The sequence below is a fragment of the Mesorhizobium sp. M0983 genome, assembly GCF_040318975.1.
Classification (GTDB): Bacteria; Pseudomonadota; Alphaproteobacteria; order Rhizobiales; family Rhizobiaceae; genus Mesorhizobium.
Genome location: NZ_JAMYNH010000009.1, coordinates 57,672 through 165,701, shown reverse-complemented (window position 1 = coordinate 165,701; position 108,030 = coordinate 57,672). Strand labels below are relative to the sequence as shown.

General features: G+C 62.7%; 126 protein-coding genes and 3 pseudogenes (2 of these 129 running past the window's edge). 59 read left to right on the top strand and 70 right to left on the bottom strand.

All coding sequences use genetic code 11. The features are described 5' to 3' along the window. Together NKH71_RS18565 and NKH71_RS18560 are read left to right on the top strand one after the other, a co-directional pair. Window positions 1–448: the end of an NAD(P)/FAD-dependent oxidoreductase gene (locus NKH71_RS18565; protein WP_352895246.1), read on the top strand. 845 nt of this gene lie to the left of the window's left edge; 448 of the gene's 1,293 nt are visible here — the last part of the coding sequence; its start codon lies off the left edge, out of view; it ends in the stop codon at window positions 446–448. Between the two features lie 76 nt (window positions 449–524). After that, a complete protein-coding gene (locus NKH71_RS18560; protein ID WP_023716676.1) occupies window positions 525–671 on the top strand; it encodes a hypothetical protein in 147 nt (48 codons plus the stop codon). A gap of 58 nt (window positions 672–729) precedes the next feature. Here the strand turns inward: NKH71_RS18560 and NKH71_RS18555 are convergent, their stop codons facing one another. The 6 genes and pseudogenes from NKH71_RS18555 to NKH71_RS18530 form a co-directional block, all read right to left on the bottom strand. Further along, window positions 730–1,566 (bottom strand): GNAT family N-acetyltransferase, encoded by an 837-nt coding sequence (locus NKH71_RS18555; RefSeq protein WP_352895245.1) that lies wholly within the window; start codon window positions 1,564–1,566, stop codon window positions 730–732. Window positions 1,567–1,571: 5 nt separating this feature from the next. Beyond that, a pseudogene (locus tag NKH71_RS18550) lies at window positions 1,572–2,310 on the bottom strand (aspartate/glutamate racemase family protein). 2 nt (window positions 2,311–2,312) lie between these two features. Beyond that, the gene (locus NKH71_RS18545) at window positions 2,313–3,131 is read right to left on the bottom strand and encodes an ABC transporter permease (protein WP_352638976.1); all 819 of its coding nucleotides are present in this window, start codon (window positions 3,129–3,131) and stop codon (window positions 2,313–2,315) included. Between the two features lie 4 nt (window positions 3,132–3,135). After that, entirely contained in the window at window positions 3,136–4,047 is a 912-nt protein-coding gene (locus NKH71_RS18540) for an ABC transporter permease (RefSeq protein ID WP_352895244.1), read from the bottom strand. Between the two features lie 197 nt (window positions 4,048–4,244). Then, a complete protein-coding gene (locus NKH71_RS18535) occupies window positions 4,245–5,534 on the bottom strand; it encodes an ABC transporter substrate-binding protein (protein ID WP_352895243.1) in 1,290 nt (429 codons plus the stop codon). A 36-nt stretch (window positions 5,535–5,570) separates the two neighbouring features. Continuing rightward, the gene (locus NKH71_RS18530) at window positions 5,571–6,659 is read right to left on the bottom strand and encodes an ABC transporter ATP-binding protein (protein WP_352895242.1); all 1,089 of its coding nucleotides are present in this window, start codon (window positions 6,657–6,659) and stop codon (window positions 5,571–5,573) included. 258 nt (window positions 6,660–6,917) lie between these two features. Here NKH71_RS18530 and NKH71_RS18525 point away from each other — a divergent pair, with 258 nt between their 5' ends. Next, window positions 6,918–7,631, top strand: coding sequence for a GntR family transcriptional regulator (locus tag NKH71_RS18525; RefSeq protein ID WP_352895241.1), 714 nt, complete (start codon window positions 6,918–6,920; stop codon window positions 7,629–7,631). 7 nt (window positions 7,632–7,638) lie between these two features. Here the strand turns inward: NKH71_RS18525 and NKH71_RS18520 are convergent, their stop codons facing one another. Further along, window positions 7,639–8,736 (bottom strand): lactonase family protein, encoded by a 1,098-nt coding sequence (locus tag NKH71_RS18520; protein ID WP_352895240.1) that lies wholly within the window; start codon window positions 8,734–8,736, stop codon window positions 7,639–7,641. Between the two features lie 189 nt (window positions 8,737–8,925). Between NKH71_RS18520 and NKH71_RS18515 the strand changes: the two genes are divergently transcribed. From NKH71_RS18515 to NKH71_RS18505, 3 genes are read left to right on the top strand one after another with little or no spacing between them, the layout of a single operon-like run. Continuing rightward, window positions 8,926–9,477 (top strand): MaoC family dehydratase, encoded by a 552-nt coding sequence (locus NKH71_RS18515; RefSeq protein WP_352895239.1) that lies wholly within the window; start codon window positions 8,926–8,928, stop codon window positions 9,475–9,477. A gap of 3 nt (window positions 9,478–9,480) precedes the next feature. Further along, the gene (locus tag NKH71_RS18510; protein ID WP_352493936.1) at window positions 9,481–10,641 is read left to right on the top strand and encodes a CaiB/BaiF CoA transferase family protein; all 1,161 of its coding nucleotides are present in this window, start codon (window positions 9,481–9,483) and stop codon (window positions 10,639–10,641) included. A gap of 20 nt (window positions 10,642–10,661) precedes the next feature. Further along, window positions 10,662–11,804, top strand: a complete 1,143-nt coding sequence (locus NKH71_RS18505; RefSeq protein WP_352895269.1) for an extracellular solute-binding protein — start codon at window positions 10,662–10,664, stop codon at window positions 11,802–11,804. Window positions 11,805–12,023: 219 nt separating this feature from the next. On the opposite strand, the gene NKH71_RS18500 is transcribed toward NKH71_RS18505, so the two are convergent. Both NKH71_RS18500 and NKH71_RS18495 read right to left on the bottom strand, forming a co-directional pair. Next, entirely contained in the window at window positions 12,024–12,860 is an 837-nt protein-coding gene (locus NKH71_RS18500) for an amidohydrolase family protein (protein WP_352895238.1), read from the bottom strand. 67 nt (window positions 12,861–12,927) lie between these two features. Then, on the bottom strand, window positions 12,928–13,716 hold the full coding sequence (locus NKH71_RS18495; RefSeq protein ID WP_352502210.1) for an IclR family transcriptional regulator: 789 nt from the start codon (window positions 13,714–13,716) through the stop codon (window positions 12,928–12,930). Window positions 13,717–13,874: 158 nt separating this feature from the next. Between NKH71_RS18495 and NKH71_RS18490 the strand changes: the two genes are divergently transcribed. The 8 genes from NKH71_RS18490 to NKH71_RS18455 all read left to right on the top strand — a co-directional run bounded on the left by NKH71_RS18490 (window position 13,875) and on the right by NKH71_RS18455 (window position 21,207). Beyond that, entirely contained in the window at window positions 13,875–15,194 is a 1,320-nt protein-coding gene (locus NKH71_RS18490; RefSeq protein ID WP_352715849.1) for a type 2 periplasmic-binding domain-containing protein, read from the top strand. A 142-nt stretch (window positions 15,195–15,336) separates the two neighbouring features. Next, window positions 15,337–16,233: a carbohydrate ABC transporter permease gene (locus NKH71_RS18485; protein ID WP_352715852.1), complete on the top strand. Its 897-nt coding sequence runs from the start codon at window positions 15,337–15,339 to the stop codon at window positions 16,231–16,233. Between the two features lie 2 nt (window positions 16,234–16,235). Further along, window positions 16,236–17,102, top strand: coding sequence for a carbohydrate ABC transporter permease (locus tag NKH71_RS18480; protein WP_352895237.1), 867 nt, complete (start codon window positions 16,236–16,238; stop codon window positions 17,100–17,102). A 1-nt stretch (window position 17,103) separates the two neighbouring features. Next, a complete protein-coding gene (locus NKH71_RS18475) occupies window positions 17,104–18,201 on the top strand; it encodes an ABC transporter ATP-binding protein (RefSeq protein ID WP_023716655.1) in 1,098 nt (365 codons plus the stop codon). A gap of 4 nt (window positions 18,202–18,205) precedes the next feature. After that, entirely contained in the window at window positions 18,206–19,318 is a 1,113-nt protein-coding gene (locus tag NKH71_RS18470) for a mandelate racemase/muconate lactonizing enzyme family protein (RefSeq protein WP_352814462.1), read from the top strand. A gap of 9 nt (window positions 19,319–19,327) precedes the next feature. Further along, on the top strand, window positions 19,328–19,657 hold the full coding sequence (locus NKH71_RS18465) for an L-rhamnose mutarotase (RefSeq protein ID WP_352590351.1): 330 nt from the start codon (window positions 19,328–19,330) through the stop codon (window positions 19,655–19,657). After that, the gene (locus NKH71_RS18460) at window positions 19,650–20,726 is read left to right on the top strand and encodes a Gfo/Idh/MocA family protein (RefSeq protein WP_352590354.1); all 1,077 of its coding nucleotides are present in this window, start codon (window positions 19,650–19,652) and stop codon (window positions 20,724–20,726) included. The genes NKH71_RS18465 and NKH71_RS18460 overlap by 8 nt, the downstream gene beginning before the upstream one ends. Window position 20,727: 1 nt before the next feature. Next, complete coding sequence (locus tag NKH71_RS18455) at window positions 20,728–21,207, top strand: MaoC/PaaZ C-terminal domain-containing protein (protein ID WP_352590357.1); 480 nt, start codon at window positions 20,728–20,730, stop codon at window positions 21,205–21,207. Between the two features lie 238 nt (window positions 21,208–21,445). Here the strand turns inward: NKH71_RS18455 and NKH71_RS18450 are convergent, their stop codons facing one another. From NKH71_RS18450 to NKH71_RS18410, 9 genes are all read right to left on the bottom strand, one after another. Further along, entirely contained in the window at window positions 21,446–22,402 is a 957-nt protein-coding gene (locus tag NKH71_RS18450) for a C-terminal binding protein (protein WP_352547444.1), read from the bottom strand. A 12-nt stretch (window positions 22,403–22,414) separates the two neighbouring features. Then, on the bottom strand, window positions 22,415–23,173 hold the full coding sequence (locus NKH71_RS18445; RefSeq protein WP_352895236.1) for an HpcH/HpaI aldolase family protein: 759 nt from the start codon (window positions 23,171–23,173) through the stop codon (window positions 22,415–22,417). A 43-nt stretch (window positions 23,174–23,216) separates the two neighbouring features. Beyond that, the gene (locus tag NKH71_RS18440) at window positions 23,217–23,930 is read right to left on the bottom strand and encodes a hypothetical protein (RefSeq protein WP_352895235.1); all 714 of its coding nucleotides are present in this window, start codon (window positions 23,928–23,930) and stop codon (window positions 23,217–23,219) included. Window positions 23,931–23,956: 26 nt separating this feature from the next. Continuing rightward, complete coding sequence (locus NKH71_RS18435) at window positions 23,957–25,267, bottom strand: TRAP transporter large permease (protein ID WP_352482787.1); 1,311 nt, start codon at window positions 25,265–25,267, stop codon at window positions 23,957–23,959. Between the two features lie 3 nt (window positions 25,268–25,270). Beyond that, window positions 25,271–25,651, bottom strand: coding sequence for a TRAP transporter small permease (locus NKH71_RS18430; RefSeq protein WP_352895234.1), 381 nt, complete (start codon window positions 25,649–25,651; stop codon window positions 25,271–25,273). A gap of 209 nt (window positions 25,652–25,860) precedes the next feature. Then, the gene (gene dctP, locus NKH71_RS18425; protein ID WP_352895233.1) at window positions 25,861–26,838 is read right to left on the bottom strand and encodes a TRAP transporter substrate-binding protein DctP; all 978 of its coding nucleotides are present in this window, start codon (window positions 26,836–26,838) and stop codon (window positions 25,861–25,863) included. A 91-nt stretch (window positions 26,839–26,929) separates the two neighbouring features. Further along, window positions 26,930–27,475 (bottom strand): flavin reductase family protein, encoded by a 546-nt coding sequence (locus tag NKH71_RS18420; protein ID WP_352482790.1) that lies wholly within the window; start codon window positions 27,473–27,475, stop codon window positions 26,930–26,932. Further along, entirely contained in the window at window positions 27,475–28,569 is a 1,095-nt protein-coding gene (locus tag NKH71_RS18415; RefSeq protein ID WP_352895268.1) for an LLM class flavin-dependent oxidoreductase, read from the bottom strand. Before NKH71_RS18415 ends, NKH71_RS18420 begins: the two co-directional genes overlap by 1 nt. Further along, window positions 28,569–29,285 (bottom strand): GntR family transcriptional regulator, encoded by a 717-nt coding sequence (locus NKH71_RS18410; RefSeq protein WP_352895232.1) that lies wholly within the window; start codon window positions 29,283–29,285, stop codon window positions 28,569–28,571. Before NKH71_RS18410 ends, NKH71_RS18415 begins: the two co-directional genes overlap by 1 nt. Before the next feature lie 327 nt (window positions 29,286–29,612). Here NKH71_RS18410 and NKH71_RS18405 point away from each other — a divergent pair, with 327 nt between their 5' ends. Beyond that, window positions 29,613–29,999, top strand: a complete 387-nt coding sequence (locus NKH71_RS18405) for a hypothetical protein (RefSeq protein ID WP_352895231.1) — start codon at window positions 29,613–29,615, stop codon at window positions 29,997–29,999. Between the two features lie 43 nt (window positions 30,000–30,042). On the opposite strand, the pseudogene NKH71_RS18400 reads toward NKH71_RS18405, so the two are convergent. From NKH71_RS18400 to NKH71_RS18380, 5 genes and pseudogenes are all read right to left on the bottom strand, one after another. After that, window positions 30,043–30,260: pseudogene (locus tag NKH71_RS18400) on the bottom strand (hypothetical protein). Window positions 30,261–30,263: 3 nt separating this feature from the next. Continuing rightward, on the bottom strand, window positions 30,264–30,443 hold the full coding sequence (locus NKH71_RS18395) for a hypothetical protein (protein ID WP_031193315.1): 180 nt from the start codon (window positions 30,441–30,443) through the stop codon (window positions 30,264–30,266). A 138-nt stretch (window positions 30,444–30,581) separates the two neighbouring features. After that, window positions 30,582–30,740 carry a hypothetical protein gene (locus tag NKH71_RS18390; protein WP_023716639.1) on the bottom strand — a complete coding sequence of 53 codons (159 nt, stop codon included), beginning with the start codon at window positions 30,738–30,740 and terminating at the stop codon, window positions 30,582–30,584. Window positions 30,741–30,888: 148 nt separating this feature from the next. Further along, window positions 30,889–31,326 carry a GFA family protein gene (locus NKH71_RS18385; protein ID WP_023716638.1) on the bottom strand — a complete coding sequence of 146 codons (438 nt, stop codon included), beginning with the start codon at window positions 31,324–31,326 and terminating at the stop codon, window positions 30,889–30,891. A gap of 27 nt (window positions 31,327–31,353) precedes the next feature. Beyond that, a complete protein-coding gene (locus NKH71_RS18380) occupies window positions 31,354–31,572 on the bottom strand; it encodes a hypothetical protein (RefSeq protein ID WP_352895230.1) in 219 nt (72 codons plus the stop codon). 132 nt (window positions 31,573–31,704) lie between these two features. Between NKH71_RS18380 and NKH71_RS18375 the strand changes: the two genes are divergently transcribed. Continuing rightward, complete coding sequence (locus NKH71_RS18375) at window positions 31,705–34,005, top strand: FdhF/YdeP family oxidoreductase (RefSeq protein ID WP_352895229.1); 2,301 nt, start codon at window positions 31,705–31,707, stop codon at window positions 34,003–34,005. Between the two features lie 60 nt (window positions 34,006–34,065). Here the strand turns inward: NKH71_RS18375 and NKH71_RS18370 are convergent, their stop codons facing one another. Together NKH71_RS18370 and NKH71_RS18365 are read right to left on the bottom strand one after the other, a co-directional pair. Continuing rightward, a complete protein-coding gene (locus NKH71_RS18370) occupies window positions 34,066–34,425 on the bottom strand; it encodes a response regulator (protein ID WP_352493917.1) in 360 nt (119 codons plus the stop codon). Then, the gene (locus NKH71_RS18365) at window positions 34,422–37,526 is read right to left on the bottom strand and encodes a CheR family methyltransferase (protein ID WP_352895228.1); all 3,105 of its coding nucleotides are present in this window, start codon (window positions 37,524–37,526) and stop codon (window positions 34,422–34,424) included. The genes NKH71_RS18370 and NKH71_RS18365 overlap by 4 nt, the downstream gene beginning before the upstream one ends. A 148-nt stretch (window positions 37,527–37,674) precedes the next feature. Between NKH71_RS18365 and NKH71_RS18360 the strand changes: the two genes are divergently transcribed. After that, window positions 37,675–37,872, top strand: coding sequence for a hypothetical protein (locus NKH71_RS18360; RefSeq protein ID WP_352493915.1), 198 nt, complete (start codon window positions 37,675–37,677; stop codon window positions 37,870–37,872). Between the two features lies 1 nt (window position 37,873). Further along, on the top strand, window positions 37,874–38,470 hold the full coding sequence (locus NKH71_RS18355; protein WP_352493914.1) for a response regulator: 597 nt from the start codon (window positions 37,874–37,876) through the stop codon (window positions 38,468–38,470). A gap of 29 nt (window positions 38,471–38,499) precedes the next feature. On the opposite strand, the gene NKH71_RS18350 is transcribed toward NKH71_RS18355, so the two are convergent. Next, window positions 38,500–38,772, bottom strand: coding sequence for a hypothetical protein (locus NKH71_RS18350; protein WP_023716631.1), 273 nt, complete (start codon window positions 38,770–38,772; stop codon window positions 38,500–38,502). A 238-nt stretch (window positions 38,773–39,010) separates the two neighbouring features. Here NKH71_RS18350 and NKH71_RS18345 point away from each other — a divergent pair, with 238 nt between their 5' ends. The 8 genes from NKH71_RS18345 to NKH71_RS18310 are packed head-to-tail and all read left to right on the top strand — an operon-like array spanning window position 39,011 to window position 47,967. Beyond that, the gene (locus NKH71_RS18345) at window positions 39,011–40,117 is read left to right on the top strand and encodes an NAD-dependent epimerase/dehydratase family protein (RefSeq protein WP_352493913.1); all 1,107 of its coding nucleotides are present in this window, start codon (window positions 39,011–39,013) and stop codon (window positions 40,115–40,117) included. Next, window positions 40,114–41,193 carry an NAD-dependent epimerase/dehydratase family protein gene (locus NKH71_RS18340; RefSeq protein ID WP_352482802.1) on the top strand — a complete coding sequence of 360 codons (1,080 nt, stop codon included), beginning with the start codon at window positions 40,114–40,116 and terminating at the stop codon, window positions 41,191–41,193. Before NKH71_RS18345 ends, NKH71_RS18340 begins: the two co-directional genes overlap by 4 nt. After that, a complete protein-coding gene (locus NKH71_RS18335) occupies window positions 41,190–42,482 on the top strand; it encodes a TIGR04295 family B12-binding domain-containing radical SAM protein (protein ID WP_352482803.1) in 1,293 nt (430 codons plus the stop codon). The genes NKH71_RS18340 and NKH71_RS18335 overlap by 4 nt, the downstream gene beginning before the upstream one ends. Further along, entirely contained in the window at window positions 42,467–43,567 is a 1,101-nt protein-coding gene (locus NKH71_RS18330; RefSeq protein ID WP_352482804.1) for a glycosyltransferase family 4 protein, read from the top strand. Before NKH71_RS18335 ends, NKH71_RS18330 begins: the two co-directional genes overlap by 16 nt. 2 nt (window positions 43,568–43,569) lie before the next feature. After that, window positions 43,570–44,700 carry a CgeB family protein gene (locus tag NKH71_RS18325; protein ID WP_352482805.1) on the top strand — a complete coding sequence of 377 codons (1,131 nt, stop codon included), beginning with the start codon at window positions 43,570–43,572 and terminating at the stop codon, window positions 44,698–44,700. Continuing rightward, a complete protein-coding gene (locus tag NKH71_RS18320; protein WP_352547429.1) occupies window positions 44,697–45,791 on the top strand; it encodes a CgeB family protein in 1,095 nt (364 codons plus the stop codon). Before NKH71_RS18325 ends, NKH71_RS18320 begins: the two co-directional genes overlap by 4 nt. Beyond that, window positions 45,788–46,897 carry a CgeB family protein gene (locus NKH71_RS18315; RefSeq protein WP_352547428.1) on the top strand — a complete coding sequence of 370 codons (1,110 nt, stop codon included), beginning with the start codon at window positions 45,788–45,790 and terminating at the stop codon, window positions 46,895–46,897. The genes NKH71_RS18320 and NKH71_RS18315 overlap by 4 nt, the downstream gene beginning before the upstream one ends. Window positions 46,898–46,920: 23 nt before the next feature. After that, the gene (locus tag NKH71_RS18310; protein ID WP_352547427.1) at window positions 46,921–47,967 is read left to right on the top strand and encodes a UDP-glucuronic acid decarboxylase family protein; all 1,047 of its coding nucleotides are present in this window, start codon (window positions 46,921–46,923) and stop codon (window positions 47,965–47,967) included. Between the two features lie 251 nt (window positions 47,968–48,218). On the opposite strand, the gene NKH71_RS18305 is transcribed toward NKH71_RS18310, so the two are convergent. After that, entirely contained in the window at window positions 48,219–49,964 is a 1,746-nt protein-coding gene (locus NKH71_RS18305) for a hypothetical protein (protein ID WP_352895227.1), read from the bottom strand. Between the two features lie 246 nt (window positions 49,965–50,210). Here NKH71_RS18305 and NKH71_RS18300 point away from each other — a divergent pair, with 246 nt between their 5' ends. The 10 genes and pseudogenes from NKH71_RS18300 (at window position 50,211) to NKH71_RS18255 (ending at window position 58,798) form a co-directional block, all read left to right on the top strand. Beyond that, window positions 50,211–51,314: an inositol-3-phosphate synthase gene (locus NKH71_RS18300; RefSeq protein WP_352482811.1), complete on the top strand. Its 1,104-nt coding sequence runs from the start codon at window positions 50,211–50,213 to the stop codon at window positions 51,312–51,314. Continuing rightward, the gene (locus NKH71_RS18295; protein WP_352895226.1) at window positions 51,311–51,907 is read left to right on the top strand and encodes a histidine phosphatase family protein; all 597 of its coding nucleotides are present in this window, start codon (window positions 51,311–51,313) and stop codon (window positions 51,905–51,907) included. Before NKH71_RS18300 ends, NKH71_RS18295 begins: the two co-directional genes overlap by 4 nt. A gap of 14 nt (window positions 51,908–51,921) precedes the next feature. Then, entirely contained in the window at window positions 51,922–53,025 is a 1,104-nt protein-coding gene (locus NKH71_RS18290; protein ID WP_352895225.1) for a CgeB family protein, read from the top strand. Beyond that, the gene (locus NKH71_RS18285; RefSeq protein ID WP_023716618.1) at window positions 53,025–53,825 is read left to right on the top strand and encodes a nucleotidyltransferase family protein; all 801 of its coding nucleotides are present in this window, start codon (window positions 53,025–53,027) and stop codon (window positions 53,823–53,825) included. Before NKH71_RS18290 ends, NKH71_RS18285 begins: the two co-directional genes overlap by 1 nt. Window positions 53,826–53,827: 2 nt before the next feature. After that, window positions 53,828–54,589, top strand: a complete 762-nt coding sequence (locus NKH71_RS18280) for a TIGR04290 family methyltransferase (RefSeq protein WP_023716617.1) — start codon at window positions 53,828–53,830, stop codon at window positions 54,587–54,589. Beyond that, window positions 54,582–55,514, top strand: a complete 933-nt coding sequence (locus tag NKH71_RS18275) for a glycoside hydrolase 5 family protein (RefSeq protein WP_023716616.1) — start codon at window positions 54,582–54,584, stop codon at window positions 55,512–55,514. Before NKH71_RS18280 ends, NKH71_RS18275 begins: the two co-directional genes overlap by 8 nt. Before the next feature lie 20 nt (window positions 55,515–55,534). Beyond that, window positions 55,535–56,599, top strand: coding sequence for a glycosyltransferase family 4 protein (locus NKH71_RS18270; RefSeq protein ID WP_352895224.1), 1,065 nt, complete (start codon window positions 55,535–55,537; stop codon window positions 56,597–56,599). 7 nt (window positions 56,600–56,606) lie between these two features. Beyond that, the gene (locus tag NKH71_RS18265) at window positions 56,607–57,596 is read left to right on the top strand and encodes a GNAT family N-acetyltransferase (RefSeq protein WP_352789716.1); all 990 of its coding nucleotides are present in this window, start codon (window positions 56,607–56,609) and stop codon (window positions 57,594–57,596) included. After that, window positions 57,593–58,360: pseudogene (locus NKH71_RS18260) on the top strand (class I SAM-dependent methyltransferase); the annotation flags it as partial. The gene NKH71_RS18265 and the pseudogene NKH71_RS18260, both read left to right, overlap by 4 nt. Window positions 58,361–58,579: 219 nt before the next feature. After that, a complete protein-coding gene (locus NKH71_RS18255; protein ID WP_352590497.1) occupies window positions 58,580–58,798 on the top strand; it encodes a hypothetical protein in 219 nt (72 codons plus the stop codon). A 367-nt stretch (window positions 58,799–59,165) separates the two neighbouring features. Here NKH71_RS18255 and NKH71_RS18250 read toward each other — a convergent pair whose 3' ends face one another. Then, window positions 59,166–59,750, bottom strand: a complete 585-nt coding sequence (locus NKH71_RS18250; RefSeq protein WP_352895267.1) for a sigma-70 family RNA polymerase sigma factor — start codon at window positions 59,748–59,750, stop codon at window positions 59,166–59,168. Window positions 59,751–60,040: 290 nt separating this feature from the next. Here NKH71_RS18250 and NKH71_RS18245 point away from each other — a divergent pair, with 290 nt between their 5' ends. The 3 genes from NKH71_RS18245 to NKH71_RS18235 all read left to right on the top strand — a co-directional run bounded on the left by NKH71_RS18245 (window position 60,041) and on the right by NKH71_RS18235 (window position 61,035). Next, window positions 60,041–60,244: a hypothetical protein gene (locus tag NKH71_RS18245; RefSeq protein WP_023676144.1), complete on the top strand. Its 204-nt coding sequence runs from the start codon at window positions 60,041–60,043 to the stop codon at window positions 60,242–60,244. A 127-nt stretch (window positions 60,245–60,371) separates the two neighbouring features. Beyond that, entirely contained in the window at window positions 60,372–60,665 is a 294-nt protein-coding gene (locus tag NKH71_RS18240; protein ID WP_352493907.1) for a DUF982 domain-containing protein, read from the top strand. 70 nt (window positions 60,666–60,735) lie between these two features. Continuing rightward, a complete protein-coding gene (locus NKH71_RS18235) occupies window positions 60,736–61,035 on the top strand; it encodes a DUF982 domain-containing protein (protein ID WP_352482820.1) in 300 nt (99 codons plus the stop codon). A 29-nt stretch (window positions 61,036–61,064) separates the two neighbouring features. Here NKH71_RS18235 and NKH71_RS18230 read toward each other — a convergent pair whose 3' ends face one another. The 4 genes from NKH71_RS18230 to NKH71_RS18215 form a co-directional block, all read right to left on the bottom strand. Beyond that, window positions 61,065–61,412, bottom strand: a complete 348-nt coding sequence (locus tag NKH71_RS18230) for a hypothetical protein (protein ID WP_352547419.1) — start codon at window positions 61,410–61,412, stop codon at window positions 61,065–61,067. 235 nt (window positions 61,413–61,647) lie between these two features. Continuing rightward, window positions 61,648–62,238, bottom strand: coding sequence for a LysE family translocator (locus NKH71_RS18225; RefSeq protein WP_352895266.1), 591 nt, complete (start codon window positions 62,236–62,238; stop codon window positions 61,648–61,650). A gap of 49 nt (window positions 62,239–62,287) precedes the next feature. Further along, entirely contained in the window at window positions 62,288–62,473 is a 186-nt protein-coding gene (locus NKH71_RS18220) for a hypothetical protein (protein WP_352482822.1), read from the bottom strand. 84 nt (window positions 62,474–62,557) lie between these two features. Continuing rightward, complete coding sequence (locus tag NKH71_RS18215; RefSeq protein ID WP_502895875.1) at window positions 62,558–63,388, bottom strand: SIR2 family NAD-dependent protein deacylase; 831 nt, start codon at window positions 63,386–63,388, stop codon at window positions 62,558–62,560. Window positions 63,389–63,711: 323 nt separating this feature from the next. Here NKH71_RS18215 and NKH71_RS18210 point away from each other — a divergent pair, with 323 nt between their 5' ends. The 10 genes from NKH71_RS18210 (at window position 63,712) to NKH71_RS18165 (ending at window position 72,822) form a co-directional block, all read left to right on the top strand. Next, window positions 63,712–64,377: a heme-binding protein gene (locus NKH71_RS18210; RefSeq protein ID WP_502900392.1), complete on the top strand. Its 666-nt coding sequence runs from the start codon at window positions 63,712–63,714 to the stop codon at window positions 64,375–64,377. Window positions 64,378–64,439: 62 nt separating this feature from the next. Beyond that, window positions 64,440–66,242 carry a methanol/ethanol family PQQ-dependent dehydrogenase gene (locus tag NKH71_RS18205; protein WP_280940404.1) on the top strand — a complete coding sequence of 601 codons (1,803 nt, stop codon included), beginning with the start codon at window positions 64,440–64,442 and terminating at the stop codon, window positions 66,240–66,242. Then, window positions 66,223–67,092 carry a substrate-binding domain-containing protein gene (locus tag NKH71_RS18200; protein ID WP_352482827.1) on the top strand — a complete coding sequence of 290 codons (870 nt, stop codon included), beginning with the start codon at window positions 66,223–66,225 and terminating at the stop codon, window positions 67,090–67,092. The genes NKH71_RS18205 and NKH71_RS18200 overlap by 20 nt, the downstream gene beginning before the upstream one ends. Continuing rightward, the gene (locus NKH71_RS18195; RefSeq protein WP_352638931.1) at window positions 67,089–67,622 is read left to right on the top strand and encodes a c-type cytochrome; all 534 of its coding nucleotides are present in this window, start codon (window positions 67,089–67,091) and stop codon (window positions 67,620–67,622) included. The genes NKH71_RS18200 and NKH71_RS18195 overlap by 4 nt, the downstream gene beginning before the upstream one ends. Window positions 67,623–67,660: 38 nt before the next feature. After that, a complete protein-coding gene (gene coxB / locus NKH71_RS18190; protein ID WP_352482828.1) occupies window positions 67,661–68,635 on the top strand; it encodes a cytochrome c oxidase subunit II in 975 nt (324 codons plus the stop codon). Next, window positions 68,632–70,608, top strand: coding sequence for a cytochrome c oxidase subunit I (ctaD, locus tag NKH71_RS18185; RefSeq protein WP_352482829.1), 1,977 nt, complete (start codon window positions 68,632–68,634; stop codon window positions 70,606–70,608). Before coxB ends, ctaD begins: the two co-directional genes overlap by 4 nt. After that, on the top strand, window positions 70,605–71,210 hold the full coding sequence (locus NKH71_RS18180) for a cytochrome c oxidase subunit 3 (RefSeq protein WP_352482830.1): 606 nt from the start codon (window positions 70,605–70,607) through the stop codon (window positions 71,208–71,210). The genes ctaD and NKH71_RS18180 overlap by 4 nt, the downstream gene beginning before the upstream one ends. A 1-nt stretch (window position 71,211) precedes the next feature. After that, entirely contained in the window at window positions 71,212–71,553 is a 342-nt protein-coding gene (locus tag NKH71_RS18175; protein WP_023716597.1) for a hypothetical protein, read from the top strand. Beyond that, on the top strand, window positions 71,550–72,428 hold the full coding sequence (locus NKH71_RS18170) for a cytochrome c oxidase assembly protein (protein WP_352482832.1): 879 nt from the start codon (window positions 71,550–71,552) through the stop codon (window positions 72,426–72,428). The genes NKH71_RS18175 and NKH71_RS18170 overlap by 4 nt, the downstream gene beginning before the upstream one ends. After that, window positions 72,409–72,822 (top strand): c-type cytochrome, encoded by a 414-nt coding sequence (locus NKH71_RS18165; protein ID WP_023716595.1) that lies wholly within the window; start codon window positions 72,409–72,411, stop codon window positions 72,820–72,822. Before NKH71_RS18170 ends, NKH71_RS18165 begins: the two co-directional genes overlap by 20 nt. Before the next feature lie 3 nt (window positions 72,823–72,825). On the opposite strand, the gene NKH71_RS18160 is transcribed toward NKH71_RS18165, so the two are convergent. From NKH71_RS18160 to NKH71_RS18120, 9 genes are all read right to left on the bottom strand, one after another. Then, window positions 72,826–73,629 (bottom strand): lanthanide ABC transporter permease protein PedC, encoded by an 804-nt coding sequence (locus tag NKH71_RS18160; protein ID WP_023716594.1) that lies wholly within the window; start codon window positions 73,627–73,629, stop codon window positions 72,826–72,828. Continuing rightward, on the bottom strand, window positions 73,626–74,351 hold the full coding sequence (locus tag NKH71_RS18155; RefSeq protein WP_023716593.1) for a lanthanide ABC transporter ATP-binding protein PedB/LutE: 726 nt from the start codon (window positions 74,349–74,351) through the stop codon (window positions 73,626–73,628). The genes NKH71_RS18160 and NKH71_RS18155 overlap by 4 nt, the downstream gene beginning before the upstream one ends. Further along, window positions 74,348–75,316 (bottom strand): PQQ-dependent catabolism-associated beta-propeller protein, encoded by a 969-nt coding sequence (locus NKH71_RS18150; protein WP_023716592.1) that lies wholly within the window; start codon window positions 75,314–75,316, stop codon window positions 74,348–74,350. The genes NKH71_RS18155 and NKH71_RS18150 overlap by 4 nt, the downstream gene beginning before the upstream one ends. Beyond that, the gene (locus NKH71_RS18145) at window positions 75,304–76,482 is read right to left on the bottom strand and encodes a lanthanide ABC transporter ABC transporter substrate-binding protein PedA1 (protein ID WP_352895222.1); all 1,179 of its coding nucleotides are present in this window, start codon (window positions 76,480–76,482) and stop codon (window positions 75,304–75,306) included. The genes NKH71_RS18150 and NKH71_RS18145 overlap by 13 nt, the downstream gene beginning before the upstream one ends. A 192-nt stretch (window positions 76,483–76,674) precedes the next feature. Further along, window positions 76,675–77,820, bottom strand: a complete 1,146-nt coding sequence (gene pqqE, locus NKH71_RS18140) for a pyrroloquinoline quinone biosynthesis protein PqqE (protein WP_502900391.1) — start codon at window positions 77,818–77,820, stop codon at window positions 76,675–76,677. After that, window positions 77,790–78,086 carry a pyrroloquinoline quinone biosynthesis peptide chaperone PqqD gene (gene pqqD / locus NKH71_RS18135; protein WP_023716589.1) on the bottom strand — a complete coding sequence of 99 codons (297 nt, stop codon included), beginning with the start codon at window positions 78,084–78,086 and terminating at the stop codon, window positions 77,790–77,792. The genes pqqE and pqqD overlap by 31 nt, the downstream gene beginning before the upstream one ends. Continuing rightward, entirely contained in the window at window positions 78,083–78,823 is a 741-nt protein-coding gene (pqqC, locus tag NKH71_RS18130) for a pyrroloquinoline-quinone synthase PqqC (protein ID WP_352493902.1), read from the bottom strand. The genes pqqD and pqqC overlap by 4 nt, the downstream gene beginning before the upstream one ends. A 14-nt stretch (window positions 78,824–78,837) precedes the next feature. Further along, complete coding sequence (gene pqqB / locus NKH71_RS18125; RefSeq protein ID WP_352482839.1) at window positions 78,838–79,770, bottom strand: pyrroloquinoline quinone biosynthesis protein PqqB; 933 nt, start codon at window positions 79,768–79,770, stop codon at window positions 78,838–78,840. Between the two features lie 87 nt (window positions 79,771–79,857). After that, window positions 79,858–79,956 (bottom strand): pyrroloquinoline quinone precursor peptide PqqA, encoded by a 99-nt coding sequence (locus tag NKH71_RS18120; RefSeq protein WP_352482840.1) that lies wholly within the window; start codon window positions 79,954–79,956, stop codon window positions 79,858–79,860. Between the two features lie 452 nt (window positions 79,957–80,408). Between NKH71_RS18120 and NKH71_RS18115 the strand changes: the two genes are divergently transcribed. From NKH71_RS18115 to NKH71_RS18105, 3 genes are all read left to right on the top strand, one after another. Further along, the gene (locus tag NKH71_RS18115) at window positions 80,409–81,494 is read left to right on the top strand and encodes a M20/M25/M40 family metallo-hydrolase (RefSeq protein ID WP_352482841.1); all 1,086 of its coding nucleotides are present in this window, start codon (window positions 80,409–80,411) and stop codon (window positions 81,492–81,494) included. Window positions 81,495–81,660: 166 nt separating this feature from the next. Next, the gene (locus NKH71_RS18110; RefSeq protein ID WP_352482842.1) at window positions 81,661–81,936 is read left to right on the top strand and encodes a hypothetical protein; all 276 of its coding nucleotides are present in this window, start codon (window positions 81,661–81,663) and stop codon (window positions 81,934–81,936) included. Between the two features lie 81 nt (window positions 81,937–82,017). Continuing rightward, window positions 82,018–82,539, top strand: a complete 522-nt coding sequence (locus NKH71_RS18105; RefSeq protein WP_352482843.1) for a ferritin-like domain-containing protein — start codon at window positions 82,018–82,020, stop codon at window positions 82,537–82,539. A gap of 314 nt (window positions 82,540–82,853) precedes the next feature. On the opposite strand, the gene NKH71_RS18100 is transcribed toward NKH71_RS18105, so the two are convergent. The 9 genes from NKH71_RS18100 to NKH71_RS18060 form a co-directional block, all read right to left on the bottom strand. Further along, the gene (locus tag NKH71_RS18100; protein ID WP_352493901.1) at window positions 82,854–83,768 is read right to left on the bottom strand and encodes a hypothetical protein; all 915 of its coding nucleotides are present in this window, start codon (window positions 83,766–83,768) and stop codon (window positions 82,854–82,856) included. Next, window positions 83,765–84,160 (bottom strand): phage holin family protein, encoded by a 396-nt coding sequence (locus NKH71_RS18095; RefSeq protein ID WP_352493900.1) that lies wholly within the window; start codon window positions 84,158–84,160, stop codon window positions 83,765–83,767. The genes NKH71_RS18100 and NKH71_RS18095 overlap by 4 nt, the downstream gene beginning before the upstream one ends. Beyond that, window positions 84,157–84,885 carry a hypothetical protein gene (locus NKH71_RS18090; protein WP_245278485.1) on the bottom strand — a complete coding sequence of 243 codons (729 nt, stop codon included), beginning with the start codon at window positions 84,883–84,885 and terminating at the stop codon, window positions 84,157–84,159. The genes NKH71_RS18095 and NKH71_RS18090 overlap by 4 nt, the downstream gene beginning before the upstream one ends. A 270-nt stretch (window positions 84,886–85,155) precedes the next feature. Then, window positions 85,156–85,629, bottom strand: a complete 474-nt coding sequence (locus NKH71_RS18085; protein ID WP_352895221.1) for a DUF2269 family protein — start codon at window positions 85,627–85,629, stop codon at window positions 85,156–85,158. After that, window positions 85,629–86,927: an SDR family oxidoreductase gene (locus NKH71_RS18080; protein ID WP_352493898.1), complete on the bottom strand. Its 1,299-nt coding sequence runs from the start codon at window positions 86,925–86,927 to the stop codon at window positions 85,629–85,631. The genes NKH71_RS18085 and NKH71_RS18080 overlap by 1 nt, the downstream gene beginning before the upstream one ends. A 24-nt stretch (window positions 86,928–86,951) precedes the next feature. Then, complete coding sequence (locus tag NKH71_RS18075; protein WP_352493897.1) at window positions 86,952–87,290, bottom strand: hypothetical protein; 339 nt, start codon at window positions 87,288–87,290, stop codon at window positions 86,952–86,954. Continuing rightward, the gene (locus NKH71_RS18070) at window positions 87,290–87,652 is read right to left on the bottom strand and encodes a hypothetical protein (protein ID WP_352493896.1); all 363 of its coding nucleotides are present in this window, start codon (window positions 87,650–87,652) and stop codon (window positions 87,290–87,292) included. Before NKH71_RS18070 ends, NKH71_RS18075 begins: the two co-directional genes overlap by 1 nt. Then, window positions 87,652–88,872, bottom strand: coding sequence for an NRAMP family divalent metal transporter (locus tag NKH71_RS18065; RefSeq protein ID WP_352493895.1), 1,221 nt, complete (start codon window positions 88,870–88,872; stop codon window positions 87,652–87,654). The genes NKH71_RS18070 and NKH71_RS18065 overlap by 1 nt, the downstream gene beginning before the upstream one ends. Next, the gene (locus NKH71_RS18060; RefSeq protein WP_245278505.1) at window positions 88,869–89,258 is read right to left on the bottom strand and encodes a hypothetical protein; all 390 of its coding nucleotides are present in this window, start codon (window positions 89,256–89,258) and stop codon (window positions 88,869–88,871) included. Before NKH71_RS18060 ends, NKH71_RS18065 begins: the two co-directional genes overlap by 4 nt. Before the next feature lie 227 nt (window positions 89,259–89,485). On the opposite strand from NKH71_RS18060, the gene NKH71_RS18055 reads away from it, so the two are divergent. Together NKH71_RS18055 and NKH71_RS18050 are read left to right on the top strand one after the other, a co-directional pair. After that, on the top strand, window positions 89,486–89,698 hold the full coding sequence (locus NKH71_RS18055; protein ID WP_352493894.1) for a DUF2934 domain-containing protein: 213 nt from the start codon (window positions 89,486–89,488) through the stop codon (window positions 89,696–89,698). 6 nt (window positions 89,699–89,704) lie between these two features. Then, window positions 89,705–89,833, top strand: a complete 129-nt coding sequence (locus tag NKH71_RS18050; protein ID WP_280940403.1) for a hypothetical protein — start codon at window positions 89,705–89,707, stop codon at window positions 89,831–89,833. A 182-nt stretch (window positions 89,834–90,015) separates the two neighbouring features. On the opposite strand, the gene NKH71_RS18045 is transcribed toward NKH71_RS18050, so the two are convergent. The 6 genes from NKH71_RS18045 to NKH71_RS18020 all read right to left on the bottom strand — a co-directional run bounded on the left by NKH71_RS18045 (window position 90,016) and on the right by NKH71_RS18020 (window position 95,765). Then, window positions 90,016–90,777: a GntR family transcriptional regulator gene (locus tag NKH71_RS18045; RefSeq protein WP_352493893.1), complete on the bottom strand. Its 762-nt coding sequence runs from the start codon at window positions 90,775–90,777 to the stop codon at window positions 90,016–90,018. A 70-nt stretch (window positions 90,778–90,847) separates the two neighbouring features. After that, a complete protein-coding gene (locus NKH71_RS18040; protein WP_352493892.1) occupies window positions 90,848–91,630 on the bottom strand; it encodes an SDR family NAD(P)-dependent oxidoreductase in 783 nt (260 codons plus the stop codon). A gap of 98 nt (window positions 91,631–91,728) precedes the next feature. After that, a complete protein-coding gene (locus tag NKH71_RS18035) occupies window positions 91,729–92,643 on the bottom strand; it encodes a PfkB family carbohydrate kinase (RefSeq protein WP_352590424.1) in 915 nt (304 codons plus the stop codon). Beyond that, window positions 92,640–93,839, bottom strand: coding sequence for a mannonate dehydratase (gene uxuA / locus NKH71_RS18030; RefSeq protein WP_352816956.1), 1,200 nt, complete (start codon window positions 93,837–93,839; stop codon window positions 92,640–92,642). Before uxuA ends, NKH71_RS18035 begins: the two co-directional genes overlap by 4 nt. 157 nt (window positions 93,840–93,996) lie before the next feature. Next, on the bottom strand, window positions 93,997–94,656 hold the full coding sequence (locus NKH71_RS18025) for a ThuA domain-containing protein (protein WP_352816952.1): 660 nt from the start codon (window positions 94,654–94,656) through the stop codon (window positions 93,997–93,999). An 11-nt stretch (window positions 94,657–94,667) separates the two neighbouring features. Further along, window positions 94,668–95,765: a Gfo/Idh/MocA family protein gene (locus tag NKH71_RS18020; protein ID WP_352792012.1), complete on the bottom strand. Its 1,098-nt coding sequence runs from the start codon at window positions 95,763–95,765 to the stop codon at window positions 94,668–94,670. 265 nt (window positions 95,766–96,030) lie between these two features. On the opposite strand from NKH71_RS18020, the gene NKH71_RS18015 reads away from it, so the two are divergent. After that, window positions 96,031–96,939: a dihydrodipicolinate synthase family protein gene (locus NKH71_RS18015; protein ID WP_352590435.1), complete on the top strand. Its 909-nt coding sequence runs from the start codon at window positions 96,031–96,033 to the stop codon at window positions 96,937–96,939. Here NKH71_RS18015 and NKH71_RS18010 read toward each other — a convergent pair whose 3' ends face one another. The 6 genes from NKH71_RS18010 to NKH71_RS17985 form a co-directional block, all read right to left on the bottom strand. Then, complete coding sequence (locus tag NKH71_RS18010) at window positions 96,940–97,341, bottom strand: DUF1801 domain-containing protein (protein WP_352482862.1); 402 nt, start codon at window positions 97,339–97,341, stop codon at window positions 96,940–96,942. 89 nt (window positions 97,342–97,430) lie between these two features. Continuing rightward, window positions 97,431–97,901 carry a DUF1801 domain-containing protein gene (locus NKH71_RS18005; protein ID WP_023716564.1) on the bottom strand — a complete coding sequence of 157 codons (471 nt, stop codon included), beginning with the start codon at window positions 97,899–97,901 and terminating at the stop codon, window positions 97,431–97,433. Between the two features lie 4 nt (window positions 97,902–97,905). After that, window positions 97,906–98,136 carry a hypothetical protein gene (locus NKH71_RS18000; protein ID WP_023716563.1) on the bottom strand — a complete coding sequence of 77 codons (231 nt, stop codon included), beginning with the start codon at window positions 98,134–98,136 and terminating at the stop codon, window positions 97,906–97,908. An 86-nt stretch (window positions 98,137–98,222) separates the two neighbouring features. Beyond that, entirely contained in the window at window positions 98,223–98,615 is a 393-nt protein-coding gene (locus tag NKH71_RS17995; RefSeq protein WP_352482865.1) for a VOC family protein, read from the bottom strand. A 74-nt stretch (window positions 98,616–98,689) separates the two neighbouring features. Beyond that, window positions 98,690–99,100 (bottom strand): SRPBCC family protein, encoded by a 411-nt coding sequence (locus NKH71_RS17990; protein WP_352590440.1) that lies wholly within the window; start codon window positions 99,098–99,100, stop codon window positions 98,690–98,692. Further along, the gene (locus tag NKH71_RS17985) at window positions 99,097–99,420 is read right to left on the bottom strand and encodes an ArsR/SmtB family transcription factor (protein ID WP_023716560.1); all 324 of its coding nucleotides are present in this window, start codon (window positions 99,418–99,420) and stop codon (window positions 99,097–99,099) included. Before NKH71_RS17985 ends, NKH71_RS17990 begins: the two co-directional genes overlap by 4 nt. Window positions 99,421–99,619: 199 nt before the next feature. Here NKH71_RS17985 and NKH71_RS17980 point away from each other — a divergent pair, with 199 nt between their 5' ends. From NKH71_RS17980 to NKH71_RS17965, 4 genes are all read left to right on the top strand, one after another. Continuing rightward, the gene (locus tag NKH71_RS17980) at window positions 99,620–99,862 is read left to right on the top strand and encodes a type II toxin-antitoxin system Phd/YefM family antitoxin (RefSeq protein WP_352493885.1); all 243 of its coding nucleotides are present in this window, start codon (window positions 99,620–99,622) and stop codon (window positions 99,860–99,862) included. After that, the gene (locus tag NKH71_RS17975; protein ID WP_352482869.1) at window positions 99,862–100,287 is read left to right on the top strand and encodes a type II toxin-antitoxin system VapC family toxin; all 426 of its coding nucleotides are present in this window, start codon (window positions 99,862–99,864) and stop codon (window positions 100,285–100,287) included. The genes NKH71_RS17980 and NKH71_RS17975 overlap by 1 nt, the downstream gene beginning before the upstream one ends. Window positions 100,288–100,387: 100 nt before the next feature. After that, complete coding sequence (locus tag NKH71_RS17970) at window positions 100,388–100,618, top strand: AbrB/MazE/SpoVT family DNA-binding domain-containing protein (RefSeq protein ID WP_023716557.1); 231 nt, start codon at window positions 100,388–100,390, stop codon at window positions 100,616–100,618. Next, window positions 100,608–101,015 carry a PIN domain-containing protein gene (locus NKH71_RS17965; protein WP_352482870.1) on the top strand — a complete coding sequence of 136 codons (408 nt, stop codon included), beginning with the start codon at window positions 100,608–100,610 and terminating at the stop codon, window positions 101,013–101,015. The genes NKH71_RS17970 and NKH71_RS17965 overlap by 11 nt, the downstream gene beginning before the upstream one ends. A gap of 104 nt (window positions 101,016–101,119) precedes the next feature. On the opposite strand, the gene NKH71_RS17960 is transcribed toward NKH71_RS17965, so the two are convergent. The 8 genes from NKH71_RS17960 to hisD all read right to left on the bottom strand — a co-directional run. Continuing rightward, a complete protein-coding gene (locus NKH71_RS17960) occupies window positions 101,120–102,337 on the bottom strand; it encodes an RNA polymerase sigma factor (protein WP_352895220.1) in 1,218 nt (405 codons plus the stop codon). A gap of 118 nt (window positions 102,338–102,455) precedes the next feature. Further along, window positions 102,456–102,824, bottom strand: coding sequence for a YciI family protein (locus tag NKH71_RS17955; protein WP_352482873.1), 369 nt, complete (start codon window positions 102,822–102,824; stop codon window positions 102,456–102,458). Between the two features lie 399 nt (window positions 102,825–103,223). Further along, a complete protein-coding gene (locus tag NKH71_RS17950) occupies window positions 103,224–104,006 on the bottom strand; it encodes an ABC transporter ATP-binding protein (protein ID WP_352482875.1) in 783 nt (260 codons plus the stop codon). A gap of 10 nt (window positions 104,007–104,016) precedes the next feature. Further along, on the bottom strand, window positions 104,017–104,814 hold the full coding sequence (locus NKH71_RS17945) for an ABC transporter permease (RefSeq protein ID WP_245278504.1): 798 nt from the start codon (window positions 104,812–104,814) through the stop codon (window positions 104,017–104,019). 97 nt (window positions 104,815–104,911) lie between these two features. Then, on the bottom strand, window positions 104,912–105,913 hold the full coding sequence (locus NKH71_RS17940; protein WP_352547393.1) for an ABC transporter substrate-binding protein: 1,002 nt from the start codon (window positions 105,911–105,913) through the stop codon (window positions 104,912–104,914). Between the two features lie 215 nt (window positions 105,914–106,128). Beyond that, window positions 106,129–106,860, bottom strand: a complete 732-nt coding sequence (gene hutC, locus NKH71_RS17935; RefSeq protein WP_352547392.1) for a histidine utilization transcriptional repressor HutC — start codon at window positions 106,858–106,860, stop codon at window positions 106,129–106,131. Between the two features lie 31 nt (window positions 106,861–106,891). Beyond that, entirely contained in the window at window positions 106,892–107,914 is a 1,023-nt protein-coding gene (locus NKH71_RS17930; protein WP_352895219.1) for a zinc-dependent alcohol dehydrogenase, read from the bottom strand. Window positions 107,915–107,929: 15 nt separating this feature from the next. Beyond that, on the bottom strand, window positions 107,930–108,030 hold the final stretch of the coding sequence (gene hisD / locus NKH71_RS17925) for a histidinol dehydrogenase (protein WP_352482878.1). It continues 1,222 nt past the right edge of the window; the window shows 101 of its 1,323 coding nt (coding positions 1,223–1,323); its start codon lies off the right edge, out of view; it ends in the stop codon at window positions 107,930–107,932.

Here is a 108,030-nt window from a genome sequence, read left to right as displayed (position 1 = left end):
CGTCGGCGACACCAGGCGCAATCTTTTCACCTTCCGCTTCGATGGCGAAAACAGGCTGATAACCGGCGGCATGCATGTTTTTGGCCCCGGTGCCGACACTCGGGTGCCGCAGGCAATCTGGCGGCGGCTGGCGAAGCAGCTCGATCTCCCGGAGATCCCGCCGCTTGAATACAGCTGGTCGGGGATGGCTGCGGTCGAGCCCGACTTCCTGCCGCACCTCGTCGATCTCGGCCCCGGCCTGGTTGCGGGCTTTGCCTGCAATGGGCGCGGCATCGCCATGACGACTGCCATGGGCGAGGTGCTTGCCGACTGGGCTGATGGAACAAAGCCTCAGGATTTGCCGCTGCCGTTTGCGCCGCCGTCGCCGATCCCGTTCCATAGCCTGGTGCGGCATGCACCAAACATGGTGCTCCCCTGGAGCATGCTGCGCGACCGGCTGGATGGCTGATCGACGTGCGTCTCCGGCCGCCGTCCTGATACCCGAACTGCTAGACTCGCCCACATCATGTTGTTAACGACAGCGGATGAAGCAGAACTATCTTTATCTCATCATCGGCGCTTTGGTCGTCGCCGTCATTGCCTTGGGCATTTACGTTTATCGCGAGGAGACTAAGCCGAAAGGCGTGGAACTTCGTATCGACGATTCCGGCATTTCGGTTCAGGAAAAATAGACCAGGTATTCGTGTTGCCCGACTTTGCGCGCTAGACTAGAAGTCGGCTTGCACCGCCTCAACCAAGCTCCAACGTCGTTATCGCAAAAACTCCGGACTGCATGAGCTGCGGCGCCCTTCCCTTGTACATCCGAGCCGTTTCGAAGCCCGGTTGAAGGCCGGTGGACGTCAGCCGGGCCGCAAATCGCCCGCTGGTTTCGGGAACGTCGAGATGGACGTTTCCGGGACCGGACATGTGCGCGAGCGCGGCGAAGAGATGGCCTGCCGCGTCCAGGCTGTCGGCAAAGAGCGGGCCGATCTTGCAGCCGTCCCGGCATTGGCGCGCGACGCAGTATCCCGCAATGGCGCCGTCCTTGACGATCGCAAGCGCCATATGTGGCGGGCGCAGCCAGTGTTCCAGGAAAGCTTGCCTCGGGCCAGGAAAGAAGCGGCGGTCATAGTCCAGTATGTCCGGCACGAGTTCCGGCCGTATGGCGCGAATGTCGCCGCCGGCGGCTGCTGGGACATTCGGTGGCCCCAAGAACCGTATCGTCCGGTAGGCCGGTGCAAAACCCATGCTGCGGTAGTTGGCCTGCTGTTCGACAACGCCGTCGAGGCCGATCGTGCGGTTGCCGAGCCGCGCCATGCCGGCATCCCAGACTGCCTTGCCGTGGCCTTGGCCACGCTTGTCCGGGCGACAGATGTAGAGGCCGATGAAGCCGAAATCCTCGCCATAGGCAACGGCCGAAATGCCGGCAGCCATCTCGCCATCGACAAAGGCGCCGATGAAGCCCTGCGGGTCGGCTGCCTGGAACAGCGCTGCGTCGCCGAGGCCGGGATTCCAGCCTTCCGCCGCCGCCCAATCGACAAGGGTTTGCACTTCTTCAAGTGCGAGCGTTCGGATGGTTCGGGGCATTGCGATCACTCGGCGGCATCAGGCGCGAAGGACTTCAACGCACCATGATAGGGCTTTGCCAGAGGGCTTGCATAGGCGCCGCGCTTGGATGTCGTCAGGCCAAGCGCGATCAATGCCTCGGCCTGCTTGACCGCAGCGCCGACGCCGTCGATGACTGGAAGCCCGAATTCCCGCTGCAGCGCGGCCGCCAGATCGGCCATGCCGGCACAGCCGAGCACGATGGCCTCGGCGCGATCCTCGTCAATAGCGCGCGCAATCTCGTTGCGCAGCTTCAGGAGCGCGTCGGACGCCGGATCTTCGAGGGCAAGAACCGGGATGTCGGCAGCACGCACGCGCGCGCCCCGCCATGCCGTAGCGCTGCACCAACCCTTCGACCGGCACGCGCGAGCGTCCGGTCGTGGTGACAACGGTAAAGCGCTGGGCGATGAACGAGGCCGTGCTGAGCGATGCCTCGCAGATGCCGATGACCGGAATATTGGCCATGGCGCGCGCGGCATCGAGGCCGGTATCGTCGAAACAGGCGATGATCGCGGCTTGCGCGCCCGAGCGTTCGCCGGCGGCGATCTCGACCAGCAGGCCGGGCACGGCAAGTGCTTCATCGTAATAGCCTTCGATCGATACAGGTCCCATCGACGAGGTGACGGCAACGATCGTGGTCGTTGCGCCGGCGACCGATCGCGCGGCGGCCGCGATGGTCTCGGTCATGCTGGCGGTGGTGTTTGGATTGACGACGAGGATCTTCACTGTCAGGCACGCTCGCGGCGGCGGCCGACATAGACGATCGCGCCGAGCGTCAGCAGGATCACCAGGAAGGAAAACACGGTTGTCACTGTGCCCAGCGCATAGAGCACCGGCGTCGTCACATTCGTCGTCATGCCGTAGATTTCGAGCGGCAGCGTGTTGAAGGTTCCCGAGGTCATCAGCGTGCGGGCGAACTCGTCATACGACAGAGTGAAGCCGAACAGGCCGACACCGATCAGGCTGGGAGCGATCATCGGCAGCACGACATGGGCGAAGGTCTGCCACGACGACGCTCCCAAGTCGCGCGCGGCCTCTTCATAGGCCGGCGAGAACCGGTTGAAGACGGCAAACATGATCAGCACGCCGAAAGGCAAGGTCCAGGTCAGATGGGCGCCGAAAGCAGAGGTGTACCAAGCGGGGCGGAAGCCGATCTGCTGAAAGACGACGCCGATGCCAAGGCTGATAATGATCGACGGCACGACGAGGCTGGCGACGGCCAGATAGAACAAGGCAGTTGCGCCGCGAAATTTCTGCCGGAAGGCAAGGCCGGCAAGCAGCGACACGACAACAGTCATCACCATCACCATCAGGCCAAGGACGAGCGAGCGTTTGAAACTGCCGCCGAAATCGCCGACTGCCTGGCGCTCGAACAGATTGGCGAACCAGTGCAGCGAAACGCCGTTCAACGGAAATGTCAGGCCGCCATTCTCGCCCTGGAAGGACAGTATCAGGATCGCCGAAAGCGGGCCGTAGAGGAACAGCACGAAAACCGCGAAGAAGGCCGCCAGCACATAGAATTCGAAGCTGCGCTTGTCGTGGCTCATCGCCTCACAGCTCCTTGCGAATGTCGACGATGCGCAGGATGCCCGCGACCATCAGAAGCACCAGCACCAGCAGCACGACTGCGTTGGCGGCGGCTGCCGGATATTGCAGCAGCGACATCTGGTTCTTCATCATCAACGCGACGGAAGCGCTCTGCCCGCCGGACATCACCTGCACCGTCGAAAAGTCGGCCATCACCAGCGTCACGAGGAAGATGGTGCCGATCGCCATGCCGGGCTTGGCAAGCGGGATGACGACGTTCCACAGGATCTGCCAGCCGGAAGCGCCGGCGTCGCGCGCGGCCTCGATCAGCGACTTGTCGATGCGCATCAGCGTGTTGAAGATCGGCGTCACCATGAACAGCGTGTAGAGATGCACCATGGCCAGCACGACGGCGAATTCGGAATAGAGCAGCCATTCGATCGGCTTCGGGATCAGCCCCATCTGCACCAGCGTCGAGTTGACCAGGCCATTGCGGCCAAGCACTGGAATCCACGAGATCATGCGGATGATGTTGGAGGTCAGGAACGGCACGGTGCAGACGAGGAACAGCACCATCTGCATGGCCGTGGTCCGGATATGGAAGGCGAGGAAATAGGCAACCCAGAAACCGATGAACAGCGTCAGCGCCCAGACGATGGCGGCGTATTTCAGCGTGTTCAGATAGGTTTTCCAGGTGACCCAGGAGCCGAGCGTGTCGGCGTAGTTGGTGGTCAGGAAATCCGGATACATCGCCGCGAAATCGTAGCCCCAGAATGAGACCACGGCGATCATCAGGATCGGCAGCAGGAGGAACGCACCGAGGATCAGCGCCAGCGGTGCCGCCTGGAGATAGGGTGCGACGCCGGCAAAGGAGCACCTAGGTCTGGCCGGCTTCGCAGACGTAACGTGCGTGGATTGTTCGAGCGCTACTGCCATCTATCTCTCGGTCCAAGTCGGCGATGCGACTGAGGGGTGTTCCCTTCTCCCCGTGTGGGAGAAGGTGGCCGAGCGAAGCTCGGTCGGATGAGGGGTGTTCCAGCTTGGCACCAACAGTGCTCCGTCCAGCACCCCTCAACCGTCTTGGCGCTGCGCGCCAATCCACCTTCTCCCACAAGGGGAGAAGGCAGAGGGCATCAAGCGGCGATGAACTCATTCCAGCGCTTTACCATATAGCGGTCCTCGTCCATGACCGAGTTCCAGCAGGCGACCTTGCCCATGCGCTCTTCGAACGAGCCGCCGTCACGCACGGCGCCTGCCTTTTCCATGACCTTGCCGTCCGGCGACAGGATTTCGCCCTTTGCCGGCTTGCCTTCGATCCAGTAGCCCCATTCGTCCTCGGACATGAACTTCTTGGCCGACACCATGTTGGCCGAGTAGTAGCCCTGGCGATTGAGGTAGCCGCCCACCCAGCCGGACGTGTACCAGTTGATGTATTCATAGGCGGCATCGAGTTCGGCGCCGGAGAGATGGGCTGCCAGGCCAAGCCCGCCACCCCAGGACCGGTAGCCTTCCTTGAGCGGCTGGAACCGGCACGCGATGCCCTTGGAGCGGACCGCGGCCACCGCCGGCGACCACATTGACTGGATTACCACTTCGCCTGAAGCCATCAGGTTGACGCTTTCGTCGAAGGACTTCCAGAAGGCACGGAACTGGCCGTCCTGCTTGGCCTTGATGAGGAAATCGATCGTCTTGTCGATCTCCTCCTTGGTCATGTTGCCCTTGTCGGCATATTTGATGTTGCCAGTGGCTTCCATGATCATCGCCGCATCCATGATGCCGATCGACGGGATGTTGAGGATGGCTGTCTTGCCCTTGAAGGCCGGATCCATGATGTCGGCCCAGGTGGTGATGTCACGGCCGACGAGGTCGGGGCGGATGCCGAGCGTATCGGCATTGTAGATCGTCGGCACCATGGTGAACCAATTGGTCGGCGCCTTGGCGAAAACCTTGCTGTCCTGCGCCTCGACGTAACCGACCGTGTGCGGCGCGGTGCCCTGGGCGATGACGCTGTCCGGCGTCAGCTTGCCGGTTTTGAACAGCGGCACGAGCTCGTCGTAGTATTTCAGCTTGCTGACATCCATCGGCTGCAGGACGCCTGTCGGGAACACCTTCTTGCAGATCCAGTATTCGATGTCGGCGATATCGTAGCTGTCGGGCTGCGTTACCGCGCGCTGGGCGGCGGCATCGGAATCGGTTGCCGTCATCTCCAGCGTGATGCCGAGGTCCGCCTTGCACTTGTCGGCGATGGCATTGAGGTTGGACACGCCGGTGCCGAACTGGCGCAGCGTGATGTTCGATTGCGCCCAGATGGTCGGAAAGCCTGATATGGCGCCGGAACCGGCGGCAAAACCGACGGCGGCGGCACCTGTCTTGAGCAGCGAACGGCGCGATATTCCTGTCTTCTTGTCGGTGGTGTTGGTCATGCTCAGTTCCCCTGTTTTGGTTGGTTATGCTGGGTTTCAGGAATCGAGACGGCCAAGGACGATCGCATCCTCGGCGTCCCAGGCGATCGGCACCGCGCCGCCGACGGCAACCGGTTTGGCGAAGAAGCTGGTGTCGTTGACGATCACCGTGAAATCCTCGATGCCGGCGCCGTTGACCGAGAGTTTCACGGTCGAACCGCGGTATTCGACATTTGCGATGATGCCGGTGAACCCGAGCCCTGCGGCCGGCGGGTCGCCGATCCGCACATGGTCGGTGCGAATGGCGATATCGATCGGCTGGCCGATCTCCCTGCCCTGCCCGCTGGCGGCGAGCGTGACACCGCCGGGCACATCGAAAACAACCATGCCGTCACGACTACCGGTGACGCGGCCGGAGATGACATTGTGGTCGCCCATGAAACGAGCGACGAAGGCCGTGGCCGGCCGCTCGAACACCGTGCGAGGGTGCGCCGCCTGCTCGATACGGCCGTCGTTCATGACCACGATCAGGTCGGCCAGCGCCATCGCCTCTTCCTGGCTGTGGGTGACGTGGACGAACGTGATGCCGAGCGACGTCTGCAGCTTCTTCAGTTCGGCCCGCATGCGGATCTTCAGGAACGGATCGAGCGCCGAAAGCGGTTCGTCGAGCAACAGCGCCTCGGGATCGGTGATCAGTGCGCGCGCAAGAGCAACGCGCTGCTGCTGGCCGCCCGAAAGCTGCGCCGGACGGCGGCTGGCATATGCCTCCATCTGCATCAGCTTCAGCATGTCGAGTGCCTTGGCGCGGCGCTCCTCCTTGCCGACGCCTTTCATCTTCAGGCTGAACGCGACATTGTCGATCAGGTCGAGATGCGGAAACAGCGCGTAGGATTGGAACATCATGGCAGTGCCGCGCCTGGCCGGCGGCAGGTCGGTGACCACTGTGTTGCCGAGCCGCACATCGCCGCTCGATATGCTCTCGTGCCCGGCGATCATGCGCAGCGTCGAAGTCTTGCCACAGCCGGACGGACCGAGCAGGCAGCAATAGGTTCCCGCAGGGATTTTCAGGCTGATGCCTTCGACGGCAGTCGTCGCGCCATAGACTTTCGAAACGGACACAATGTCGATTTCGGCGGCTTTGGACATCCAGCTTCCCCTTTGGTCGGATTAGCCAAAGCATCATGCGTGCCAGTTGCGCGCCGCCGCACCAACCGACTAAATCCTCGAAGAAATCAGGGCTGCATCGACATGGCTGCCGATATGGCATCCTTGTGCAATGCACATATTATAGGCGATTGCCGCCGATCCTCGCAAAAATCGCATGCAATCTTTTTCATCCCTGTATTCACTTTGTCTCTCGTCCAAGCGATGCGATTCAGGGTAGAAGTACGCAGGATCACCGCCATGAACATTGCCGACCAGACTTTCCCTGCTATCGAGGCCGCCAACGAGGATCGCGCGCAGGCGATCCGCGATCAGTTGCGCGACGCGATCGTCGATCGCCGGCTGGCGCCCGGAACCAAGCTTTCCGAAGGCGAAGTCGGCACGCTGTTCGATGTCAGCCGCACCGTGGCGCGCGCCGCACTGCAGATGCTCTCCTTCGAGGGATTGGTGCGCACCGAGCGCAATCGCGGCGCCTTCGTCGCCAATCCGCCGCCGGAGGAAGCGCGGCAGGTCTTTGCTTCGCGCCGGCTGATCGAACCCGGCATCGCGATTGCCGCCGCCGGGCGGATGACGCCGGCGCATGTCGCCGCGTTCAAAGCCCAGCTCGACGAAGAAGGCCGTTTCATCGCCGAACGCGGACCGAACGCAAGGCGATCGGAGATCAAGGCGTCGGGAGATTTTCACCTGCTTCTGGCTTTGGTCGCGGGAAACGTCATCCTGCAGCGCTTCATGGAGGAATTGGTCGCTCGTTCATCTCTGGTGATCGCGCTCTATGGCCGCTCGGGTATCTCGAGCTGCGGCCACAACGAACACACGCAGATCCTCGAGGCGCTGGAAAATGGCAATGCCGAACGCGCCAGCGCGCTGATGCTGCACCACATCGACCATATCGAGGCCGACCTCGATCTGCGCGTCAGGAGCGGCCCGGCACTCAGGCAGGCGCTCGAGTTCTGAGATCACGTCAACGCACGATCCTCACGCACATCGGCGTGCCAATGCCGATGGATCGGCCGGTGTCGGTCAGCCGGCCGGTTGCGGCATCACGGGCGAAAATCGAGATGCGGTCGGCATTCTGGTTGGCCGAGAACAGATGGCCGCCCGAGGGCGTCAGTGCCAGATTGCGCGGCGTGGCGCCGCCGCAAGGCGTATAGTCGACAAGGGCAAGCCTGCCGGTTTGCTGGTCGATCGAAAACACCACGATGCTGTCATGGCCGCGGTTGGAGCCGTAGAGGAAGCGGCCGTCGGGCGAGATCTGGATATCGGCGCAGTGATTGCCGTCGCGTGCCTCGGGCGGCACGGCCGGCTTGCTGTCGACCACTGTAAGCTCGCCTGATGCTTCGTCCAGCGCCAGCGAGACGACCGTCGAATCCAGTTCGTTCATGACGAACACGAAGCGGCCGCCGGGATGCAGCGCGAGATGGCGCGGACCTGCGCCCGGCGCAAGCGCCGACTCGGCCAGTTTGGTCAGGCTGCAGTCTGAGCCGATGCGGTAGGACACCAGCCGGTCGATGCCGAGGTCGGCGACGATCGCAACACCGCCGGCAACCGTCTCGGTTACGCTATGGGCATGCGGCCGCTCCTGGCGTGCGAGGTCTGGTCCGGTCCCGCTATGGGCGACGCTCGACAATGGCGCGGTCAGGCCGCCATCGTCGCGCAGTCCGAAGACCACGACCGAGCGATCGGGGCCACCCTCGCCCATGCCGTAGTTGGCGACCAATAGCTTCGTCCGGTCGCGCGTGATGGTGTTGTGCGCCGTTATGCTGCCCAGCGTCGGCTGCTTATTGATGTAGGACAGCGTGGCGGCCTGCCTGTCGAAACGGTAGGCCGAGACCACGCCTTCGCGCCAGGTGAACACTTCGGAATTGGCGTAGATGTAGGAGCCATCCGGCGTCACCGACAGGAAGGTCGGATTGTCGATGCCTCCCGTCTCGGCCAGTTTCTTCGTCTCCAGCGTCCCCTCGTCGAAACTATAGACGCCCAGCCCGACACCGCGCGCGCCCTGAAAATATGGGGCGTCGCGGTTGAGGCTGCCGACGAAAACCAGACAGGCATTCTGCATCATTTCCTCCTGTTCCGCCGGCGTTGGCCGCCGCGGATCGCAGCAAAATTTCGCCGAGACTCGCTTGCAACACAACCCCATATGTGAAAATACTATTCACAAAAGAAGATTGACGGGAGGATCGATCATGCATTTCGCTGGTCTGCGGCGCGCCCTGATGGACGATTCCCGCTGCCCGGGGAAGTCGTCATGAGCGGCTTCGCGCCAACCGTTGGCGTGGCATCGACACACCCCGCCAACATGCCGAGGGAACACGCCGACCTTCCCGTCTGGAACGCGGAGAACTGGTTCTACGAAGACTGGCCGGTCGGCCAGAAGATCCGTTCGCTGCGCCGGACCATTGCCGAGGGCGACAGCCATCTCTTCAACACGCTGGTGCTCGACATCCATCCATACGTGCAGGACCAGATGTTCGCCGAAACGGAAGGCATCTTCGGCAAGCGGCTGGTCGCCGGCGCTTTCGTGTTCTCGGCCGGGCTCGGGCTCGTCGCCACCAATTGCATCAACGCCTTTTCGTATGGCTACGACAAATTGCGCTTCATCAAGCCGGTGTTCATCGGCGACACGATTTATTCGATCCGCTCCAACCTCGACAAGAAGCCGAAATACAAGGAAATGGGGCTGATCCGCGCCAGCTATGAAGTCTTCAAGGGCGAAGGCGAACTCGTGCTTTATTGCGAGCACCTGCAGACGGTGAAGTACCGCAATCCGGCCGACTTCGCCGGCAAGACGGAGAAATAGGCAATGGCTGCCATTGCCGAACTGCCGCTGATCGGGCTCATCGTCGTCGATATGAGCCAGTTCCTGTCCGGGCCTTACTGCTCGCTCAGACTGCTCGACCTCGGCGCCCGCGTCATCAAGATAGAACGGCCGGATGGCGGCGACCTGTCGCGCCGGCTTTATCTCAGCGACACCGAGATCGGCGGCGATTCCACAATTTTCCACGCGATCAACCGCGCTAAGGAAAGCCTTGCCATCGACCTGAAGGACGAGGCCGATCTTGCGGCGCTGCGCGGCCTGCTGGCCAAGGCCGACGTGCTGATCCAGAATTTCAGGCCCGGCGTCATCGAACGCCTGGGCTTCGATTACGAGGCGGTGCGCAAGATCAATCCGCGCCTGGTCTATGCCTCGATCAGCGGCTATGGCGAGGAAGGCCCGTGGGTCAAGCGGCCCGGGCAGGATCTGCTGGCGCAGGCCCGCTCCGGCGTGATGTGGCTGAACGGCGACGAGGACCAAGGGCCGGTGCCCTTCGGCCTGGCGATCGCCGACATGCTGGCGGGTTCCGCCGCCGCGCAAGGCATCCTCGCCGCACTGGTGCGGCGCGGCGTGACCGGCAAGGGCAGCCATGTCGAGACCAGCCTGCTCGAAGCGCTGGTCGACTTCCAGTTCGAGGTGCTGACGACGCATCTCAATGACGGGCGCCGGCTGCCGCGGCGGTCGAGCTTCCGCAGCGCGCACGCCTATCTCTCGGCGCCCTACGGCGTCTATCCGGCCAAGGACGGCTATCTGGCGATCGCCATGACGCCGATCTCGAAACTCGCCGATCTCCTCGGGCTCGAGGAGCTTGCGCCCTATCGCGACCAGCCGTCGACCTGGTTCACCGCCCGCGACGAGATCAAGGCGATCATCGCGCAAAAGATCGCGACGAAAACGGTCGATGAGTGGCTTACGATCCTCGAGCCCGCCGATATCTGGTGCGCCAAGGTTTTGACCTGGCCGGAGATGATGGCCAGCGAAGGCTTCCAAGTTCTCGACATGCTGCAGACGGTGACGCGCGAGGATGACGTTTCGATCCTCACCACGCGCTCGCCGCTCAGGGTCGACGGCATCCGCGCCAAGGTCGAGCGGGCCGCGCCACGCATCGGCGAGCACAGCGCAAAAATCCGCGAGGAGTTCGGGCTGTGAGCGACGTGACGCTCAAAGGCATGACCTGGAGCCATCCGCGCGGCTATGATCCGATGGTCGCCTGTTCGGCGCTGTGGACGGAACGCACCGGCGTCGCCATCGAATGGGACAAGCGCTCGCTGCAGGATTTCGAATCCTTCCCGGTCGAGGAATTGGCCCGTGCCTATGATCTGATCGTCATCGACCATCCGCATGTCGGCCAGATCACCGCCGAGAATTGTTTGACGCCGCTCGATGCGGCCGGCCGGGACGCCGAACGTGCAGCACTTGCGACGGGCAGCGTCGGCCGGTCCTATCCGAGCTACAACTGGCAAGGCAGGCAGTGGGCGTTTCCGATCGACGCGGCCAGCCAGGTGGAGGCCTGGCGGCCGGACATGCTTTCGGCTGCACCGGCGAACTGGGCCGATGCGCTCGATCTGGCCCGGCAAGGCCACGTGCTGTTGCCGCTCAGGCCGCCGCATGCGCTGATGGTGTTCTACACGCTTGCCGGCAATCTCGGCCGGCCCGCCGGCGAAGGCCCCGGCGACCATGTGGATCCGGCAACGGGCAAGCAGGTTTTCGAGATGATGCGCGAGATCGCGGCCCTCGTCGATCCGGCATGCCTTGGCATGGATCCGATCGCGGTTCTGGAGCAAATGGCCGGATCGGGATCACGGATCGCCTGTGCACCGCTGATCTATGGCTATGTCTCCTATGCCATCGCCGGGTTTCGACCCAACCGCCTGGCTTTCGCGGATATCCCGGCCGCGGGCAATGCCGGCCCCAAAGGCTCGGCGCTCGGCGGGACCGGCATTGCGGTGTCAGCTTTTTCGAAGGCCAGGCAGGCGGCCATCGACTTCGCCTACTGGATCGCCAGCGGTGACGTGCAGCGCGGCCCTTACGCCTCGGCCGGCGGCCAGCCCGGCCATGCGGCAGCCTGGGAGGATGTCGCCGTCAACGCTGCCACCGGCAATTTCTACAAGGACACCCGAGCCACGCTCGAAGGTGCCTGGGTCAGGCCGCGGCACGACGGCTACATGTCCTTCCAGCAGGCGGCGTCAGATCGCATCAATCTCGGCCTGAGCGAAAGGCACAATGCCGCTCGCGTCGTTGCCGATCTCAATCGCCTGTTTCGGGAAAGCCTTTCGACGCAGGTGTCCGGCGTTGCCGGCGGAGGAGCCTGAAAACAACCGAACGGAGGAGAACATGAACAGCCTGATCCGCGGCCTTATGGCCGCAACCGCACTTGCATCGGTCACGACCATAGCCTGCGCACAGGACGTGTCCTGATCGGCCTCGGCTTCCGGCCCTCGACCGTGCAGGCGGCACTTGGCCTGGTCATCGTGCTCCTGGTTTCGCTCTACGGCCGCGAGCGGCACGTGTCGGCGACGATCTGAAGCTGCTTACAAACTCCACAGCCGCTTGGCGTTGCCGGAGAGCAGCTTTTGCCGTTCATCGATGCTGGTGCCGGCAAGCAGCGCGTGCGTTGCCGCAATCCAGGTCGCAAGCCCGCCGCCAAGCGTGCAGACCGGCCAGTCGCTGCCCCAGACGACGCGTTCCCAGCCGAAGCATGCGATGGTGTGCTCGACATAGGAACGCAGCGTATCGACCGTCCAGGATCCGGCATCCGCATAGGCGACCACACCGGAAATTTTGCCGACGACGTTCGGGCGCCGCGCGATCTCCGCCATGTGCTCGCGCCAGGGGTGCTCGGCACCGCCCTTGATGTCGGGCACGCCGCAATGGTCGAGCACGAACTGCACATCCGGCGCGAGATCGGCGAGTGCGATCGCCTTGGGGATCTGGTGCGGCAGAACGACCAGGTCGAAGGTCAGGCCGGTGCCGGCTAGCCGCTTGATGTTTTCGCGGAACAGCGCGCCTTCCGACAGTTCATCCGGCACGACGTGCAGCACGCGGCGAAAGCCTTTGACGAAAGGATCTGCGCGCTGCGTTTCCAGATAAGCGGCAAAGCCGGGCTCTTCCGGACGGCAGGAGGCAATCGCTCCCCTCAACAAACTGCCCTTTTGCTGCGAGAGCGCTTTGACATGGCCGGTTTCGGCCTCGATGTCGGCTGGATCGACATCGACTTCCATGTGCAGCGCCGCCCCGATGCCGGCGCGACGGGCCTGGACTGCATATTCGTCGTAGGGGAAATCGCGGTTGAGCGCCGGCACGCCGGCCAGCCATGGATAGCGCAGGGCGGACTGGTCGATCAGGTGCAGATGGGTGTCGAAGATCATGGCGGCGCGCTCCTCCTTGGCGACTTCGAGATCATCTCACGGAGAAATTCTTCATTCAAATAAGAATTCATCGCGATTGCTTGACAGTCGATCCCGCCAGTTGCGACAGCTTTTCGGTCGCTGCCAGCAGCAGCTCTATCGTCCTGGTGATGTCGGGCGCCTTGGGTGCGTTGACCAGGGTTATGTAGGGGATCGACAGTGCGGCGATTGCCTTGCCGTCCGAGCCGAGAACGGGTGTCGACAGGTTGAACACGCCGGCCGTCTGCATCGACGCCATCATCTCGTAGCCGCGTTCCCGGATCTGATCGAGGCGAGCGAAAAACTCTGGCGATTGCGGTGGCTTGTCGGTGCTGCGCAGATGTTCGGAAATCATCATCTGCCGCTCTTCCGGCGGGCGGAACGCCAGCAGCACATGGCCGGACCCGGTGTCGAACAGGCTGATATGCGAGCCGACGCGGATGGAGATGCCCCAGTAATCCGGCGCTTCCTGCTGGGCAATGACCACGGCGGAGCCGCGATCGAAGACGACGAGCTGGTTTGCCTGCTGTGTGGTTTCGGCCAGTTCGCGCATCAGCGGCGTCGCATAGGAAACCAGCCGGCGCACCGGCGCGTGCAGCTGCGCCAGGCCAAACAGCTTGAGCGTCAGCGAATAACGGTCGCCATCCGGCCGCGTGACGTAGCCGCGACGCACCAGCCGATCCAGCATGCGGTAGAACTCATTCGGGCTGCGGTCGAGTTTCTTGGCGATTTCCGCCTGCGTCAGGCCGCCGTCGACGCCGGCCAGCAGCTCGAGGATGTCGAGCCCCTTGTCCAGCGCCGGGGCTCGATACCGGTCGTCTTCCTCGTCCTCTGCCATTGCGCCTCTCCAGTGAATTTCACTTTTCATATACGCAACAGCCTTGCTTCCGAAAGAACTTTCGGCTTGACGATCCTATAAATGTTTTGTTTGGATATGAATGAAGCTGCCGATCGACCTCGCTACGCGATCGATGCAGGCTCTTTGGGAGGATACCAATGACGAAACTGTTTTGCGGCCTGTCGGCCGGCGTAACGCTACTCGCGTTTGGTGCTAGTGCTGCCCTTGCTGCCGAACTGCCCGGCAAATTCGACGGCGTCACCATCGACGCCAAGCTGATCGGCGGCCAGCAATATGAAGGGCTCTACGCGCGGATCGGCGAATGGGAAAAACTGACCGGCGCCAAGGTCAACGTGATCTCGAAGAAGAACCACTTCGAGCTCGACAAGGAGATCAAGTCGGACATCGCCTCCGGCAGCATCAACTGGTGCGTCGGCTCGAACCACTCGTCCTTCGCGCCGCAATATCCTGATATCTACACCGACCTGAACAAGCTGCTGCCGAAGGAGGAGATCGACGCCTTCGTGCCGTCGACGATCAAGGCCTCGACGCTCGACGGCAAGCTGGTAATGCTGCCGCGCGCGCAGTTCGATGTCTCGGCGCTCTATTACCAGAAGAGCCTCTATCAGGATGAAGCCAAGAAGGCCGCCTACAAGGCCAAGTACGGCAAGGAACTGACACCGCCCGACACCTGGGACGAGGTCGCCCAGCAGGCGGAATTCTTCGCCAGCCCGCCCGATTTCTATGGCACCCAGTTCGCCGGCAAGGAAGAGGCGATCAACGGCCGTTTTTACGAGATGCTCATCGCCGACGGCGGCGAGTACCTCGACAAGGACGGCAGGCCCGCTTTCAACTCGGAGGCCGGCGTGCACGCGCTCGACTGGTTCGTCAATCTCTACAAGGCCAAGGCGGTGCCGGCCGGCACCACCAACTATCTGTGGGACGATCTCGGCCAGGGTTTTGCCTCGGGCACGGTCGCCATCAACCTCGATTGGCCTGGCTGGGCAGGCTTCTTCAACGATCCGAAGTCGTCGAAGGTCGCCGGCAATGTCGGCGTGAAGGTGGCGCCGAAGGGATCGGCCGGCATTCGCACCGGCTGGTCGGGGCACCACGGGTTTTCGGTCACCGAAAACTGCGCCAGCAAGGAAGCGGCCGCTTCGCTGGTCTGGTTCCTGACCAATGAGGACAGCCAGAAGCTCGAGGCGGCAAGCGGACCTCTGCCGACCCGCACGGCGGTGTGGGACTGGGACATCCAGCAGGCGGCAAACGATCCTTACAAGAAGGAAGTGCTGGCGGCTTTCCAGGAAGAGGCAAAGCACGCTTTCGCCGTGCCGCAGACACCTGAATGGATCGAAATCTCCAACGCCGTCTATCCCGAATTGCAGGCCGCCATCCTTGGCGACAAGACCTCCAAGCAGGCGCTGGACGACGCTGCCGCCAAGGCCACCCAGATCCTCGAGGACGCCGGCAAGCTTTGACCATTCTCCCAAGGGGGCGCCGCGCTCATTGAAGAGCGGCGCCCCCGAACTTTTTTCGAACCATGCGCAACCCGCTTTGTCTTGATCCCAGCTCGCCGATGGCGGGCTTCGGTGTCCGGGCACCAACCAGAACCGGATCGCCATGAAAGGCTGGAGACCCTCGCCACCATTGCTGCTCCTGCTGCCGGCGGTGATCGTGCTGGCGGCCGTGGTGGTGGTGCCGTTGCTGCTGTCGCTCTACTCCAGCTTCACGCCGTTCCGGCTGACCAGGCCTGAGACGTTCTGGGTCTTCATCGGCGCCCGCAACTACGTCACCATCCTGACCAGCCGCGATTTCTGGATCGCCTTTGCCCGTACTGTGGTGCTGCTGACGGTGGCGCTCAACCTGGAAATGCTGATCGGTCTCGGGCTGGCCCTGCTGGTGGAAAAAGCCTCGCGCGGCCAGCGGGTCCTGCGCACCATCATGATGTTTCCGATGATGTTTTCGCCGATCCTCGTCGGCTTCCAGTTCAAATTCATGTTCAACGACAATATCGGCCTGGTGAACAACGCCCTGCAGGCGCTCGGCCTGACCGATCGCGCCATCCCGTGGCTGATCGACGGCAATCTCGCCTTCATCGCCATCCTGACCGCCGAGATCTGGTCGTCGACTTCGGTGTTCGCGATCCTCATCCTAGCCGGGCTGCTGGCGATGCCGCGCGAACCGGTCGAGGCGGCCCGCGTCGACGGCTGCACGCCATGGCAGACATTCCGCTATGTCACCTGGCCGTTCATCATGCCGTTTGCCTTCATCGCCATGACCATCCGCTCGCTCGACGTCGCGCGCGCCTACGACATCGTCAAGATCATGACCGACGGCGGCCCTGCCGGCCGCACCGAGCTGGTCTGGACGCTGGTCGCCCGCACCGCCTATGGCGATGCCAAAATGGGCATGGCCAATGCCATGGCCTATTTCTCGATCCTGCTGTCGATCCTGTTCACCGTCTATTTCTACCGCAAGCTCGCCGCGGCGCGCACGCAGATCGCGGCGGAGTGGTGAGGATGGACCAGAACAGCCTGCATCGCGCCGGCAACAAAGCGCTTCGGATCGTCCATGGCATCGGGCTGTTCCTGGCCATGCTGGTCATCTGCCTGCCCGGCATCTGGATCGTGCTGTCGTCGCTGCGGCCGACTGTCGAGATCATGGCCAAGCCGCCGGTGTGGATTCCGCAGCAACTCTCGCTCGATGCCTACGTCGCCATGTTCAGCGGCGTCGGCAAGGGCGGCATTCCGGTGTTCGACTATTTCCGCAATTCGCTGATCATCTCGGTGACCTCGACGCTGATCGCCATCGCCATCGGCATGGCGGGCGGCTATGCCTTTGCGCGCTATCGCTTCCAAGCCAAGTCGGCGATGTTTCTCGGCCTGATGCTGACGCGCACGGTGCCCGGCATCGCACTGTCCCTGCCGCTGTTCTTCGTCTTTGCGCGGCTCGGCATCATCGACACGCATTTCGGGCTGATCCTGGTCTATGTCGCGCTCAATGTGCCCTTCACCATCTGGCTGATCGACGGCTTTTTCCGCCAGGTACCGAAAGACCTTGCCGAGGCGGCGCAGATCGACGGCTGCACGCGCTGGCAGGCCTTCTGGCAGGTCGAGTTTCCGCTCGCCGGGCCCGGCATCGCCTCGGCCGGAATCTTTGCCTTCCTCACCTCGTGGAACGAGTTCGCGCTGGCCTCGCAGCTGACACGCTCGATTAACTCCAAGACCCTGCCGGTTGGCCTGCTCGACTATACGGCCGAATTCACCATCGACTGGCGCGGCATGTGCGCGCTCGCCGTGGTCATGGTCATACCGGCGCTCACGCTTACCTTCATCGTCCAGAAACACCTCGTCGGCGGCCTCACTTCCGGCGCGGTGAAAGGCTGACATGGCAACCGTATCGCTCAAGAATCTCACCAAAAGCTACGGCCCGGTGGCGGTGGTGCACGGCATCGATCTCGAGGTCGCCGACCGCGAGTTCATCGCGCTGGTCGGGCCGTCCGGTTGCGGCAAGTCGACAACCCTGCGCATGATCGCCGGCCTCGAGGCGATCAGCGACGGCGTCATCGAGATCGGCGGCCGCATGGTCAACGACCTGCCGCCGCGCTCGCGCAACATCTCGATGGTGTTCCAGTCCTACGCGCTCTATCCGCATATGACGGTGCGCGAAAACCTCGGCTTCTCGCTCAAGATCGCGGGCGCCGCGAAAGAAGAAATGGACCGTCGCGTCGCCGAAGCGTCCGGCATTCTCGGCCTCGACCAATTGCTCGACCGCCGGCCGTCGCAGCTGTCCGGCGGACAGCGCCAGCGCGTGGCCATGGGCCGCGCCATCGTGCGCGATCCCGATGTCTTCCTGTTCGACGAGCCACTTTCCAATCTCGACGCCAAGCTTCGGACGCAGATGCGCACCGAGATCAAGAAGCTGCACGCCAAGGTCAAGTCGACGGTGATCTACGTCACCCATGACCAGGTCGAAGCGATGACATTGGCGGACCGCATCGTCATCATGCGTGACGGTTTTATCGAGCAGGTCGGCACACCCGACGAGGTGTTCCGCCGGCCGCAGACACGCTTCGTCGCGGGCTTCATCGGCTCGCCACCGATGAACCTGCATGAGGCGGTTGTCGACGACGGACAGCTGCTGTTCGCCAGCGGCGAGAAGCTGCCTCTGCCCAGCCAGTTCAAAGCCAATGTCGAAACCGGCGACAAGGTCGTGTTCGGCCTCAGGCCCGACGACATCTATCCGACCGGACACGGCATCAGCTCCGGCGAAGATGTCGACGTCCACCAGGTCGAGTTGCCGGTGACCGTCACCGAGCCGCTCGGCAATGAGACGCTGGTGTTCGCCGAATTCAACGGCAGCGACTGGGTATCACGGATGCTCAATCCAAAGCCGCTCAAAGCCGGCGACCGGGTCAAGATGAGCCTGGACCTGTCGCAGGCCCATCTGTTTTCTGCTGAAACGGGCAAGACATTGCGAGGTTAAAATCATGGCAAAGATCGAGAAAGTCGAACTGCGCATGGTCGACTTGGTGCCTAAGGTCAAGCGCACCGATGCCATCCAGAGTTTTGTCAGCCAGGAAACACCGATCGTCACCATCACCGATGCCGACGGCGCGGTCGGCTCCGGCTACAGCTACACGATCGGCACCGGCGGCTCGTCGGTGATGCGACTGCTGGCCGACCACCTTGCGCCGCGGCTGATCGGCCGCGACGCCGACATGATCGAGGCGGTCTGGCGCGAGTTGGAGTTCGCCACCCATGCCACGACGATCGGCGCGATCACGGCAATCGCGCTGGCGGCCATCGACACTGCTCTTTGGGACCTGCGGGCGAAGAAACAGAGACTGCCGCTGTGGAAGCTGGCCGGCGGCGCCAAGGACCGCTGCCCGCTCTACACGACCGAAGGCGGCTGGCTGCATATCGAAACCGAGGCGCTGGTCGAGGATGCGCTGGCCGCCAAGGCCAAGGGTTTTCGCGGCTCGAAGGTCAAGATCGGCAAGCCGCACGGTTCCGAGGATCTTACTCGGCTGACGGCGGTGCGCCGGGCGGTTGGAGACTCCTACGAGATCATGACCGACTGCAACCAGGGCTTTTCGGTCGACGAGGCAATCCGCCGGGCCGAACGCTTTCGCGACCTCGACCTCGCCTGGATCGAGGAACCGCTGCCGGCCGACGACATTGACGGCCATGTGCGGCTGTCGAGTGCGACGTCGACGCCGATCGCGGTCGGCGAGTCGCTCTATTCGATCCGGCATTTCCGCGAATATATGCAGAAGGGCGCGTGTTCGATCGTGCAGGTCGATGTCGGCCGCATCGGCGGCATTACGCCGTGGCTGAAGGTGGCGCACGCGGCCGAGGCGTTCGACATCCCCGTCTGCCCGCATTTCCTGATGGAACTGCATGTCAGCCTGACATGCGCCGTTCAGAACGGCAGATATGTCGAGTATATTCCCCAGCTCGACGAGCTGACCGGCAAGAAAATGCGTATCGAGGACGGGCACGCATTGGCGCCGGACGAGCCCGGCATCGGCATCGACTGGGACTGGGATGCGATCAAGGCGAAGAGCATCGCGGAATTCACCACGACGATAGTGAAATAGGAGGCGGACATGCAGCGAATGGGAATGGTGCTCGGCCTCAAGCCGGAGAAAGTCGCCGAGTATGTGCGGCTTCACGCCGCCGTCTGGCCGGACGTCCTCAAGATGATTTCCGCCTGCAACATCAAGAATTATTCGATTTATCTGAGGGAGCCGGAGCACCTTTTGTTCAGCACCTTCGAGTACCACGGCACCGATTTCGCCTCCGACATGGCCAAGATGGCGGCCGATCCCACGACGCAGGAATGGTGGGCGCTGTGCATGCCATGCCAGGAGCCGCTGCCGACCAGCAAGGAGGGCGAGTGGTGGGCGTCGATGGACGAAGTCTTCCATTATGACTGATGACATCTTCGATCCTGCCTCGCTTTCCCAGGCCTGGGCACAGCCGTCAAAGCCCAGGCCGATCGTGATTTTCGGCGCCGGCTCGATCGTCGGCGATGCGCATTTCCCGGCCTACGGGAAAGCCGGTTTCCCGGTTGCCGGGCTTTTCGACCCCGACCTGGCCAAGGCCGAAAAACTGGCGCAGAAATGGGGCGTCACCGCTTACCGGTCGGTCGAGGAAGCTGCTGCGATCAAGGACGCCGTCTTCGACCTGGCGACACCGCCGGCCTATCATGCCGGCGTGCTCAGGGCGCTGCCCGATGGTGCGGTGGCACTGATCCAGAAGCCGATGGGCAGCAATCTCAGCGAGGCGACCGAGATCCTCGAAATCTGCCGCTCCAAAGACCTCCAAGCGGCGGTGAACTTCCAGCTGCGCTTCGCGCCGATGATGCTGGCGCTCAGGGATGCGATCGCCAAGGGCTGGCTGGGCGAAGTGGTCGATTTCGACGCATGGCTGGCGCTGGCGACACCCTGGCAGCTCTGGGAATTCCTGTTGCAGGCGCCGCGCGTCGAGATCGCCATGCATTCGATCCATTATCTCGACCTGATCCGGCAATTGCTCGGCGACCCCAAGGGGGTTCACGCCAAGACGCTCGGCCACCCCGGCCACAAGGTCGCGCAAACGCGCACCAGCGCGATCCTCGACTATGGCGACACCGTGCGCTGTGCACTGTCGATCAACCACGATCACAAATTCGGTCGAAAACACCAGGCCTGCGAATTCCGCATCTGCGGCACCGAAGGCGCCGCCTACCTCAAACTGGGCGTCAACCTCGACTATCCGCGCGGCGAGCCGGACATCCTCGAAATCTACCCCAAGGGCGGCACGGACTGGATTGCGGTTCCACTCGTCGGCGCATGGTTTCCGGACGCCTTTGCCGGCCGCATGGCCAATGTCCAGCGCTACGCATCTGGCGAGGACGCCGAGCTTGTCAGTTCCGTCGAGGACGGCTGGAACACCATGGCGCTGGTCGAAGCCGCCTACCAATCGAGCGCGGCGCCGGCAACACCGATAGCGGCGAGGCCCTGACATGGAGCAGACTGTCTATTTCGAGGACTACCAGATCGGCTCGTCGCGCATGACCAGCGGGCGCACCATCACCGAGACCGACTTCGTCGTCCATGCCGGCCATACCGGCGATTTCTTTCCCCACCACATGGACGCCGAGTTCATGAAGACGACGCCGTTCGGCCAGCGCATCGCCCACGGCACGCTGGTCTTTTCGGTCGGCGTCGGGCTGACGGCGAGCGTCGTCAACCCGGTCGCCTTCTCCTATGGCTACGACAGGCTGCGCTTCATCAAGCCGGTGTTCATCGGCGATACGATCAGGACCCGCACCACCATCTCGGCCAAGGAAGACGACCCGAAGCGACCCGATTCAGGCCGGGTCGTCGAGCGCTGCGAGGTGATCAACCAGCATGGCAACGTGGTGCTGGTCGCCGACCACATCTACATCGTCGAGCGTCGCGACAAGCCGAGCAGGGCGTCGACGGACGGCCCCGAAACCTGAAACAAAAAAACCGCCTTGCGGCGGGTCCTCAGTGCGAATCAGCACCATACGTAAATTAGTAGCATAGCTGCCGGCACAAAGCAAGAACAAAATGTGGCGCTGTCGGCAAAAAATGCGAATTCACTTCACCCGTTCCCGTCTTTATCCGCTTGCCGAGGTCGCGCTCAAGGCTGCCTGCCCCGGAACGTTAAGGTGGAACTGTCGGCAGGCAGCGGATGATGCCGACATCGGGAATTGGTCACACCCGGTTGACCGGATATACCGCCTTGCCGCCGCGCAGGACCGCTGCGACATCGGCAAACACCTTGTTGCGAACCTCCGCGTAAGACTGCGTCGAGTAGTGCGCCGCGTGTGGACTGACCAGGACGGTGTCCAGCGCCAGCAGCGGATTGTCGGGCGAAGGCGGCTCCTGCTCGAACGTGTCGATGCCGGCGCCCGCCAGATGGCGACGCCGGATCAGATCCGCCAACGCGACCTCGTCGACGAGGCCGCCGCGGGACACGTTGATGAATATCGCTCCTTCCTTCATCCGCGACAGGGCATCCGCCGACATGATGTTTCTGGTCTCCGGTGTCGCTGGAACGTGCAGCGAGACGATGTCGGCCCGGGCCAGCAGCTCGTCGAAGCCGACCGGTTCGGCACCGCCGGCCGTGATGCGCTCTGCCGGCATATGCGGGTCGTAGGCGATGATATGATAGCCGAAGACCCGCGCCCGCTCGGCAGTCAGGCGCCCGATCTGGCCGAAGCCGATCAGCCCGAGAATCTGCCTGTCCGGCCGCGTGATGCCGGCACCGTCGGTCATCGCCGCCCAGCGGCCGGCGCGCACCGCGCTGTCGAACTGCTTCAGCCTGCGCGCCAAGGCCAGGATCAGGGCCATGGCGTGGGTGCTGACTTCCACCAGATTGGCGTCCGGCACGTAGGTTACCTGAACACCGGCACGGCTAGCGGCCTCGACGTCGATCGAGTCGAGCCCTACGCCGAACCGCCCGATGACCTTGAGGTTCTTCAGTTCCGCCAAAACGCGAGCCGTGATCGGCTCCCGCAATACCATCAATGCGTCGGCGTCGCGGCAGTGTTCGATCAGGGCATCTTCTGTGAGCAGCGTCTTTTCGACAAACTCGGCGCTCAAGCCGTCGAGGTAGCGCAGCTGCTCCTCCTCGACTGACAGCACACCGTCGGTCTTGATGATCTTCATGGCAAACTCTTGCTATGAGGCGCTGCGCGCCGAGGCGACGCCGGCGGCAAGGCCGGCGCCGAGAAACATCGTGTCGCTGGCCAGCATGTAGAAGCTGATGCCGTGCCGCGACCATTTGCCGACATCATCCGCCGAAGGGCGAAAGATGCCGACGGCCTTGCCGGCCGCGCGCGCTACGGCCGCAATCCTGGTAATCGCGGCATTGAGCTTGTCCTGGCCGGCCGGCCCCATGGCGTCGATCGAGACCGACAGGTCGCCGGGGCCAATGAAGACCACGTCGACGCCGTCGACCTGGACGATGTCGTCGATGTTGGCGAGGCCCTCGGCCGTCTCGACCTGGATGGCGACCGTCAGGACCTCGTTGGCCGATTTGAGGTAGTCCGGAATCCTGTAGCCATAACCGGCGGCGCGGCCTGGACCGACACCACGTGCGCCGACCGGCGGGTAACGGCAGGCCATGACCACCATGCGGGCTTGCTCGGCCGTCGAGACGCGGGGTACCAGGACGCCCGACGCGCCGGCGTCGAGCGCGGCCGCCATCCATTCCGGCGTGTGGCCGGGAACGCGCACCATCGCGGGAACCTTGTGGGCATCGGCGGCGCGAACCAGATCCTCGAGCCGTTCGCGGCCGATCTGCGAATGCTCCCAGTCGATGCACAGGAAATCGACCCCGCTGGCGGCCGCCACTTCGACCGCCACCGGGTGCGGGATGGCGCAGAAGGTGCCGATGAGGCGATCGAGAGAGACACATTTCTTGCGAAAGTCGTACATGAAATCTCCAGAGATTTTTCGGCGTCGGCAAAACCTGTTTGCGCTATGTGGCCCGCGGCAAAGGATGCACGGCTTCCGTCGACATCGGGAAATGCCGGCTGCCGCCTGAAAACGGCGGGAAAGTCTTGTAGTCGGCGCGCATCTCCAGCCGCGCCGGCGATTGCAGCGCGTGCGTCAATGCCGCGGGACTGTCGAACATGACCCGGTTGCGCTGCATATGGTCGATGCGCGGCCAGGGCAGCGAGCCGCACCAATCCAGTCGCGACAGAACCTCGATGTGGCGAATGCCGCGAAAGCCGCGCATCAATTGCGGATGATGCGTCACATAGTGGTAGAGCCAGACATTCATGTCCTCGGCCGGCCCGGGATAGTGGACAAGATAGCTGCAGGGGAGCCCCGACGTCTTGACGCCAGCGTCGTCGACGGGAAACGGACGCACGCACATAGCCTGTTGCGTCGGCCTCGAACCAGCGACGCTCGACAGCATACGCGGTGCTGCAAGCGCCTGCAGATGGCCGGACGGCGCCAGCGCCGCCTCCATGTCCGCCAATTCGTCGAAATAAAGCTGGAAGCCAAAGACCGGCGGTGGGCCATCGTTGTTGAACATGTCCGTCGCCACTTCGGGCAGATAGATGTTTGCAAGCGCAAGGCCCGGCGTCGATGCAATCACCCGCCGCACGGCATCAACGTCTTCACCGGCGATGGCCAAATTTGCCTCGCGGTCATCATGGAAGAAAGCAAGATAGGCAAAGCGCATTTGGACACCTGCTGGATCGAGTTCGACTAGATCAAATTCGGAAGAAAGAGAGCGATCTGCGGAAAGAGGACAATCAGCAGGATCAGCAAAAGCGTCAGCGCGATGTAGGGTGCCGCTGACATGGCAACCGTCTTGAGCGATGTGCCTTTCGGCGCAACACCGATCATGATGAACAGCAGCAGACCAAACGGCGGCGTGGTGAAGCCGACCTCGTAGGCGAGCAGCAGGATCAGCCCGAACCATACCGGCTCGTAGCCGAATTGGTGGGCGATCGGCAGGAAGATCGGCAGCGTGATCAGCATCATCGAGACCTGATCCATGAACATGCCGAGCAGCAGGATGACGAGCACCATCATGAGCAGCATGGGATACGGTCCAAGATCATAGCCGACGATGAACTGGATAAAGCCGTTGGAGGCGCCGGAGAAGGCGAATATCTGCGAAAACGTCGTCGAAGCCGAGATGATCAGGAAGGTCATGCCGGTGACCTTCATCGCATCGTCCAGCGACTTCCAGACAACCGACCAGCTGAACCGCCGGTAGACAAACAACAAGGCGAACACGGCGGCACAGCCGAGCCCCGCCGATTCCGTCGGCGTCGCTATTCCAAGGATGATCGTGCCAACCACCATGAACACGATGACGCTCATCGGAATGATGTTGACGGCAACTGCCCTCACCTTCTCGGCCGCAGGAACGGCGGGCACCGGATAGTGCGGAGCGGCGTCCGGATCGATCTTCGTCTGTGCGAAGATCAGCGCCGCGTACATGACAACGAGGAGCAGCCCGGGCAAAGCCCCCGCTATGAGCAGCGCGCCTACGTCGATCTGGGCCAGCGAGCCGAGCAAGACGGCCAGCGAGGATGGCGGGATGATGACGGCAAGGCTTCCGGCGCCAAGCACCGGGCCGTAGGCCATATGCGGCTTGTAGCCCCGCTTCAGCATCTCCGGCACCATCAGCGAACCCATCATGCCGGTATTGGCGAGGCTCGAGCCCGACAGCGCGGAAAAGATGGTGCCGGCGGCGAGAACGACATAAGCGAGGCGTCCGCGCAGATTGCCGATGCACAGGTCGAGCGCGTAGATGACCTTCTCGCCGAGGCCGGAGCGGAAGAACAGGCTGCCCATGACAAGAAACATCGGCAGCGGAGCGAGCGCATAGGTCGAGACGGCGTCGGAGAAGTTGGCGACCATCTGCGTCACGCCGATCGAACCGCCGAAGAACAGGTACAGCCCGATCACATTGGTGACGAAGAAAGCGAAGGCGACCGGCAGCCCAAGCCCCATCAACACGAGGATGGTGCCAACAAGCACGGCGAATGGAAACAGCCAGGCCACCGGTCAGAGCCCTTCCATTTCCAGCGGATCGAGCGTGTACAGCGTGTCACGGCCGAGGAGATATCTGAGCCATTCCAGCGCAGAGAGGTAGAAGGCGAGCATGATGGGCAGAAAGACCAGCCATTTCGGCATGTCGAAACTGCGCGTTTCATATTCGCCGCCCGCCACGGCGCTTGTCAGGGAAAACAAGGCGACGCTGCCAAGGTAGAGGCTGACGCCGATGCAGGCGAGATAGACCAGTTTTTCAAGCACCGCCCGAGCCCGCATCGGCAGCGCCTTGCGCAGGAACTCGACGAAGACATGGCCCTTGCTGTGGACCAGCCAGGGCATCGGCAGGAAAGCCGCGTAAAGCAGGCCGTATTCCGTCGCCGACTGCCCAGGCAAGCGGCCTCAGGCCCAGATTGCGGACGCATACATCAGCAACCACCGCGACGATGATGAGGCCAAGCACCACTTTTGCCGTCGCCGCCAACGCAAGGCTCAGCTTCGCAATCGCTGCAAACAATCTGTCCATGTCCGACGACCCTCATGTCCACCGTTGCCCCGCTTTTGCCCAGCTTTGATGGAGGGCTTACAAGGCAGCCTCCGCTCGGCTACTGGAAGAATTTCTTCAACTGATCGATGTTGGTGGGATCGCGTTTGGCCATTCTCGCCCAGCTCGCCTGCGTGGCAGCCGCCAGGAATTTGTCGCGGCCGGCACCGGTCAAGCTGATCACCTTCTGCCCGCCGTCGATCATCGCCTGTGCCTGCTTTTCCGACTCGGCAAGATTGGCGTCATAGCTCGCGCGCTCGTATTCGACGGCCGTGTCGGCAAGCAGCTTCTGCGCCTCGGGCGACAGCGTGTCCCATTTGGCCTTGTTGATCGAGATCAGCACGTCGGTTTTGAAGAATTGCGGGTCGACACGGTATTTGGTGAACTTGTCCCAGCCGAACGACGCATAGCCAAACACGGTATAGGCGTTGGCATTGACGACGCCGCGCTCGAGCGAGGTGTAGACGTCCCCTGGCGCTTGCACGATCACCGTTGCGCCCAGGGATTCAAGGAAATCGCGATAGAGCGGCGACGAGCGGATCTTCAGGCTGCTCCAGTCGATGCTGCCTTCGCTGTTGAGCTTGGGTTCGTCGATGGTGAAGACGTTGAAGCCCGAGCCCGCGTCGACATGCGCCAGCAGATGGGCATTGGCCTTCTTCTCGAAAATTCCGCTGATGAAGTCCCAGCCGCCATTCTCGCGAACCTCCCACGGCGTCTTTGTCGATGCGGAGAACACCTCGCCTTCGGGCACGAGCTCGAGGAACTGCCCTGCCGGCGTGTCGATCACGTCGATCAGGCCGCTCCTGAGCGCCCCGCCCTGCTGGATCGGCGGAATGACCTCCGGCCCGCCACGCACGTTGATCTGGACCACGCCCTTGCCCTTTTCGTTCACCTTCTGAACGAACTTCAGGAAGCTCTGGGCGTAGCCGTTCTGCGTCGGCGTAAAATGCACCGCGTTGAGGACGACCTCGTCGGCCGTGGCGATACCCGCCACACCCGACATGAGTGCAGCCAGAACAAGGGATTTCCAAATGCGCATTGCCGTACTCCCTTTGATAGTTCGCCCATGATCCGGCCCATGATCGGGCCGATCTGAAATTGCAATCGCTGCGCCGCCACGCGAACGGCGGTTAACTGGAATCATCTCCTACTGTCAGGAACCGTCCATGCGCGTAGAAGACCGGCGATCGGTGAGCGCGATCCAGCGCGACGCCTGAGACGACGCCGATGACGATTATGTGCGACGCCCGCACGATGGTTTCGGCCACCCGGCATTCGAACATTGCCCGCGCGCCGACAAGCAAGGGCGCGCCGGTTTCGCCACGCACCCATGATCCGGACGAGAACCGCGCGGCGCCCTTGGCTTTGGTCAAGCCGCCAAAGGCACGCACAACGTTCTCCTGGTCGCCGGCGGGAAGATTGACCGAAAAAGGCAAACCTTCGCGAATGGCCGAGGCAAAGGTGCTACCGCGGTTGACGCAGGCCAGCAGCGACGGCGGCTCGGCACTGAACGAGCAGAGTGCCGTAGCCGTGATGCCGCAAAAACCGATCTCGTCATGTTCCGAGGCGAGGATGGCGACCGAGCCCGCCACGGCCCGCATCGCCTGCTTGAATGCGCGCGGATTAACGGCGTCGTGCCCATCCACCCACGGCGTCGGAATGGCGGCCGCCGGCATCAATTTACTCGAAGCCCGGCCTGGCGCATCAGCGGCAGCACGCGGTCGCAGAAGAAGGGCAGTTCGTAGGTGTAGTTGACGAATGTGAGGGCGGCGCCGGAATAACCCTGGTCCATGATCGCGGTGAGGTCGTCGACGATCTTTTCCGGCGTGCCGATGAGCGGGAAGGTTCCGGCACCGCCGGCAAACCTTTGCCGATATTCGGTGAAGGCCTTCGCATCGTGCGAGTTCGCGAATTCCTTCTTCTTGCGCATATGCTCGTCGACGGCACCCTCGTCCGCGCATTCCAGCGCGTAGTGCCGGTAATAATCCTCGGCTTCCTGCTGGGTTTCCCGGCAGACGACGTGACAAACCGTATAGACGCCGACTTCGCGTCCGACTTCGGCAGCTCGGTTGGTGATGTCGACCACATGCGCACGGCCGTCGGCGATTTCGGAAAAAGTCGAAAACAGATAGTCGCAGTGGCGCGCCGCATAGTTGCGCCCCGGCGCGCCGAAGGCGGCGTTCATGGTCACCGGTCGCGGCGCCTGCAGGCTTGGCGGGCGGCTGACGACCCCCTTCAGATCGTAGAACTCGCCGCTGAAGTCGAACGGCTCCCTCGATTGATAGGCACGCACGATGATGTTGATCCATTCCTCGGCCTGATCGTAGGTCCGCTCGCCGACCGTCTGCCCGAACATGGCTAACTCGTCCGGGTTCCAGCCGCACACAATGTTCAAGCCGGCACGCCCGTTGGAGATGTGGTCGACCGTCGCCAGCGCTTTTGCAGCCTGCAGCGGATGAACAAGCGGCACATGCACCGTCATGAACAGGCCGATGTTTTCGGTGGCGACAGCAAGACCCGCCGCCCAGGTGAAAGTCTCGAACGACCATTCCCGCACATGCGTCAAACCGCCGAATCCGCGCCAGCGGGCGATCGGCAGCAGAAACTCGAGGCCGGCGCGATCGGCGATGCAGGCGGAATTGAGGTTGTCTTCCCAGCGGGCACGCCAGCGCTCGGGGACGGTGGTCATTGCCAGGCCGCCATCGGCGTTCATGGAAAAGACGCCGAGCTTGAACCTGTTCGGCCCTTTCAGCGGGTGCTGTTTCCTGATCATGATTTCCCCCGCCGTGACATGCTCTTGCCCTCGCCGTCGGAGTTTTGAAACGGTGGGCTCAGCTTCATGAAACGCTCCTCGGCGTTCTGAATGAAGTGGGTCATGCGGTCGTAAGCGGCGACGGCGTCGCGCTTGACGAATGCCTCGTAGATGGCGCGCATGCCGGCCACGATAACGGCCTGCGTCGGCTGGTGCGACAGCGTCCTTAAACGGACGACGAGTACATGGTCGGCGAAGCGGGCAATCGTTTGTGAAAGACGCTCGTTCGCGACCGCGCCAAGCCAACAATTCCTGAATGCCGAATTGGCCTGGAAAAAGCGGTCGGCATCGCCATCTGCGGCCGCAGCCTCTGCCTCCCGGAGCGCGGCTGCCAGGGTCTTGAGGCCAGCGGCGTCAAGTGTCCGTGCGGCGTGCGCGGCGGCCCGCGGCTCGAGCAACCGGCGGACCTCGAAGATGTCGGCGACATCCGTTGCGGTAAGCGTGGGCAGCGTGAAGCCGCGTGTGGTGCCGACGAGATAGCCCTCATGCACCAACTGCATCAAGGCGTCGCGGACAGGCATTCTGGAAATGCCGAGCCGGGCGGCAATATCGACATCCACCAGCTTCTGGCCAGGCGCCAATTCGCCATGCTGTATCGTCAGCCGGACTTGTTGATAGACCTGGGCACGCAGATTGCCATCGCCAACCCGTTTGAGCTCTATCGTTTCCGTCATCTACGCCTTCCCATGCGAAGATTTCGTATATCGTTTGAGGCTGTGATCTCGCAGTCGTGCCGTTGAAATGCAGCCATGTGTCGGCAGAAATCGACCTGCCAGCCCTGTTCCCGGCTCAAGTGGAGCACAGGCTGGATCACCTGGCAAGATATTTCAAGTCTATAATGTATACTGTTTGAGCTCGCTGTCCGGAGGGCAGAGGATCGCGCCGTCTGTGCTGCCGCGCCGCGCGACGGCGGGGACAGCTAACGATCCGCGCGGTTCGGTAAAAAACGTACAGACGTTTTTCCGTGACACATCGAAGTTGGCGGATTTAACTAAAATTACTTGCGATCTGCGCGCGCCGGCACGCCCACCCCCGATCCCCTCGCCGGTGCGCATCACTGGATCGCCCGCCGTATCGAAAGGTGCGGCGGGCTTTTCGTTTCGTTTGGCGGGGAGGCGCTTATGCGAGACTTGCCCAGGAATATCGACGCCGACGTCGTGATCGAAATCAGCAAGTTGCTCGACGACCGGGCGAAGTCCGTGCCGGTGCCGGTGCACAAGCTGGCGGCGATGATCCGGCTGGGCGTCGAAACCCTTCTGACCGATCACTCCATCGAGGAGCTGATCGTGGAAATGGCCGCGACGCGGGGGCTTCCGATGCTGTTCGATTTGCCGGTGGTCAATGTCGACAACGTCGTGCCGATTGCCTTGGCGCGCCGTCCCCGCTGACATTTCGCTCGAGCCCCATCGGTAGTCGCGTCGCCGCCCGACTTCACTTGTCCTGATGCGCCGGCCGAGTGTCGCCTTTCTTTTCGGGGTCATGGGTATGGTGGCTGTCGCGTTCGCCGCCGCCGCCGGAGACCTTGCTGTGGCTGCGCAGGTCTGAATCGGCCGGCGGCTTTTCGACGCTCAGCGGCTTCTTGGCGTTTTCGTGCGCGGCGCCGGGACCCCCTGGCGGATGCTGGCAGGAGTTTTCTTCGACGTGGACATGACCTAGCGATCCTGGACGTTGCCTTGATGGGTGGTGTTGACCTTCGTATTGCCTTGCTGACCCTGTTTGTCGGGATCGGGGACGGTGGATTGCGGTGCCTGGTCGGCTGCTACCGATTTTTTGTCACCGGCGCCCTTTGGGCTCAGATTCTTCGGCGGCACAGGGGGAGGTTTTGTGCTCATGGCGTTTCTCCTTCCGCCACCCAAACAAGCGGCTCGGGAGAAAGGTTCCCGAGGGTCCGATACGAACGGTGATTGCCGCAACGAGCCGGGTCCACAGGCCGTGGCTTGGGGCCGGCGGCAGGTCCGCACAATCCAGGATTATTTCTTGATGATGTTTCCGTTGTTCAGATCGAAGGCCTGGGCACCGAACGCCTGCCTGAAGAAATCCTCCTGCAGATCTCCCCATTCGCCGAGATAGGCGCCGCAATTGCTGCAATAGATCGGCGTCGAATCCTTCGGATTGTCGGGAATCTCCATCAGGATCGTCCCGCACGCCTTGCAATCGAGCTTGTCATCCAAACGGCGGCCCATTGGCACATGATCGCGCGTTTTCAGCCGCGCGCCAATTGTCGTTTTCGTACGAAGCCAGACTGGCACGTTTTCCAACCAGCGAGGGGATCGAAACCTAGCGTTCCGCCGGATTTCCGAAGACCGGATCTCGCCGCCTCGAATACGTCCCCACCCGCGGCAGCTCGTCTGGAAAGTCGACCCAGGGCAACCTCATGTCCCAGTATGCGTGGGCCTGTGGCGGAAACCGTTCGGGGTGATCGAGAAAGCCGATCGCCAGATAGAGTTCGTCAGGCAGGCCCTGGTCGACATAGCCGATCGATGTTCCGCAATCCGCGCAGAAGGACCGGAGCACGCCGGGGGTTTTCGAAAAGGTCTTCGGTGCGCCGGTGAGCAAGGTGAATTCAGAGGGCCGATAGCCGACCCACACCGTTAGCGGGCTTCCTATCGCCTTGCGACAGTCGTCATCGTGATCGGAGCAAACCCAGAACGGCTCGCCGCGCATTTGCGCCGTTATGGCGCCGCAAAAACAGGAACCCGTTTCAGTTCGTGGCATTGGCTAACTTCATGGCTGGACTCGCCTTCACTGCTGGCCTGGCATTTCGGTATTTTCCTTCGGGTTCTTCTTGATGCCGGCGGCAGGCGAGGTCTCGGCCGGAGCATTGCCGCCCTGGTTCTGTTCAGCGGCTCTTTTGAGCGGCGAGGTTTGCCAGCCCATATCGCCGTACAAAAAGCCTATGAGAAAGCCGACGATGATGATGGCCGAAATCACCATCGCAATTAACGCGTTGCGTCGCTCCATTTCGCACGGCTCCTTTCTTCGAGCCGAACAAACCATGGCGGAAATGGTTCCGGTGGCACGGCGCGGAGCCGGCCGGAACATTCAGCCCCATGGCGGGTTCGTATGAGTGCTCTTCTACAGAGAGTGGCTCGCATGAGACCCGCCGTAACCGATCGCATCGAAACCAAGAAATACGACCACCCGACAGGCGGCTGGGGATCGCTCAAATCCCTGGTCCGCAAGGCGCGAGGCGAAGGCCTGCTGTTGTCCGGGATATGGAGCACGCTGCTCAAGCAGAACAAGGCCGACGGCTATATGTGCGTGTCTTGCTCATGGGCAAAGCCAGCCCAGCCGAGGCCTTTCGAATTCTGTGAAAACGGCGCCAAGGCGACGATGTGGGACCAGACCAAGCTGCGCTGCGAACCCGCTTTCTTCGCCGAGCATTCGGTGGCGGAATTGCTCGATTGGCCGGACCACGATCTGGAGAAACAGGGCAGGCTTACGGAGCCCATGCGCTACAATGCCGCCGTCGACCGTTACGAACCGGTTTCCTGGGACGATGCATTCCGCGACATAGCTGCCGAATTGCGACGGCTCGATCCCAAATCGGTGGTATTTTACACGTCCGGCCGCGCCTCGCTCGAGGCCTCGTTCATGTATCAGCTTTTTGCGCGGATCTACGGGTCTTCGAACCTGCCCGATTCTTCCAACATGTGTCATGAATCGACCTCGGTCGGCTTGCCGGAATCGATCGGTTCGCCGGTCGGGACCGTGCAGCTCGAAGACTTTGCGAAATGCGACATGATGCTCTTCTTCGGGCACAATACCGGGGTGACGGCGCCGCGCCTGTTGCATCCGCTGCAAGAGGCACGTCAACGCAACGTGCCCGTCTTCACTTTCAATCCTTTGCCCGAGCGGGGACTGAAGCGCTTCAAGAATCCGCAAAACCCCATCGACATGCTGTCGCCCGGACCGGGCACCAAAATGTCCAGCGACTTCTTCCAGGTCCGTTCGGGCGGCGACATCGCCGCGATAACGGGCATCGCCAAAGCGTTGCTGGCGCTCGACGATGCCGCCCGCGAAAGCGGCAGGACGCGTGCCCTCGATACGGCTTTCATCGCCGAGCACACGCATGGCTTCGCCGAGTTCGAAGCCTTCCTGCGCAACACCCAGTGGAGCGATATCGTCGCACGATCGGGCATTGCGCAGGCCGATCTGGAGCATGTCGCCGAGGTCTACAGCCATGCCAACGCGGTGATCGGCAATTACGGCATGGGCCTGACCCAGCATCGGCACGGCACCGAGAACGTCCAGATGCTGTGCAACCTTTTGATGATGCGCGGCAATATCGGAAAACCCGGCGCCGGTATTTCGCCGCTGCGCGGCCATTCCAATGTCCAGGGACAGCGCACCGTCGGCATATCGGAAAAACCCGAGCTCGTCCCGCTCGACAAGTTCGCCGAATTCTACGCCTTTGAACCGCCGCGTGAGAAAGGTCTCGATACGGTCGAGACCTGCGAGGGCGTCATCGACGGATCGGTCAAGGGCTTCGTCGGGCTCGGCGGCAATTTCGTGCGGGCCGTGCCGGAAACCGGCCTGGTCGAGAAAGCCTGGCGTGGGCTCGACCTGCATGTCGAGATCGCGACCAAGCTCAACCGCAGCCATCTGATCGCCGGCCGGACAACCTATCTGCTGCCTTGCCTGTCACGGCTGGAAAGAGATCATCAGGCGAGCGGCGACCAAAGGGTGTCGATAGAGGATTCCACCGCCTGTATCCACGGCTCGTTCGGGTCGCGACCTCCGGCTTCGCCGCATCTGCTTTCAGAGCCCAGGATCGTCGCCGAACTTGCCAAGGCGACGGTGCCGGGCAGGAGTTCGATCCCATGGGATGAGTGGGTTGGCGACTATTCCCGCGTCCGCGACGAGATCGAGCGCTGCTACCCCCAGCATTTCCGCGACTTCAACAAGCGCTTCCTGACGCCCGGCGGCTTCCATCGCGACATCAAGGCGAGCAAGCGGGTGTGGGAGACGCCGAACAAGAAGGCCAATTTCAAGCTGCCAACTGGCCTTGAAACCGATCCTGACATCGATGTCGTCGGCCGCGATGTGCTGACACTGATCACGGTCCGCTCCAACGATCAGTTCAACACGACCGTCTACGGCTACAACGACCGGCTGCGCGGCATCAGCGGCACACGCATGGTGCTGTTGATGAACGAGAAGGATATCCAGCGCCTCGGCTTGAGCGCGGGACAGGAGGTCGATCTCGAAGCCAATGCGCAGGATGGCGTGGAGCGCCGCGTGCGCGGGCTGCGCATCACGCCTTTCTCAGTGCCGGAGGGAAATTGCGCCGGTTATTATCCCGAGCTCAACCCGCTGATTCCTCTCTGGCACAGAGCCGAGAAGGCTCATGTCCCGGCCGCCAAATCGGTACCGGTGCGGATTGTTGCCTAGGCGTTCGTTGTTCGCGGCAGGCACGCACTATGCGGATGTGGCTTGGTTCAAATCATGACCTCAGCCGGCTCGCGCGAGTTCATCCACGGCATTCAGGATCGCACTCTGGCTCGCCGGCTTCTGCACGATCCTGCAAGCGCGGAACCCGGCCGGAATCTCGCGTTCGCCATACCCGGAGAGGAAAGCGAACGGCACGCCTCGCCCCCGCAATGCCTCCGCGACCGGATAACTGGTTTCATCGTTCAACTGGATATCCAATAGCGCCGCGTCGATCCCGCCTTCGCCAACGAGCCGGAGGGCCGCCGTCACCGACGAAACCGGCCCAACCACCTGATGGCCGGCCTTGCGCAGGTAAGCCGCCGCGTCGTCGGCGATCAGCCATTCATCCTCGACGATCAGCACACGCACCTTTCCGGTCACGACGAGCCCTCGCGGGTCAGAGGGAATGCAATTTCCACCTCCAAACCATTTGAGCGGAAACTTGTTTCAACTTTTCCGCCCAGCCTGTAACCGATTTCTCCACGCAGAAGGGTAAGGCCGAAGCCGCTGTCGGTTGGCTCCTTGATGCGGGGGCCGCCCTTCTCGCGCCAGACGAGCTTGAAGGTGCCATCCGCCACCGACCATTTGACAACTATCCGCCCGGCAGGTTTCGACAGTGCGCCATATTTGGCGGCATTCGTCGCCAGCTCATGAATTGCCATGCCGAAGGAGAGCCCTTGCACAGGCTTGAGGCTTACCCGCTTGCCATCGAGCTCGAACCGTTCGGCCCCAAAGGGATCGAGTTCATGGCGCAGCAGTTCCTCGACGGAGGCTTCCGTCCAGCTTTCTCGCGAGAGCAGACTGTAGGCTCGTGACATCGCCTGCAGCCGGCCGATCAAGGCTTCGGCGAACTCGTCTTTCGAGGCCGAGTTTTCACGCGTCCGGTTGGTGATGCTGGCGACGACCGCCAGCATGTTCTTGACACGATGGTTCAGCTCCGAGATGAGCACCTGCTGACGCTCTTCAGCCTGCGCCAGCGTCGTCACGTCGATCAGGGTCACGACCACGCCCTGGATGCTGCCGCCTTTGTCCCGGTAAGGGTTGATGCGAACCAAGTAGAACCGGCCCTTGTCGTCGCGCGCAAGGTGATGGTTCAGGGTCTCTCCCGTCTCGAACACCGCCTGGATGTGCCGCTTCAACTCGGGGTAGTCGAGCTGGCTCGAAAGATCGGTCAGCGGTCGGCCGACATCGGACGGACGCAAGTTGAAGAACGACGACGCGGCGGGAGTGAAGGTCCGCACCACAAGATTGCGGTCGAGGAAGATGGTGGCGATTTCCGTGCTTTCGAACAGGCTTCTGAGATCGCTGTTGGCGCGGTCGAGTTCCTCTATCTTGCCAGTCAGCTCTGCGTTGATGGTGTTGAGCTCTTCGTTGAGCGACTGCATCTCCTCCTTCGAGGCCTCAAGCTCCTCATTGGTCGACTGCGCCTCTTCATTGACGGAGACGAGTTCCTCGTTCGAAGACTTTACTTCCTCCAGCGCGGTCTCGTATTCCTCGATGGTCGACTGCAGCCGCTCGCGCGTGTCGCGCAACTCCCGTTCGAGATCGGTCGTATCTTCGGCGCCGCGGCTTTCGCGTGCCGGATCGGAGCGGATCTGGGCCTGTCCCACCGGATTGAACAGGACGAGGTAGAGGGGCTCGCCATTGCCGCGTTCCGTGTACGGCTCGACCATCAGTGTAATGAACTGAAGCTGTCCGTCGTCTTCTTCGACCGCTATGTTCTCCCGAACGACCGTGCGGCGCGTCGTGGCTGCCTCCCGCAACGCGGCGCGCAGCTCAAGTCTCAGCCCGCGGCGGGCCAGTGTCAGCAACTGCCGGCTCGGGGCGCCTTGCGGTGCTTCCAGATATTTGCCCGTCCTCGCCGAATAGTAGACGATGTCGCCATCGCCATTGACCAGAACGTGAGGCGGGGCGAACCGCTCCAGCACCTGAGCCTCGATCGCCTGGCGTAGTGAATGGCTGGCGGCATCCTTCGTCGAGCCGCCGCGTCCGACCGGAAGGGCACCCGTGGGGCCATTGCCGATCAGAACCAGCGGCCGCGGCGTGGAATGTTCCCGCGCCTGGAAAATCCGATGCTTCTTGTCGACCGTGGCAAAAAGGTCGCCGTGCTGACCGACGCTTTCCGAGGTGCCGAGGAACAGATAGCCGCCCGGCCTCAGCGCGTAATGGAAGATTGGAATCACCCGGTTCTGGATCTGCGGGCCGAAATAGATCAGCAGATTGCGGCAGGAAATCATATCCATGCGCGAGAAGGGAGGATCGCGGATAATGCTGTGCGGCGAAAAGATGCACAGTTCGCGCACCTCGTTGCCAAGCACGTAGCTCGCGCCGTCGCTGTTGAAAAAGCGTTGCCTACGTTGTGGCGAAAGCCCGTGCAGCAGCGCTTCGGGATAACGCGCCGCACGCGCCACCGCGAGCGCCGGCTCGTCGATGTCGGTCGCGAATATCTGGACGCGCGGCGGCGCGGAAAGCTTCTCCATACGTTCGCGCATCAGCATGCCGATCGAGAACACTTCCTCGCCGGTGGCGCAGCCGGGTACCCAGACACGCACCGCATCGGAGGCGTTCTTGCCTTCGAAAATCTGCGGTAGGATCTTGTCCTCCAGCAATTTGAACGCTTCGGCGTCGCGGAAAAAGCTGGTGACGTTGATGAGCAGGTCGCGAAACAGCTTCGCCACCTCGTCGGGATCCCTCTTCAGCCGTTCTATGTAGGTGGTGATCGACTGCAGCTGCGTGATCTGCATGCGCCGCTTTACGCGACGCAGGAACGTCTTGGTCTTGTAGCCGGAAAAGTCGTGACCGGAATGGCTGCGCAAAATGGCGTAGATTTCATCGCGGGCCCGATCCATCCCGGCCTTGTGTTCGTCGTCCGCCTCGGTCAGTCCGTGCAGCACATCGAAGCCGCGGGCAAACGCCTGAAGCTTTGCACCGATCTGCTCGGCGGGCGCCGCTATGTCGATCAGGCCGCTCGAAATCGCGCTCTGCGGCATGTCCGGATTGCGTGGGGCGGAACCGTTGGACGCCTGGGCAATGGTCAGCCCGCCATGCTCCTTGATTGCCCTGGCGCCGAGCGTGCCGTCCGAATCACCACCCGACAAGATAATGCCGACGGCATACTCGCCCTGGTCCTCGGCCAATGCGCTGAAGAAGATGTCGATCGGCTTGCGCTCGCGGTTGAGCGTGTTCGGCCTGCGCAGCGAAAGCGCGCCCTTGCGGATGGTGAGGACGACGTTTTGCGGCATCACATAGACCTGGTCGGGTTGGACCGCTGCGCCCTCCTCGGCCACGACGACCGGCATTTCGGTATAACGTCGGATGACCTCGTGCAGCAGGCTTTCCCGCTCCGGGCTGAGATGGGTGACGACGACGAACGCCATGCCGGTGCCGCCGGTCAGTCCTTTGAACAGGCCCTCCATCGCGGGAATGCCGCCGGCCGATGCGCCGACACCGACAATGGGAAATCTTCCATTCTGGGATGCCACGCCACGCCCCTGACAACCGCCGCGAACACAAAGCCGCCAAATCGGGCCTTAGACTAAGACCGCGCCGAGCCTCCGGCCAGCGAATAGTCTACCAACGGAACAAAGCACCGTCGGTGGGCATTAACATTTGACTTTGGAGGCGGTTCCAATGGCAAAACGACCACCTGAAATAAAGCCGGCCAAGCGCATCCTGTTGCCCTCGCCGGACCTGACCAAGTTCCCGGTGTCTGAGAACATTCCGCCTCGCCTGCTCGCGCTCGCGGAACGGTTGCAAGAGGTTCTGGCCCGTCACTTTGAACAAGTCTGCGCCGACAGCCGTAAAACCCGCAGGAAGAAGGATCAATGAGGTGCGCGACCTGCAAGGCTTGCATATCCTGATCGTCGAGGACGAATGGATGCTGGCGGGCGATCTTGCACGTTATTTCAGCAAGATGGGCGCCGTCGTACTTGGCCCCGTGGCGACGGTCGAACAGGCGTCGAAACACACGGAGGAGGCGGAAGCTGCGATCCTGGACGTCAATCTCAACGGAAGACGGGTATTCCCGATAGCGGACGAACTGATGCGCCGTGGCGTGCCGTTCGTGTTTTTCAGCGGCGATGAAGACATCGTTATTCCTGAGCGCCTTCGATATGCCAGCAGTCTCAGAAAGTCCTCGGACGGCCAGGCTGTTTTCGACGCTCTTTTTCCGGCCGAGACGTCGGCATCGAAAGGAGGCCGAGCGTCCGAGCCCTCAGACGACGTATTTTCGCTTCTGCCTAAGCTCCGGCTCGCGGCACGTCTGCTGCTGGGAGACATGGATGCTTCCGACCGGCTGGTCGAGCGAACGCTCGAGCAGGCCATCGGCGAAATCGACAACAGACGATCTGGTTCCTCGACAGAGGATTGGCTCAACGGCATCATGCGAAACATCGTCAAGGCACGTGGAGCAAACCTGCTGCACTAACCACGGCCGCCGCCGGCAACTAGACGATGTTAGCTTTTCCGGCTGCGCTCGACGAATTTGTTGAAGCGGCTGGTCTTTCCGCCGCTGGTCTCATCCTGGTAGAGGAAGGCCAGTTCGTTCTCATCGAAGATCCTGAAGAACTCGTCCCATTCAACGGGCTCAAACGTCTCTTCAGGCTCGCCGAAGTCGATGCGCAATATGCCGCCCTCGCCCTTGGTGCGCACCACCGCCGGCCGCCCGTCGCGGTCCTCGGCCCAGCGGCGGATTTCGTCGTGATCGGTGGTCGTCTTCGATTCAGACATCGCAATCTCCCTTCGATTCCACCGCGAGATCCCCCGCGTTGCACAACCAGAAGATGCATCGCTGCCCGGCATGTGCGCGCGGTTGGTCGAACATGGCTCCTAACACCAAGCAGCCTTCGATGTTCCCACGCCTGGTTGAAACCTACCCCGGCGAGCCTCCTGAACTTTGTTGAAGCAAGGGAACAAACCTTTCGCCCGGAAGTTTGGGGCGGCAAAGCCATTCGTATGAGGAGCTGTCGTGAAACGTATACTGGTCACGGGAGGCTGCGGTTTCATCGGCCGCCACGTCGCCCAGGAACTCGTTGAACATGGCTATGGGGTTTCAATTCTCGATGCGCTGCTGGATCAGGTGCATGGCGGCGAGGCAATCAGCCTGCCGCCAGGTGCCAAGCTGATCAAAGGCGACGTTCGCGATCGCGACGCCATCGCCGAAGCCGTCGAAGATGTCGACTCGATCATTCACCTGGCGGCTGAAGTGGGCGTCGGCCAGTCCATGTACGAGATCGCCCGTTATGTCGGCGCCAACGACCTCGGCACTGCCACGTTGCTGGAGGCGCTGATCAAACGCCCGATCGAACGGATCGTCGTTGCGTCATCGATGAGTGTCTATGGCGAGGGTCTCTATGCCACGCCGGACGGCCGGCGCATCGACAATGCAAAACGGCAGCCGGACGACATCCGCAGCGGCCAATGGAATCCCCTGTCGCCGGAAGGTGAAGTCCTGTCGCCGTTGCCCACCGACGAGCAAAAACCGGTCGACCTCGCCTCGATCTACGCGCTGACAAAATATGCCCAGGAACGTGCCGTGCTGATCTTCGGCGAAGCCTATGGCGTCGACGCGGTGGCGCTGCGCCTGTTCAATGTCTTCGGCGCAGGACAAGCGCTCTCGAACCCATATACCGGCGTGTTGGCGAACTTCGCCTCCCGCATCGCCAATGGCCAGCGGCCGCTGATTTTCGAAGACGGCGAACAGCAGCGCGATTTCGTTCATGTACGCGATATTGCCCTCGCCTTCCGGCTGGCGCTGGAACAGCCCAAGGCGTGCGGCCACGTCATCAACATCGGCAGCGGGCGCGCCTACGCGGTCAGCGAGGTCGCCCGGCTGCTTGCCGAGGCGATGGGCGTGCCCGGCCGCCAGCCGGAAATCCTCGGCAAGGCACGCTCCGGTGATATCCGCAACTGCTTTGCCGATATCTCGAAGGCGCGCGAACTGCTCGGCTTCCAGCCGCAGTACCGGCTGGAGCATTCGCTCGGCGATTTCGTCGCATGGGTGCGTAACACGGTCGCCATCGATCGCAGCGCCGAGATGAAGCGGGAACTCGAAGTGCGAGGGCTGGTGTCATGAGACCGGATTCACGCAATTTTCGCGAAGCGCCCATCGCCATTATCGGCGGCAGCGGCTTTATCGGCTCGAACCTCGCCGACAGCCTGTTGTCGGACGGCGAGCCGGTGCTGGTCATCGACAATCTGAGCCGTCCCGGCGTCGAGCAGAACCTCGAATGGCTGACGCAAAAGCACGGCAACCGCCTCGCCGTCGAAATCGCCGATATCCGTGACGCAAAGGCGCTCACGCCGCTGGTCGCAGGTTCGAAGGCAGTTTTCCACCTTGCCGCGCAGACCGCCGTCACCACGAGCCTGGTTCGGCCGGACGAGGATTTCGACATCAACCTGCGCGGCACGTTCAACGTCCTGGAAGCCGCTCGCTGCAGCGGCAAGCGCATCCCCGTCGTTTTCGCCAGCACCAACAAGGTCTATGGCCGCCTCGCCGACCTCGCCATGCGCGAAGAGGACGGCAACTACGCGCCTTGCGATGCGGGCATCCGTGTGCACGGCGTCGACGAGACGCGCGGCCTCGATTTCTGCACGCCCTATGGCTGCTCCAAGGGCGCGGCGGACCAGTATGTCCTCGACTACGCCAAGTCATACGATCTGCCGACCGCGGTGCTGCGCATGAGCTGCATTTATGGACCGCGCCAATTCGGGACGGAGGATCAGGGCTGGGTCGCCCATTTCCTGCTTAGCGCGTTCTCCGACCGGCCGATCACCATCTATGGCGATGGCAAGCAGGTGCGCGACATCCTGCATGTTGCCGACGCGGTCGCGGCTTATCGCGCTGTGCTGGACCGGATCGAGGCGGTCAAGGGCCAGGCATTCAATCTCGGCGGCGGACCGGAAAACGCTGTCAGCCTGCGCATGCTGCTGAAGGAGATCCGCGACATAACGAAACGGGACGTTCCGATTCGTTATGACCGCGAACGCACCGGTGACCAACCGTTCTTCGTCGCCGACACGCGCGCGATCGAGGCGGCGCTGGGGTGGAAAGCGCATGTCTCGTGGCAAAACGGCATCCGCGACCTCGCCGACTGGCTGCAGCGTCATCGCCTCGACCCGCATCCCGAACCGGCGAGGTACGTGGCATGAAGGTCGCCCTGGTCAATCCGTCCTGGACCTACCAGGACAGCATCTATTTCGGCTGCCGCCAGCCGCATCTGCCGCTCGAACTCGGCTATTCGAAAGCGCTGCTCGAAGCTGCCGGCCACGAGGTGCTGATGCTGGACGGGCAGATCCAGAAGCTCGACAACGCCGCGCTCGCCGATCGCGCCGCCGCATTCGAGCCTGACATAACCGTCGTCAGCACCGCGCCGACCTACCTGTTCTGGCGCTGCGCACCGCCCGAGTTGCGCGTGCCGGCCGATTTCCTCAATCATCTTGCCGGGCGCGGCGGTCGCACCGTCGCCGTCGGGCCGCATGGCTCGGCGACGCCGACGCCGACTTTGCGCAAGCTTGGCGTCAACATTGTCGTGCGCGGCGAATGCGAGGAAGTGGTCGCGGAACTTGCCCGGCGCGACGACTGGACCGCGGTGCCGTCCACCGCCCATTTCGAGGATGGAGAACTGGTCTCGAACGGCGGCGTGCATGCGAGCTCGTTCATCGATCACCCGCCGCTCGAATGGCCATCGGACTGGATTGCCGCGCATTCGCACCACCATCACCGCTTCGACGACAACCAGGTCGGTTTTGGCGCGGAGGTCGAGGCGTCGCGCGGCTGCCCGTATAATTGCAGTTTCTGCGCCAAGATCGATTTCCGCGATGCCTATCGCCGCCGGAACCACGAAGCAGTGATCGCCGAGATCGACCGGCTGATCGCACAGGGTGTCGGCTACATCTACTTCATCGACGAGATCTTCCTGCCGCAAAAGGCATTGCTGGAGGCGCTGGTCGATCGCGATGTGAAGTTCGGCGTGCAGACCCGTATCGACCTCTGGAAGCCGGAATTGCTGAAGCTGCTCGGTGCCGCCGGCTGCGTCTCGATCGAGGCGGGCCTCGAAAGCCTGACTGTGGAAGGCCGCGCCATGCTGGCAAAACGCTGCCGGCTGGGCACCGAGGAGCTGGCCGCGCTGCTGGTCGACGCAAGGCGCCACGTGCCGTTCGTGCAGGCCAATCTGATCGGCGTGGTCGAGGACGATCCCGCGCTCGTCGATTATTGGCGAAAGCACCTGATCGACAACGGCGTTTGGGCCAACGAACCGGTGCCGCTCTATCCTTATCCGAGTTCGCCGAGCTACCGCGAACTTTGGGGCGAGCCCGACGACCTCGCCTGGGAGCGCGCGCATGAACATTACCTCGCATCCTTCCGAACGTTCAGCGACATCCAGGAGAAGCGGCCGCGTCCGCTGGCCGAATTGGAGGCCACATGTTGCGGACACTGAGCCCGCCGCGTCGCATACTGATGACCGTCGATGCCGTCGGTGGCGTCTGGCGCTATACGCTCGATCTGGCCGGGCAACTGGTCGCCGGCGGCGACAGCGTCGTGCTTGCCGGGCTTGGTCCGGAACCGTCCAGGCAGCAGGCCGAGGAGGCCCAGTCTTTCGCGGCGCTGACATGGCTCAACACGCCGCCGGACTGGATGACCCGCAGCGAGCACGTTCTCGACACATTGCAGCAGGAGCTGCGCCCACTCATACGTGACTACGCTGTCGACGTCGTCCATCTCAATGCGCCGACGCAGGCGGCGGCGCTCGACGTGCCCTGCCCCATCGTTGCGGTATCGCATTCCTGCGTCGTGACATGGTTCCACGCCGTCAAGGGACAGGCGGCGGACGGCGAGTGGGCCTGGCAAAAGGACCGTAACCGGCGCGGTTTCGACAAAGCAGGCATGGTCGTTGCACCGAGCCGCAGCCATGCCGACATGCTCGAAACCTGCTACGGGCCGATCGCGCGGCTGAGCGTCGTCGGCAACGGCGCACGGCCGGGCGCGAAGGGCGAAAGGCGGGAATCGGTGGTTTTCGCCGCCGCGCGCTGGTGGGATGAAGGAAAGAACGCGGCGGTGCTTGACCAGGCCGCCTCCCTAACGCAATGGCCGGTCTTCGTCGCCGGTTCGCTGCAAGGGCCGGACGGCCAGCATGTTGGCTTCAGCCACGCCGTTCCCGTCGGGCCGGTACCACACGAGGAAGTGCGCTCGCTGATGGCGCGGGCCGGCATTTTCGTATCGCCGTCGCTCTACGAACCGTTCGGCCTGGCCACGCTGGAAGCCGCAATGTCGGCGACGCCTTTGGTGCTTGCCGATATCTCGACCTACCGCGAATTGTGGGACGGGGCGGCCATGTTCTACGACGCGCGCGATCCGGGCGATCTCGCCAGATGCATCAATGGTCTTTGCAGCGACACGCAGCGCCGGCGAGAACTCGGTGAGGCAGCCGCCCGCCGAAGCCGCAGATTTTCATTGGCAAGACAGGCGACCGCCATGCGCGGCGTCTACGACAAGGCGGCCCTGGCCACCATGGCGGATAGTTGATTATGCGGTTTTTATTCTACACCCATTCGATCGTTTCCGACTGGAACCACGGCAACGCACATTTCCTGCGCGGCATCATGCGCGAGCTGGTCGCGCGTGGGCACCAGGCGATTGCGCTGGAGCCCGCCGACGGCTGGAGCCGGTCGAACCTGCTGGCCGAGAAAGGGTCCTTCGCGATCGAGCGATTCCGGAAAGATTTTCCGGAGTTGATGACGGTCACCTATGACGCCGCCTTCGACCACGAAGCCTGGATCTCCGATGCCGATGTGGTGATCGTGCACGAGTGGACCGCGCCGGACCTTGTCGCGCGGCTGGGCAGGGCGAAAGCAATTGGCGGCCGTTTCACGCTGCTGTTTCACGACACGCACCATCGCGCCATCTCGGCCACGCAAGCGATTTCCGCCTTGCAGCTTGAACATTACGATGGCGTGCTCGCCTTCGGCGAAGCGCTGCGGGAAAGCTATCTTCGCGCCGGATGGGGCAAGCGGGTCTTCACCTGGCACGAGGCAGCCGATGACCACCTGTTCCAGCCGCATCCTGAAATCGAGCGTAGCGCCGACCTGATCTGGATCGGCAATTGGGGCGACGACGAGCGCAGCACCGAAATCAGGGAGTTCCTGGTCGACCCGGTGCATGAACTTGGCCTGAGCGGCACTGTCCACGGCGTCCGCTATCCACGCGAGGCGCTCGCCGACCTCGCCACCGCCGGCCTGCGCTACGAAGGCTGGATCGCCAATGCCGACGTGCCGAAGGCATTCGCGGCGAACCGCATCACGGTTCACATCCCGCGGCGTCCATATCGCGAAAGCCTGCCCGGCATCCCGACCATCCGCATGTTCGAGGCGCTCGCCTGCGGCATCCCACTCGTTTCGGCGCCGTGGTCCGATGTCGAACGTCTGTTCAGGCCGGGCACCGATTTCCTGTTTGCAAACACCGGCTTCGAGATGCGGCATCATCTTCGCGCCGTGCTGCGTGACGCGGATCTCGCCGCTTCTCTGGCGACATCGGGCCTCGAGACTATTCGCTCACGGCACACGTGCCGGCATCGGGCGGATGAATTGTTCGGCGTGCTCGCCGAATGCGGGCACCGCCAAGCCGCCGATACGATCCTTGCAAAGGAGGCCGCCGAATGAAGATCGCATTTTACGGGTCGAGCCTGCTGTCGTCCTATTGGAATGGCGCGGCGACTTATTACCGCGGACTGCTCAAGGCTCTGGCCAGGCTCGGCTACGACATCATCTTCTATGAGCCGGACGTCTACGATCGCCAGAAGAACCGCGACATCGAGGCGCCGGACTGGTGTGCCGTCGTCGTCTACGAGGCCACCCCGAATGCGCTCATGCAGGTGGCGGCGCGGGCGGCCGACGCGGACATCGTCGTCAAGGCGAGTGGCGTCGGTTTCGCCGACGACGCGCTGCTGCGGGCGGTGCTCGATCACGCCCGTGCCGATGCGCTGACCGTGTTCTGGGATGTCGATGCGCCGGCGACACTTGGCCAGTTACGCGACGAGCCCGACCACCCGCTGCATCGCGCGCTGCAGGAAATCGACCTGGTGCTGACCTATGGCGGCGGCGATCCCGTGGTCTGGGCCTATCGGGCCATGGGGGCCGCCGAATGTGTGCCGATCTACAATGCGCTCGATCCGGAAACGCATCATCCTGTCGGCAAGGATATGCGCTTTGCCTGCGATCTCGCCTTTCTCGGTAACCGGCTGCCGGACCGCGAGGCGCGCGTCGAGGCCTTCTTCCTCGACCCGGCCAGCCGCCTGGCCGATCAGCGCTTCCTGCTCGGCGGATCGGGCTGGGGCGCCAAGCAGATGCCCGCCAATGTCCGATGGCTCGGCCATGTCGGCACGCGTGACCACAATGCACTGAACGTCACGGCCAAGGCGGTGCTGAACATCAGCCGCGACAGCATGGCGGCCAACGGCTTTTCGCCTGCGACGCGCGTTTTCGAGGCCGCGGGCGCCGGCGCATGCCTCATCACCGACGCCTGGCTCGGTGTCGACCTGTTCCTGAAACCCGGTGAGGAAATCCTGGTCGCGCGCGATGGCGACGATGTCGCCGAGATCATGCAAAGCCTTAGCGCCGAACGGGCCAAGGCGATCGGGGCATCTGCGCTTCGGCGGGTGCTTGGCGAACATACTTATACGACACGGGCCGTTTTGGCCGACGCCATTTTCAGGCGCCATTTCGAGCGTCCGACCGTGGAGGCGGCGGAATGACAAAGCCACTCGACATCGTCTTTCTTGGCCTGTCACTCTCGTCGTCCTGGGGAAACGGCCACGCCACCACCTTTCGGGGGCTGCTTAAAGGTCTCCGCGAACTCGGCCACCGCGTCACCTTTCTCGAACGCGACGTGCCGTGGTACGCAAGTCACCGGGATCTGCGCGATCCCGATTTCTGCGCCTTGCGCTACTATGAAACGACCGATGATCTTCGCCGCAATTTCGCGCGCTGCCTGCGCGAGGCCGATATCGTAGTCGTCGGGTCCTTCGTTCCTGAAGGCCCTGAAATCATCGACGTCGTGGCGTCGCTGTGCACGGGTCAGTTCTGCTTCTACGATATCGACACGCCGGTTACGCTGGCGAAACTTTCAACCGATGATTGCGAGTACATTGCCAGGCGGCAGGTCCCGTATTTCGACGTCTACTTCTCGTTCACCGGCGGACCGACGCTTGCCCGTCTGACGGCGGAATTCGGCGCGAGGCGGGCCGAGCCGCTCTACTGTTCCGTCGACCCGGAACGGCACCACGGAACCGGTGATCCAATCCGCTGGGATCTCGGCTATCTCGGCACTTACAGCCCCGACCGCCAGGCGACGCTGGAGGCGCTGTTGTTCGAACCGGCGCGTCGCATGCCGGAGCGCCGCTTCGTCGTGGCCGGCTCGCAATATCCGCGTGAAATTGCCTGGCCGGACAATGTCGATCGCATCGAACACCTGCCACCGGCAGATCACGCGGCCTTTTACAGCCGCCAACGTTACACGTTGAACGTCACGCGCAGTTCCATGATCGCGGCCGGATGGTCGCCCAGTGTGCGACTCTTCGAGGCAGCCGCCTGCGGCACGGCGATCATCAGCGATAGCTGGGCCGGACTGGACAGCCTGTTTCCAGAGCGGACGATCCACACGGCGCGCAGGACCGAGGACGTGATCGGCATCCTGTCTGGGGAATCCGACGGCGCCCGGCTTGCCATGGCCAGGCAAGCGCGCGTGCTCATCCTGGCAGCCCACACCAGCACCGCGAGAGCCCGCGAATTCGTTTCGCTGCTGGCGCGGGCCAAATCGCCACGTTCTGCTCTCGATCTGGATGTCGAGAGTGCAGCATGACCCGCAGACGGGAGAAAATAGAGATGCAGCTATCAAGAAAGGCGCAACGGACCAGGACCGTGCTTGTCGCCGGCGGCGCTGGCTTCCTCGGTTCGCATCTTTGCGAGACATTGCTCCAGGCCGGCTGGCGCGTGATCTGCGTCGACAATTTCCTGACCGGCCGTATGGAGAACATAGCATCGATCGCCGATCGTCCGGATTTTCGGCTGATCAAGCAGGACATTTGCCGGCCGTTGGAGCTTGGCGAACGGGTGGACCGCATCTTCAACATGGCGTGCGCGGCCTCGCCGCCACGCTATCAGGCCGACCCGGTCCACACGACGCGGACTTGCGTCATCGGGACGCTCAATCTGCTGGAGCTCGCCGCCCGCAATGGTGCCCGCTTCCTGCAGGCGTCCACCAGCGAAGTGTATGGCGATCCAGAACAGCATCCGCAAAGGGAGGACTATGTCGGCCATGTGAACTGCATCGGCCCCCGCGCCTGCTATGACGAAGGCAAGCGCACCGCCGAAACATTGTGCTTCGATTATTTGAGAATGGGAAAAGCCGATATCCGCGTCGCGCGCATCTTCAACACCTATGGTCCCAGGATGGACCCTGCGGACGGACGGATTGTTTCCAATTTGATCGTGCAGGCACTCGAGAGACGGCCGCTGACGATATTCGGCGACGGGCTGCAGACCAGGTCGTTCTGCTACGTTTCCGATCTGGTCGACGGCTTGATCCGGTTGATGGAGGTCAATCCCAGCCCGCGCCAGCCGGTCAATCTCGGCAATCCGGGGGAGTTCACCATCCTGCAATTGGCGGGCCTGGTGAGGCGCATGACCAGAACCGGATCGGCCTTGAAATTCCTGCCGCTGCCGCAAGACGATCCTCGTCGTCGGCAACCCGACATTTCCCGTGCAAAGAAGCTTCTCGGCTGGTCGCCAAAAGTGCCGCTCAGGCAAGGTTTGATGCATACAGTCAGCTATTTTACCGAGCTTGAGACGACGCAGACGGTCGACAGAACACGGCGAATTGCCACCAGCGTGCATTCTGCATCAGGCCGGCTGCAAAATCTGCCGGCCTGACGGCAGTATTTGCCACGTTCCCCTCGGAGATCACGGTCGTTTCGCGCCGATCGTCGGTCACTTTTTCTCGTCGCGGGAACAACCCGTCCAGCTTCCGGTTCGGCCAGGGTACCGGCACGGAGACGATTTGTGCATCCGAAGCGATCCGCCAAAGACATTGAGCAAATGGCCGCAAGAGAGACGGCTGCCTTCCTGCGGCGCGCCTCCATCACCTATCTGGAATGTTGCGTGAGCCTGATGCTGACGCATCTTCAGCGGGAAGAGGTAGCCGCCATCCTCGAAAAGGAAGCGGATATGCTTCGCCGGCTGGACTGATCCTGCTCGAAGGGCCGCAGGTGCCCTTGGGTATCCAGGAACCGAAGCAACATCGCCGTATAACGTCTTGCCGCGGCCGCCAGCCGGATCTGTTCCCGATCATCGCCAGATCGTAAAGCCATGCTCCACAAGCCAAGCTGGAAGGCGAGATAGCAGGGCTCGTGGTAGTGGACCAGATTGGCATCGACGGGACGGGAAGCTCTCGCTTCCACAGCCTTGCAAAGCGCCGCAGTCGCCGCGTCCGAGAGGCTATATTCGACGCGGGCGCCGGCAATGTCCCAGGCGATGTCCTGACAGCCGACCAGATCGTGCGACCGGCAATGGTCGAGGGCGTCCGTCTTGATCAGCGTTCCGCCGCGCGAAAGGATGAACTCCCACGGATGAAGCCGCCCGTCGATCTCGACCCGCTGCATATTCTTGGGTGGAGCCTGTGTCGAAAACCAGTTCTGCAGTTCCGCCGCGCGGCTTTCGCCCAGCGCCTCACTTGTATTCCGCACGGCCATGTCGGCAAGCGCCTCCAGCGAGGCGCCCGGCTCAGAGGCGGGCAGATTGGCTGCGCGCCAGGCCAGATAGCGCGCGAGATGAGCGACCACTCTTTCTTTCGAAAGCCTTGCCCGGCCCAGCGTTGTACCGTCGATCCAGCGTTCGACGAGAAAGCCATGGCACAGCCCGGCGACTTCCGGACCAAAGCCTGCATCGTGCAGCGTCCTGGCGGTCTCGGCCTTGTGCATTCCGATTTCGCCCAGGCCAACGAACTTGACCGACCATTTTTCCCGGCCCGCAGAAGCGAGGAACTTTCGCCGCTCGAAGCCGCGGTGAACGGGTGGCCAATGATCCTCCGTCCTGTCTCGAAAGCGACGCCACTCTCCGCCGGATATTTCGGTCAGGCTGACCGCTGTGCTGCCGATCGTCCGGGCTACCCAGTCCCGCAGCGTCGGGACAGCGGATCCAGCTGGGAAAGTGCGTTCGAAATCCACGGTTTGTTTTTGGCAAACCGTCCATGCCTCGCGACTGTCCGCCGAAGCCTCGGGACCCGGGCCACCCAAATGGCTTGGGAACAGATGGATGCGCCCGGCATCGATGCCTAGCCCTTGCAGCCATGCGACCACGGCGTGGAACGAACTGCCGGACAGGCCCGGGCCTTCGTCGACGATGGCAAAGCGGGCCGACGGTTTCGTCATCCAGCCACCGATCAGCTCCGGATCGGCGGCAAGCCGCCTGCGAAACGGGTGGCCGGTCGGACGGACGCTGACGGGTGCTGGTGCGCCGATGGCTGCAGCCACCATCGCTGCAAGCCCCAGGCCGATGCTGCGGATGCCGATTACGCATGTGTTCGCATCGAGACCCGACTGCCGCGCGGCGACGAAATAGCTCTCCGGATAAAGCGCGTAATGGGCGTAGCCCTCAGCCGAGCCGGTCAGGATGTCGCCATCGCATTCGAGTTCGGCCAACATTCGCGGCACGTCTGCCTCGACCGGGCCATCGATCGTGAACCCGGCCTCCCACGATCTACCCACGTGCCGGGCCAAGCCGACCAGGAGATTTGCGCCCGCGATCCGCTGTGGGGAATTCCGGTCCGTGCCGTTGGCCTCGAATTCAGCATCGGCAAGGCCCTGGACCAGTTCCGAGGCCCTGATGAACAGGCCGACCAGGGCTGCGTGGCGCTCGATCCCACTTGGCATGTCCGCAATGTGCTCGGCCGCTTTGCACGCTGAGCCGCGAACAAGTTGCGCGCTCTGCATTTGCTTGTGGTCGCCATAGACGATCATTGTCCCGTCCTGGTTGGCCTCACCCCTCGCTGCACAACTCGGCGGGCGCTACTTTGATCCACTATCGGTTGCACGATTTTTGCAGCCGGCAAGGAACAATCCGGGAGGAAGGCGGTTTGGCACGAAGAACTTACCTTCAACAGCATAGGCAGCGGTTTCGTGGGATCGAAGAAAGTTCGAATCGGTATAGTCGGCGTCGGCAACTGCGCTTCCTCCCTTGTTCAGGGCATTACCTATTACCGCGACGCAAGGAGCAATGAGCCCATACCCGGGCTGATGCACGCCGATCTTGGCGGCTACCATGTCAAGGACATTGAAGTGGTCTGCGCATTCGACGTCGCCAAGGGCAAGGTCGGACGCGATGTGGCAGACGCGATCTACAGCGCGCCGAACAATACTTTCCGCTTTGCCAATGTGGCGCCTACCGGCGCTCGCGTCGAACGCGGACCGACGCTGGACGGCATCGGCAAATATCTGCGCGACGAGATCGAGGAGGCCGACGAGCCGGTCGCCAATGTCGGCAAGATCCTCGCCGACAGCGGCGCCGAAATCCTGGTGTCCTATCTGCCAGTCGGCTCGGAGGAGGCAACGCGCTTTTATGCCGAGTGCGCGCTCGATGCGGGCTGCGCCTTCGTCAACTGCATACCAGTCTTCATCGCCTCGCGGCCGGAGTGGCGCCGCCGCTTCGAGCAACACGGCCTGCCGCTGATCGGCGACGACATCAAGAGCCAGGTCGGTGCGACGATCGTACATCGTCTGCTTGCCAACCTGTTTCGTGAGCGCGGCGTGCGTATCGATCGCACCTACCAGCTCAATTTCGGCGGCAACACCGATTTCCTCAACATGCTGGAGCGCGAGCGGCTGGAATCGAAGAAGATCTCAAAGACGCAATCCGTCACCAGCCAGATCGACGTTCCCTTGGCGCCCGGCAACATTCATGTCGGGCCGAGCGACCATGTGCCTTGGCTGACCGATCGCAAGTGGGCCTATATCCGGGTCGAAGGCACGACCTTCGGCGGTGTGCCGCTGAATGCCGAGCTCAAGCTGGAAGTGTGGGATTCGCCCAACTCGGCCGGGGTCGTGATCGATGCGGTGCGTTGCGCCAAGCTGGCGCTCGACCGCGGCATCGCAGGCGCGCTGACCGGTCCCTGCAGCTATTTCATGAAATCGCCGCCCGAGCAGTTCACCGACGCGGAAGCCCGCCAGCGCACGCTCTCTTTCATCGCCGGTAAGGACGAGCCGATGCTCGATGCCGCGGAATGACGACGACGTTGTTTCTGGTCCGCCACGCCGCGCATGACAATGTCGGCTGTTATCTTGCCGGACGGATGGCGGGCGTTTGCCTCGGCGAAGCCGGCAGGGCACAGGCCTCGCATCTGGCTGACCGTATGGCACGCGAGGCGATAGCGGCAATCTTTTGTAGCCCGCGCGAACGCACGCAGGAGACGGCCAATCCGATTGCACTCGCCTGCAATGCCGGTGAAATCGTGATCCGCGAGGAACTCGATGAGATCGACTTCGGCACCTGGTCGGGAAAGACCTTCGAGGAACTGAACCAGGATGCCGACTGGCGGGTGTGGAACGACCAGCGCCAGCAGGCGAGAACACCGAGCGGCGAGACCATGCTGGACGTGCAGCAACGTGTCGTCTCGCTGATCGAGCAGGTCCGCGGAACATACCAGAACCAGTGCGTTGCACTGGTCAGCCATGCCGACGTCATCAAGGCCGCCGTGTGCAAAGTGCTCGGCCTGTCGCTGGGGAACTGCTTTCGTTTCGATATCGACCCAGCATCGATCACCACAGTTGTTTGGGGAGACTGGGGGTCGAAGCTGGTCAGACTCAACGAAGCTGCCTGACGAGGAATTGCCGGATGCGCATGGTCATTTTCGGTCTTACCGTGACATCGTCTTGGGGCAACGGGCACGCCACGCTGTGGCGCGGATTGATCCGGGCGATGGCCGGGCTGGGCTGGTCCATCACCTTCTTCGAACGCAACACTCCCTATTATGCCGGGACGCGCGACCTCGACCAGTTGGATGGCGGCAGCATTGTCCTTTATCCGGACTGGCAGGACATCCAGAGCGTTGCCGAGCAGGCGATGAATGAGGCCGATGTCGTCATCGTCACCTCCTATTGCCCCGATGCGGTGAGCGCATCGCGCCTTGCCCACCAGGCCTGTCGGGGGCTGAAGGTCTTCTACGACCTGGACACGCCGGTGACGCTGGCGCGAATCGAACAAGGTGAGCCTCCGGCCTATTTCGGGCCGGAAGGGCTTCGGGATTTCGACCTCGTGCTGAGCTACACGGGAGGAACCGCGATCGATGCGCTGAAGACGATGCTGGGCGCGCGCCGCGTCATGCCACTCTACGGCCATGTCGATCCAGAGCGACACCGGCCGGCCCCGCCCAAGCCGGAGTTTGCCGGCGACCTTTCCTATCTCGGGACGTATGCGGCAGACCGCCAGACCGGGGTCGAAAGGCTGCTGGTCAGTCCGGCTGCGCGCCTGCCGGATCGCCGTTTCATCATTGGCGGCGCACAATATCCGCAAGAATTCCCGTGGAGCGACAATATTTTCTTCGTCCGTCACCTGCCGCCCGCCGAACACCCCGCCTTCTTTTCATCATCACGGCTGACCCTGAACGTGACCCGCGAGGCGATGGCCGAAAGGGGCTGGTGTCCTTCCGGCCGGCTATTCGAAGCCGCCGCTTGCGGTGCTGCGATGGTGAGCGACACGTGGCCGGGACTGGAGGCCTTCTTCCGGCCCGGCGAAGAGATCGTCGTGGCCAACAGCACCGACGACGTGGTCGCCGCGCTCGACCTGCCCGACGCCGAGCTTGACGCGATCCGCCGCCGAGCGCGCGAGCGGGTGCTGGACGAACACACCTCGGCGCGGCGGGCGAGGGAATTCGACCGCATCCTGTCCGATGCACTGCACGGCTCCACGCATGGCGAGCCGTTGAAGGAGGCAGTTTGATGTTGGGCATCGTGCCCGCAGCCGGACGGGGAAGCCGCATCCAGCCGCTCGGCTTTTCGAAGGAGCTTCTGCCGGTCGGCAGCCGCATCGACGGCAATACCGAGCGGCCTTGCGCGGTCAGCGAATACCTGGTGCGCCGCATGGTGCGCGCGGGGGCTGACAAGATCTGCTTCGTCATCGGCTCGGGTAAGTCGGATATCCTCGAATATTATTCTGCCGGCTATGCCGATGCGGCCGCTCTGTTCGTGGTGCAGCCCTCTCCAGTCGGCCTTTGCGACGCCATCTTCCGCGCCGCACCACTCGTCGCAGCCGACGAGACCGTTCTGGTCGGGTTGCCCGATACGATCTGGTTTCCCGAAGACGGCTTCTTAGCGCTTCCGGACGACGGCCTGTCCTTCCTGCTGTTTCCGGTGGACCAGCCGGAATTCTTCGATGCCGTCGTTGTCGACCAGAACAGCCGGGTGAAGCAAATCCAGGTCAAGCAGCAGAATGCCGCGTCGAACTGGATCTGGGGTGCGTTCAAGATGCCCGGCCACACCCTTCACCGGCTTGCCGCGCTGTGGCGGGAGCGGGACCGGTGCGACGAATATATCGGCACGCTGGTCAATGCCTATCTGGCCGCCGGGGGTGAAGCGCATGGCATCAAGGCTGGCACCGCCTATGTCGACGTCGGCACCTTCAACGGCTATCGCACGGCACTTCGGCTGCTCGAAAGCGCCGCCGGTACCAAGGACGACCAAGCCGCCATGACGCTGCCCGGCCACCAGCACGTCCCTATCCTCGCAGGCGAAGGAGGCTAGCCATGCTGCATTCCGATGCCGAAATCCGCCGCCGCATCGATGCGCTCGGCCCATGGTTCCACAATATGGAGCTGGCCGGCGTGGAAACGGCTCCCGATCATTTCCTCGGCAATTACCCGCTGATCAAATGGCGCAAATTCGCCGACGCCATTCCCGCCGATCTTTCCGGCAAGGCGGTGCTCGACATAGGCTGCAATGCAGGTTTCTACTCTATCGAGATGAAACGCCGCGGCGCCGGTCGCGTGCTCGGCATCGACTTCGACGAGGCATACCTTGCGCAGGCGCGCTTTGCCGCTGAGGTTGCGGACTGCGACATCGAATTCCAGCAGCTCTCGGTCTACGACGTTGGCGCGCTGCGTGAGCGGTTCGACATCGTGCTGTTCATGGGAGTGCTCTACCATTTGCGCCATCCCTTGCTCGCTCTCGATCTGATCCGGGAGCACGTTGCCGACGACCTGATGATTTTCCAGTCGATGCAGCGCGGCAGCACCGACGTGCCGGCACTCGAGCAGAATTATCATTTCTGGACGCACGACCTGTTCGACCGGCCGGAGTTCCCAAAGCTGCATTTCATCGAGCATCGTTATGCCGACGACCCGACCAACTGGTGGATTCCCAATCGCGCCTGCACCGAAGCCATGCTGCGCAGCGCCGGCTTCGAGATCGTGCTGCAACCCGAGCAGGAGGTCTATTTCTGCCGCACCGCCGACGTACCGGCCGGCGGCGGCGCCATCTACCCGTCGAAAGGACAGATAAATGATTGAAGCCGCGATGATCTGGAACGAGCCAAACAACAAATCCCACTGGGATCCAGAGCTCGATCCCGACTGGAGCCGCTTCGCCAACATGGCAATCCTGGCCGCCGACGCGATAGCGTCGGAGAATCCGGCCTTGACCAAGGTCCTTGGCGGCATCTCGCCGATCGACGCCGCCTTCATAACACGGATGCAGGAATTCGGCGTGCTCGATCATGTCGACGCGGTCGCCGTGCACGGCTTTCCGCTCGACTGGAACCTCTGGCAGATCCACGAATGGCCGCAGAAGATTGGCGAAATTTCGGCTGTCACCGATCTTCCGGTATGGGTCAGCGAGGTCGGCGTGTCGACCTTCGGTGCCGAGGAGGTACAGGCCTGGGGCCTGCGCCGGACAGCGGAACTGCTGATCGGCAACGCACCGCGCATCCAATGGTATAGCCTCTACGACCTGCCGCGCGAATGGGAAGCGACGACGCGCCATCGCGAGGCGGAAGGCTCTTCCTACTACCGCCATTTCTACATGGGCCTGCTGCGCCAGGACGGCACGCCAAAGCCCGCGCTCGAGGAATTCCTGCACCACGCGCCGGCAATGGGACTGGTGCAGTGGTTCCATTTCGAAGATCACCGGCTGGATGACGCCGTCGCCTGGATGAAACGGCTCGGCGTCACCAATCTGCGCACCGGGCTTTCCTGGGCCGACAGTTTCAGGCCGAACGCACTTGACTGGTTCGACCGGCAAATGGAGGCGTTGGCCGACTTCGACGTGACGGTCACCTTCTGCTTCACGCCGGAACACCGCGGAATGATGCCGCACCACGCCAGCCCGCCGCTGGTGCCGGCGGAATTCGCCGAATTCTGCGCGGCAATGACGCGCCGCTATGCCGGCAGCATCGCTGCCCCTTCCGCCGGCAGGCAGCGCGCCTCCGCAGCGTGAGGAGCTTCGGCTCGCCAGCCATGACGCTCACCGTCCTCAACGTCGCCTATCCCCTCGCCCCGGTCGGGCCGGATGCGGTCGGCGGCGCCGAGCAGGTGCTGTCGATGCTCGATCAGGCGCTCGTACAGGCCGGACACCGTTCGATCGTGATCGGCTGCCAGGGCTCGCGCGCTGCGGGTGTCCTCATCGAGACGCCGGCCGAACCGGGCGTGCTCGATGAAGCGGCGAAGCGCCGGGCCCAGCGTGCTCATCGCGCAGCAATAGCTACCGCACGCGCACGCTGGCCAATCGACGCGGTTCATTTGCATGGCATCGATTTCGATGCCTATCTGCCGGGCGATGGGCCGACATTGGTGACCTTGCACCTGCCGCTCGACTGGTATTCGGCCGATGCTCTCAGTCCGGCGCGAGAGGATCTGTGGCTGCATGCGGTATCGGCGGCTCAGCAACGAACCGCGCCACCGGGCGCCAGGCTGATCGGGCCGATCCCCAACGGAGTGGACATCGACGCGCTGAGCGAGCCACAGGTCAAGCGTGAGTTTGCGCTCGTGCTCAGCCGAATCTGCCCGGAAAAGGGCATTCATCTGGCGCTTGACGCAGCCAAGAAGGCCAACGTACCGCTGGTCATCGGCGGCAAAGTCTATCCCTACGAAACCCACACAGCGTATTTTCGCGACGAGGTCGAGCCGCGGCTGGACAGTCGGCGCCGCTTCCTCGGTCCGCTCGGCTTTGTCGCCAAGCGGCGCCTGCTCAACACAGCCCGCTGCCTGGTCGTCCCGAGCCTTGCCGCGGAAACCAGTTCTCTCGTCGCCATGGAGGCACTCGCCTGCGGCACCCCCGTGGTGGCCTTCCCGAATGGCGCACTGCCGGATGTGGTCGAGCATGGCAAGACGGGGTATCTCGTCAGAGATGTCGACGAAATGGCGGAAGCCATCGTTGCCGCACCCGGCCTGGACCCTGAGACCTGCCGGGCCGAGGCGCGGCGCCGCTTTTCACTCGACCGCATGGTCTCCTCCTACATGGACGCCTATCGGGCGCTGGCACGGCTCGGCACAGACAGCGGACAGCTCGCGGCGGCGAAGTGAGCGGGACATGCTCCGCAGCGAGATCATCGACGATGCGGCGGGCCTCGAAGCCCTCGGGCCACACTGGTGGGAACTCTGGTCGCGCAGTCCCTCGGCGACGCCGTTCCAGTCTCCCGCATGGCTGGTGCCGTGGTGGCGGACATTCGCTCCTGGTGAGCTTGCGACGGTCGCCGTCTGGAGTGGCGATGACCTGGTCGGCTTGGCGCCACTCTATCTGGAACACCGGGAAGCCGGCGCGCGATTGCTTCCGCTCGGGATTTCGTTGAGCGACTATCTGGACCTCCTTTGTCTTCCCGAGATCGCCGAACCGGTCGGCGCCGTCATCGCCGGCTCGGTTCTTTCCATCGGCTGGTCACAGTGGATCTTGCCGGATCTGCCGGCCGGCGGTGCCGGCCTCGCCATCTGCCATGCCGCGCTCGAAACAAGCCAGGCTGTCAGCCACGCTGCTTGCCCGGTGCTTTCCCTCACGGGCGATGAGACGCTTCTCAGCTGTGTTCCGGCGCGGCGACGGCGCCAATTGCGCCGCGCCCATAGAGCTGCTTCGAGACGTGGCCGGGTCTCCATCGAACCCGTTTTGTCCGATCCGCAGACATTCCTCGATCATTTGATCCGCCTCCACCGCGCGCGCTGGGCCGGAAACGGCGACGGCGTCCTGTCCGATACCCGCGTGGAAGAATTCCACCGTCAGGCGCTGCCGCTGTTGGCTGCTCAGGCACTTGCCCGATGCTGGCTTGTCGCCATCGGTGGCGCGATCGTGGGCGCCTATTACGGGTTTCATCATCGGGGCCGCGCTTACGCTTACCTCGGTGGCTTCGATCCGGCCTATGCGGAGGAAAGTCCCGGCGCGCTGCTCATCGGCCAGGCGATAAGGCAGGCGATCTGCGAAGGCGCGGAAGAGTTCGATTTTCTGCGCGGACAAGAGGCCTACAAATACAGCTGGGGCGCCGTCGACCGGTGGACGATGCGCAAGATCTGGACGCGGAGCAAAGGGCGATGAGCGCGACCCAACCGGGATCTCGGTGGTCGACATCAGCAAGGCGGGTGCTGGAGGAATGCATGGCAGATGGTGCCGGCGTCGAAGCCGTCATCGCCAGGCTGGCTCTCCGTTTCGAGACAGGAATCGAAGCCGCAGAACTGGCGAAGATTGCGCAAGACATGCACTCGGCCGAACCGCGAAAGACGGCAAAACTACAGCGGATTGCCGACCTGCTTCAGCGCAGGCCCGAGATCTTCGCCACGCTGCGCAAAACGGGTGCTGCCGTTCGGCACGAACGCGGTGAGGGAGAGACCGGCGATGCGGTCGTCAAGCGGCTGGCAGCCGGGTTTGACGCGGCGGCGGCGATCTCCCCGGCGGCGAGCGTCCAGCTGTCGTCGCTGGGCAACGAGGAAAAGCTCTCGGCCGCTACGGCTGAGATCGTTGCATGGCTGGAGAGGCGAGGTTTTAGCGGCGCAAATAACGACATCCTGGATATTGGCTGTGGTATCGGTCGCTTCGAACAGGCGCTCTCCGCTCTATCGCACCGGATCGTCGGCATCGACATATCCGCGGCGATGATCTCGATCGCTCGCCGGCGATGCGCCGGGCTCGGCAATGTGGAATTTCGCCCTACCCAAGGTTTCGATCTTGCCGATTTCGGCAATGCGAGCTTCGACCGCGTGCTGGCCGTCGACAGCTTTCCCTATTTGGTGCTGGCCGGCCTCGCCGAACGGCATTTCGTGGAAATCGGGCGCGTGCTGAAGAGGCCGGGCATGGCCGTGCTTTTGAATTATTCATATCGCGGATCGCCGGCGCTGGATCGCGCCGACGTTCATAACTTCGCCAATGCAAATGGCATGCAAATCCTCGTCGACGGCGAAAAGCCGTTCCGGCACTGGGACGGCGATGCCTTCCTGCTTACGATTTCCAGCGGAACATTGTGGCCCAACGCTGGTTCGGATGCCGAACAGGAAAAGCCGCTCGACAGTATGAAGGAGGACAAGATGGCGTCCGGCAGCAAGAAGCACATCGGTCGCGGCAGTCATGGCAAAGGCGCTGGCGCTGGCGCAATGACCGATCTTCCCAAGGACAAGATCGGAGAGAACGCTGTTCTGTCCAACAGAGACAAGAAGCAGCACAGCAAGGAGCGTGGGCTCGACGGCAATCGGGTCAAGTCCGAGCAGTACCAGGATCATTCAGGGGATCGACGGCCTGAAGACTGATCGTTGCGGCGGCATGTGGCTTGCAGCCGGTGAGCAATTGAAAACGCAGCGAGAGCCAACCGCTGACGAAGCTGTGCAAGGACCGAAGCCGGTCGCATGGATAGCTTGCAAATTCTTGCAAACTCGCACTGTTGCCACCAGAGTGAGGTGAAGGGACTAACATTTGCCAAGAGAACGCGATGTCTCGCTCAAGGGAAGATTCCGTCAGCACGCGTGCCGATCTGAGGATAGACCGGGAAATCGCTTCCTTGCTTGCGGCCATCGAACAGGAAAGGGTTCCTGACCGGCTGACCAAACTTGCGATTGAATTGCAGAACGCGCTTGTGGAAAGACGATTGCGCGAAACCAGCAATTAGCGTGACATGTATTAGCGGCGCCTCTCGGCTTCGAAGTCCAATTGTCCTTCGGATAGATAGCTGCGCCTTTCCATCAGCGTTTGCGAGGAACTTTCGCCAAGGTATTCCAGCACGCCGGCGCGTGCGCGGTTGAGCCGGCTTTTCACGGTTCCCACCGCGCAACCGCATATTTCGGCAGTCTCCTCATAGCTGACGCCCAGCACGCCTATCAGCATCAGAACCTCGCGCTGGTGCTCGGGAAGGCTCTGGATGGCCTGGTGGACTTCCTTGCCCTGTACGGACCATTCCTGCGTCGCTTCCGAGATCGGCCGCAGCGAAGCGCAGTCGAGCAGGCCGGGCGCTTCCCTCACTGCGGCTCTGACACGCGTGTAGTAGGTGTTGCGCATGATGGTGAAGAGCCATGACTTCATGCGCGTTCCAGCCTCGAACTTGTCGATGTTGGCCAGTCCCTTGGTCAGCGTCTCCTGGACCAGGTCGTCTGCATCATCGGGGGTGCGGCAGAAAGTACGCGCGAAAGCCCTTAAGGCGGGTATGAGGTGGACGATGGAAACTTCTTCGGTTTCGCGGGTCGCGAAGGCGTAGCCTGTGGGTGGCAATGGTCCAGCTCCCGTCCAGAATGAGTTCGTGAGCGCAGACCAGTTAAATGCATTGGGCGAAAGATCGTTCCGGCTGGCGAAAATCACCCGGCTCCAGAAACCGGAGAGGCTTGGCTGGGCACTCCAGCCGGCGGCGATATTTTTGACGGAACAACCACCGGTATCGCGGAGTTCGAAGCGAGGTCGTCCGAAAATCCGGGGGACCGCCATTGGCGCGTCGAAACGCGATTCGCAGCGAGCCTTGGCCGCCACCTCAAGGACAGTCCGCCACCTCAAAACAGGAGGAATCCATGACAGGAAACAAGCACGCCAAAGGCAAAACGCCGGCCGATAGCGACCTTGCCAACGATCCCGGCATCGGCAGTTCCAAGGGCACGATCAAGGAGGGCGACCGGCTCGATCAGGGCGACAACACGTTCGAAGGCGATGTCGAGAACGACACCACGCCTCAAGGCGGTATCAATCCCCGGCAAAAGATGCGGACCAACAAGTGACGCCAGCATCGGCCGGCGCACGATCGAACAAATCCGCTGCAACCCGTGCACCAATCCCGCGTTAACGGGCATCGGCCTCGTGTCCGCATCGAGCGTTGATGCGACAGGCACTTTCGCGGAGACACAGATGACAAAAAGCTCGTTTGGCCGCCCCGTTCCAATTCTTGTCGGCCTTGGTTTCCCTCGCCATGTCGAAAATATGTGGCAGGCCTATGACGTCTTAAACGAATGGCCGAGCCGCGGCCCGGCGCACATGGCGGCGTTCAACGCCTGTCGCGCCGGGCTGGCTGACGAGGTCGATGCCGAGACGGTGCGCGCGGCGTTCGAAGCATTCGCCCAAAAAGCGGGCATTCTGGCGCACGATGTCGCCGCCGAAATACCAGCAGGCACCAATCCCACTGAGGTTCGCGATGTCGGCTAAAATGCCCAGCAGGCCATGTGACCCGCTGAGGCTAATTTATATCAAGGGTGGTTAAATCGGGAGGACCGCCATGCTGGAGATAAAGTTCGATGCTCCGGTTTGCATCTACTTCGGCAAGCCGGGCCGATCGCGAATGGTCAGCTCCGTTTTCGAGGCTTCTTACTGCCTCAAAAGCGAGAAATGGCCTGCCCGCAATGCCCCGTTGTCGCTGATGGCGGCAGATGCATTGGATGGCGCCCAGATCGGCCAGATTACGGCAGCGGAAGCCCGCGAAGCATTTATCGACGCGGCTTTGGAAGCGAAGATTCTTGTCGAAGGCGAGCCGCATGACACGCATGCCCCGACAGCCTTCATGCCGGACGGCGGGTGAGCTGGCAGGCTGCTTCCCCGCAGTGCCGTTTATCGCGAATGGCTGGCTTCCTCGGCCTTTTTCTTCCGCTGCTGTCTGAGGACCTCGTCGGTTCCGACCAGCTTCTTCGATCCGCCGGGGATCGCGGTGGAAACAACAGCCGGCGGGTCGCTTGCCGGGAAAGAATCCTCCAGACCCGCCTGCAGCTGGTCTTCTAGCGTCTGCGGCTCCTCCGAGCGGCCAGGGGTCCTTCGGGTGTCTACATTCTCCAGCGGCTGTGTCATGTCCGGTGAAGACCTGACTTCTCGAATCCAGCCATAGAGCTGTTCGATGGCAAATTCCTTCATTGTGTCGAAATCGGCCTTTTCGTCACGCGATGCCTCGATTTGGTCGACCATGGTCTTTTCGAACCGTTCGAGGCTCTCGCTTCCACACGCCCGGCAGAGACGCACCAGTGCCTCGCGCAATATGAGCGGCGCAAAGTGCGCTGTCGCCTCGAGCCTGAGCTGCTGCAAACGCTCCGGGGTGGCGGCTTGGACCTTCGACATGCTCGACCTCTTCGCCTTGTGGAGCATGTCAACGAAAATTGTCGGCGGATGTTCCATGACGCACCGCCGGTGCATCGCTCGATCCTCAGCGGTGTGCGCCACCACCGAGTGCCATGCGGATACCGAGACCGACGACGAAGCAGCCTGCCACGCGCTGCTGCCAGAGCTTTACCTTCGGTCGCCTCATGATCCAGGCCCCGAGCGTGCCGGATGCGAGCGCATATGTGCCCAGCACCAGCACACCGGTCATCTTCTGGGTGCCTCCGAGCAGCAGCAATTGCAGTGTAACCGATCCGCGAGCCGGATCGACGAACTGTGGAAGGAAAGCCACCATGAAGGTTATCGGCCAGGGATTTACCAGATTGGCGATCATCCCTTCGCGCGCAGCCGCGAGCGGCCCGACGGCCGCAGGCTTCTCGACTTCGACCCCGTCCGACGGCAACAATACCAAACGTGATCCAAGCCAAACGAGATAGGCCGCGCCCATCCAGCGAAGCATGGCAAAGGCAAGGGGCGACGCCTGGAGCAGCGACGATATGCCGAGGGCAAGGAGCGGCAACTGGACCATGCCGGCGCCGAGGGTCATGCCCAGAACGGTTAACAGGGCAACCTCCCGGCCCTGCCCGATGCCACGCGCCATCACCAGCAGACTGTCAGGCCCCGGCGGCATCTGCATCAAGATGACCGTCCCGAGAAAGGCCGCCCAAGAGGCGTGATCCATGCCGCTACTTCGCCCAGGTTTGGTAAGATGCCTTCGCGCTATCCTTCAACCGACCGGCATCTCGCATCATCTTGAGCGCTTCATCCCTGGTCAGGCCGCATTTGCGGGCAAAGAAATTGATCTCATAGACCTGCTCGGCCGACAGGCCATGTTTGATATGCACTCTTCGCTTGTGTTTGCGTTCGTTCATACAGGCTTGATCCCGTGAGACTTAGCCTCCCCAACTCACATCGGGCCGGCCGGTTCCCCACAGCTTCGTCACGGCGCAGGCTTTTCAGGCGCCGTCTGGCCGGCCGACCCTGTCCTTGAGTTCGTTCAGGAATGCGAGCAGCGCGTCCTCCGGATCGTCGGCCTCTTCGGTCAGCATATCGATGCCCCAGCGGCCGAGAACAGCCTCCTGGACGATGCTCGGCTGCGACATGAAGATGAAGGATTTCGGACGGCTCTTCTCGTAGCCCGACCGCTGCCAGGTCTGCCAAAGCCTATGCAGCAGCAGACGGATGTTCATGTCGGACATGCTGTAGCCGATGAACAGGATGGTGCGCCCCAGCGCGTCGGCCCGAAATTTCACATCGAGCGGCGAATCGAACGACAGCCGTTCAAAATAATCGGTCTCCGCCAGAACCAGCGATTTGTCGTCGTCGAAATCGCCGTGGAATTTGATGATCTGGGTGACCTCGCCTGTTGTCTTGGGCAAGTCCTTTGCATTGGCCACTTTCACAAAGGGCCGGCCATGGATCTCGAAGGCAACCTCCAGGTTGCGATCATAATTGGTGGTGTAGATGATCGGAAAATCGAGCGACACGATAAGCTTGTGGATCGCCGAGCCCCGCACTTTTTCCCGCGATACGCTCCATTCGCGATCCATCCAGCTGCGCAAAGGGCCGAGGCTCCCCTGCTTCAGCCGGTAATATTCGGCAAGGGCCTGATAGTTGGCCTCCGGTGCGCCGATCATGTCCTCGTCGAGGCCGAGCTCGTTTTGCATGTGCTCGATGAGCTTTTGCCAGGACGGTAAGCCGACGCTCATCGATACTCCGGCGCCAACGAACAAGACCGCTCGCCGCTCTTTCACCGATTGAGCCAGTTGCTCGACTGCAGACAGCATCCGACACAACTGCGAACAGCGCCCTCCGTTCCGGCCGAGCCCGGACCACCGCGGGAATAACTCCAATTTGCGGTTGAATGAGAACGCCCGGATCAACTATCCCGAGCGCCGGCCGCCGAGTTTGGCCGACGGAATCCGACATTTATTTCATTCCATTTGGCACTTCTGCGCCTCTCGCGCGTTGGGAGTGTTCAACAAAGACGGCGCAGCTAATGGATCGCCATCGGATTGTCTCAGTAGCATTATGTCTGTTCCTGCTTACAATCGGCGCCGTCCAGCAAAAGGCTTGGGCTCAAGCACCTTGCCCGGCCGACCATGACAAATTGCTGGCCGCCCTCAAGGCCAACGTCAAAGCCAGCGGCGGCCCCGGCAATGGCGGCTTCGATACCAATGAATGGGCGGCAATCGTGGCTCGCGACGGAACTGTCTGCGCCGTCGCCTTCAGCGGGCCTACCGCCGACGCCCAGTGGCCCGGCAGCCGACTGATCGCCGCCGAAAAAGCCAATACGGCCAACGGGCTCAGCCTCGCGCAGATGGCTTTGTCCACCGCGAACCTCTACGCGCCGGTGCAGCCCGGCGGTCCTCTATTCGGCCTCCTGGCCACCAATCCGGTCAATCAGGCGGCAGCCTTTGCGGGCGATCCTTCTACGTATGGAAGCTCCAGCGATCCATTGCTGGGAAAGCCCATCGGCGGTGTCGTCGTGTTTGGCGGTGGCCTGGCTCTCTACGACGGCAAGGGGATCGTCGGGGCCCTCGGGATAAGCGGCGATTCCTCTTGTGCCGACCACAATGTCGCCTGGCGGGTGCGGGCCGCACTCGGGCTGGACAAGGTACCGGCCGGCGTCAACCCAAACCGCAAGGACGCTATCATTTTCGACCTCGATCCCGGCGGCAAGAGCGCTTCCGGCTGGGGCCATCCATTGTGTGCCGGAACCGAGGCGGACGTAGCCGCAGAGCTTGGCGCCGGTGTCGGCGGGTCGATACGCTAATGAGGCAAGTGCGACAGGTGGCAGCGAAAACCAGTGTGTCAGCCAAAAGGGGAGAAAGGCCAATGGCTGCGATGCTGGGATGGACGCTGCTGGCAGGCTTCGCGCTAGTTACCACGGCGGTTGCTCAGTCAACGTCAAGCTTTGCGATAAATCCGCCGTCCGCAGCTGCTCCGCCCGACGACGGCCAGTGGGCGATGCCGGCAAAGAACTACGCCTCGACCCGCTACAGCGAACTTGCGGAAATCACCGAGGACAACGTCAAGAACCTGCAGGTGGCCTTCACATTCTCCACTGGCGTCAACAAGGGCCAGGAGGCTGCGCCCCTGGTCGTCGGCAACACGATGTACATCGTGACGCCGTTTCCCAACATCCTCTACGCGCTTGACCTTACCAAGCCCGGCGCGCCGATGAAGTGGAAATTCGAGCCCAATCCCGAGCCTGCGGCGCAGGGCGTTGCCTGTTGCGACGTGGTCAACCGCGGTGCGGTCTTCTTCGACGGGCGCATCTATTTCAACACGCTCGACGGCCATACCATCGCCGTTGATGCAGCCACCGGCAAACCGGTCTGGAACACCCATATCGGCAACATCAATATCGGCGAGACCATCACCATGGCGCCGCTGGTGGTCAAGGGCAAGGTGCTGGTCGGCAATTCCGGCGGCGAAATGGGCGTGCGCGGCTGGATCAAGGCGCTCGACGCCGGCGACGGGCACGTCGTCTGGACGGCCTACAACACCGGCCCGGACGCCGAGGTGCTGATCGGCCCCGATTTCAAGCCGCATTACGACATGGACAAGGGCAAGGATCTCGGCGTGACGTCATGGCCGCCCGATGCGTGGAAGATCGGCGGCGGCAATGTGTGGGGCTGGATCTCCTATGATCCGGATCTGAACCTTATCTTCCACGGCACCGGAAATCCCGGCCCGTGGAATCCGGATCTGAGGCCCGGCGACAACAAATGGACCGCCGGCATCTTTGCCCGCGATCCCGACACCGGCGCAGCCAAATGGTTCTATCAATGGACCCCGCACGACCTCCATGATTACGACGGCATCAACGAGCAGGTGCTGCTCGACATGACTTGGCAGGGCAAGCTCCGCAAGGTCCTGGTCCGACCGGAACGCAACGGCTATGTCTATTTGCTGGACCGCACGACGGGGGAGGTATTGTCGGCGGTGCCGTTCGGGCCTGTCAATTCCAGCAAGGGCGTCGACCTCAAGACCGGCCGGCTGATTGTAAATCCCGACAAAAAAACCGGCACCGGTAAGGTCGTGCGCGACATCTGCCCCACCGCATCCGGGCTAAAGGACTGGCAGCCTTCGGCGTTCTCGCCAAAGACCGGCCTGCTCTACATTCCGCACAATAACATGTGCATGGACGAAGAAGGCGTCGAGGTGAATTACATCGCCGGGACGCCCTATGTCGGCATGAACGTGCGCATGATTCCGGGGCCGGGCGGCAATCGCGGCGCTTTCACCGCCTGGGATGTCGCCGCCGCCAAGCCGGCGTGGAGCCTGAAGGAGAACTTTCCGGTGTGGAGCGGCGCCGTCGCCACCGCCGGCAATGTCGTGTTCTATGGCACGATGGAAGGCTGGTTCAAGGCGGTCAGCGCCAGGACCGGCGCGCTGCTTTGGCAGTTCAAGACGTCGTCCGGCATCATCGGCCAGCCGATCACCTATCGCGGCCCAGACGGGCACCAATATGTCGCGGTCCTTTCGGGCGTCGGCGGCTGGGCTGGGGCGATCGTATCCGGCGATCTCGACCCGCGCGACGCCACCGCCGCGCTGGGCTTCGTCAACGTCATGAAGGATCTGAAGGATGTAACCACGCCGGGAGGTACGCTGTATGTGTTCCGGCTGCCTTGAGACGATCGGCCGAGTTGCGCGGCCACGGAGAACGCGACCGCGGCGGCTTGCCGCCGCGGTCGGTGCACTGGCGCTCTCGCTTGTTGCCCCCCTTGCCGATGCGCGCGAATTGAGAATCTGCGCCGATCCCAACAACATGCCGTTCTCCAATGCCGCCAGGGAGGGCTTTGAAAACAAGATTGCCGAACTCGTCGCCGAGGAGCTTGGTGCGACTGTTTCCTACACATGGTGGGCACAGCGGCGCGGCTTTGTGCGCAACACGCTGAAAGCCGGCCTGTGCGATCTGGTGCCCGGCACACCCGCCAATCTCGAAATGCTGCGCACCACCGCGCCCTACTACCGGTCTTCCTACGTCTTCGTGACACGAAAGGATGCGCCGGAAATCACGTCCTTCAACGATCCTCGCCTGCGCGATCTGCACATCGGCGTCCAGCTGATCGGCGACGACGGCGCCAACTCGCCACCCGTCCAGGCGCTCGGGCGCCGCGGCATCGTCGGCCATCTCATCGGCTTCCCGGTCTATGGCGACTATTCCGCGCCGAACCCGCCAGCGCGCATCATCGAGGCGGTGGCGAATGGCGACATCGATGTTGCCGTCGTCTGGGGACCGTTGGCCGGCTACTTCGCCGCCAGGCAAAAAGCTCCGTTACGAATTACGCCGGTTGCGCCGCGTATCGACGGTCCGCTGCTGCCGATGATCTACGACATCTCGATGGCCGTGCGCCGCGACGACGATGCACTGCGCGGTGAGGTAGACGCAGCTATTGCCAAACACCGCGCCGAGATCGATACGATCCTGGCGGAATATGGCGTGCCTCGCCTCGACGGCGCCGGGGCGGCAGTGCGATGAACCGCGGCCTTCCATGCTTGCTGTCGGCGATGCTCGTCCTTGCCGCTTGCCAGCGCGAGGAACGCGACACGCGTCCACAGTCGGTGCTCGGCTCGGGCAACCAACCGGCGGCTGTGACGGCCCTCGAGCCGGGCGGCCAACGGCCGGCCTCGTCCGACAACAAGGCCGGCGTGTTCGAGGCCAACGCCTTCCACCTCAGCGAGGGCAAGCGTCTGTTCAACTGGTTCAACTGTTCCGGCTGCCATGCCAATGGCGGCGGCGGCATGGGCCCGGCCCTCATGGACCAGAAGTGGCTCTATGGCAGCTCGATCGAAAGCATCCACGCCACGATCAGGGACGGCCGGCCGAACGGCATGCCGAGCTTCCGCGACAAGATCCCTGACGACCAGATCTGGGAGCTTGCCGCCTTCGTCCGCGCGCTGAGCGGCAACGCGCCAAAGTCCGCTGCGCCGAGCCGCGACGACGACATGATGCCCCATCCATCCGAAAATCGCCTGCCGGACGCCGCGACGCTGGGGAAGTCGCCGTGAACCGCCTTCTTTGCAGGGTGTGCTGCAGCACAGCCTGCATGCTGCTCCTTGCAGGATGCAGCGGCTGGCAATCCGCGCTCGACCCGAAAGGCCCGGCCGCGGGCGAGCTTGCATGGCTGATCTGGTTCTTCACCGCGCTGTGCACGGCGGTCTGGCTTCTGGTGATGGCCGTGCTGATTACGCCATTGGCCCGGCGCCCGGCGCCGCTCGGCGATCCGCTTGTCCTCGACGCTGCCGCCGAGCGCAGCAAGATGCGAATTGTCGTCGCCGCACTCGCCGCTACCGCCCTGATCCTGGTCGGCCTGACGCTGCTGAGCTACTTCGCTAACCGGACGCTCGCCGCCATCGGCTCGGATGCGGCGCTGACGATCCGGGTGACCGGGCATCAATGGTGGTGGGAGGTGCGCTACGAAAACGATCAGCCGAACCGCATCCTGACGACCGCCAATGAAATCCATATCCCGGCGGGGGAGCCGGTGCGGCTTGTCGTGACCTCGACCGACGTCATCCATTCCTTCTGGGTGCCGAACCTCTCGGGCAAGCTGGACCTCATTCCAGGCCACGAGAACGTTCTCGATCTGAAGGCGGACAAGCCCGGCGTCTATCGCGGCCAGTGCGCCGAGTTCTGCGGCGCGCAGCACGCCAATATGAGCACCTTCATCGTCGCCGAACCCCGGCCCGTCTTCGACGCGTGGCTGAACGATCAGCTGCGGCCGGCGGTCGCTCCTGCCTCTGGCGAGGCAAAAGCCGGCCATGACCTATTCCTCAAACGGCCTTGCGTGATGTGCCACAAGATCGGCGGCACCATCGCCGGCGGTACGGTCGCTCCCGACCTTACACATATCGCAAGCCGGCAGACGCTCGCTGCCGGAACGCTGGCGATGAGCCGCGGCAATCTCGCAGCCTGGATAGCCGATCCGCAAGGGATCAAGCCAGGTGCCCACATGCCCGTGGTGGGACTAAACGGGGACGAGCTGAATGCGATCGTAGCCTATCTCGAAGGCCTGAAATGAGCAGCGCCGACCTAGCCCATGAGCGTGACCTCGCCCAGCAACGCGCCGCAGCACAAAAGGGTGACCTAGCTCCCGAGCACGACGGTCCTCGCGATACCGGCCTCGACGACGCCAGCCTTGACCGCTGGCTGGCGCGGACATGGCAGACGGCACCGGGCATCATCGGTGCGCTCTCGAGCGTCGACCACAAAATTGTCGCGCGGCGCTACCTGATCACCGCCTTCTTCTTCCTGTGCCTCGGTGGCCTCAGCGCCGTTGCCATGCGCATCCAACTGTCGGGGCCGGAGCGCGGGCTGATCGGGCCCGACCGCTACAACCAGCTGTTCACCATGCATGGCGTAACCATGATGTTCTTGTTTGCAGTGCCGATCGTTCAGGCGACTGGCATCTACCTCGTGCCGCTGATGGTCGGCACCCGCAACATCGCCTTTCCGCGCCTCAATGCATTCAGCTTCTGGATTTATCTCTCCGGTGGCCTCTTCGCCTGGGTGTCGTTTGCACTCGACATGGCGCCCGACGTCGGCTGGTTCTCCTATGTGCCGCTGTCCGGCCCTGAATTCGGGCCAGGCAAGCGTTCCGACGTGTGGGCGCAGATGATCACCTATACCGAAGTGTCGTCGTTGGCGGTCGCGGTTGCCACCATCGTCACCGTGCTGAAGCAACGCGCGCCGGGCATGTCGCTGGACAAGATTCCGCTCTACGTCTGGGCGCTGCTGGTCACCTCCTTCGTGATCGTGTTCGCCATGCCGGCGGTCATGATCACGTCGACGTTCCTGATCCTCGACCGGCTGGTCGGCACCCATATCTTCAATCCCGCCGAGGGTGGCGACGTACTGCTCTTCCAGCACCTGTTCTGGTTCTTCGGCCACCCCGAAGTCTACATCATTTTCCTGCCGGCCACCGGCATGGTGTCCTCGATCATCGCCGCTTTCGCCCGGCGTCCGGTATTCGGCTATCTGGGCATGGTTCTGTCGCTGATTTCGGTCGGCTTTCTGTCGTTCGGCCTGTGGGTCCACCACATGTTCGCAACCGGCTTGCCGAAGCTCGGCGCGAGCTTCTTCACCGCGTCGAGCATGCTGATCGCCATCCCGAATGGGCTGCAGATCTTCTGCTGGCTGGCGACATTGTGGGACGGAAAGCCGATAGTCAGGACGCCGCTGCTGTTCGTGTTCGGCTTCTTCTTCACCTTCGTCGCAGGCGGCCTGACCGGCGTGATGCTGGCCTCGGTCCCATTGGACCTGCAAGTGCACGACACCTATTTCGTGGTCGCGCATTTCCATTACGTGCTGATCGGCGGGTCGGTGTTCCCGCTGCTCGGCGCGACCTATTTCTGGTTCCCCAAGATCACCGGCCGGATGATGAACGAGCGTCTCGGACGCTGGCACTTCTGGCTTGCCTTCATAGGCTTCAATGCGGCGTTCTTTCCGATGCACATTGTCGGGCTGTGGGGCATGCCGCGCCGGGTCTACACCTATCCGGCGGAGCTCGGCTGGGGCAACATCAACCTGTGCATCACAGCCGGCGCGGTCGTCCTGTTCCTGAGCTTCGTGCTGTTTACCATAAACCTGGTTCACAGCGCCTTGAGGGGCGCGCCGGCCGGGGACAATCCCTGGAATGCGGGCACTCTGGAATGGGCGACAATGTCTCCGCCGCCTAACTACAATTTCGCCCATATTCCGGTGGTTACACATGCCGAGCCGCTGTGGGCCGAACGCGATACGCTGCCGGTGGCGACTGGGCTTCGTGTCGACGTGCGCGAACTTGTTATTTCGACCGTGGCAGAGGCGCATCCCGATGTGCGCGAGAAGTCGGCGACGCCATCGATCTGGCCGTTATTCGCCGCCCTCGCCGTGGGCGCCACCTTTCTCTATTCGATCTTCAGCCCGTGGGCGGTGGTCTGGGGAGCCGGGCCGATCGCCATCACCTTGATCGGCTGGTTCTGGCCGAAAGGCGATCCGGAGGACGAGGAATGAAACAGCGCCCGGCCGCGGATCTTTCCGAACTCCCGACCTTCGGGCTCGGACCGCGCAGCCCGACCTGGTGGGGCACCCTCGCCTTCATGGCGCTTGAGGGCACTGGTTTCGCGCTCGCCGCAGGCGCCTATCTCTACCTTGCCTACCTGTCCCCCGAATGGCCGCTCGGCGTGCCGCCGCCCAACCATTGGCCGGGCACCATCGTCATGCTGTTGCTGCTCGCCAGCGTGGTGCCCAACCACATACTGAACCGCTACGCCGAAGCCTGTGCCATGGTGCCGGTGCGCATCGGCCTGCTGGTGATGTCGCTGCTCGGCATCGCACCGCTTGTCGTGCGCTGGTTCGAATTTCCGGCCCTCAACATTTATTGGGATACCAATGCGTATGGCTCGATGCTGTGGGTGCTGCTCGGCCTCCACACCACACATCTGATCACCGATGTCGGCGACACGCTGGTGCTGACGGTTCTGATGTTCACGCGCCATGGCTATAGCGGCCGGCGTTTCGGGGATGTGGGCGACAACGTCTTCTACTGGGATTTCGTGGTCGCGACCTGGATCCCGATCTATCTGTTTATTTACTGGACGCCGAGGCTGGGTTGAGATGCGTGCGGTTCGGTACGGAACTTCCTGGGGTGGGCTGTTGTCGGGGCCATTGGCCTGGGCGGTATCGACGCAACTGAACTACGCGGTTGTCGAGTGGCAGTGCGCTCACAGGATTGCGATCATCCCCGTCATTGCGTTGGTGTTGGCGGTGCTGGCCTTGCTCGGCGGCGCGCTTTCGTGGCGGGCGCGACAGCAAGGCGGCGCCGCCTTCAAACCGGAGCGTACGCGCGGCACCGAAGATTTCGTCGCCAATGTCAGCATTCTAAGCGCGGTGCTGTTTACGCTGGTAATCGTCATGCAGGGCGCTGCCTCGCTCATTCTTGACGGCTGCATACGATGAGCTTCGAGGCGCTCTTCTCGACCTCGATCTGCTACGGTGCCGGCGCCCCTCAGGCCGGTTGGACGCTGGCGCTGCCAATTACGCTGCCGTTGGCAGCGATCGCACTGCTTTACACCGCTGGAGCCGCTCGGTTGTGGCGGCGGAGTGCTCGCAGCCGCCCGTTGCGGCTGTGGCAAGCCCTGCTGTTCGCGGCCGGCTGGGTCATTCTGGCAGCAGCGCTGGTCAATCCGCTCCATGCATTGGGTGAGCGCGTTTTCACCGCCCATATGATCGAACATGAGCTGCTGATGGCGGTGGCGGCGCCCTTGCTGGTCGCCTCCTGTCCGGCCGCGGCGATGATGTGGGCATTGCCGATCAAGCTGCGGCAGGCGCTGGGCACAGCCGGGCACGCCAAGATGCTGCGAGCGGTTTGGGTCGCCATCAGCCGCCCTGCAGCCGCCACCGTCCTGCACGGCGTCGCGATATGGGCGTGGCACGTTCCGGCCCTGTTCGAGGCAGCGCTTGGACAGGGTGCCCTGCACTATGCGCAACATGCCAGCTTCCTCGGTAGCGGCCTGCTGTTCTGGTGGGTGCTGCTGCCGCGCCCCGGCCGCGAACAAGCCTATGGCAGCGCGGTCATGCACCTTTTCTTCACCTCGCTGCACACCGGCCTGCTCGGAGTGCTGCTGCTGGTCTCGCCAAGGCTGTGGTACCCGGAAAACGCCGCCGGCGCAGAATTGTGGAGCCTTAGTCCGCTCGAGGACCAGCAACTCGCCGGTTTGGTGATGTGGGTTCCGGCCGGCCTGATCTATGGCGGCGCGGCGTTGCTGCTGGCTGGCCTGTGGATCCGCTCGAGCAGCCGAAAGGAGGCGCCGCATGCGCTTCACGCTGTCTAAAGCCATAATCGGCGCTGCGGTAATTGTCGTGCTCGTTGCAGCCCTGGCCGGGATTGCGTTGTACTTCGAGCAAAGCCGTCGGGTCGAGCAGAAGGCCGACAATGCGACCGGCGGTGTCGGCGCCCGCGCCATACCGATCATGATGGCCAATGGCTGCGCCGGTTGCCACACCATCACCGGCGTTCCCGGAGCGCAAGGGCTGGTCGGCCCGCGCCTCGACGCCAGCTTGGCCAACCGGGTTTACGTCGGCGGCGTCTTGTACAACAAGCCGGAAAACTTGATCCGCTGGATCCGTGCGGCAAGGGAGATCAGCCCGCATACGGCAATGCCTTCGACCAGAATTTCCGAGCAGGAGGCGCGGGACGTGGCTGCCTACCTCTATTCGCTCAAATGAAAGTCATTGCTCGCCGCGTCGCGACCACAGGCCACGACCGGGATCATAAGCGGCCGCCGCGGCGAGGAAGAACACGACGAGGCAGGCCAGAACTACTTGGCATGAGACCGGCTCGAAGCGCAGATAGAGCGCGAAGCGGATCAGCTCGACTGCATGGCTGAACGGGTTCAGCGCTGCGACCGTCGCAAGCACCGGACCAGCCTCGGCAAGTCGCCACAGTGGATAGAGCGCGGTCGAGGCGAAGAACATCGGAAAGATGACGAAGTTCATCACCCCGGCGAAATTCTCCATCTGGGCCGATACTGACGAGACGAGCAGGCCGAAGGCGCCAAGCATCAGCCCGGACAGCACCAGCGCCGGCAGAACCGCGAGATAGCCGAGCATCGGTGGCCGCACGTCCCAGTAGCGCGCGATCAGCAAGAACAGGTACACGAGCGGCAGGCCGACGACCACACTGGCGAGCAGGCGAGCGCCGAGCAGATACCAGCGCGGCAGCGGCGCGGTCAGCAACAGACGCATGCTGCCCATTTCGCGGTCATAGACCATTGCCAGCGAACTGGCCATGGCGTGGAACAGCAGCATCATCGCGGCCAGCCCGGGCACCACATAGACTTCATACAGCACATAAGTCTGGTAAGGCGGCGTGATCGACAGGCCGAGCACGGAGCGGAAGCCGGCGGCGAAGATGGCCAGCCATACCAATGGCCGGGCAATCGCCGAGATCAGGCGGCCGCGCTGGCGCAGCGTGCGAAGCAGTTCTCGCTGCAAGATGCCGATGAGCGCCCGCAGCGCATGACGGGTTATCATGCCGACTCCGTCAAGCGAGCGAACGCGTCTGCCATGCTGCCGACGCCGAGTTCGGCGGTAATGCGATCGGCGCGGCCTGCCCATCGCACACGGCCGCCGTGAAGCACGACAACATCATCTTCGGCAGTCACCTCCTCAAGGAAATGCGTCGCCCACAATACCGCAATGCCGCGTTCGCGGCATAAGCCGCGAACATGCTGCGCCAGTGCCCGGCGCCCGGGCACGTCCAGTCCGGTGGTCGGCTCGTCGAGCAGGAGAAGGCGCGGCTGGTGCATGAGCGCACGGGCGATCTCGACACGCCGCCGCTGGCCGCCCGACAATGAGCGGATGGGATCGCCGAGCCTGTCGAGGACTTCGAGGCGGCCGAGTTCCTCGCGTGTTCGGACCTTGGTAACGTCGGCGGCAAGACCATGCAGGGCGGCGTGATAGCGTAGGTTCTCGCCCGCCGTGAGATCGAGATCGAGCGTCTGCTGCTGGAAGACGACGCCCATCTGGGCGAGCGCGGTCGCAGGGTCGGTGCGCATGGCGTGTCCGAACACTTGCACCGAGCCAGAACGAGCGTGATAGAGACCGGTAATCAGCGAGAACAAGGTGGTCTTGCCGGCGCCGTTGCGACCAAGCAGGATGCACATCCTGCCCTGCTCGACCGAGAAGGAGATAGCGTCGAGCACCCGCCGGTCCTTGAAACTGTGCCCCAGATTGTCGAGCGACAGCGCTTTCATGGCCCAACCACGACGCCCCACGGACCGCGCCCGACCGGCAGCGATTTGACCACCTCTTCATTCTCAAGGTCGATGACCGAGATATCGCCGGAATTGCCGTTGGCGCTGAATAGGCGTCTCTGATCGTCTGCCAGCGCGACGTGCCATGGCCGCTGGCCGACAAGATAAAGGCGGCGCACCGCCAGCGTGGCCGTGTCAATCTCGGCGATCCGGTTTGCGGGACCCAGCGCGACATACGCAGTGCCGCCGTCACGCGACATCTCGATGCCGACGGCCTGGACGCCTTCGCGGCGAATACCCGGCACCTCAAACTGGACCTTGCCGGTTTCAGCCCGTGTTAAGGTGTCGAAGACCGTCACCGTGCCGCGGATCTCGGAAGAGACCCAAAGCCGCTTTGCGTCCGGGGAGAACGCCGCGGCGCGCGGTCGCGTGTCGACCAGCAAATTATCCACGAGATCGAGCGTGCCGGCGTCGATGAGATGCAGCATGCTCGTCGTCTCCGAGGTGCAGGCGACGTAACGGCCGTCCGCGCTGACCGCCATTCCCTCGGGCTCGACACCGACATCGACGTTGCCGATGACCTTGGCCGAGGCGATTTCCACTACCGAGACCAGATTGTCGTTCTCATTGGCCACAAACAGCCGCTTGCCGTCGGGATGCACGACGAAGAATTCCGGATCGGCTCCCGAAGGCAGTTGGCCGACCACTCGTCTCTTGGCAAGGTCGACGACATCGATGCGATTGTCGTCGCCGACAGCGACAAAGAGGGTCTTCTTGTCAATGGAAAGCGCCAGTCCGCGCGGCCGCCGTCCGACGTCGATCGTTGCCGAGAGGCTCATACTTGCCCCGTCGACGACGGCAACCGCATTGTCCTGTTCGTTCGACACGTAGACGGTTTCGGCAGCAACAGGACCGACCGAGATAAGCACGGACACCACCAGGAGGATTGCGGTCAAAAGCGGCATGCGCTCTCCTCGAGATCGATGCCAAGCGTGTCGAGCGGCGTCCGCTGATGCAGGAAGCCGGGCTGCGGCGAGGCGGAGACCAGCAGGCGAGGCCCAGCAATCAGGATCGGCTGCCGCAGTTGCCCGTCCCATGGACGAAAACTGAGCCCTTGGCCTTTGAAACCGGGGAGAAGAAAATCGTCGCCGCGCATGTAGCCGGCGATGGCTGACGGATCGACGCTGCGCAGCCGCGTCGCGGCCTCGCCGACGCTGCGCACGGCGAGCCAGGCGGCATAGTCGCTCGGCGTCATCCATCGCCCCGCCTGCTTCCGGAAGCGGTCCTGCAACTGCGTCGCTCCCCATTCCTCGGTGACGGCGCTCCAACCGGCCGCAACCAGCCCTTGCGTGCCGGCGACCGGTCGCGGCAGTGCCGTGCGGTCATCGAGATAGGCGCCGAATTCGTCAGCCTCGTCGGCGACGACCAATACATCGTAATCGGCGACCTGCGTGGCGGCCGGTATTTCTGACTGCAGCGTGACATGGCCGGTATCAGCGCGTCCGTTCGCCGGACGGAACGTCCATGGCTGGTCGACGGTGATTTCGGCCCCGAAACGTTGCGCCGCGCGGCGAAAAGCGGCGGCCATCGCCTGGTCGGCAGAATGCGTGCCGACAAGCAGGAACCAGCGCTGCCAGCGCTTCCACACCAGGTACTGCGCCAGGCCGTCGGCGAGCATGGCGCGGCTTGGAATGGTGTGTAGCAGGTTCTTCCTGCAGTCCTGCTGGCGCAGCGCATCGTCGGTAGCGCGGCTGTTGAACAGCAGCATCTTCTCGGCGCCAGGCGCCGCAAGCGCCTGCGTGAGCGGCACAGCGTCAAGATCGGCGACGACAAACGCAAGGCCGGCGCCAGCGAACTGGCCTATCGCGTCCGATGCCGCCTCGGCGGGCTTCAGCACTCGCTCCTCCAGCCGGAAATGCTGGCCGAGAAAGCGCCCGGTCGTATTGTCGTCGGCGATGCCAAGACGTGCGCCTTGCAGCCCGTCATCTGTCGCGAACTGGTCCAGCGGACCCAACTGTAAGGGCGGCTTGCGCGACTGGCCGAGATAGCCGATTACCACCGTCTGAGGCTCGGCAAGACCGGGAGCAGCGACGAAAAGCAACAGGGCAAGAACAGCAAGCGCCAGCCTCATTCCGCTGCAGCTCCCTCTCCCGCAGTGACTGACCGAGGCGGAGTTGGATTAATTCCCCGCCATTGAAAAGGTTCCACTCTGGATATTCACGGCCTTGTGGTGACGGCTGGTCAGATCTGGATCGGCCTCACCTCGACTGTTCCTTCCAGCCGCCGAGTGAGAACGAGGGTGGCCCCGGACTCTTGATCGAGATCATGTGCGGCCGATACGGCGAAAGGCAAAGGGCGGGATGAGGTCTCCGCCGGTCCTCGCATCGGACGGCGGAAGCTTCTCCTCGAGCAGCATCGCCATCCGGGCATGGAGGGGCGACCTGACGCATACGGGATCGGCCGCCGCAGCATCGCCGGCCAGCGCCAGCGCCTGGCAACGGCAGCCGCCCCAGTCGACATCACGGCGCTCGCAGCTGCGGCAGGGTTCCAGCATCCAGTCCGTCCCACGGAAGGCGTTGAATGCCGGCGAGTCCCGCCAAATGTCGGCCAGCGGCCGAGAGCCGAAGCGCTCGAATCGCAGCGATGGAATGGTCATCGCAGCATGACAGGGCAGCACCAAGCCGTCCGGTGCGATGACGAAAGCATCGCGCCCCCAGCCGCCCATGCAGGGCTTGGGATAGGTCGCAAAATGATCCGCCACCACGAAATCGATCTCCAGCACGCCGACAAGACGTGCCCGTGCGGCCTCCACGGTCGCGACCTGATGCTCTATCGAGGCGCCGTCGGGCAGCAGATAGCGACGATTGAGCAACGCCCAGCCGGCATATTGCACGTTGGCAATCTCCAGCCGCTCGGCGCCGAGCGAGAGCGCCAGGTCGATGTAATCGGGAATTTCCGCGATGTTGTGCCGATGGATCGGCGCATTGATCGTCAGCGCCAGTCCGAGGGCCCGCGCATGTCTGGCGGCAGCGAGCTTTTGCGCGTGGGCGCCGGAATGGCGTCCGATCCGCGCGGTGGTTTCGGCATTGGCACCCTGGAAGCTCACCTGAACATGGTCTAGCCCCGCGCTGGCAAGTGCTTCCAGACGGATGCCGGCAAGGCCGACGCCGGCCGTGATGAGGTTGGTGTAGACACCGGTTTGCGACAGCGTTGACACGAACTGTTCGAGGTCCCGGCGCAGCGTCGGCTCGCCGCCCGAAAGATGCACTTGAAGAACGCCCATAGCCGCCACTTGCTCGAACACGTCGAGCCAGCGTTCCGTCTCCATTTCACGGTCGGCTTTCAGCAAATCAATGGGATTGGAGCAGTAGGGGCACTGCAGAGGGCAGCGATGCGTCAGCTCAGCCAGCATCGCGATCGGAGGGAACGGCGCCTGCGTCACAGCCGCACCAACAGCCGGTCTGCCCATTCCTGCAGGAAGGCGCCGACGTCGGCGTCGATTTCCTGGCCCTGACCGTCATATTCGCAAGCAAGCTCCCTCACGATGGCACTGATTGACGTCTTGCCGTCACAGCGCCGGAGGATGTCCAGTCCGATTGCATCGGGCCACAGAACGCGCTCGGGTGCCAGCACCGCCCAGGCATTCCGGACGGGATCGAAACGCAGGCGTACATAGGGCGCGAGGCGCGGGCGAGATTGCGCCGATACAATCCCTCTCCGGCGGTCCGCTGTCATCCGTTGGTCTCCGGCCGGAAGCAGCCAGGGGGTATGACGCCGTCACGCCCATATGCGTAGTCGAGCGCGTCGAGCATCGCCCAGAGCACATCGCACTTGAAGACCAAGGCGTCGACAACCTTCTGCTGACGTTCCGGCGTATCGGCGTAGCGAAGCACGTAGCCCAGCGCGAAATCGGAATCGCGTGCGGCCTGATCGGGCCGCCGATCGAAATAGGCGAGCGTGTCGGCCCTGACGAAGTCGTATCGCGCCAGCATCGCTGGCACGCGTTCTGCGATAATATCGGGCGAGAAGAGTTCGGTGAGGGAGGAAGCAACTGCTTCGAGCAGCGTATGGGACGCGCAGAAATTGACATACGCCTGCACCGCGAAGCGTGTTGCCGGCAGCGCCAGCCTTTGGCTTTTCACCTCTTCCGACTCAAGGCCGAGCGACGTCGCGAGATGCAGCCAGCGCGCAATTCCGCCACTCCGGCCGTCCTCGCCGTCATGGTCCTCGATGCGCTTGCGCCATGCGGCCCTGAATGCCGGATCCTCGGCGTAGGACAGGATGGTGGCGTCCTTGCGCGGGATGGCCGCCTGATAGCAGTAGCGGTTGAGCGCCCAGGCCTGCAGCTCGGTCTTCGACATCGCTCCCTCCACCATTCTGCGATGGTAGGGGTGTCGGTTGTGATAACGCTCGCGGCCGACCTGCAGAAGGACTGTGCGCAAATCTTGTTCATTGAGGCCGCGGCCGACCACGTCGGAAAAATCGTTCACAGCATGAGCTCCATCCGGTCTTGCGCAATCTCCCATCCAGCTGCGCGCACCGCCGCGTGTTCGGGCGATTCCTCGTCCAGAACCGGATTTGTGTTGTTGATATGGATGAAAATCCGGCGGTCGACCGGCAGGTGGTTCAGACATGCGATCGCACCGTTCGGTCCGGACATGGCGATGTGTCCCATGCGCGCGCCGGTCTTCACGCCCACGCCGGCCGTGATCAGCTCGTCGTCCGTGAACACTGTGCCGTCGAGGAGAACCATGTCGGCGCCGGCAATCCGTTGCCGCAGCGATTCATCGACGGCTGTACAAGCGGGAATGAAGAGCAGCGAGCGGCTCCCCTCCATCAGACGAACCCCGATCGTGCCGCCATCGGCGGAACGGAGCTCCGGATCCTGTCGGCCGCCATCTTCAAGAAAGAGCGCCACCTTGCCAGGAACGGAAAACACCTCGATGCGGATGCCGATTTCCGCGCCCTCGGCATCGCAAAGATCGATGAAGCCTTCAGGAGGAAGGCAGCGGCGCGAAACAATCTGAGCATCGAGGACATCGAAGATCGAATTGGAGGCGATAACCGCCAGAACCTGCTCCGTTGCATAAAGAGCGAAGGGTTGCCGCTCACGCAAGCTGAGGAGCCCCGAAATCTGGTCGATCTCGGCGCCGGTCAGGACGACGGCTGCCAGCGGTGTGGCGCGTGCCGACATCTCCGGATGCGGTTGGAGTTCAGGGTTTTCAGCAATCTGCTGGCGGATATCGGGAGAGGCATTGAAAAGCACCCAGTGTCGCCCGTCTGGAGATGCCGCAACACTCGTCTGAAGACGCGGGCGGACCCCAGGATTACCCGCCCGCGCGGCCCTGTTCAGCCTGTCGTTGGCGTTCCACTGAGGAAAACCGCCACCCGCGGCGGACCCGATGATCCTAATCCACACGCCGTGACAAACTCCGCGTTTCTCTATTCCAGCAATGTCGCGAACCGGTCGAGCACAGCCGATGCCGTACCCGCCGGTTGCGTAATGTCATTTCTTTGTGGTGATTTCGGCAGGCAAATAGCGCGATATCTCCATTCCCGCCGCGACTTCGCACATGACGGGCTTCTTCCAAGTCTTCTTCTTCATGTCTTTCTCCGATCTGGCTGCCTTGGAAATACCGCAGCCAATCCCATAAGCACGCAGCCCAAGCTTTGTTCCCGACAGGGTATGCGAGGGGTGCTCTTTCGGATTGGGCGTCGGACGCTCGCGTCAAAGAAAAGACAGATCAACCGAAAGCGGAACCGGGGTGGCGGATGTTCGCGCGAAGCTTACAGCATCGGCCGGCCACCTGTGACCAGAAGCAAGCCCCGGTGAAACAACCGGCTTCTGACGAAGCCAGGAGGATGTAAGCCGGCGCAACGCAACTCTTGAGGAAATCGCCCTGCTGGCGCTAAGCTCGTTCTCCTGCATCTTGTATCGGGCACAATGATGAACGGTGAGGCGAAAAGCAGCCTGTCCGGGCGCGCCATGCGCTGGGCCATCGCATTGACCGAGCAGAAGAGCGTCACCGGGACCGGCGGCGAAGCCTCGTTCGGCCCGTGGCTGGCAGACGAGTTACGCCGCGAAGCCGCGTTTCGCCACGCGGAACCTGGACCATAGAGGTCGAGCCGGAAGATGGCCGCCATTGCGTGGCGATGCTGGTCCGCGGTACTGGCCGCGCCACCATCGTGCTGACCGGTCACTACGACACCGTCACGACGCGCGACTATGGCGATCTGGAGGATCTGGCCACCCAGCCGCAACAACTCACCCAAGCGCTAAGAAAAACTTTGGCCATGGCCGAGGCGCCTGCCGTGAGGCGGGCGCGGGACGACTTCGCCTCGGGGGAGTTTCTCGCCGGCCGCGGGCTGCTCGACATGAAGGCCGGTTTGGCCGCCGGGCTGGCGGTTTGCGCCGCATTCGCCGAAAGCACCAACGCGGCGGGAAACTTTCTGTTTATCGCGGTTCCCGACGAAGAGAACAATTCTGCCGGTGCGCGCAAAGCGGCACAGGTTCTCACCGAGATAGCCGGCGAGCACGAGTTGGACATTTTCGCGGCGATCAATCTCGATGCGATCGCCGACGACGGGGACGGCAGCAAGGGTCGCGTCATCGCGCTTGGAACGGTCGGCAAGCTGCTTCCGACGGCCCATGTCGTCGGCGTTCCCGCGCATAGCGGCTTTCCGTTGAGTGGCCTGAATGCGGCGACCATTGCCGCGGCCATAGCCGCCCGGGTGGAATGGGCATCGGAGCTGACCGACGACTCCCGGTCGCTTCCGGGTACACCGCCGAGTCTGCTCAGCATTCGCGACGGCAAGTCCGGCTATGACGTGACCACGCCGGCTGCGGCGTTCGCCACCTTCAACGTGCTGAGCTATCGCCGGACGCCGGATGAGGTGCTCGAACGCTTCGACCGGCTTTGCGCCGATGCTGCTTCGGCCTGCCTGGCGGAGTTGAAGCGGCGGCGGCACTTCCAGCACGGCAGCGCCGCGATCGATCTCCTCGAAACAATCCCCCTGCATCGTTACGAGGCAGTGCTGGACCGTCTCGACGCGGAGGCAAGATCGAGGCTTGGCGCCGTTGGGGCTTCGCTTGCCGCCCGCGATCTTCCACTGCCGGAGCAATGCCGGCTGGTCACCGACTAGGCATGGCGATTGAGCCGCTTGCCGGGACCGGCAATCGTCACCGGCTTCGGCTCGATACCTTACTTGCCGACGAACCTTTCGGACCGGCCGGCAGCGGCGCGGCTGCGGGCGATCGCTTCGGACGTCGCGGCCGACGCAAGCGCCCGCTATGGCTCGGCAATCGGCTGTGCGGATTTATTTCGCCGGCATCTCGGATATGAGCTTCTTTGGCGAGGCGGCCGAGTCCGGTCTCAAGGTCGTCGCCCGCAACACGCCGATGTGGCGGGACGGCATTCGCTGGCCGAAGTCAGGTGGGCTAGCCAACATTCCCACCATCAATATCGGTCCGTGGGGACGAGACTACCACACGCCGCCTGAGCGGCTTCACATCGGCTATGCTTTCGACGTCCTGCCGCAGGTCGTGAGCGATGTTTGTGCAGCGCTGCTTAAAGAGCAAGGATAGGTACGAGTCCATCAAATCTCGCCAGGAACAAATCGGCGAAGCCGAGGTTTGGTTCTACAAATCAAATCGCGAGGAAATCCTATGGACACTGACGTCAACTCCGAAACCCGTTCGATCTTCATTGTTGGGCTGCGCAACGCCCACGCCATGGAGAACCAGGCACTTTCGATCATGAAGCCTCAGGTCAAGCGGATCGAGAACTATCCGCAGGTCGCCGATCGCCTGCAGCAGCATATCACGGAGACCGAAGGGCAGATCGCCCGGCTGGAATCCATTCTGGATGGCCTCGGCGAGGACCATTCCACATTGAAAGACACGGCCATGTCGATGGTCGGCAGCATGGCGGCGATGGGACATTCCGTAGCCGGCGACGAAATCCTCAAGAACAGCTTCGCCAACTTTGCATTCGAAAATTACGAGATCGCCGCCTACAACTCATTGCTCGTACTCGCCGAAGCCGGAGGGTTTAGTCAGGCAACCAACTCTCTTCAGCAGAATCTCAGCGAAGAAGAAAAAATGGCCGACTGGTTGAAGCAGAACCTTCGCGCCGTCACCTTGCAATACGCCAGGCTGCGTGAGGCGGGAGAGACCGCCAAGAGTTAGGCCGCCCCGCTGGGGAAGAGGAATTCCTGACAACCACCCCAGCCGAATTGACGGGGTGGTTGTTTTTTCTGGGATCGGAAGTGCTGCTAAGGACCGCGCGCCACGCGTCGGCCAGACACGCTTCCTTGGAGCCCGAAGAACCGAACGGATTCAGAGCTAAGAATCCGAACGGATCATCGGAGCGCCCCGGTTCTGATGGCTTGAACGCCGCGATCCCATTTGTCTGCGGAAGGTTGCGGACTCCTGGCCGACTTCGATGTTCCCACCGCAAGGCGACCCGCGGTCGAAATCACCAGGAACGACCGGTGGCAGCGCTATGACGTCGATTTGGGAGCCTCGTCGGTCTCCGGCAAACGATCGCGAATGGCTTCCTCGGTTTTGCTTGCCGTCTTTTTCACGACTTTCTCGACGCGGTCGACCAACGTCTCGGCGTCGCCGCTGGAACCCTGTCGGTCAGCCTCTTCCTTTACAGTCTCATATGCTTCGGCGGCGACCTGCTTGGCTTGTTCCACGCCTTCTTCAAAGACTTCTTCGGCACTGTCACGAAGCTTGTCGCGGTAGGGGCCGAGTTGCGCGTCTTCCGCGGCGGTGTGAGGCAGCATCACGCCGATGGCGGTGCCCACGGCAAGGCCCACCGCGGCCATTGCCAGAGGTTCGCGCTGGAACAGGTCCTGCGCCGACTGACGCACCCGCCCCGTGATATCGGTGGCGGCCGAGCCGACCTGCCCGGCCGTGCTTGTCAATCTTTCTTTGGCGCCGCTCGCAACGTCTGCCACAGCCTCAGTCGCACCGCCTGCCACGGAAGCAACCGAACGAGCGGCATCGGAGAGCATGGAGCCGGCGGAACCTTCGCCCTCGGCACCGTACTCATCGCCGCGTGAGCCCTGCCAGGCCCCGCCCAAGCCCCTCTGGTCAGAGAAGTTTCGGGTGGCGTCATGTTCCCTGCCGGTCGAATAGGCACCAAGTGCTGAACTGTCTACCGACGTGCCCTTGCCAAGCATCAGCCAGGCCAGGCCCGCGCCGACCAATGTAAGCGGCAACGGATTGTCCCTGACCTGAGTCTTAAGATTGCTGAGCATGGCGGATCCCTCGCCGCTGAACATCCCGGTGAATTCGTCGATCAGTTGGCCCGGTGTCATCTTGCTGCGGATCGAGTCTGCGGTATCTGCCACTCTGGCGCGAGCAATATCAGCATCGCGTTCCAACTCGGCTGCGGATTTGTCGGTCATCTTATCTGTTCCTTGATCACGCGTGCGTCGCGTTTAAGTTGGTCTTGTGTCCGGTCGGGGGTCAACTCTGAGGGAGCCATGCTTGCCTTGCCGGACCGCAAGAGTACGACGCCCAGTACTGCCACCACGACGCCGACCAGCAGCGAGGACCATCCGGCCCCCAGCCCGGCGCTCGCCAAGGCAATCACCAGCGCCTGCAAAAGCACCATCAGGGCGGCAAGCAGGCAAATGACGCCTCCCATTACCTCCACGGCGCCGGCGCCGACCTTGCTTACCTTTTCCGACATTTCAGCCCGCAACAGCCTGCTTTCGGTTTGAAGCAGTGTTGTGACCTGCTGTGCCAGATCGCTGACAAGGGTTGTCAGGCTGCGAGTGTCCTGATTGTCAGTCATGGGTTTCGCTCCAGGCTTGCATTGGCCCAGTCATCGCCGGACTGATCGGATCCTAGCGGGGCCGGCTCAACTGCCTCTGCCGATTGCCATCCGAACTCATTCGAGCGAGGACCCGTCTCGGGCGCCCGGCCTGTTTCCGACTGGCCCGGTGCTCCGGTTTGGGCAGAGGGTGGCGAGCTCTTGATGAACCGCCCCAACGCGAGGCCTGCCAATACCGAACCGGCGATCAGCGCGCCCGAGTTTTCGCGGCCGAACGACTGAATTTCGCCAAGCACCTCGTCGAACGGTTTATCCTTCAGGGACGAGGAAAGCCGCTCGAGCCCGCCTGCGGCGTCAAGGGCGAATTTCGAAGCGGTCCGTTGATCATTGTTGGCAAGATGCTCGCTTGCCGCGCGCAATGCGCCGCTGAAGGCCTTGAGGTTGGCGCTCACGTCGCGCTGCGTTCCCTCCGCCTTGTTGAACAATGCTTGCTTTGCTTCCGATGCGTAATCTCCGGCTTTCCTGGTGATCTCGTCACGCGCATCGTGGAGCGCTTCCGTCGCGGTCTGCTTTTCCCGTTGTAGTCTTTCCGAAAGCTCGCTTCTGGCTGTCTCGAAATCGGCCGGCTGACGGCCCTGATCGTCCTGGTCCTGCATGGTGTCTCCTAGTGGAATCCGAGGAAGGAGAGGATCGCAAGCACGACGACGACGAGGCCGATGAGATAAATAACACTGTTCATGGCGCAATCTCCTCCACTGCGCACCGAACTTGCCTGTGCTTCCCGTGTTCCCTCGGACGTCATCTTTTTTGGTAAGCGAAGCCTAACCCGCCTCAAGACGGGATCTTGTCCTGTGCCGATGGCGGTGAGCGCGGTTGGAAATGATACGAGACCGGAGTCCGGCGCGACTTACAGGTCGAGACGCAGGTCCGTTCCGGCAGATATTCGCGCTGCATGGGCCGGGAATTTTTCCGCAGTGCTTTGACTGGGCATTATCGCAGTGGGACCTGCCTGCGACCTACCACTCAATCGCAGGCCGCGCGATCATCAGCCAGAAAATTCCGAGTACGGCAGCGAAGGCGGGGAAGCCGAAGGCGAACCACAGCCAGAAGAGCCGATGATACCGTGGCGGCAACGGCGCGCCTGCAGCGGCGGCTTGCGAGGCCAGCTTGCGCATCTCCATCTGCATCCAGACGACCGGGAGCCAGAACATTCCGGTGAAGATATAGAGCGTGATCGAAAGCACGATCCAACCTTCCGACAGCGAGTAGCCTGCCTGCCAGGCGAGCGCGGCGCCCGTCAGCGGCTGCGCGACGACGGCCGTCGCTGTGAAAAGAAAGTCGGCTACGACGACCATGCGCGCCACCGCCGCAACCGTTGACGTATTGCCCGTCCTGTGGGCGAGCAGCATGAAGAAAGCGATGCCGGCGCCGGTGCCAAGCAGCACGGCTGCGCCGATGACATGCAGAAATTTCAGCAGGAGATAGAGCATCAACGCTCCTCCAGCACTGCCAACGCCACAAAGTGCAGCACCAGAATCGGCAACACTTTGAGGAACGGCCCAAGCGGTTCGTTCCACAGCTCCGGGCGCAGGAAACTTCCGACGGCCAAGTAGAGGAGCGAGAGCGCGATGCCGCCATAGAGGCCTTTTCGCGTCGTCGACCGCCAAGCTATGAGCGCGCCGATGGCGATGTCGGCCAGAGCGCCGACGATCACGGTAGGTGCCGACAAGATGCCAGCCCCAGTGCTTTGCATCAGATCGATGCCACCGTTATAGCCGGTGGTCAGCGACACAACACCCGTCACGATCCAGAAGAAGGGCAGGACGACGAAGATCGCAGGCTTGATGAAATACAGGCGGGCAAACCATTTTTCCTGCACCGTTGCCGGATTGAGCGCGAGGAAACCCGCCAGGGTTTGCGGCCGTATGCCGGTCAAGGCGGTCCAGTTGGAGGGATCTCCAACCGCCCCTCGGGCGATCTCCCTGGCCGCGTTGGTGCGCATTGGTGGGCGCCAGCCGAACATCGCGGCAAAGTCGCCGAGGCGGTAGAGGAGGCTCGCAAGCGGTTCCGGAAGCACAAACGTGGCCGCTGGGGCCCAGCCGAGCCATCGGCGATAGCTGCCGACGACCTCGTCCAGGGTCAGCTGTTCGGGACCGGCAAGTTCCAGCACGACGCGAGACGGACTGGCGGGAGCGAGAAGGAAGACGACGGTTGAGACCACGTCGTCGAGTTGTACCACCTGGAGCCGGCCGGTGCCGGGCATGGACGGCAGCACCGGCAGCGAGGCGAGACCCCGAAACAATGCGCTGGCTCCAAACACCGGCCGCCCGAGCACCACGGACGGGCGCAGGATCACCCAGTTCAGATCAAGCGCCATTAGCGCTTGGTCGCCGGCCAGTTTCGTCGCCGAGAACGTCGAAGGCTGCGCCCGATCGACGCCTATCGCCGAGAAGTGGATCACCCGAGCAACCCCTACCCTCGCACAGGCGAGGAAGAGTGCTGCCGCCGCATCGCGATGGACTTCCCGCGTCTTTTCACGGGGGCTGTCCTGCAGAACGCCGGCACAATTGACGACGGCGTCGATGCCCGTGAGATGCGGCAACCAGTCTTCGGGCTGCAGCGCCACCGCGATGTCCAGCACCAGCAACTGATAATTGCCGGCCCGGTTTGCGCCGGGGCTGCGGACCAAGCCGATCACCTCATGCCCTTCGGAAAGAAGGCGTGCGACGACCGAGGCACCGATCAGGCCGGTGGCGCCGGCAACCAGAACTTTCACACTGGACCCCATTCTCCGACGGCGGGACAGTATCGTTCATTCCCGCTTATCGCCCTCGATACTCCCCTTCATAGCGGAAAGTTCTTCCTTCGTGCATAACAACCGCGGCCGCGCCGGGTCGGAGATGTCGAGCTTGTCCCAGGGAATGCGGTACATGCTGTCGCGACTGCGCATTCGAAAGACGTCGAGGACCGCTGTGCCGATGGCAGAAGCGGACAGGCGCTCGAATGCTGCGTAGATGCCGACATGGTACTCGGTAACCACGAGGTCATCGCCATCCGGTTCGGCGCGTATCTCCTCGATATGGCCGATGCTTTTGCCGCGCTGCGAAAGCACATTCCTGCCAGCCAATTGCTCAAGATTGACGGTGGCCATCATCCAGCTCCCGGGATACGCCCAATGACATGATCGCGCAGCCAGTCCTGCCAGTCGAAAATCGCCGTTTCGCGGACGTCGATATCGAACTCGATGTCGACGCCGATGTCGCGCACCTTGTTCCATGCGATGCGGTGCGGCTCGGCATGGCGCCTGCCGCCGAGCCTTGCCGCAAGCCGCGCCATCCAGCGCCCGGGCCGCTGGCCAAGCCGGCGCGCCAGCGTGATCGAACCGAGCTCGACCGCAATAATTTTTGGCGGCTTGCCTGGCCCGAGTTCGGCCACCAGCCCGTCCACCTTGCCGATCTTGACCTGCTCGCGGTCGACCACTTGCTTGTCCAGGATGTCGCGCAGCAAATCCATCAAGTGCCTCCGAATATCTGTAAAGGAATAGTCACGACTGCGAGCACGAAACCGAGCGCTATGATGAAGATGACCGCTGCATTCGCGATCAGCCCATTGCGGTGCTCGCCGACATAACGCTCGTCGTTCAGCAGGAAGAGGAACGGAACCACGGTCAGCGGCAGGCTGGCGGCCGTCAGAGCCATGGAAAAGATGGTGAGCTTCAGCGGATCGAGACCCAATGCGATCGGAATGGCGGCGAGAAACAACGAGATCGTATAGACGGTGCTGAAGCCGGGATCGTCGCGCGGTTTCAGGTCCTCGCCCCAGGTCCAGCCGAAGCCCTGCGCCACAAGGTACGCTTGCTGCAGCCCGATTTCGAGCGCGGCACCGAAGCAAGCTATGCCTAGTGAAGCAACGAATAGGACGAACCCCCAGAAACCGAAGATCGGAATCAGCATCAGCGGCAGTTGGTGGTAGTCGTCGATCTGCTCAATGCCGTGCGCTGCCAGCACCAGTGCTGCCACGATCAACACACCGATAGCGATTGTGCCGCCAAAACACATGCCCAAGCCGGCAATGGCCCGATTGGCTCCGAGATAGCTCTTGTCCCATTGGTCCTCGATCGCTCCCGACGAATAGAACATGAACAAATAGGGCGAGATCGATGCACCAAGAATGCTGACCGCCATGAACCAGTAATTGGCCGCGTCGTGCTCGGGCAGAGTGGGCACGGCACCGGCCGCAACCTGCCCCCAATCGGGCTTCAGCATGACGGCGCCAACCACGAAGCACAGCGTGACCAGCCCGAGGACCGCGACACCTTTTTCGATGAATCCGAACGTGCCTTTCCAAAGGAACAGCCATGCCAGAAAAGCGACCGGCAGCGCCCACCACTGAAAGCCGATGCCGGTGGCGAGCTCGAGCGCAATGGCAACACCGCCGATTTCGGCTGCCATGACCAGGAAGTTGACCAGCAAAGTCGCAAGCAGCGGCCACAGAAAGGCGTTGAAGCCAAACCGTTCCCGGATCCCGTCGACGATGGTGTGATGGCTAACGGCGGCGAAGCGTCCGGCCATTTCGACCAGGAAGATGATGCAGATCGTGCCCAGGACGACGGCCCATATCAGCTGGAACCTGAACGCCGCGCCGGCCTGAGCTGCGGTCGCCATCGATCCGACCTCGAGAAAGCCGCCAACGCTGGTGACGACGCCGAGCGATATTTCGAGTAGCTTCTTCATGATTTCGGCGCGAAATATCTGGCGTAGGACGCGCTCAGATCGGCGGCGGCGGCCCGCAGATCCTGTTGCGCGTGTTCCACGTCCGAACGGTTGCCGTTCTGCACTGCGGTCGCTGCGCGTGTTACCGCCGCCGAAAGCTGTCCGACCGCCGTCGTCAGACCGGCTTGCTCGCTGGGCTCAGGCGACTTGGCGGACTGGATTTGCGCACCGGCATCGGCGAGCGCCTTGCCGACCGATTGCAACGTGCGCGACGTGTATTTCGAAGGGGCTGCCCCAGCGACCCAAGCCTCCAGGACCAGTGATGCGGTCTGTGTGGCGGAAGCCGCGATTTTCGACTGCTGCTCGACCTGGTCGGAAGACGTGCATGCCGTCAGTACAGATATCATCAGCAGCAAGCACAGGCGGTCTGGTCGAAGACCGACGGCTGTAACGGCATTTACAACACGTGCTTGTAGCGTTGCTGCCACACGATTGTTCTCCCCGCACCAAGCGACTTCGGCGTGAAGTTTGATCTAGAGCGCCCGGTAATCACGTCAACTGAACCGGATGAACGGCGCTGGCAGCGCGGAACAAACCAGCGATCGCCGGATTAGGTGATGAGGAGGCAAAGGCCATGGACAGGGAACAGCGTATCAGGCAGCGAGCCAATGAGATCTGGGAGCGCGAAGGCCGTCCGCAAGGACGCGAGCGCGAGCATTGGGATCAGGCCGTGCAGGAGATCGAAGCTGAGGGTTCCGAGGCCGAACGCGGTCCGGTCGTGCCCGATCCAACGGTCGGGGCCGGCTCCAATCCAGAGGCGCGCGGCAGCAAGCGGCGGGGGAAGTGAGGTCCAATGCCTCGTCTCGTCGCCTGGATCGTGGTCGTACTGGTCGTGCTGTTCGCCGCCTGGCTGATGATCGGACGCGACAGAACCAGTGGCGGAGCTCAGCCCACGCCGCATGCAATAGATCAGAATGGATAGGAGCTGACATGGCGGGAACCGATACTCATCCTGAACAGGACCCTGCCGAAGGATCGCGATCGACAGTGGAAAAGCAGCTCCGCAAGGAGCAAGGCGGCGAGGGTCAAAATCGCAAAGCCGAGCCAGCTTCCGACAAATCCGGCAGCAAGACCAAGACGCCTTCGGAAGCGCGCAAGAAAGGCTCAGGCTTGGATTGAGCCGGCTGACGGCGGGCTCACGCTGCCGTTTGCCTCGAAATAATAGGGATAGCGCTGCTGGACGATTTCGAGCACCTCGAAGATGTGGCGAAGATGCATTCGCATTGCTTCTTCCGCCGCAAGCGCGTCGGCCTGCTCGAGCGCATCGACAATCCGCCGATGCTGGCCGAGGACCACCGACATGCTGTCGAGGCGCGGAAAAGACAGGAAGCGGAACCGGTCCATGTGCAGCTTCGCCGCGCTGATGTCGGCCCAGATTCCGGGAAACCCGGCATGACTGGCGATATGCTGGTGGAACAGCTCGTCCGACTTGAAGAAGCGCCTGTCGTCCGCGATGGAGGCGAACGTCTCCTGGACCGCCAGTTCGCCTTTGAGCATGGCAAGCAGGTCGGCACGGTGCGGGCTCTCGACGGCGCGCTTGATCAGGCCGACTTCGAGCGATTCGCGCAGGAACTGCGACTTCTCGAGATTGGCAATACGGAGCGGCGCCACCATGCTGCCGCGCTGCGGATAGATGTCGATCAGGCCAAGACCGGCCAGCCGGGCGAGCGCCTCCCTGACCGGCGTGCGGCTCACCCCAAGGGCTTCCGACATCGCCTTTTCCGAGATCCCTTCATGCGGCTTCAGGCGGAAGGTCAGGATCTGGTCGAGCAGAACCTCGAACGTCCTCGCCGCGACCGACGCGCCGGGGCCGGATTCGCCCAACCGCCCCTCGGTGATGGTCCGCATTCCCAAAAGCCCTGCCATCGGCAATCCCCTTAAAGGCTCTGCAGTTTCAAGCCGTTCATGAAATGCCTGCGCAAGCAGCAGCCCGGCGTTACTCCGTGCGCGGAGAACCGCCGATGCGCGCCAGCAGCCCGCCATCGACGCGCACGACCTCGCCAGTGACGAAGGAGGCATCGTCGGACAGCAGGAAGGCAACGACTGCGGCAATCTCTTGCGGCTGGGCGGTACGGCCGAGCGGATGCATGTTGTCGAGGATGCGCAGTATCTCGTCGGGGTTGTCGTTGAGCTTGACCGCATCCCGCAGCATCGGCGTGTCGACGGCGCCCGGAGCGACGGCATTGACGCGCACGCCGAGGGGCGCGTAGTCGACGGCCATCGATTTGACGAGGCCGATCAGGCCGTGCTTGGCCGTGCTGTAGGCCAGAACCCCTTCCTGGCTGGCCAGGCCCTGCACCGAGCTCATATGGACGATGGCACCGCGGCTTTGGCGCAGCAGCGGCATCGCCGCACGCGACAACAGGTAGGCAGCCTTGAGGTTGACGTTCATCACCTCGTCCCAAAGCGCCTCGTCCGTAGTCTCCACTGTTCCGTAACGCTGGATGCCGGCATTGTGGGAGAGCATGTCGAGCCCGCCGAACACGGACCGGGCAAGCTCGACGGCGCGGCCGCAGGCTTCTGTGTCGGCGGTTGAGCCAAGCACGGTGCGCACGGTCACGCCGCGCGCCGAAAGCTGCGCCGCGACCTCATCCAGCTGATCGCCCGCCCGGTCGAACAGGATAAGGTCGACGCCTTGCTCGGCCAGCCTTTCGGCGACAGCACGGCCGATGCCCATGGCTGCCCCGGTGACCAGTGCGCGTTTTCTGAATTCAGCCATTTATCCTCCAAGAACAGTTGCCGATCGATTACCATGGTAGTCGATCGGCGCAATTTGACGCGCTCTTTTCCGCGGAGCCGGCCCAAGCGTGTCCGGCATCATGCCGATCCTTGCATGAAAGCCAGCGTTTCCGCGCGCGTCGGTGCGCCAACACGTCCGCCAAAGCGCAGGCATTTCAGGGCGGCGGCGGCGCTGGCCACTGCTATGGCCCGCTCTTCGTCCCAACCTTCGGCCAGACCGAGGGCGAAGGTGCCGTGAAACACGTCGCCTGCCGCCAGGGTGTCGACGGCTTCGACCCGCGGCGACGGCAGGTGACGGACATCATTGCCACCCGGGTGCTGGAACGCGGTGCCGTTCGCCCCATCGGTGACGGCCACGAAGGCGCCGGTCCGTTCGCCGAGGATAGCAACGGCAGAACCGGCGGATATCTCCGGACCGCAAAGGATGCGTGCCGCCGGCAGCGAAGCAACGACATGCGAGGCGATCGGCAGCAGCCGGTCGAGCACCGGTCGCGACGCGACATCTGCGTCAAGGACCGCCGGAATGCCGTATTCACGAGCTTTCGCCAGCGCCAGGGCGGCGGCTCCGGGCCAGCGGACATCGACCAGCACGGCGTCGAACTGGGAAAAATCCGCGGGTGGAAGGCGGTCCGGATCGGCTTGCGTGACGGCATCGTAGAAGGGCACGATCATACGTTCGCCGGCGGCGTCGACCAGGATCGTAGCAATGGCCGAGCGGCCGCCCTCGACCCTGCGCACCAGCGAACAGTCGACCCGCTCCGCCTCCATCTGGCCAATGACATCGCGGCCGACGGCATCGTCGCCGACGCTTGCCCATAGCCAGACCTGTCCGCCCTGGCGGCTGGCCGACGCGGCGGCGCTGGCCGCCATGCCGGCCGCGATCTGCACGGCCTCGCTTGGCAGGAACTTGCCGGCGCCGGAGGGCAGGACATCGAGGCGCAAGATCGTGTCGTAGGTGAGCGCGCCGACACAAAGCAGGCGGGGCGCCGTCATTGCAGCCGGTAGCCGCGCTGATGGGCAATCGCCGTCATCACGCCTCTCAGTTCGGCAAGGCCGCGAAGACGGCCGATCACGGGGTAGCCGGGATGGGTGTGCCGCGCGGCGTCATCGATCAGCTCGTGGCCATGATCCGGGCGAAACGGCAGCAGCGCCGCCGGTTCGCCGGCGTCGCGGCGGCGTTGCTGCTCGTCGAGCAAGATCGAGACCACCGAGACCATGTCGACATCGCCGCTCAGATGCTCCGATTCCATGAACGAGCCGTCCGGGTCCTTGCTGACGTTGCGGAGATGCACGAAGTTTATCTTGTGCGCAAAGCGCCTGGCGATGGCGGGCAGGTCATTGGCCGGGTTGGCGCCCAGCGACCCCGTGCACAAGGTGAGGCCGCTATGGGCCGATGGCACCGCGTCCAGGATAAGGGCGATGTCGTCGGCGTTCTTGACGATCCGGCACAGGCCGACGAGATCGCGCGGCGGGTCGTCCGGGTGGATCGCCAGCGTGACGCCCGCCTCTTCGGCGGCCGGCAACACGTTTTCGAGAAAACGGACGAGGTTCTCGCGCAGCCGCTCATGCGACAGGCTCGACTGCTCGGCCACCACTTCGCGCAATTCCGCTATGTCGTAGCGCTTGAAGGCGCCCGGCAGGCCGGCCATGATGTTGGCGAGCAGACGCTCTTTTGCCGTGTCCGGCGTCGTCTCGAACCATTCGCTTGCCCGCTGGAGAACATCGGACGCATAGTCGCGCTCCGATCCCTTGCGCTGCAGCATGTAGCAATCGAATGCGGCAAGCTCGTGCATGTTCATGCGGAGCGCCCGTCCGCCGCCCGGCAGCGGCGCAGCCAGGTCTGTGCGGGTCCAGTCGAGGATCAGCATGAAGTTGTAGCAGACCGTGCGCACGCCGCAGGCGCCGAGATTGCGCAAGGTCTGCCTGAAATTGTCGTAGAGCCGGTCAAGATCGCCGCGGCCGAGCTTGATGTCTTCGTGCACGGGGACGCTCTCGACGACGCTCCATTTCAGGCCCATCGCCGGATCCGCCTCGATCAGCGCCTGGCGGTGCCTGATGGCGTCGATCGGCCAGACTTCGCCGTAAGGGATGTCGTGCAGTGCCGTCACGATGCCGGTCGCGCCGGCCTGCCTGGCATGGGCAAGCGTTGCCGCATCGCCCGGGCCAAACCATCGCCACGTCTGCTCCATTCGACCCCCAACTGCGGAATTCCCCGATGACCGGTGGTGTATTGGATGCTACCATGGCAGTCAATCGATTGCAGTTCGGGGACCCTGCGAGATACCGTCGGGGGCGGCTTTGCTCCTTGAAAAGACTGCAACGACACCTGGCGTTCAGATCGAACGGCTACGCAAGGTCCGAGTTTCGGCTGGCCCAAATCGCGCCGCGTTCGAACATCGTGCGCATTTGCGGCACGGCGAACTCATCGGCGGTGTGGCCGAGCGCGCTATAGAAGACGCGGCCCTTGCCGTAGCGGCGCTTCCAGACGACCGGCATGACGACGCCGGCGATGAAGTCGAGATGCTCGCCGGTAAACGTCGTTGTCGCCAGCACCGCGTTGGTCGGATCGACATGCATGTAATACTGCTCAGAACGGTAGGCGAAACTATCGATGCCTTGCACGATCGGATCGTCTGGCCTGGTGATATCGACGTGATAGTCGATGATGTTGCCGGGATGGGCGACCCACTGGCCGCCGGTCATGAACTGGTATTCCGGCTCGTTGCGGAAGCTGTCGCACATCGTGCCGTGAAAGCCCGCAAGGCCGGTGCCGGCCCCGACGGCGCTGGTCAGGTTTTGCAGCTCCGGCTTTTCGATCGTCGACATGGTGATCACCGGGACAATGAGATCGAGCTTGCCCAACTGCGGATCGGCAAGCGCCGAAGTCCCCTGTTCCAGCTGCACGTCGAAGCCGTTGCCGGCCAGCATCTCCTTGACGATTTCGGCGCTTCGGGCCGGGGTGTGACCTTCCCAGCCGCCCCAGAAAATCAATGCCGTCTTGCTCATCGCATTATTCCCTATTCCAGAATTCCGAAAGGCAGGTCGGCGCGCATCGGCGCCGGCCGGGCGCAGCCATATCTGAGGTCGATACGCTGCCCTATCTCTGCTGAAGAGATGATCGATTCCATGATTTCCAGGACATGGAGGGAAAGCTCGAGACTGGCGCGGTGTTGCCTGCCGGAGACGATCGCCTGCGCCATGTCGGCAAGGCCGAGGCCCCGGTAATTGCCGTCGCCATAGGAATGGATCTGATCGGCCACCTTCCAGTCGCCCTTGCGCTGGCTGGTCCTGATGTCGCCCTGGAACTGATTAGGATCGGAGACGATCATCGAGCCCGTGGTTCCGTAGAGTTCGATGTGATTGTGTTCATGCTTCCAGACGTCGAAGCTGGTGGTGATCGAAACCGCCGCCCCGTTCTCGAATGCGAGCAGGCCGGAAATATGGGTCGGCACCTCGACCTGGATGGTTTCGCCCTGGCGCGGTCCAGAACCGATGGTACGAGTGGCATAGGATGACTTCGCCTGCCCGGTCACCGACTTTACCGGGCCTAGGAGATTGACCAGGCAGGTCAGATAGTAAGGTCCCATGTCGAGCATCGGCCCACCGCCGGGCTGATAGTAGAAATCTGGATTGGGATGCCAGAGCTCGTGGCCGGGCACCTGCATGAAGGCAGAGCCGGCGACAATGCTTCCAACGGTGTCCTCATCGACCAGCCGCCGCGCCGTCTGGTGGGAGCCGCCAAGAAAGGTGTCGGGTGCGCAGCCAATACGCACGCCCTTTTCGCGTGCGGCCGCGACGAGCCGCTCCGCGTCGCTGAGCGTCGTTGCTAGCGGCTTCTCGGAGTAGACGTGCTTGCCTTGCCCGACAGCCTGCAAACCGACCGGCACGTGATGCTGCGGCGTGGTCAGGTTGAGCACGATCTCGACGCGGGGATCGGCTAACAGCGCCTCGATCGGCATGGCAGCCAGGCCGTAGGCCGCTGCCTTGGCCTCAGCTGCCGTCCGGTTGATGTCGGTGACGCCGACAATGTCGAGCACCGGGAATTGTGGCGACGCCTTCAGATAGGCGTCTGAAATGTTGCCGCAGCCAATGATGCCGACACCGATCCTCCGCATGGGCTTCTCCTCAAAAGGCGGCATTGATGAAACAGCAGAACTCGTTTGTCACCCCCTTTTCGGCCAGGCGATGTTGTCCCGTGAAAAGGATTTACCTCGAGAGCCTCAGAACCGCGGCCCGATCACAATCGCGCGCCTATGCGCGAGCCGCTTGCTTTCGAGGTCGAACGCCCGGTACTCAGCAACACTGCTTCATGTAGCTTGCTCGACATTCTTGATGCCGGCGTTGAGCACTGCACCGATTTTCACCGGTAGAAGGACGCACATGATCCGCCCACAAGGAACCATCGCACCGATCCTGACGCCGTTCGAAAACGACGGCCGCATTGCCCGCGACCTCTGGATATCACACGCCAAGTGGGTGCTGGATCAGGGAGCGCATTTCCTGTCGCCGTTCGGTACCACGGGCGAGGCGTTGTCCGTCTCGTTGCGCGAGCGCATGCAAGCGCTGGAGTGGCTGGTCGAGGCCGGCATTTCGCCAAGCCATCTGATGCCCGGCACCGGTGTCACAGCACTTGCCGAAACCGTCGAGCTGACGGCGCATGCGGTCGGTCTCGGCTGTGCCGGGGTGATGGTGCTGCCGTCGTTCTTCTATACGGCCGCCGGCGACAACGGACAGGCCCGCTACTACAGCGAGCTGATCGAACGGGTGGCGAACCCGGCGATGAGGATGATCCTCTACCACATCCCGCAGAATTCCGGCGTACCGGTGAGCCCGGCGCTGACCGCCCGGCTGAGCGAAGCGTTTCCCGATGTCGTGGTGGCCTACAAGGACAGTGCCGGTGACTGGAACAACACCGCGGCGGTCATTGCGGCAGCCCCAAAGGTCGCGGTGTTTCCGAGCTCGGAAGCACAGCTGACGAAAGGCCTCGCCAACGGTGCTGCGGGGTGCATCTCGGCGACGGTCAATCTGAATGCGGCAGCGATCCGGGCCCTCTATGACGCAACGCTGGCGGGAGAGGACATTACTGACGCGGAGGCCGGCATCAAGGCGTTCCGCAAAATCATCCAGGATGCCGGCCTCATCGCTGCGATGAAGGCGGTCCTGTCAGCACGATCGGGCGACAGGCGCTGGCTGAACCTGCGCGCGCCGCACGAGAATGCAACGCAGACCAGCGGCGAAGCTTTGCTCGCCGCTCTCGGCCCGCTAGCCGACCATATCGGCCGGAGCTGACTATCGGGCAGCGTTCAGGGCGGCAGCAGCGCGTATCAGCGCCTTGAACGCATTCTCATTTATAGCCTCGCCCTCACGGATATCGATGGCGCGCCTGGTGTTGCCTTCGAGGCTGGAGTTGAACAGGCCTGAAGGGTCCTGCAGCGAGGCGCCCTTTGCGAAGGTCACTTTCACGACGTTCTTGTAGGTCTCGCCAGTGCAGATTATTCCGGCGTGCGACCACACCGGAACGCCTCGCCACTTCCACTCCTCGACCACTTCCGGGTCGGCCTGCTTGACGAGAGCGCGGACATGCGAAAGCGTCTGGCCTCGCCAATCGCCCAGCTCGCTGATCCTCGCATCTATCAGCTGAGAGGGAGAGTTGCCTGCATTTCCTTCCATCGAGCCACTCTTCATCGTCATTGTCGCTTTCCCTAGGGTTGTTGCCGCTCGCCCGTCACATGAATACCGCTAGTCGGCACCTGGTTTGCGGGAATGACTGGCATTCCCACTCACATTCGCTCGCCCGGCAATTGGCTGGCTTGCTTCACCCAGGCGGCCAGTTGAGTTTCGTCCAGCTGGTCGTCCTGGCGGATATCGAGGTAGCGCACGTCCTTGTGCTTGGACTCGCCTGGAGGGACAGGATGCAGCGACGCGCCGCGGAAGAAAGCCAGCTTGATGTACTTTGTGAAGCAATGGAAGTTGAGGAACCAGCCTTGACCCTCTACGCCATAGAAGGGCGAGTTCCATTTGACGGCCTTGCGCACGTTGGGCACGCTGCGCACGATGAGCGCGTCGAGGCGGCGCCCGACGTCGCGTTTCCAGCCCGGCATGGCCGCGATGTAGGCTTGCACAGGGGCGTCGCCATCGGCCTTCGCTATCTGCGGGTTGCCGCCTGCGAGGAGGACCGGCTTGGCAGCGGCAGGGTTGGCGGCGGGCTTCTTCGCGACCGCCAATGACCTGATGGACGTCTTGTTGGCCATGCGTTCACTCCAATGCGCCGGTGCCCCCTGCGTTGCGCCACTTGGGAGCGTAAGGCAGCACGAACATGTACAGACCGGTAAGCAGGAGCAAGCCGAGCGGAAACAGCGGCAAAAGGTATACCCAGTAGGCGGGTTCCTTGCCTGCTCCCAGGCTGATGAAGATAGCGGCGACGACCGCCGCAAAGATAATCGACAGCCAGCGGTGGATCTGCCGAACCCATTTGTTCCAATCCATTGAGACCTCCTCTGAAGACGAACCGAAGCGGATCGGCGGCCCGTTTGGCGACTCCCGCCGGGCAGCCACGCCACTGAACGCGTGCCTTACCAGCGCGCCAGCTGGGTGATTTGAACGACATTGCCGCAGCCGTCGTTCAGCTGGGCGATGGTCGAGCCGGTTACTTCGGTCGGCGGCATGGTGAATTCGGCGCCGCGCGCTTTGATACGCTCGTAGTCGCTCTTGATGTTGTCGCTGAAGAACATGACCGCGGGCTGGCCCTGCTGGAACATGGCTTTCTGGTAGGTCTTTGCGGCCGGGTTGTCATTGAGCGCGAGTTGCAGCTCGGCACCGTCCGGCTCGTCGGGTGATGCGACGGTCAGCCAGCGAAACGGCCCATTGCTGAAATCGGCCTTCTTCGTAAAGCCGAGCGTTTCGGTGTAAAAGCCCAGAGCCTTTTCCTGGTCATCCACGTATACTTTGGTCAACTTGATCTTCATTGGCTTGCCTCCATTATCGCCCCGCCATCTGCCGCTCTGTAACAGAGCCCGTGCTTGAATAGCGCCCGCGGACCTCAGTCCGTCCGCGCCAGAACCTGCTCCAGATCGTCAAAGAACCTCGGCCAGCCGACTTTGGCACCCCGGAAGTAAGGCTGCTGATCCGGCCGGAAGCCCGACTGCTCCATGCGCAAGCGGACCCCGGTACTCGTGGGGGTGAGGGTCCAGGAGACGACACTCTTGAGATCCTTGGTATCCCACGTGTAAGTCAGCGTTCTGTTCGGCTCGACCGTCTGGACCTGACATTCGACGGAGCCCCAGGCTGCGTGAAGATTAAAACGGTGGTCCGCGACAGGCTTGAAGTCGTTTTTCATGAGCCACTCCTCGATCAAGTGTGGTTGCGTGAGCGCGCGCCAGATCTTCTCGGGCGGATAAGCGATCTCCCGTTCGACAACGACGGAGAGTGTTTCGGTCGACGTTCGGTTCACTGGTCCATCCTTTTGAGCAGGTCTTCGAGGTCGTCGAACCGGCTCTGCCAGAACCCGGTCATCTGGCTTGTCCAGTCGATCAGGGGGGCAAGCGCAGCAAGCTGCGCGCTATAGTGGGTCTGTCGTCCTGCATGGCGGTCGCGCACCAGCCCCGCCTGCCTCAAAACCCCGAGATGCTTCGACACGGCCGGTTGCGAGATCCCGGCCTGAGCCGTCAGAGCCCCGACCGTCTGCTCTCCTTCGCGACACAGTCGCTCAAAAATAGCGCGCCGAGTCGGATCGGCAAGCGTTCTGAAGAGTACATCGTGAGCGTTTGGCATTGGGATCGATAACCCTTCGGCTATTGATCGATGTATAACCATTGGGATATGTATTAGTCAAGCGGAAAGCGGCATAATTCTCGTTGCAGGAGCGATCACCTGCTTCGCTCACGCAGCCAGTTGCTCATTCGCCGTACTCTGCGCTGGAATCGTCAAGCGTGATGCGCTATATGACCATCTACATGGTCAGGAGCGTGACATGGACGTGGTCAATCTGGCGGACGCCAAGGCACATCTGAGCGAGCTCGTCGACCGGGTCGAGGCTGGAGACTCGATCGACATCACCCGGCGTGGCAAGCCGGTCGCCCGACTCACGGCCGTGGCCCGCCCCCGCAGGCGGATCGACGCCGTCCTGCTCCAATCCCTGACCGCAACCATGCCTCTGCAGGCTCAGGCCGCCGCCGATCTGGTGCGATCGATGCGAGATGGCGATCGCTATTGATGCTTTATCTCGACACTTCGCTGATCGTAGCAGCGCTATCCAACGAAGCCATGACCGCGCGCGTTCAGGGCTGGCTGGCGGAGCAGGACCCAGCGCAACTTGTGATCAGCGACTGGACCATCACCGAGATGTCCTCCGCCATGGCGATCAAGCTTCGGACCGGACAGATTGACCTGGAGCAGCGCGCAGCAGCGCTCGCGATGTTCAACAAGCTGGTCGCCGAGAGCTTCACCGTGCTGCCGGTGACGGGCGGGCATTTTCGGGTCGCCGCGAAATTCGCCGATCAGCATACGCTCGGGCTTCGTGCTGGCGACGCCCTGCACCTCGCGACGGCATCCGAGCATGGCGCCACGGTGCGAACCCTCGACCAGCGGCTCGCCGAGGCAGGGCCGATACTCGGCGTGCCGACGCAGTTGCTGGCATGATCAAGGCTCCTCCTTCAAATGCATATATCCCAAGTTGCCTTGATCTCGACCACTTCTGGATATACATTTCTCCTGGCGTATATCTAGGAGAGGAAGTGGCATGCAGGTCGCCAAATGGGGAAACAGTCTTGCGGTCCGCCTTCCCGCCGCTGTGGTCGAAGCGCTTGAACTCAGGGAAGGCGATGAGATCGAAATCCATGTCGCTGACGCCCGCCAGCTTGGCGTGGCGCGGAAGCCCGGGCGCGAGGAGTTGCTGAAGCGTCTCCGCGCCTTCCGTGGTCGGCTCCCCGCTGACTTCAAATTCGATCGGGACAAGGCGAATGCCCGTTAGTTTTTTTGATACTAATGTCCTACTTTATATCGCGTCAAGCGATACGGCGAAGGCTGATCGGGCCGAGGCGGCCATCGCTGCTGGCGGGGCGATCAGCGTGCAGGTTCTCAACGAACTCGCCAACGTCGCGCGTCGGAAGATGCAAATGTCATGGACCGACACGCATGCGCTGCTGACCACGCTGCGCGGCCTGTTGACGGTTCATCCGCTCACGCTCGAGACCCACGAAACAGGATTGAGGCTCGCCGAGCGGTACAGCCTTTCTACCTATGACGCGATGATCGCGTCCGCGGCGATTCACGCTGGCTGCGATACACTTTTGTCAGAGGATATGCAGCACGGAATGGCGCTCGGCGATGGCTTGCGCATCGTTAATCCCTTTCGCGTTGCGGGTTGATCTCGCTCATTGAAGGCGGCTTTCGGCCTTGCCGAGCGGCGTTTCAGGCACCGAGGGCGATGCTTCAACCACAAGCGTCGGCGCGGGCGAGGAGAAAGGCCGCTTCACGTACGTTGCGGGGTGAGCTTGGCCGCCGCCTCGAATTCGGCGCGGGCCTCGGCCAGCCGGCCGGCCCGAAACAGAAAGTCGCCCCTCGCTGCCGGCAATGGCGCATAGTTGCGCAGGGCGGCGGCGCCGGCAATCTCGTCTACCAGCCGCAGGCCCGCCTCAGGCCCGAAGGCCATGCTGTGGGCGACCGCTCGATTGAGATCGACCACCGGCGAGGGCATCACTGCTCGCAGCCGGTCGTAGAGCGCTGCGATGCGGGGCCAATCGGTATCGGCCGGACTGCGCGCCCGCGCATGGCAGACTGCAAGCGCGGCTTGTAACGCATAGGGGCCATCGCCCCCGAGAGCTTCGGCGCGGGCCAGCGCGTCAAGGCCTCGGCGGATCAGCAGTTGGTCCCAGCGTGCGCGGTTTTGCTCGGTCAGGGTCAAGAGGGCGCCGTCCGGCCCGATGCGTGCGGGCAGGCGCGATGCCTGGATTTCCATCAGAGCCAGCAGGCCGAACACTTCGGCATCCTCGGGCATCAGCCCCGCCAGCATACGGCCCAGCCGTTGTGCCTCCAGGCACAGGCCCGGCCGGACAAGGTCGTCGCCGGCCGTGGCAGCATAGCCTTCATTGAAGATGAGATAGATGACCTCCAGCACCGAGGACAGACGCGCCGCACGCTCGGCACCGCGCGGCACCTCAAAGCTGAGCCCGGCCTTTCCGATCGTCTTCTTTGCGCGGACGATGCGCTGGGCGATGGTCACCTCGCTCGACAGGAAAGCACGGGCGATCTCGTCCGTCGTCAGACCGCCGATGACACGCAGCGTGAGCGCCGCGCGGGCGTCGGCCGAAAGTACGGGGTGGCAGGCTGTGAAGATGAGGCCCAGCAGCTCGTCGCCAAGATCGTCGTTGATAGCCATTTCGATCACCTCGGCCGCGCCGTTGCACTCGCCGTCAAGCTCCCGCGCGATCTCCTCATGCTTGCGCCCGCGCATCTTGTCGCGACGGATCGCGTCGATGGCGCGGCGTTTGGCGGCCGTCATCAGCCAAGCGCCGGGATTGGCCGGCACGCCGGCCTTGGACCATTCGGACAGGGCTATGACCAGGGCGTCTTGCACCAGTTCCTCTGCAAGGTCGACATTGCGCACGAGGCGGACCAGACCCGCGATGAGTCGGGCCCGTTCAATGCGAAAAATCGCTTCGATCGCCTGGTGCGTCTCGCCTGCAGTCATGCTGCCTTGTCGGCCAAAGCCATAACGGAGGCAAGCAGATTGCGGCCGACAGTCTCGGTTGCCGCTGAGCTTCTCGCGCGTTCGGTCATGGATTTCCGTGACCTCCGGCATCAGATTTTCATTGCCAATCAGCCATCTCGTACAGCGGCCGGATTTCGATCTCGCTCGGTCCCGGCATGGGATTGGGGCAGCGCTTCACCCAGGCGACCGCCTCGTCCATATCCTTGACTTCCCAAAGCCAAAAGCCGGCGACCAGCTCGCGGGTCTCGGCGAAAGGCCCGTCGATGACGGTGCGGCGGGAACCATCAAACGCAACGCGCTTGCCCTGCGAGGAGGGCTTGAGGCCGTCGGCGTCGAGCAAGATGCCGGCATTGCGCAGCTCATCGTTAAATCTGCCCATCGCCTCCATCGCCTCCTTAGCCTCGGGCGTGGGGAGAAAGCCCTTTTCGCTGTCCTCGGTGGCCTTCACGAGCACCATCACACGCATCGTCTGTCTCCTTGTTTGAGCCGGCCTCATAGGCCGGCATCGGAACGACGAACGAAGTTTAGGAAATCGACATTGTCCTGCAAATTTTTTTCGACGGTTGAGGCGCGGGACGCCAATGGCCGCTTCCGGGTCAGGAATTGCGACGGTGCGATATTGAGATTGGGCGCTTGACGGGCGCCCGAGTCACAAGCTCGAACACGAGTTTCATGAATGCCTTGATCGGGCGAAGCTCCTGCTACCCTTCAGACGGCCGCGAATGAACCTGTGAACCGGCTTGTGATCGGCAATCCGTAGCGGCATCAGGCGTCATCCGGCTGAAACTCCGTCTTCCGAGACGATCCCCGCGCCCAGCCGCGTTCGTTGCGCTGCTCTTGGACCTGACACGCATGAGTGACCCGCCTAAACCATTTCGGGACGTTTTGAAGCCTCGCGGATCGCCTTGTGCACGCTGCGCTGCAAATCCATGAAAGCCGGGGTTTCCATGACCTCTTCCCGGCGCGGGCGCTCGATGTCGACATTGAAGGTCTGCATGATGCGTCCCGGGCCGATCCCCATCACAACGATGCGGTCCGACAGGTAGACCGCCTCTTCCACATCATGGGTGACGAAAAGCACGGTCAGCCTGTGCTCCTCCCAGATCTGCGTCAGGAGTTCCTGCATATGATGCCTGGTCAAGGCATCGAGCGCGCCAAAGGGCTCGTCCATCAGAAGCATTTTGGGTCGATAGGAAAGAGCACGCGCTATAGCCACACGTTGCTTCATGCCGCCCGAAAGCTCAGACGGATAGCGATTGGCGCTGTGCGGGAGCTTGACCAGATCGAGATGCTCGCGTGCTATCCTGCGGCAGGTCGCGCGATCATGACCCGCGGCCTTGAGCGCGAACTCGATATTCTGCTGCGCCGTCAGCCAGGGAAGCAGGGTGTAGGACTGGAAGACGACGCCGCGGTCGAGACCCGGCTGCAGGATCGGCGAGCCATCGATGGCAAGATCTCCTGCGTCGAAATCCTGCAGTCCGGCAACGATCGACAGCAGCGTGCTCTTGCCGCAACCCGACGTGCCTACCAGCGAGACGAACTCGTTGTCGGCAAGATCGAGATTGATATCGCGCAACACTTCCGTGCGCCGCGCGCCCGTGCCGAAGCTCTTGTGGAGACCTTTGATCCCCAATTTGGGCAAACTCATCGGCCCGGCCTCATTGCACGTGGCCCTCCTGCCGGAACAACACTTTTCCCAGTGCCTTCATGACCTGGTCGGTGATGAGACCAAGCACGCCCAGCAGCAGGATGTAGCCGATGATGGTGTTTGTCTGGAAATAGCGCTGGGACACGGTGATGCGGTAGCCGAGGCCTGATGTCGCCGCGACAAGTTCCGCCAACACCAGCCAGGTCCATGCCCAGCCGAGACTGATGCGCAGCGTATCCCAGATGCCTGGCAAGGCGCTGGGAACCACGATGCGCGTCAGGATCTTGCGATCCGGCAGGCCGAGCGTCCTGCCAAGGCCAATGAAATCAGCGGGAACCCGCTTCACATTGTCCATGATCATCAGCACCTGCTGGAAGAAGGTGCCGATGAAGATGATCAGGAACTTCTGCGCATCGCCCGTCCCGGACCACAGGATGGAGAGGGGCACGAACGCGACCACCGGCATGTAGCGGATGAAATCCACAAGCGGCTCGATCGCCGCTTCCCAGGTCCGGAAGCTGCCGATCAGCACGCCAATCGGAATCGCCAGGGCCGAGGCGATGAGGAAGCCAATGGAAATACGGTATATCGAGGTCCTGAGATCCAGCCACAGCGTGCCGTCACCCGCGAGCTTGCCGAGTTGGGTCACCACGCTTCCCGGCGAGGGCAGGAAAATCGGCTTTACCAGCCCCAGCCCCGTTGCCGCCCACCAGGCGAGGCCGAGGCCGGCAAAGACGGCCACCGCTATCATCAGGAAGCGCGAGCGTGCGATAGGCGCGCCGATCCCGGAGGATCGGCGACGGCGCATCGGCTGTTTGGTCACCGGCCCCGGTGCTGCGTGAGACGGGCTTGGCTTGGTCGCACGCTGCTCGGACATTTGCGTCACCACCGCGAGCCGGCCCTCGTCATTTCGCGGCCTTGACGAATGACGGGTCGATCATCTGCTCCGGCGTCACGTCCGCCTGAAGCAGCCCGGCGTTCTTGGCGGCCGCCTCGACATCGGCGAATGTCTTGGTGGAAAATTCGCCCGTCAGCGCATCCTTGTTTTCGGCGAGAGTATAGTAACGCACGCCATCAAAGGCGGTGTTGAGGTCTTCGACGCTCGAACCGACCGCCTTGGAGATGATCGCCCGGCCGTCGGGCGTGTCGGCGTTGTAGGCCTTCAGGGCCGCATCCCAGGTCTTGATCATGGCAAGCACCTGGCCGGGACGCGACTCGATCACCTCATCGCGCACCACGAACACGTCGCTGATCAGGCCGGGATCTTCGCCCGCGGTGAAGAGCAGCTTGACATCCTTGTTCTGCGCCCTGGCCGCGGTGAGATAGGGCTCATAGGTAACCGCGACCGGCACCTGGCCAGCGATCAACGCACTGCCGGCATCCGCCGCCGGCATCGGAACCGGCTGGACATCGGCGATGGACATGCCGTTCTTGGCCAGCGCGTATTTGAGCAGGATGTCGCTCGTCGTGCCTTCCTCGAAAGCGACCTGCTTTCCCTTGAGGTCAGCGACGGAGGCGATGTCCTTGCCGGCGATCATGGCGTCCGCCGTCATGCTGACGTCGAGCAGAAGCACGATCTTCACCGGCAGGCCGGCCGCAACCATGCCCATGGCCGTGTGGGTCGCGATATTGGCGGCATCGAGCTGGCCGCTGGCCAAGGCGGCGTTGATGTCCTTGTCCTCGGCGAAGTTCACGATCTGTACGTCGGACAGCCCGTTTGCCTTGAACAGACCCTTGGCTTCGGCGACGTGCCACTGGCCGTAGCCAAGCCATGGCTCGATGCCGATCTTGAATGTTCCTGCCTCAGGCGTCGCCGGAATGGTTGTATCGGCCGCGTAGGCCGCCGGGGCGAACCCGACGGCAGCAACCATAACGAGTGCCCGAAATTGTCCTGCTAGGTTACGCATCGTCTTGTTCCCCTTGATGATCAGGCCGCTTTTTTTGAACCAAACATCCGGCCTGGTGAGAATGCGGGCTTCTGCTCTTGCGGCACCGTGCCTCGGCATCTTAGCGTCAGTTCAACCGAAGTGCGACGACACTTCAACGTCAGCAACAGCGGATGTCAAGGCTAAATACATACATGCATATACAAGTCAGACCTCTCTGAATCGCTTCACTGCGATCAGGTTTTTTTGGACGGAGAATACCGACTGCCAAGCGAGTAGCGGCTTCCAACGTAAGTCAGCTTGCTGATCGTGGCAACGACGGCGCCCGTCCATGTCCGGCGATGCAGAAGCAGGCAGCAGCTGCCGGCATCGATGCCCAGATGCCGCGCCGTTTCGGCATCGGCAGGGGTCGCCGAAATGATATGCTCGACCTCCGTCACCGGGGTTTTCTGCATGAGATAGTCGTAGGTTGCTGTCCTGGAAAAATCCTGCTTGTCATAGTCGGGTATCAGGCCCGGGTTGACGAAGCGCTCTTCCAGTTGCACAGGCAGGTCGTTCTCGAAGTTGACGACAATGGAATGATAGATCGACGCGCGCTTTGCGAACTCGAACGAAAGCGCGAGTTCCTTTGTCGGCATGATCTCTTCGAGGACGATAACCGCGGAGCGATGCCTGTTTCCCCGCGCGACAATTTCCGCTGCGATGTTGTTGATTTCGATCAGTGCGGATTGCGGTCGAGGTGGCGCGATGAATGTGCCGACGCCCTGGAGCCGGATCAGAAAACCCGCAGAGGTCAACTCCCGCAAGGCACGATGGACCGTCATCCGAGACACGCCGAGTGTCGCCACGAATTCATTTTCGGACGGCAGCTTCCGATCCTTGCTCCATCGCCCCGTTCCGATGTTCGTCAGGATGTAGTCCTTGACCTTCTCGTAAAGAGGGCTGGCGGTGTCGGGCAAAGTGATCATTTCAAAAATCCTTTCCGGCAACGTTCGGAAATCACACGCGCCCGGCAGACCGCATCCGGATGATTGTTTTCAAGCTATCGCCCTGCCCCGCCAACAGCCGCTCATAGGCTGCGGGAACATCATCCAGACCGATCTCGCGGTCGATCAGTTCGACCATGGGCTCGGTCAATTCGCCGAGCATCCGGATGGCGTCGGGAAGCTCATCTGCAAAGGCGTGGCATCCCAGCAATGTGATTTCGCGTTCAACCAGGATGTTGGGATCGATATCGAGGCGCCCATGGAATATGCCGACCATCGCAACGGTGCCGCCGGCATCGAGAACGCCGAGCAGCTGGCTGAGTGCTGCGATACTGCCGGTCGCTTCGACGGCAGCGAGCAAGGGGGCATCCGCGGTCGCCGCGGCAATGGCGTCCCGGTTCAAGTCGACGATGCTGGCGTCTGTCACCCGCGCCACCCGGGCGCATCGGCCAGGGTTGCGATCGGCGACGAGCACGGTACCTGCGAAGGTTCGAGAGAGCAGCAGCGCGGCAAGACCGCCAATGGTGCCGCAGCCGACGACAAGAACGGAGCCGACCGTTTTCGGCAGACGCCGCACTGCATGCAACGCTACAGCCAGCGGCTCGGCCATCGCCGCGACCCGTTCGTCAAGCGCGGTATCGACGACGTGCAGCAGGCGTGCGGGCAGGACCGCTTGTTCGGCAAATCCGCCGTCGCATATTTCGCCAACAAAGCCCAGCGACGTGCAAAGATGCCGCCTGCCTGCATGGCATTGCGCGCACTCTCCGCACCAGAAGCGGGAATCGGCGACCACTCGGTCGCCAACAGCGACGGTATCCACGCCCTCGCCGATGGCGATCACCGTGCCTGTCAGTTCATGGCCTGCCGTCGAAGGCGACCGGCTTATCCACTGGCCCGTGCGGAAGTTGTGGAGATCGGAACCGCAGATGCCTGCGGCATCGACCCTCAGCTTCACCCAGCCCACCTCGGGAGCGCCTGGCGCGGCGATGTTCTCGACGCGCAAGTCGCCGGGTCCATGGAGTCGTGCCGCCCTCATCATCATCGTTTCCGCTCAGCCGGCGAGATAGCGATCGCGGATCTCCGAAACCGCGTTCTCGTGCGAGCTGAACCCTTCGTAACGGGCGAGCCTGCGGGCATGCAGTGCGAGTTCCG

What these genes read in the sequence shown, in the direction of transcription:
- NKH71_RS18545 (WP_352638976.1), bottom strand. Translation starts at nt 3,131, where the DNA reads ATGAGCCACGACAAGCGCAGCTTCGAATTCTATGTGCTGGCGGCCTTC.
- NKH71_RS17930 (WP_352895219.1), bottom strand. Translation starts at nt 107,914, where the DNA reads ATGAGGGCGGCACGACTCCATGGACCCGGCGACTTGCGCGTCGAGAAC.
- NKH71_RS18390 (WP_023716639.1), bottom strand. Translation starts at nt 30,740, where the DNA reads ATGGAGATTCCCGACAATCCGAAGGATTCGACGCCGATCTATTGCAGC.
- NKH71_RS18535 (WP_352895243.1), bottom strand. Translation starts at nt 5,534, where the DNA reads ATGACCAACACCACCGACAAGAAGACAGGAATATCGCGCCGTTCGCTG.
- NKH71_RS18385 (WP_023716638.1), bottom strand. Translation starts at nt 31,326, where the DNA reads ATGCCACGAACTGAAACGGGTTCCTGTTTTTGCGGCGCCATAACGGCG.
- NKH71_RS18035 (WP_352590424.1), bottom strand. Translation starts at nt 92,643, where the DNA reads ATGACGGCGCCCCGCCTGCTTTGTGTCGGCGCGCTCACCTACGACACG.
- NKH71_RS18525 (WP_352895241.1), top strand. Translation starts at nt 6,918, where the DNA reads ATGAACATTGCCGACCAGACTTTCCCTGCTATCGAGGCCGCCAACGAG.
- NKH71_RS18070 (WP_352493896.1), bottom strand. Translation starts at nt 87,652, where the DNA reads ATGGATTTGCTGCGCGACATCCTGGACAAGCAAGTGGTCGACCGCGAG.
- NKH71_RS18105 (WP_352482843.1), top strand. Translation starts at nt 82,018, where the DNA reads ATGGACACTGACGTCAACTCCGAAACCCGTTCGATCTTCATTGTTGGG.
- NKH71_RS18475 (WP_023716655.1), top strand. Translation starts at nt 17,104, where the DNA reads ATGGCAACCGTATCGCTCAAGAATCTCACCAAAAGCTACGGCCCGGTG.
- NKH71_RS17940 (WP_352547393.1), bottom strand. Translation starts at nt 105,913, where the DNA reads ATGCGTAACCTAGCAGGACAATTTCGGGCACTCGTTATGGTTGCTGCC.
- NKH71_RS18470 (WP_352814462.1), top strand. Translation starts at nt 18,206, where the DNA reads ATGGCAAAGATCGAGAAAGTCGAACTGCGCATGGTCGACTTGGTGCCT.
- NKH71_RS18220 (WP_352482822.1), bottom strand. Translation starts at nt 62,473, where the DNA reads ATGAACGAACGCAAACACAAGCGAAGAGTGCATATCAAACATGGCCTG.
- NKH71_RS18045 (WP_352493893.1), bottom strand. Translation starts at nt 90,777, where the DNA reads ATGGCAGGGCTTTTGGGAATGCGGACCATCACCGAGGGGCGGTTGGGC.
- NKH71_RS18155 (WP_023716593.1), bottom strand. Translation starts at nt 74,351, where the DNA reads ATGAAAGCGCTGTCGCTCGACAATCTGGGGCACAGTTTCAAGGACCGG.
- NKH71_RS18230 (WP_352547419.1), bottom strand. Translation starts at nt 61,412, where the DNA reads ATGGTCGACCAAATCGAGGCATCGCGTGACGAAAAGGCCGATTTCGAC.
- NKH71_RS18285 (WP_023716618.1), top strand. Translation starts at nt 53,025, where the DNA reads ATGTTGGGCATCGTGCCCGCAGCCGGACGGGGAAGCCGCATCCAGCCG.
- NKH71_RS18315 (WP_352547428.1), top strand. Translation starts at nt 45,788, where the DNA reads ATGACAAAGCCACTCGACATCGTCTTTCTTGGCCTGTCACTCTCGTCG.
- hutC (WP_352547392.1), bottom strand. Translation starts at nt 106,860, where the DNA reads ATGATCACTTTGCCCGACACCGCCAGCCCTCTTTACGAGAAGGTCAAG.
- NKH71_RS18305 (WP_352895227.1), bottom strand. Translation starts at nt 49,964, where the DNA reads ATGCCAAGTGGGATCGAGCGCCACGCAGCCCTGGTCGGCCTGTTCATC.
- NKH71_RS18270 (WP_352895224.1), top strand. Translation starts at nt 55,535, where the DNA reads ATGACGCTCACCGTCCTCAACGTCGCCTATCCCCTCGCCCCGGTCGGG.
- pqqE (WP_502900391.1), bottom strand. Translation starts at nt 77,820, where the DNA reads ATGGGCAGACCGGCTGTTGGTGCGGCTGTGACGCAGGCGCCGTTCCCT.
- NKH71_RS18075 (WP_352493897.1), bottom strand. Translation starts at nt 87,290, where the DNA reads ATGGCCACCGTCAATCTTGAGCAATTGGCTGGCAGGAATGTGCTTTCG.
- NKH71_RS18050 (WP_280940403.1), top strand. Translation starts at nt 89,705, where the DNA reads ATGCCTCGTCTCGTCGCCTGGATCGTGGTCGTACTGGTCGTGCTGTTC.
- NKH71_RS18320 (WP_352547429.1), top strand. Translation starts at nt 44,697, where the DNA reads ATGAAGATCGCATTTTACGGGTCGAGCCTGCTGTCGTCCTATTGGAAT.
- NKH71_RS18495 (WP_352502210.1), bottom strand. Translation starts at nt 13,716, where the DNA reads ATGGCAGAGGACGAGGAAGACGACCGGTATCGAGCCCCGGCGCTGGAC.
- NKH71_RS17980 (WP_352493885.1), top strand. Translation starts at nt 99,620, where the DNA reads ATGGACGTGGTCAATCTGGCGGACGCCAAGGCACATCTGAGCGAGCTC.
- NKH71_RS18165 (WP_023716595.1), top strand. Translation starts at nt 72,409, where the DNA reads ATGCGCTTCACGCTGTCTAAAGCCATAATCGGCGCTGCGGTAATTGTC.
- NKH71_RS18530 (WP_352895242.1), bottom strand. Translation starts at nt 6,659, where the DNA reads ATGTCCAAAGCCGCCGAAATCGACATTGTGTCCGTTTCGAAAGTCTAT.
- NKH71_RS18490 (WP_352715849.1), top strand. Translation starts at nt 13,875, where the DNA reads ATGACGAAACTGTTTTGCGGCCTGTCGGCCGGCGTAACGCTACTCGCG.
- NKH71_RS18025 (WP_352816952.1), bottom strand. Translation starts at nt 94,656, where the DNA reads ATGAGCAAGACGGCATTGATTTTCTGGGGCGGCTGGGAAGGTCACACC.
- uxuA (WP_352816956.1), bottom strand. Translation starts at nt 93,839, where the DNA reads ATGGAGCAGACGTGGCGATGGTTTGGCCCGGGCGATGCGGCAACGCTT.
- NKH71_RS18255 (WP_352590497.1), top strand. Translation starts at nt 58,580, where the DNA reads ATGGCGTCCGGCAGCAAGAAGCACATCGGTCGCGGCAGTCATGGCAAA.
- NKH71_RS18440 (WP_352895235.1), bottom strand. Translation starts at nt 23,930, where the DNA reads ATGCGCTTTGCCTATCTTGCTTTCTTCCATGATGACCGCGAGGCAAAT.
- NKH71_RS18520 (WP_352895240.1), bottom strand. Translation starts at nt 8,736, where the DNA reads ATGCAGAATGCCTGTCTGGTTTTCGTCGGCAGCCTCAACCGCGACGCC.
- NKH71_RS18485 (WP_352715852.1), top strand. Translation starts at nt 15,337, where the DNA reads ATGAAAGGCTGGAGACCCTCGCCACCATTGCTGCTCCTGCTGCCGGCG.
- coxB (WP_352482828.1), top strand. Translation starts at nt 67,661, where the DNA reads ATGCTGCTCCTTGCAGGATGCAGCGGCTGGCAATCCGCGCTCGACCCG.
- NKH71_RS18085 (WP_352895221.1), bottom strand. Translation starts at nt 85,629, where the DNA reads ATGCTCTATCTCCTGCTGAAATTTCTGCATGTCATCGGCGCAGCCGTG.
- NKH71_RS18215 (WP_502895875.1), bottom strand. Translation starts at nt 63,388, where the DNA reads ATGCTGTCTGCAGTCGAGCAACTGGCTCAATCGGTGAAAGAGCGGCGA.
- NKH71_RS18480 (WP_352895237.1), top strand. Translation starts at nt 16,236, where the DNA reads ATGGACCAGAACAGCCTGCATCGCGCCGGCAACAAAGCGCTTCGGATC.
- NKH71_RS18060 (WP_245278505.1), bottom strand. Translation starts at nt 89,258, where the DNA reads ATGATATCTGTACTGACGGCATGCACGTCTTCCGACCAGGTCGAGCAG.
- NKH71_RS18235 (WP_352482820.1), top strand. Translation starts at nt 60,736, where the DNA reads ATGCTGGAGATAAAGTTCGATGCTCCGGTTTGCATCTACTTCGGCAAG.
- NKH71_RS18265 (WP_352789716.1), top strand. Translation starts at nt 56,607, where the DNA reads ATGCTCCGCAGCGAGATCATCGACGATGCGGCGGGCCTCGAAGCCCTC.
- pqqD (WP_023716589.1), bottom strand. Translation starts at nt 78,086, where the DNA reads ATGACAGCGGACCGCCGGAGAGGGATTGTATCGGCGCAATCTCGCCCG.
- NKH71_RS18160 (WP_023716594.1), bottom strand. Translation starts at nt 73,629, where the DNA reads ATGATAACCCGTCATGCGCTGCGGGCGCTCATCGGCATCTTGCAGCGA.
- NKH71_RS18175 (WP_023716597.1), top strand. Translation starts at nt 71,212, where the DNA reads ATGCGTGCGGTTCGGTACGGAACTTCCTGGGGTGGGCTGTTGTCGGGG.
- NKH71_RS18515 (WP_352895239.1), top strand. Translation starts at nt 8,926, where the DNA reads ATGAGCGGCTTCGCGCCAACCGTTGGCGTGGCATCGACACACCCCGCC.
- NKH71_RS18180 (WP_352482830.1), top strand. Translation starts at nt 70,605, where the DNA reads ATGAAACAGCGCCCGGCCGCGGATCTTTCCGAACTCCCGACCTTCGGG.
- NKH71_RS18100 (WP_352493901.1), bottom strand. Translation starts at nt 83,768, where the DNA reads ATGACCGACAAATCCGCAGCCGAGTTGGAACGCGATGCTGATATTGCT.
- NKH71_RS18245 (WP_023676144.1), top strand. Translation starts at nt 60,041, where the DNA reads ATGACAGGAAACAAGCACGCCAAAGGCAAAACGCCGGCCGATAGCGAC.
- NKH71_RS18170 (WP_352482832.1), top strand. Translation starts at nt 71,550, where the DNA reads ATGAGCTTCGAGGCGCTCTTCTCGACCTCGATCTGCTACGGTGCCGGC.
- NKH71_RS18445 (WP_352895236.1), bottom strand. Translation starts at nt 23,173, where the DNA reads ATGTACGACTTTCGCAAGAAATGTGTCTCTCTCGATCGCCTCATCGGC.
- NKH71_RS17995 (WP_352482865.1), bottom strand. Translation starts at nt 98,615, where the DNA reads ATGAAGATCAAGTTGACCAAAGTATACGTGGATGACCAGGAAAAGGCT.
- NKH71_RS17975 (WP_352482869.1), top strand. Translation starts at nt 99,862, where the DNA reads ATGCTTTATCTCGACACTTCGCTGATCGTAGCAGCGCTATCCAACGAA.
- dctP (WP_352895233.1), bottom strand. Translation starts at nt 26,838, where the DNA reads ATGCGCATTTGGAAATCCCTTGTTCTGGCTGCACTCATGTCGGGTGTG.
- NKH71_RS18500 (WP_352895238.1), bottom strand. Translation starts at nt 12,860, where the DNA reads ATGATCTTCGACACCCATCTGCACCTGATCGACCAGTCCGCCCTGCGC.
- NKH71_RS18540 (WP_352895244.1), bottom strand. Translation starts at nt 4,047, where the DNA reads ATGGCAGTAGCGCTCGAACAATCCACGCACGTTACGTCTGCGAAGCCG.
- NKH71_RS18455 (WP_352590357.1), top strand. Translation starts at nt 20,728, where the DNA reads ATGGAGCAGACTGTCTATTTCGAGGACTACCAGATCGGCTCGTCGCGC.
- NKH71_RS18055 (WP_352493894.1), top strand. Translation starts at nt 89,486, where the DNA reads ATGGACAGGGAACAGCGTATCAGGCAGCGAGCCAATGAGATCTGGGAG.
- NKH71_RS18005 (WP_023716564.1), bottom strand. Translation starts at nt 97,901, where the DNA reads ATGGCCAACAAGACGTCCATCAGGTCATTGGCGGTCGCGAAGAAGCCC.
- NKH71_RS18290 (WP_352895225.1), top strand. Translation starts at nt 51,922, where the DNA reads ATGCGCATGGTCATTTTCGGTCTTACCGTGACATCGTCTTGGGGCAAC.
- NKH71_RS18200 (WP_352482827.1), top strand. Translation starts at nt 66,223, where the DNA reads ATGTGTTCCGGCTGCCTTGAGACGATCGGCCGAGTTGCGCGGCCACGG.
- NKH71_RS18065 (WP_352493895.1), bottom strand. Translation starts at nt 88,872, where the DNA reads ATGAAGAAGCTACTCGAAATATCGCTCGGCGTCGTCACCAGCGTTGGC.
- NKH71_RS18410 (WP_352895232.1), bottom strand. Translation starts at nt 29,285, where the DNA reads ATGACGGAAACGATAGAGCTCAAACGGGTTGGCGATGGCAATCTGCGT.
- NKH71_RS18000 (WP_023716563.1), bottom strand. Translation starts at nt 98,136, where the DNA reads ATGGATTGGAACAAATGGGTTCGGCAGATCCACCGCTGGCTGTCGATT.
- NKH71_RS17960 (WP_352895220.1), bottom strand. Translation starts at nt 102,337, where the DNA reads ATGACTGCAGGCGAGACGCACCAGGCGATCGAAGCGATTTTTCGCATT.
- NKH71_RS17985 (WP_023716560.1), bottom strand. Translation starts at nt 99,420, where the DNA reads ATGCCAAACGCTCACGATGTACTCTTCAGAACGCTTGCCGATCCGACT.
- NKH71_RS18375 (WP_352895229.1), top strand. Translation starts at nt 31,705, where the DNA reads ATGAGACCCGCCGTAACCGATCGCATCGAAACCAAGAAATACGACCAC.
- NKH71_RS18145 (WP_352895222.1), bottom strand. Translation starts at nt 76,482, where the DNA reads ATGAGGCTGGCGCTTGCTGTTCTTGCCCTGTTGCTTTTCGTCGCTGCT.
- NKH71_RS18460 (WP_352590354.1), top strand. Translation starts at nt 19,650, where the DNA reads ATGACTGATGACATCTTCGATCCTGCCTCGCTTTCCCAGGCCTGGGCA.
- NKH71_RS18465 (WP_352590351.1), top strand. Translation starts at nt 19,328, where the DNA reads ATGCAGCGAATGGGAATGGTGCTCGGCCTCAAGCCGGAGAAAGTCGCC.
- NKH71_RS18080 (WP_352493898.1), bottom strand. Translation starts at nt 86,927, where the DNA reads ATGGGGTCCAGTGTGAAAGTTCTGGTTGCCGGCGCCACCGGCCTGATC.
- NKH71_RS18505 (WP_352895269.1), top strand. Translation starts at nt 10,662, where the DNA reads ATGACCTGGAGCCATCCGCGCGGCTATGATCCGATGGTCGCCTGTTCG.
- NKH71_RS18450 (WP_352547444.1), bottom strand. Translation starts at nt 22,402, where the DNA reads ATGAAGATCATCAAGACCGACGGTGTGCTGTCAGTCGAGGAGGAGCAG.
- NKH71_RS18560 (WP_023716676.1), top strand. Translation starts at nt 525, where the DNA reads ATGAAGCAGAACTATCTTTATCTCATCATCGGCGCTTTGGTCGTCGCC.
- NKH71_RS18310 (WP_352547427.1), top strand. Translation starts at nt 46,921, where the DNA reads ATGCAGCTATCAAGAAAGGCGCAACGGACCAGGACCGTGCTTGTCGCC.
- NKH71_RS18010 (WP_352482862.1), bottom strand. Translation starts at nt 97,341, where the DNA reads ATGACGATGAAGAGTGGCTCGATGGAAGGAAATGCAGGCAACTCTCCC.
- NKH71_RS17955 (WP_352482873.1), bottom strand. Translation starts at nt 102,824, where the DNA reads ATGCGTGTGATGGTGCTCGTGAAGGCCACCGAGGACAGCGAAAAGGGC.
- NKH71_RS18340 (WP_352482802.1), top strand. Translation starts at nt 40,114, where the DNA reads ATGAGACCGGATTCACGCAATTTTCGCGAAGCGCCCATCGCCATTATC.
- NKH71_RS18510 (WP_352493936.1), top strand. Translation starts at nt 9,481, where the DNA reads ATGGCTGCCATTGCCGAACTGCCGCTGATCGGGCTCATCGTCGTCGAT.
- NKH71_RS18280 (WP_023716617.1), top strand. Translation starts at nt 53,828, where the DNA reads ATGCTGCATTCCGATGCCGAAATCCGCCGCCGCATCGATGCGCTCGGC.
- NKH71_RS18350 (WP_023716631.1), bottom strand. Translation starts at nt 38,772, where the DNA reads ATGTCTGAATCGAAGACGACCACCGATCACGACGAAATCCGCCGCTGG.
- NKH71_RS18325 (WP_352482805.1), top strand. Translation starts at nt 43,570, where the DNA reads ATGCGGTTTTTATTCTACACCCATTCGATCGTTTCCGACTGGAACCAC.
- NKH71_RS18395 (WP_031193315.1), bottom strand. Translation starts at nt 30,443, where the DNA reads ATGAGCACAAAACCTCCCCCTGTGCCGCCGAAGAATCTGAGCCCAAAG.
- NKH71_RS17970 (WP_023716557.1), top strand. Translation starts at nt 100,388, where the DNA reads ATGCAGGTCGCCAAATGGGGAAACAGTCTTGCGGTCCGCCTTCCCGCC.
- NKH71_RS18015 (WP_352590435.1), top strand. Translation starts at nt 96,031, where the DNA reads ATGATCCGCCCACAAGGAACCATCGCACCGATCCTGACGCCGTTCGAA.
- NKH71_RS18335 (WP_352482803.1), top strand. Translation starts at nt 41,190, where the DNA reads ATGAAGGTCGCCCTGGTCAATCCGTCCTGGACCTACCAGGACAGCATC.
- NKH71_RS18095 (WP_352493900.1), bottom strand. Translation starts at nt 84,160, where the DNA reads ATGACTGACAATCAGGACACTCGCAGCCTGACAACCCTTGTCAGCGAT.
- NKH71_RS18420 (WP_352482790.1), bottom strand. Translation starts at nt 27,475, where the DNA reads ATGCCGGCGGCCGCCATTCCGACGCCGTGGGTGGATGGGCACGACGCC.
- NKH71_RS18225 (WP_352895266.1), bottom strand. Translation starts at nt 62,238, where the DNA reads ATGCAGATGCCGCCGGGGCCTGACAGTCTGCTGGTGATGGCGCGTGGC.
- NKH71_RS18330 (WP_352482804.1), top strand. Translation starts at nt 42,467, where the DNA reads ATGTTGCGGACACTGAGCCCGCCGCGTCGCATACTGATGACCGTCGAT.
- NKH71_RS17945 (WP_245278504.1), bottom strand. Translation starts at nt 104,814, where the DNA reads ATGCGCCGTCGCCGATCCTCCGGGATCGGCGCGCCTATCGCACGCTCG.
- NKH71_RS18360 (WP_352493915.1), top strand. Translation starts at nt 37,675, where the DNA reads ATGGCAAAACGACCACCTGAAATAAAGCCGGCCAAGCGCATCCTGTTG.
- NKH71_RS18040 (WP_352493892.1), bottom strand. Translation starts at nt 91,630, where the DNA reads ATGGCTGAATTCAGAAAACGCGCACTGGTCACCGGGGCAGCCATGGGC.
- NKH71_RS18555 (WP_352895245.1), bottom strand. Translation starts at nt 1,566, where the DNA reads ATGCCCCGAACCATCCGAACGCTCGCACTTGAAGAAGTGCAAACCCTT.
- NKH71_RS18120 (WP_352482840.1), bottom strand. Translation starts at nt 79,956, where the DNA reads ATGAAGAAGAAGACTTGGAAGAAGCCCGTCATGTGCGAAGTCGCGGCG.
- NKH71_RS18380 (WP_352895230.1), bottom strand. Translation starts at nt 31,572, where the DNA reads ATGGAGCGACGCAACGCGTTAATTGCGATGGTGATTTCGGCCATCATC.
- NKH71_RS17950 (WP_352482875.1), bottom strand. Translation starts at nt 104,006, where the DNA reads ATGAGTTTGCCCAAATTGGGGATCAAAGGTCTCCACAAGAGCTTCGGC.
- NKH71_RS18195 (WP_352638931.1), top strand. Translation starts at nt 67,089, where the DNA reads ATGAACCGCGGCCTTCCATGCTTGCTGTCGGCGATGCTCGTCCTTGCC.
- NKH71_RS18150 (WP_023716592.1), bottom strand. Translation starts at nt 75,316, where the DNA reads ATGCCGCTTTTGACCGCAATCCTCCTGGTGGTGTCCGTGCTTATCTCG.
- NKH71_RS18020 (WP_352792012.1), bottom strand. Translation starts at nt 95,765, where the DNA reads ATGCGGAGGATCGGTGTCGGCATCATTGGCTGCGGCAACATTTCAGAC.
- NKH71_RS18205 (WP_280940404.1), top strand. Translation starts at nt 64,440, where the DNA reads ATGGCTGCGATGCTGGGATGGACGCTGCTGGCAGGCTTCGCGCTAGTT.
- NKH71_RS18240 (WP_352493907.1), top strand. Translation starts at nt 60,372, where the DNA reads ATGACAAAAAGCTCGTTTGGCCGCCCCGTTCCAATTCTTGTCGGCCTT.
- NKH71_RS18275 (WP_023716616.1), top strand. Translation starts at nt 54,582, where the DNA reads ATGATTGAAGCCGCGATGATCTGGAACGAGCCAAACAACAAATCCCAC.
- ctaD (WP_352482829.1), top strand. Translation starts at nt 68,632, where the DNA reads ATGAGCAGCGCCGACCTAGCCCATGAGCGTGACCTCGCCCAGCAACGC.
- NKH71_RS17965 (WP_352482870.1), top strand. Translation starts at nt 100,608, where the DNA reads ATGCCCGTTAGTTTTTTTGATACTAATGTCCTACTTTATATCGCGTCA.
- NKH71_RS18295 (WP_352895226.1), top strand. Translation starts at nt 51,311, where the DNA reads ATGACGACGACGTTGTTTCTGGTCCGCCACGCCGCGCATGACAATGTC.